Below are 115343 nucleotides of genomic sequence, written 5' to 3'. Positions count from 1 at the left end.
TGCTCAGGTGGAGCGGTTGAGGTCGCATGTGCTGGCGCGTCCTGAGTTGGGTGTGCTGGATGTGGCGTTCTCGGCGGTGAAGTCGCGGGCGCAGTTCGACCGGCGGGCGGCCGTTGTGGCGTCCGACCGGGATGGTCTGCTTGCAGCGCTGGGCGCGCTGGTTGTGGAGCGGCCGGGCGCGGGCCTGGTTTCCGGCAGGACGGGTTTCCTGTTTTCGGGTCAGGGTGCGCAGCGTGCGGGGATGGGTGCGGGGCTTGCTGCGGCGTATCCGGTGTTCGCTGAGGCCTTGGACGAGGTGTGCGGCAAGCTCGACTCGGTGCTGGGCCGGTCGTTGAAGGAGTTGCTGTTCTCGGAGGAAGGTTCTGCGGAGGCGGCGCTTTTGGATCGGACGGAGTTCACGCAGGCCGCCTTGTTTGCGGTTGAGGTGGCGTTGTTCCGTCTGCTGGAGGCGCTGGGTGTTCGGGCGGATGTGCTGATCGGGCATTCGGTGGGTGAGTTGGCGTGTGCGCATGTGGCGGGTGTGTTGTCGCTGGAGGACGCGTGCGCGCTGGTGGCCGCGCGGGGCCGGCTGATGGGTGCACTGCCTGAGGGTGGTGGCATGGTCGCCGTCCAGGCCACTGAAGAAGAAGTAGCGCAGTCCCTTGCCGGTTTCGAGGGCCGTCTGTCGGTTGCTGCGGTCAATGGTCCGATGGCTGTGGTGGTCTCCGGTGAGCTGGAGGCGATCGAGGAGTGGCTGCCGCAGTGGCAGGAGCAGGGGCGTAGGGCGACACGTCTGCGGGTCAGTCATGCGTTCCACTCGCCGCTGATGGAGCCGATGCTTGATGAGTTCCGCATGATCGCGGAGGGGTTGACGTTCCATCAGCCGTCGATGGCGGTGGTGTCGAACCTGACCGGCGCTTTGGTGTCGTCCGAGCTTGCGGATCCGTCGTACTGGGTGAGTCATGTGCGTGAAGCAGTCCGCTTCGCGGACGGCGTGCGCACGCTTGCCGCGGAGGGTGTCACCCGGTTCGTGGAGCTGGGCCCGGATGCGGTCCTGACCGCGCTGACCCGCCAGACCCTGGACTCTCTCGACGATGAGGGTGCGGTGTTCGTGCCGGTGCTGCGGGCGCGTGTTCCGGAGGCAGAGGCGTTCGCCGGCTTCCTGGGCCAGGCCCATGCCGCGGGCATCCCGATCGACTGGGACACCTTCTACGCAGGGACGGGTGCGCGGCAGGTAGAGCTGCCGACCTACGCCTTCCAGCACGAGCGGTACTGGCTCACACAGGGTGCCGGTTCGGGGTCGGGGGATCCGGCTGCGGCCGGCCTCGGGCGCATCGACCATCCGATTCTCAGTGCTGCGGTTCCGGTCGGTGACCGGGACGAGTGGGTCTTCACCGGACGCCTCTCCCACGACACCGCGCCGTGGGTTCGGGACCATGTGGTGCTCGGTTCGGTGATCGTTCCCGGTACTGCGCTGGTCGAGCTCGCGTTGCACGCGGGCCGGCTGACCAACTGCCCGGTCGTGGACGAGTTGGTGCTGCAGGCTCCTCTGATCTTGGATGAGGGTGCTGCGCGGCAGGTGCAGGTCATGGTTGGTGTGCAGGACGAGGACGGTCGTCGCGAGGTCGGGGTGTATTCCCGGGCGGAGACGGTCGAGGATGCGGCTGTCTGCCATGCGCGTGGGTGGCTGACGACCAGGACCGAGCAGTCGAGCCCGTTCCCCACGGCCTGGCCGCCCAGGGCGGCGGCACCCGTTGCCCTTGAAGCGCTGTACCCGCGGCTTGCTGAGAGCGGTTATGAGTACGGGCCGGTGTTTCAGGGGCTGCGTGCGGCGTGGCGGGTCGGTGAGGATCTGTATGCCGAGGTGGTGTTGCCCGAGGGCGCTGGTGGTGAGGGCTTTGGTGTGCATCCGGCGTTGTTCGATGCGGTGTTGCACGGTGGGTTGGTGGGGAGGGATCCGGCTTCTGGTGTGGATCTTCCGTTCTCCTGGTCGGGTGTGCGGTTGGGGCATGGTGCCGGGTCGCGGGTGAGGGCGCGTATTGGCCGGGCTGAGGGGTCTGCGTTGCGGATCGATGTCGTGGATGAGCGTGGTGCGCTGGTTGTCGCGGTGGATGCGCTGTCGGTGCGTCCGGTGGATCGGGCGCAGCTGGAGGGTGCTCGGCGGGGCGGGCAGAACGCGTTGTTCCGGCTGGATTGGTCGGCCGTGTCGGGGGCGTCGGCGGGGCCGGTGGCTTCGGTGGCGGTGCTGGGCGGGTGCTTTGTTCCGGGTGAGCGTTTCGCGGATCTGGCGGCGTTGGAGGGGGCGGTGGCCGAGGGGGCTGCTGTTCCGGAGGTCGTGGCTGTTGCGGTGGAGTCGTTGCCGGTGTCGGATGTGGCTTCGGCTGCGCGGGCGGTGGCGGCGGGCACGTTGGAGTTGCTTCAGCGGTGGCTGGCCAGTGAGGTGCTGGCGGGTGCGCGGCTGTTGGTGGTGACGCGTAACGCGGTTGGGGTGGGTGAGCAGGTTCCGGATCTGGTGCAGGCTCCGGTGTGGGGTCTGGTGCGCAGTGCGCAGTCGGAGCATCCGGGCCGGATCACGCTCGTGGATGTCGATGGTGACGTGGTTCCGGAGTGGTCCGCGGTGATCGGTGTTGATGAGCCGCAGCTCGCGGTCCGTGCCGGAGAGCTGCTCGCCCCCCGCCTGGCACGCGCAGAGGCGCCGGCTGTCGATGGTGCCTGGCGGCTGGGGAGCAAGCGTAAGGGGTCGCTGGAAGACCTCGCGATCATTCCCTCGAGCGGGGACCGACCGCTTGGTGTCAACGAGGTGCGGGTCGGTATCCGGGCCGCGGGTCTGAACTTCCGGGATGTGCTGATCGCGCTGGGTATGTATCCCGGCGAGGCCCCGCTCGGCAGTGAGGCGGCCGGCGTGGTTCTGGAAGTCGGCGCCGAGGTGACCGACCTGGCCCCCGGCGACCAGGTCATGGGTCTGCTGATGGACCCGTTCGGTCCGATCGGGATCACCGACCACCGGATGGTCGTCCCGATACCGGAGGGCTGGTCGTTCACGGAAGCGGCAGCCATGCCGCTGGTCTTCCTGACCGCCTACTACGCGTTGACCGATCTGGCGGGAGTACAGCCAGGTGAGCGGCTGTTGGTGCACGCGGCCGCCGGTGGTGTGGGGTCGGCCGCGGTGCAGTTGGCGCGGCACTTCGGTGCGGAGGTCCTGGCCACGGCGAGCGAACCGAAGTGGGACGCGGTGCGTGGCCTCGGTGTAGCCGAGGACCGGATCGCCTCTTCCCGGGACCTGTCCTTCCGGGAGAAGTTCCTCCAGGTCACGGAGGGCGCCGGCGTCGATGTGGTGCTGAACGCGCTGGCCGGTGAGTACATCGATGCCTCGCTGGATCTGCTGCCGCGCGGTGGCCGGTTCCTCGAAATGGGCAAGGCCGACATCCGTGACCCCGAGACAGTGGCTGGTGTCCGCGCCGGAGTCCGGTATCTCTCCTTCGACCTGCTGGAGGCCGGCCCCGACCGGATCCAGCAGATGCTGAGGGACCTGGTGTCGCTCTTCGAGCAAGGTGCTCTGCGGCACTCTCCGATCCGGAGTTGGGATGTGCGTCGGGGTGTGGAGGCGTTCCGGTTCCTGCGCGAGGGGCGCAATGTCGGGAAGGTCGTGCTGACGGTTCCGGCTCCGGTGGATCCGGAGGGGACGGTGTTGATCACTGGTGGTACGGGTGGTCTGGGTGCGTCGTTCGCGGGGCATTTCGTGCGTGAGTACGGGGCGCGGCATCTGTTGCTGGTGAGTCGTCGTGGTGTGGCGGCTGAGGGTGTTCCGGAGTTGGTGGGTGAGCTTGAGGCTGCTGGTGCGCGGGTGCGGGTGGAGGCCTGTGATGTGGCTGATCGGGAGCAGCTTGCTGGTCTGGTGGGTTCGTTGGAGCGGCCGTTGACGGCGGTGGTGCATGCGGCTGGTGTGCTGGATGACGGTGTGATCGAGTCGCTGACTCCGGCTCAGCTGGAGCGGGTGATGCGTCCGAAGCTGGATGCGGCCCTGCACTTGCATGAACTGACCGCGGGTATGGAGCTTTCGGCGTTCGTGTTGTTCTCCTCGGTCGCCGCTCTGATGGGTAGTCCGGGGCAGGGTAATTACGCTGCGGCGAACGCGTTCCTGGATGCGTTGGCTGCGGTTCGCCGGGCCGAGGGGCTGCCCGCGACGTCGCTTGCGTGGGGCCTTTGGGCGAATGCCGGTGGTATGGCGGGTGGGCTCGGTGAGGCCGAGATCGCCCGTCTGGAGCGAATGGGTACCGGCGCACTGTCGACCGAGCTCGGTCTTGAGCTGTTCGATCAGGCTCAGCGGTTGGACGAGGCGTTGTTGGTGCCGGTGCTTTTGGATTCGGGTGCGTTGCGGGTGCAGGCGCGGACGGGAATGCTGCCGGCGTTGTTCCGTGGGTTGGTGCGGGCGCAGGCGCGGCAGGCGGATGGTGCCGGTTCTCTGCTCCAGCGGCTGGCCGGTGTGCCCGAGGGAGAGCGCGAGCGGGTGGTGCTGGATGTGGTCGTGGCGCAGGTGGCTGCTGTTCTTGGGCATGCCTCGGCGTCGGCGGTGGATCCGGAGCGTGCATTCAGGGAGTTGGGTATCGACTCCCTGGGCGCGGTTGAGCTGCGGAACCGGCTGACGCAGGCCACCGGCCTGCGACTGCCCACCACCTTGGTCTTCGACCACCCGACCCCGGCCGCCATCACACGCCTGATACTCGACGAGACCGGAGGCATAGAGCAGGCCGCACCGCGCGCTGGCGAGAGCACGCCCGAGGGCGGCACGCTCGGCGCACTGCTGCGCCACGCGCACGCCGCCGGCTCGATCGCAGAGGCCGTGCCGCTGCTGACCGGGGCGGCCCGGTTCCGGCCGACGTTCGCCTCGGCAGCCGATCTCGCCGACGACGAGTACGTCGTCCAGCTGGCGTCGGGGAACGGGCGGACGAAGATCGTCTGCGTACCCTCCTTCGTGGTCGGATCGAGCCCGCACCAGTTCATGCGGTTCGCCGACGGTTTCGACAGCGAACGGGATGTGTTCGCCTGCTCGCTGCCCGGCTACCGCGACGCCGAACCCGCGCCCGGCTCGTGGGACGCGGCGGTCGAGGTGCTGGCGGAATCGATCGCCCGGGCGGTCGGCGAGGCGCCGTTCGTCCTGGTCGGCTACTCGACGGGCGGTGTCCTCGCGCACTCCCTCGCCGCCCGGTTCGAGGCGGCCGGTGTGCAGCCGGTCGGCGTGGTCGTGATCGACACACCCATGCCGGACTCCGAGGAGGAGACGAACAGCGTCTTCAGTTCGGTGATGGCACAGATCCTCGGCCGGGAGCCCCAGGCCGGGGCCATCGCCGACGCCGACTGGCTAACGATGGGCGCCTACATGCGCCTGCTGGCCGAGCACACCCCGCCCCGGATCGCTGCCCGGAGCCTGATGATCCGGGCCGACGTGCCACTGGACGCAGACACCTGGCCGACCTGGAACATCGCCGATTCCGAAGTGAAGATCGCCGCGGACCACTTCGGCCTGATCGAGGCGGGGGCCATCGAGACCGCCGCAACCACCCGGCGGTGGCTGCGGCAGTGAACCCGCACCGTATGAAGCGAGCCGGTCCCGGGGCCACCCCGGACCGGATGGAGCGAGCCCGTCCCGGGGCCACCCGCACCGTATGAAGCGAATCAACCCCAGAGGCGAACCCGTCCCGGAAGCAACCCAAGAAGCGAACCCAGCAGCGGACCGAGGCAAGAAGCAGTGAACCCGAACGAGAAGAGCGGAGAAGAGTTACCGATGAACAACCCCGAGGCAGACCAGCCGGCCCGTTGCCCTGTCGACCACGGCAGTGCCGCGACGGCCGCAGCCATCCCCGCAACCACGCTGCCGGGACCGACGAAGCACGCGGTGCTCCAGCTGTTCAACTACTGGACGCGACCGCAGGCGTTCATCGAGAAGTGCCGCAAGGAGTACGGTCCCCGGTTCCAGCTCAGCATTCGGCTCCCTCCTCGCGCTGTGTACGTCCTGACGACCTCCGAGGACGTCAAGGCCATGTTCACCGCACCCGCCGACGTGCTGCACACCGGTAACGGCTCGGCCACGATCGAGAAGTACACCGGCCAGTCCGGCCTGGCCTGGCTCGACGAGGACGCGCACAAGGCCCGGCGCAAGGCCATGATGACCAGCTACCACGGTGGGGCGTTGCAGCGGGTCTCGACGGCCATCACCGAGACGGCCAAGACCGACGTCGCCACGTGGCCCCGGAACACGCCCATCCAGTTGCACTCCCACATCCACGGGTTCACGATGAACGTGATCCGTGAGGTGATCTACGGTCCGAACGGGCCGAAGCGCTGGAAGGAACTGCACGGGCTCCTGCTGGAGATGATGCGGTTCAACAACGGACCCGTCTCGCCGATGCTGCTGCACAAGATGTCGCCGCGGATGATCAAGATCCTCCGGGCGATCCGGCCCCTGGGGCTCGAACGGTTCCTCAAGCTGCGCGACCGGGTTGACGCGCTGGTCTACGAGAGCATCGAGGAGCACCGCGCGTCCGGGTACCGCGGCGACGACCTGCTCTCGACGCTGCTGGAAGTCACCCACCCGGACGGATCGCCGCTGACGGACAGCGAGATCCGCGATGAGCTGTCGACCATCTTCCTGGCCGGTACGGAGACGACCGCGGCCGCCATAGCTTGGGCGTTCGTCTACCTGGCCCGGGACAAGGCGGTCACCGACCGCCTGCGCGAGGAGATGGCCAGTGGTGAGGACGCGTACCTCACGGCAGTGGTCCACGAGGTGCTGAGACTGCGCCCGTCGATCCCGCAGATCATCGTCCGCGAGGTCAAGAAGCCGATCGAGATCGGTGGCGTGCGCTACGAGGCGGGCCAGCACCTGTGGGCGAGTGCCTTCCTGCTCAACCGCGACCCGAACCTCTACGAGGAGCCGCACGCGTTCCGTCCCGAGCGGTTCCTCGACGTCAAGCCCGGGGTCTACTCGTGGATTCCGTTCGGCGGCGGCCGCATCCGCTGCATCGGTGACCGGATCGCCCTCCAGGAGATGAAGGCCGTGATCCGCGAGGTGCTGGGCCAGTGCGACCTCTACGTGTCCGATACCGCGCCCGAGCGGGCACGCAGCCGCATTGTGGTGAACGTGCCGTCGGACTTCGCGCGCATGGAGCTGCGGCACCGCGTCACCAGCCTGGCGCAGGGGGTGCGCAGTTGAACGCACTGCTGATGCCCCTCGTCGCTGTCCAGGGGATCTGGGTGCGGGCCACCACCGAGGTGCTCCCGGAGGCCAAGGGGCCGTGCACCGGAACCGTCGGGGAGGAGACTTCAGGTACGCCGATGCGGATCGCCGTCCTGGGGGAGTCGACCGCGGCCGGCTGCGGGGTCGACACCCACGACGAGGGCTTTCCCGGCAGTCTTGCCCGAGCGCTCAGTGCGCGGCACGACTCTCCCGTCACCTGGGAGGTGGTCGGCCGGCACGGCGCCACGGCCCGTCGCATCCGCCACCGGCTGCTTCCGCAGCTCGGCGAGAGCTTCGACCTGGCGCTGCTGCTCGCGGGGGCCAACGACGTGCTCGGCCGGCGCGCCCCCGAGGAGTGGGGCGAGGACCTCGCGGAGATCGTCGACGACCTGGCGAACCGGGCCAAGTCCGTCGTCGTGGTGGGGACCCCGCCCTTCGTCGACTTCCCGTCGCTGCCCTCCGCACTCGCACGCTATTGCGCCGAGCGTGCGGCCGCACTCGACCGGACCTCCCAGCGGGTCTGTGCCGAGCGGCCGCGCGCGACCTGGATGGGCTCGACCGACATCATGCAGATCACCCCCGATTTCTTCGCGCGGGACGGCTTCCACCCGTCGGCCCACGGTTACGGCCGCTGGGCGCAGGCGGTGGCCGACCATCTGGCGCTGGACCGTTCCGACCAGCAACCGGGGTGATCACCATGACCGAGAGGACCACAGCAGCATGACACCGTCAATGAGCGGGACGAAGACCCGGGGGGGATGGAGCATCGCGGTCGTCCTCATCGGCGTCTTCGTCTCCTCGCTGGACCTGTTCATCGTCAACATCGCGTTTCCCGATCTGGCCCTGTCGTTCCCGTCGTCGAGCCTGAGCGACCTCTCCTGGGTGCTGAGTGCGTACGCGATCGCCTTCGCCGCGGTCCTGGCGCCGGCCGGCCGCTGGGCGGACCGGTCCGGCCGCAAGCGCGCCTATCTGATCGGGATGGCGTTGTTCACGGTGGCGTCCGCGGTCTGCGCCGTGGCCCCGTCGCTGGGTGCGCTCGTGGCCGCGCGTACGCTCCAGGCCATCGGCGGAGGCCTGATGCTGCCGAGTTCCCTCGGTCTGCTGCTCCCGCTGTTCCCCCCGGAACGGCGCGGAGCCGCGATCGGCCTGTGGTCGGCGATGGGCGGCGCGGCCGCCGCCCTCGGCCCGCCGATCGGCGGCCTGCTCGTACAGGCCGGGTGGGAATGGGTGTTCATCGTGAACCTGCCCATCGGTATGGCGGCAGTCGTCGTGGGGGCATGGGCGCTGCGCGAGATCCGCGAGGACTCCGGCGCGTCCCCCGACGTGCTGGGCGCCGTGGCCCTTGCGGTGACGGTGGGTGCCCTCATCGCGGCCATCGTGCAGGGCGAGACATGGGGCTGGACCAGCGGACGCATTCTCGGCCTGGCCGGGCTGGGCGTGCTGGGCATCGTGTTCAGTGCGGTACGGGCGGTCCGCCACCCGGCCCCGATCATCGAACCGGCGCTCCTGCGCATCCGGGCCGTGTTACTGGCCAACGTCGCGACCATGCTGTTCTTCGCCGGCTTCGGCGCGATGATCCTCGGTTCGGTGCTGTTCCTCACCGAGCTCTGGCACCACTCCGTGCTGCGCGCCGGCCTGGAGATCGCGCCCGGTCCGGTCATGGCAGCGATCTGCGCGGTGCCGGGCGGACTGCTGGCCACCAAGTACGGCAACTATCTGGTGGGTTTCGTCGGCAGCATCCTGTTCGCGGCGGGCGGCGTCCTGTGGGCGACCCACACCGCCGCGGACGCGGCGTACCTGACCACCTTCCTGCCGGCTGGCGTCATTGCCGGAATCGGTGCCGGGCTGGCCCTGCCGAGCCTGTCCGGAGCGGCCACCCTCCCGCTGCCCCCGGAACGCTTCGCCATCGGCACCGCGATGGTTTCCATGTGCCGCCAGATCGGTCTGGCCCTGGGCGCGGCGACCGTCGCCGCCGTGATGGGCACCCACGCGGACCTGTCGTCGTTCCACGCCGCCTGGTTCTTCATGGCGGCCTGCGGCCTGACCGGGGGCCTGGCCCTGCTCGCCATCCGTGACAACAGCCCCCGGCCGGTCGCGGCCGCCGCCGGATCACCGGCTCCCCAGTGAGGGGCCCGTCTGAAAGGAAGCCGGATGGGCAGCCTGCTCGCCATCAGTGACCTGCACATCGGATATGCAGGAGAACCTTGATCTCACCCAAGGCTGACAGAGTCCCCCATATTCCTTCCAGGGACGCCTCGCAGGCGTGAAAATGGTTTGTGGTGGCCGCCCGTCGACGTCGCTCCCTCTTTGGGACCCTGAGCCCGGGACAGAGTCTGGCGCCGGGGCCGGCCGGAGGGATCACGCACTGTTGCTTCGAGCACGCCGTTCAGATTCTCGCTTCCTCTCACGGCCCTGCGGGCGGCCACTGCCCTGCTGATCCGCGCGATGGAGGGAATGTGGATGGATAAGACCGAGGCGGTCGACCAGGAGACGGAGCTCGTGGAAAGGGTCGCCGCGATCGATGTGGCCAAGGCGTCCGGGATGCTCTGTCTGCGCCTGCCGCACGAGAGGATCGAAGGACGCCGAACCCAACGGGTATGGAATGTCAGCGCCACCACCAACGCCATCCCGGAGCTGGGCGACCACTTGCTCTGCCAGGGCGTCACCCGGGTGGTCATGGAGGCGACCGGCAGCTACTGGAGGTCGTGGTTCTACCTGCTGGAAGCCCGTGGACTGGAGTGCTGGCTGGTCAACGCCCGCGACGTCAAGAACGTCCCCGGCCGTCCCAAGACGGACAAGCTCGACGCCGTGTGGCTGTGCAAGCTCGCCGAACGGGGCATGCTCCGGGCCTCCTTCGTCCCGCCCAAGCCGGTCCGGGAGCTGCGTGACCTCACCCGGCTCCGCGCGGTTTTCATCGGAGAACGCAGCCGCAACAAGCAGCGCACCGAGAAGGTCCTGGAGGACGCGCAGATCAAGCTGTCATCGGTGGCGACCAACATCTTCGGCGTCTCGGGACGGTCCATCATCGAGGCTCTGATCCGTGGGGAGCGCAGTCCGAGGGATCTGGCCGATCTGGCAAGGGGCCGCCTGGTCTCCAGACACGACGCGCTGGTGGAGGCACTGACGGGACAATTCAACGATCACCATGCCTACCTATGCCGGCTGCTGCTGGACACCGTCGACCGGATCACCGCACAGGTGGACGATCTGTCGCAGCGAATCACCGCCAAACTCGCCCAGATCTCCTTACCGGAAGCGGACGTAGCTGGCGGCCAGCCACGCGGCACCCCGGGCGAAACCGGCGAGGCCGGCCTGCTGCCCTTGGTCGAGCGTCTCGACGAGGTCCCCGGGACAGGACGGACGGCAGCCGAGGTGATCCTGGCCGAACTCGGCCCGAACATGCGGGTCTTCCCGACCTCCGGCCACCTGGTCTCATGAGCCAGGCTGGCACCCCGCACAATCCAGTCCGGCAGTACGAACACCTCGGGGCCCACCGGACACGGCAACCCGTGGCTCAAGGGGGTCATCGGCGAGGCCGCCATGGCCGCAGCCCGAACCGACACCTTCCTCGGGGCCCGCTACCGCAGACTCGTCAAACACCGGGGCCACAAGAAAGCGGTCGTCGCCGTGGCCCGATCGATGCTGGTCATCGTCTGGCACCTCATCAACGACCCGACCGCCCGCTTCGAAGACCTCGGACCCGATCACCACCAACGACTGGTCAATCCCGTCCGCAAGACCCGAGATCTCGTCCGCCAACTCGAAGCACTCGGACACACCGTCACCCTCGCCCCCGGCGAAGCCGGAGCCTGAACAACACACCCGTCCACTCGCAGACCAGCCGCTCAGCAAACACTGAACGGTCACTGCCCCCTGCCTAGCTGATCCTCTATTTTCCGTTCAGAGGGTTATCCGTCCATAGCGGTGGCGGACGGTTCACGCCCCGCCGAGGTTTTCCCGAGCTGTTCCCGAAGGAACGGCAGAATCAGGGCAGCGGCCTTCTCGGGTGCCTCGAGCCAAGGCCAGTGCCCGGCGCCCGGCACGGTTTCGACCCGGGCGCCCGGAAGGCTTTTCAACTGCCGCCGGGCCAATTCGGCGGGCACGAAGGCGTCGTCCGCACCCCAGACCACCAACGCAGGCAGACCCATTTCCCGCAGTGGTCCCGTCAGCCCTCCTTCGAGAGCCGCGAGATCAAGGGAGCGGTACATCTGAAGCACGGCCCGCTTGGTCCCTGTGGGAGCCGCATGGTTCACGATGCGGTCTCGCCATTCATCAGGCAGCGCGGGATTCTTCCGACGCAGGATCGCCCGGTTGACCCGGGGCCGTATCAGCAGTTGTGTCAGCTCACCCGCGATCGGCGTCCGCCACAGCCGGGCGAGGCCGTGCCAGTGCGAGCCCCGGTTGATGCCGGTGTTGATCAGCGTGACGCTGGCGACCCGGTCCGGATGCGCGGCCGCCCAGGTCAGGCCCCAGGGCCCACCGAAGTCATGCAGCACGAGATGCGCTCGCTCGACGTCCAACTGATCGACGATGCCGCCCAGATGGGCCGCCTGGGACGGCACCGTGTAGTCCTGATCCGCGCGCCGCTCCGCTTCGCCGAAGCCCGGCATGTCCGGGGCGATGACCCGGGCAAAGGCCGACGTCCTGGTGAGCAGTGGGCCCCAGTCCTCGCCGGCGCCGGGATTTCCGTGGACGAAGACCACCGCCTCATCGGAATCGGGTGACGCGTCACTGACCCGCACCGCTGAACGAACGCCTCCGACAACGATCTGCCGCTTCTCGAGCATGGCTGTCTCCCTATGTGGTGTGCTGCCAGGAATCTGTTCGGTCTAGACGAGATTGCGTTTGAGGATCTTGCCGGTGGCGGTCATGGGCAGGGACTCGACGCATTCGACGAGACGCGGGTATTTGTAGCCGGCCATCTGCGCCCTGGCCCACTCGATCAGCTTGTCCTCGGAAATGGCCGCGCCTTTTTCGAGGATGACGAAGGCCTTTACCTCCTCGCCATGGCTCTCGTGCGGCACGCCGACGACCGCCGCGAGCGAGACCGCCTCGTGGGTCATGAGGACTTCCTCGATCTCGCGCGGGTACACGTTGAACCCACCGCGCACGATCATGTCCTTGGCCCGGTCGACGATGTAGTAGAAGCCGTCCTCGTCCCGCCGGGCGAGGTCGCCGCTGCGGAACCAGCCGTCCCGCATCACCTCGGCGGTGGCCTCGGGACGGTTGTAGTAGCCCTTCATCACGTTGTGGCCGCGGACGGCGATCTCACCCACCTCGTCCGTCTCAGTGACGGTGTTCCACCGAGCATCGACCAGGCGGACCTGCACACCCCAGACCGGCCTGCCGATCGACCCGGCCCGCGCTTCGTGCTCGCAGTCACTGAATACCGCGAGGGGCGAGGTCTCCGACAACCCGTAGCCCTCGAGGATCTGTACCCCGAACCGTTCCTTGAACTGCTTCAGGATCTCCACCGGCAGCGAGGCGCCACCGGAGATCGCCTTGCGCAGATGCGCCGTGATCCGTGCTACGTCGACGCTGTCGTCCAGCGCGCCGAGCAGACCCCAGTACATGGTCGGTACGCCCGCGAAGACGGTCACCTTGTGGCGGTCCATGATGTCCAGAGCGGCCTTGGCCTCGAACCGCGGCAACAGGATCAGCGTGGCTGCCACCGAGAACGCCGAGTTCATGTTCACGGTCTGGCCGAAGGTGTGGAACAGCGGCAGCGCCGTCAGGTGCGTGTCGGTGCGGCTCGGCTCCGCGCCGAACAGCCGGTTGGACGTCAGCGCGTTCATCACCATGTTCGCGTGCGACAGCTCGGCGCCCTTGGACCGCCCGGTGGTACCGCTTGTGTAGAGGATCACCGCGGTGTCGGTGGCCTCGCGGACCACGGTCTCGAACTCGACGGGCTGGTGCGCCAGTTCCTGTTTCAACGTCGCGACGCCCTCACCGCCGGGTGCCTCGCCGCTTCCGATGACGAAGAGGTGCTCACAGCCCGGGCTGCGCTCGAAACCCGCGCGGGCGAACGCGGCGATCGGCAGCTCCTCGGTGCCCTCGAAGCAGAAGTACGCCTTGGCCTCCGAGTCGGCCAAGTGGTAGGCAATCTCACGGTCCTTGAGCAGGACGTTCAGGGGTACCACCACCCCTCCGGCCTTGAGGATGCCGTAGTAGACCATCGGGAACCACGGCAGGTTCGGGCAGGACAGCGCCACCTTGTCGCCTGGACGGATCCCGCGCGAGACCAGAAGGTTGGCGATCTGCTTCGCGACGGCGTTCACCTGGGCATACGTGAACCGCTGCGAGCCCAGGATCAGCGCGTCGCGGGCCGGATACCGGCGAGCGGAATCCTCAAGGAACATGGACAGATTGAGCATGGCTCATCTCTTTCGGTCGGCGATCCGGTCGTGGGACAGTCGGCTGTACGGAGGAGTTCGGGACTGCAACTCCGGCTCCTTGAGGGCCACTTACGGGAGCAGTCCCAGGCGGCGCAGATCTTTTTCGTACGAGAACGCGCCGATGACGAAGGCCGCGCAGGCCACCAGCGCGACGAGCGGGACGATCCGCAGTGCGCCGAGCAGGCCCCAGTGATCTGCGAGCATCCCCGTCACCGCAGGCCCAGGAGCAACGCCCAGCAGGTTGTTGGCGAGAGTGAGGGTGGCGAAGGCCGTCGCCGCGATGGCGGAGGGGGTCAGCCGCGCGACCATGGCGGCCGCCGGGCCGGCGGTGCCGGAGGCGATCAGGGTCCCGGCGGCGATCAGGGTGAGCTGCAACGGCCCGGTCGGCAGCTGGAATCCCACCATGAGCAGCACCAGTGTTCCGAGGCTGCAGGCGATGGCGAGGATCCACTGCCGGGACGCGGCCTTGCGGCTGAGGCGGTCCGCGACGATCCCGCAGAGGATCATCCCGGCGCCGCTGATCAGCGCGAAGACCCCGGCGGCCAGGCCGGCTTTCGCTGCGGGCAGGTCGTAGTAGCGGTTGAGGAAGCTGGGCATCCAGGCGAGCAGGGCCCACGCGACGAACAGTTGCATGCCACTGCCGGCATAGGCGCAGACCACGGAGACCGAGGAGAGCAGCCGCGGCAGCAACGTCCGGATCGGCGCCCGCTCGCTGCGGGAGCCGCTCCCCGTGGCAAGGTTCGCTCCCAGTCTCTTCTCCGTGACCACGACACCGTAGATCAAGGCCAGTACGAGTCCGAAGAGCCCCATCACGCCGAACGCCCAGCGCCAGCCCAGGTGTTGGGCGACTACGCCGCCCACGGACATGCCGAGGACGGATCCGAAGGATCCACCGGCCAGGAACGCCCCGGACAGCGTGGCCCGCATGCCGACGGGAAAGACACTCAGGGTCAGCGCGAGGCCGACGCTGCCGTACGCGGCCTCGCCGACGCCGACCATGAAGCGCGCCACAAACATCTCGCCGTAACTGGCCGACACCGCACAGCCCAGCGTCGCCAGGCTCCACATCGTCGCGGCGATCACCAGACACCTGATGCGGCCCCAGCGGTCCGCCAGCAGTGACAGCGGAAAGGCGAGCAGGCCCACCATCAGCGCCACAATGCTACTCAGAGAGCCCAACTGTGCGTCCGAAAGGAGCCATTCCGCCTTCAGTAGGGGAAAGACCGCATTGAGGACCTGCCGCGACATGACATCGGACAGTAGAAGTCCGAAGCTCAGCGCAAATATCAGCCAGGCGTAGCCGCGGGATACAGCCGGCGCGGCCGGAGGAATTCCGGGAAGAGCGGTTTCGGTAGCGTCAAGTCCCATTGGCGTGGCCTTTCGCAATCCCGTTTGTGTGGTGCGTCACGCTATAGGGACTGCGCCGTATTCGCTTGACCGAGTGTTACGGCTGGGTTGACATGGTGTTGCGCGGCGGGGTCACGGAGGCGAGGTCGGGGTGGATCGCTCAGTCCCCGCCGGGGTGTTCGGCCCGCCACGCCGTGGGGCTCGATCCGAACTCGGTCCGGAACCACCGTGAGAAAGCGGAGAGTTCGGAGAAGCCCAGCAGCTCGGCGACTTCGGTCAGAGAGCGCTTCCGATGTCCGACATATCTCCGGGCGAGTTCCGCGCGCGTGGCATTGAGGATCGCCGAGAACGACGTGTTCGACCGGGCGAGGAGCCGGTGCACCGTGACCCGGTTGACGCCCAGGGTCTTCGCGATCTGCTGTAGTGAGCAACGTCCGGTCGGGAGCATGGCCTCGATGAGGTCCCGGATGCGGTCGAGTTCGTCTTCCGGGCGGGGGCTGGCGATCGTTTCGATGTACTGCTTCGCGTACGGCTGGAACGCGGGGTCGCACAGAAAGTTGGGCGCATCGAGATCATGGGAGTGCAGCACGATGCCGTTGAACTCCCCGCCGAATCGGATCGCGCCGCCCAGGATGCGGTGGTGGAGCGTCAGATCGGCCGGTGCCTCGTGCGCGAGGCAGACGGTGACTGGCTTCCATTGGCTGCCGATGATGATCTGCATAAGCCGGAGAAAAGCACCGACGGTCACCTCGGTGAACTGCCTGAATTCACCGGATCCCGACAGATCGAAGTTGAACTTGACCGTCGCCAGACCATCGATCTCGGCTATCCGGACATGGATCGCCTCGCTGCGCAGATGCTGATAGCGGCTGAGCATCCGCAGCACGCTGCGCATATCGGGTTCGCCCTGCGCGGCGATACCGATCGGGCCGAGGTTGGAGACGGTTCGGTTGCCCGCGAGCCGTAGCCCGAAGTTCTCGAGACCGGTTTCAGCGGCAGACTTCTCAAGCAGTTGAGCGGCGGCGTCGATGGCGATCCATTGATTGTGTATGGCCAGGTCGGCCACGTGGAGCCCGACGCACCTCAGCAAGGGAAGCGGGTCGGCTCCGCGTGAGCGGATGAGGTCCAGGTATCCGGTCAATGCGGCATTACGGACAAGTAGAGCCATTGAAAACCTCCTCGCGGGAGCAACATAGCGTCAAACAAGATGCAACGCGATGTCAAGCCTCGGGCTGCCCGCCCCGCCTATCATTCCGGTTATCCGCCACAATGCGGCCCCGAAATAGCCCAGGTACAGGTAGTCGCCACGCCCGAATCGACCTGGTGCATTCCCGGTCACTGATGACAGCACCGGTCAGGCGATCTGTAAAGGCCCGTACCGCTTGAAATTCCCACGCGTGAACCTGCCACGAAGGAGTTGCATCATGTACGACACCGTTCAGGCCGAGGCACCGTCAACGGCGGGGACGGCGGAGAACGTCGAGCCGCCCTCCATCAAGCTGAAGCAGCTCACCCGGCACATCGGCGCCGAACTGCTCGACGTGCACCTCCCCGACATCACGCGGGACGATGCCCTCTTCGCCGAGATGAGGTCTCTCCTGCTCAAGCACAAGGTGCTCTTTCTCCGGGACCAGGACATCACACGTGCCGAACACGTCGCTTTCGCCCGGCGATTCGGTTCCCTGGAGGACAGTCACCCCAACACCGACGCCGATTCCGGTGTGGTGCTCCTGTACAAGGATGAGGACAGCGCGGGGCATTACGAGAATGCGTATCACAGTGACACGAGCTGGCGGGAGAATCCGTCCATGGGGTCCGTGCTCCGCTGTGTGGAGACACCGGAGGTGGGCGGCGACACCATCTGGGTGGACATGGTCGAGGCTTACCGCGAGCTTCCGGATCACGTCAAGGAGAAGATCGAGGTGTTGCGCGCCCGGCACAGCTTCGAGGCCGTCTTCGGAGCCGCAAGGCCGGCCGACGAACGTCACGAACTCAAGGCACGTTTCCCCGATGCGGAACACCCCGTCGTGCGCACGCACCCGGAAACCGGGGAAAAGATCCTGTTCGTCAACGTATTCGCCACGCACTTCACCAACTTCCACACGCCGGAGCATGTGCGTTACGGCGCCGACTACTCTCCTGGCGCCGGGGATCTGCTGACCTACCTGAAGAGTCGGGCGGCCATTCCCGAATATCAGGTCCGCTGGACCTGGACCAAGAACAGCATCGCCATCTGGGACAACCGGTCCACGCAGCATTACGCGGTCCAGGACTACTGGCCGGCGGTCCGAAAGATGGAACGTGCCACGGTCGCAGGAAACAGGCCGTTCTGAGATCGCGAGCCGATCGCGACCGCAGTATCGCGCGTCCTGCGCGCCCGATTGATCGACACCCGAAGGGAACACAGATATGAGCAGGTTCGACATCACGAAGACCAATGCCGCGGTCGAGCAGCTGATCGAGCAGACCGACAACCCCCGGCACCGGTACCTCCTGCACGCCTACAACCGCCACCGCTACCTGGAGATGGCCGGCCGCTGGGAGGAGATCTTCGCGCCCGATCTGACCGTCGAACACCCCGTCTACAACTTCAACGCCTTCGGCCACCGGATCAGGCTCGAGGGCGCCGACGCGGTCAAGAAGATCTACCGCGAATGGGCCGACAGCGGGCAGTGCGTCTTCTACGTCGAGGACGAGAAGATCGCCGTCGGCGACCACCTGATCTGCACCACCTTCACGCTCTACCAGCAGATTCCCGGAGGCGTCCTGACCGCTGACGGCGTCGACGCCGACCCGCAGGCGACGTATCTGATGAAGAACGCGCAGCACATGATCTGGCCCTACGACGACCAGGGGCGTCTCATCGGCGAGGACGTGTGGGAGGTCGACGAGTCCGCACGGGAGCTCATCCTGCTCGACCCGTCCGAGGTACTCACCAGGGAGGAGTCGGCACGCCTGCTGGCGCCGCTCATCAAGCCCCTGCCCACGCGCCCCTTCTGAGAGGGCGCTTAACGTGGGCGAATTGCCGCTTATGCCCTAGTGTCCTGCGCCGGAGATCCGTCGTTAGTACCTGTATGAGTGTTTCTGCGGGTGTGCCCGCACCGCGTCGTGGTCCGAAGCTGGAACCGTTGTTGTTGTCCGTTGACGAGCGTGCGGTGTTGGAGCGTTGGGCCCGGCGGGCGACGTCTGCGCAGGCGGTGGCGTTACGGGCGCGGATCGTGCTGGCGTGTGCAGGCCCTGACGTTCCGCCGATTGTTGTGGTGGCGCGGGATCTGCGGGTAGCGGCGGACACGGTCCGCAAGTGGCGTCGGCGGTTCCTGGCCGCCCGGCTGGACGGGTTGGTGGACGAGCCCCGGCCGGGCCGGCCGCCCACCATCAGCGTCGACCAGGTGGAAGCGGTCGTGGTCAGCACGCTGGAGGAGATCCCGAAGAATGCCACCCACTGGTCGCGCAAGTCGATGGCCGAACGCAGTGGGCTGTCGAAATCGACCGTGGGCCGAATCTGGCGGAAGTTCCATCTCAAGCCTCATCTGACGGACACCTTCAAACTGTCGACGGACCCCTTGTTCGTGGAGAAGGTCTACGACGTGGTCGGGCTGTACTTCAATCCGCCCGAAGGGGCGGTGGTGCTGTCGGTGGACGAGAAGTCGCAGATCCAGGCGCTGGACCGGTCCCAGCCGGTGCTGCCGATGATGCCGGGCATGCCCGAGCGTCGCACCCATGACTACGTCCGTAACGGTCTGACCACCCTCTTCGCGGCCTTCGACGTCGCGACCGGCGAGGTCATCACCTCGCTGCACCGTCGGCACCGGGCAGCGGAGTTCAAGAAGTTCCTCATCAAGATCGAGAAGGAGGTTCCTGGGCACCTCCAGGTCCACCTGATCTGCGATAACTACGGCACCCACAAGACACCCGCCATCAGAGCATGGCTGGCCAAGCACCCCCGATTCCACCTGCACTTCACCCCTACTGGTTCGTCCTGGATCAACCAGGTGGAGAGGTGGTTCGGCTTCCTCGCCGACCAGAAGATCCGCCGCGGTGCACACAAAAGCGTACGTTCCCTGGAAGCCGACATCCGATCCTGGGTCAAGGAATGGAACGAAAACCCAACACCGTTCATCTGGACCAAGACAGCCGAAGAGATCCTCGACTCACTCGCCCGCTTCTGCCAACGGATCTCCGGCGCAGGACACTAGTGGTGCTTGGTCAGGTTCACTCGCAGGTGGCGTGTCCGATTGTGACACCTGGGGAGTTGGATGAGGTCCGGTGCCGTCTGGAGGGTTTCGCGGCGGATGTGTTCGAGCCGTTCGCGCGGGCGGATCAGTGTCGGTGGGGCGGGGCGTATCTGTGGGGACTGCTGTTGGACGGGCAGCGGAAGTCGGTGGAGCCGATGGCCGCCCGGCTGGGTGAGGACGGCAACCGCCACGCCCTGGCCCACTTCATCACCACCAGCCCGTGGGATGCGGCGTATGTGCGGGCCCGGCTCGCGTGGAAGATGGTCCCGGCGATCAAACCAACCACGCTGATCATTGATGACACGGGCTTCCTCAGGGACGGCTAGGCGTCGGCCGGTGTGTCGCGGCAGTACACCGGCACCGCCGGCAAGGTGACCAACTGCCAGGTGGGCGTGTCCTTGCACCTGGCCTCGGACACCGCCTCGGCGGCGGTCGACTGGCGCTTGTTCCTCCCCGGGAACTGGGATCCGGCCTCGCCGCAGGCCGATCCGGCCAAGACGGCCCGCCGTGAGCGGTACGGCATCCCGCCAAGCCGGGGCGGGCAGCCGGAGGGCTACTGCCACCGGCAGATGATGGACGCTGTCCGCTGCGTGGTCGACAACGGCGACAACGGCATCAAGTGGCGGGCGATGCCGGCAGACCTTCCCGCGTGGGACCGCGTCTACGCCTTCGCGCGGCGGTCGCGCGCGGGGCCTGCTGGCCGAGTTCCACGACCGGCTGCGCGGCCTGGTCCGCGAGGACGCCGGCCGTGATCCGGAGCCGACCGCCGCGGTGATCGACGCGCAGTCCCTGCGTGCGGCGGCCACGGTGCCGGCGTCCTCACGCGGCGGCGACCGGCAGGCCAACGCCGCCCTGCACCGGATCGTGCAGACCCGCCTGCGCTTCGACCCGCGCGCCCAGGAGCACTACGAACGCCGCATCAAGGAGCGCAAGACCCGACGCGAAATCGTCCGATGCCTCAAGCGCCACGCTGCCCGCGAGGTGTTCCATCTGGTCAGACCCGCACAGCCGTGACCCCCGTCATCGGGGCAGTCGTGATACATGAGAGGGTCTGACGGGTGAGCAAGACACCACCGAACACCCTGCAATACCGCTTTGACGGGCCAGAAGACGCACCGGTCCTGGTCCTGGGCCCCTCTCTCGGTACTTCATGGCACATGTGGGACCGGCAGATACCGGAGCTCTCCCAGCACTGGCGGATCTTCCGCTTCGACCTGCCGGGCCACGGCGGCGCCCTCGCCCACCCGGCCACCGCCGTCGGTGAACTCTCCGACCGGCTGCTGGCCACCCTCGACGGTCTCGGTGTCCAGCGCTTCGGGTACGCGGGCTGTTCCATCGGCGGCGCGATCGGCGCCGACCTCGCGCTGCGCCATCCGCACCGGGTCGCCTCGCTGGCCCTGGTCGCCGCCTCGCCCCGGTTCGGCAGCGCCGACGAGTTCCGGCAGCGCGGGGTGGTCGTCCGCACCAACGGCCTGGATCCGTTGGCCCGCAGTGCGCCGGAACGCTGGTTCACCCCCGGCTTCGCCGCCGCCCAGGCCGCGATCGTCGAGTGGTCCGTCCAGATGGTCCGCACCACCGACCCCGGCTGTTACATCGCCGCCTGCGAAGCGCTCGCCGTCTTCGACATCCGTACCGAGCTCAGCCGCATCGGCGTCCCGACCCTCGTGCTGGTCGGCGCCGAGGACCGGGTCACCGGGCCCGCCGAGGCCCGGACTCTGGTCGCGGGCATACCGGACGCCCGGCTCGCCCTCGTCCCCGGAGCCTCGCACCTCGCCCCGGTCGAGCAGCCCGCCGCCGTCACCGAGCTGCTCGTCACCCACTTCTCGACGAGCTGGCAGGACACCCTCGCCGCCATCCCCGTCCCGGGCGCCGGCCCCGCGCTCTCCGCCCCCGTGCTGCCCATCGCGGAGATCGCCCCCGCCACGGATCAGCCGGAGGCCGTGACCAGCGGCCGCGCCGACCCGTACGAACCGGGCACGAGGGTACGCCGTGAGGTGCTCGGCGACGCCCATGTCGACCGGGTCATGGCCGCCTCCGACGAGTTCACCGGCGAGTTCCAGGAGCTCGTCACGCGCTACGCCTGGGGGGAGACCTGGACCCGCGAGGGCCTGGACCGCCGCACCCGCAGCTGCATCACGCTCACCGCGCTGGTCACCTCCGGCCATCTGGAGAGCCTGGCCGCGCATATCAGGGCCGCCCTGCGCAACGGGCTGACCCCCGCGGAGATCAAGGAGGTGCTGCTGCAGACCGCCGTCTACTGCGGCATACCGGCCGCGGGCGCCGCGTTCACGATCGCCCAGACCGTGATTCAGGAAGAAACGAGGCCCCGCCCGTAGCAGGATGGGGACCATGAACGCTGCGAACCCCGTGCACCTGACCCTGACGAAGAAGACGCACTCCTGCATCCGCCTGGAGAAGGGCGGGCGGACGCTTGTCATCGACCCGGGCGGATTCTCGGAGGAGGACGCGGCACTCGGCGCCGACGTGCTGCTGGTGACGCACGAGCACCCCGACCACTTCGACGAGAACCGGCTGCGGGCCGGTCTGGAGGCCAATCCGGCCGCGCAGATCTGGACCCTGCGCAGCGTCGCCGATCAGCTCTCCGCGGCGTTCCCGGGGCGCGTCCACACCGTCGGGCACGGGGACACGTTCTCCGCGGCCGGCTTCGACGTACAGGTGCACGGCGAACTGCACGCGGTGATCCACCCCGACATCCCGCAGATCACCAACATCGGCTTCCTGGTGGACGGCTCGCTCTTCCACCCGGGCGACGCGCTCACCGTGCCCGATCATCCCGTCGACACCCTGATGCTCCCGGTGATGGCCCCTTGGAACAAGATCTCCGAGGTCATCGACTACGTACGCGAGGTCAAGCCGCGGCGCGCCATCGACATCCACGACGCGCTGCTCACCGATCTCGCCCGCCCGATCTACGACCGGCAGATCGGCAGCCTCGGCGGCACCGACCACGGCCGGCTGACCCCGGGTGACTCGATCGGCCTGTGACCGGCGCCGGTCCGGCGCCTGTCAGTGGGAGCCGCTAGGTTTACGTACATGCGCATCGCCACGTGGAACGTCAATTCGATCACCGCCCGCCTCCCGCGGCTGCTGGCCTGGCTGGAGAGCACCGGCACGGACGTGCTGTGCATCCAGGAGACCAAGTGCGCGGCCGAGCAGTTCCCGGCGGACGAGCTGCGCGAGCTCGGCTACGAGTCCGCGGTCAACGCCACGGGCCGGTGGAACGGGGTCGCGCTGGTCTCCCGGGCCGGCCTGGCCGACGTCGTCACGGGGCTGCCCGGCGGCCCCGATTACGAGGGCGTGCAGGAGCCCCGGGCGATCTCGGCGACCTGCGGCCCGGTCCGTCTCTGGTCGGTGTACGTGCCGAACGGCCGCGAGGTCGCCCACGAGCACTACGCCTACAAGCTGCGCTGGTTCGAGGCCCTGCAGAAGGCGGTCGCCCCCGACGCCGCGGGCTCCCAGCCGTTCGCGGTCCTCGGCGACTTCAACGTGGCGCCGACCGACGAGGACGTCTGGGACCCCGCCCTGTTCGAGGGCGCCACGCATGTCACCCCCGCCGAGCGCGCCGCCCTCGCCACCCTCCGCGCGGAGGGCCTCGCGGACGTGATGCCGCGCCCGCTCAAGTACGACCGCCCGTACACCTTCTGGGACTACCGCGAGCTGCGCTTCCCGAAGAACAAGGGCATGCGGATCGACCTGGTCTACGGCAACGCCCCCTTCACGGCGGCGGTCAAGGACAGCTATGTGGACCGCGAGGAGCGCAAGGGCAAGGGCGCGTCCGACCATGCGCCGGTGGTCGTCGATCTGGATCTGTGACCGCTGTCCGGTGACGTCCCGCTGGTCCTGGCGCACAATGGCGCCTTGATCAGCAACGTCCTGGGGGGACCATGCAGACGCGTGCCCGTGCTCTTGCAGCCACCGGTGCCGCCGCCCTGCTCCTCGTGCTCACCGGATGCGGCGGCGACGCGCCCGCCAAGGCCGACCCGAAGGCGTGCAGGGCCGTCATGGAGAAACGGTTCGTGGAGAACACGGCCGACGGCACCGTCCCGCCGGAGTGCAAGGGTGTCGACACCGAGGTCGTGGCGGGCTTTGTCGAGGACATCTTCAACGCCCATATCGGCGACGCGACCCGGGACGCCGTCAAACAGCTGGAGGACGAACAGGGCGACGGCATGAAGGTGACGGTCGAAGACCCGCCGACCCCCAGTCCCTGATTGTCCCGTCCGGGGGATCCGGACCTACGACGCCTCCAGCTGCGGCGCATGGGCCCGGACCGCGTCGAGCACCTGCCGCTTGGACGGGTTGACCATCGCGTGCCCCGCCACGGACACCGTCGGAACGGTCTCGTTCCCGTCGGCGACCGAGCGGACGAACGCCGCCGCCTCGGGATCCCGCCAGATGTCCACCTCGGTGTAGGTGAGGCGGCTGAACCGGAGCCGCAGGCGGAGCTTCATGCAGTACGGGCAGCCGGGCCGCCAGTAGACGACCATGCCGTCGCGGTCCTCGGTCATGCGCTTCCCCCTGTTCGCCCACTTACGAGTATCAATGTCAGTGGTGGCCGATACGGTGATCCCTGTCATTGTCCCGCTTGCCGACTGCTCGCGAAGGGTCGGACCGCCCCGTCCGTTCAGCGCCGGACGGGGCGTCGTATGCGGACCACGCCGCGGTCGCGCCGAGCGCCAGGACCATCAGCAGCGCACTCACCCACAGCGGCGACCGGAAGCCGAACCCCGCACCGATCGTGATGCCGCCGAGCCAAGGCCCCAGCGCGCCGCCCACGTTGAAGGCGGCCGTGGAGAACGAGCCGGCCAGCGTCGGCGCACCGGACGCCGACTGGAGCACCCGCGAGATCAGCGCTGTTCCGGTGCCGAACGCGAGCATGCCCTGGACCAGGACGAGCGCGACGACCGCGACCGGGCTCCCCGCGGTCAGTGCGAGCGCGGCCCAGCCGGCGGTGAGCGCCACGAGCCCGGCGGTAGTGACGGCGACCGGTCGCGCATCGACGATCCGGCCCGCGACGGTGACACCCAGGAACGAGCCGACCCCGAACAGCGCGAGCACGGCAGGCACCCACCCGGCGCCGACCCCCGTGACCCGGGTGACCAGCGGCTCCAGATAGGAGAACGCGCAGAAGGTCGCGCCCTGCACGAGCGCGCTCGTCAGCAGGGTGAGAGCGAGCCGCGGCTCGGTCAGGGACCGCAGTTCGGCACGCCCGCCCACCGCGTGGGACTCGGCCCGCTCGCCGGGGATCGTCCTGGCGATCACCGCAAGGGCCGGTACGGAGACGAGGGCGACGGCCCAGAACGCGGCGCGCCACCCCCAGTGCCCGCCCAGCACCGCACCGGCGGGCACCCCCGCGACACAGGCGACGGTGACACCGCCGACCACGACCGACGCGGCGCGAGCCCGGGCGCCGGGTCCGGCCACGGAGACCGCGGTCACCAGCGCAACGGCCCAGAAGCCCGCGTTCGCCAGCGCTCCGACGACCCGTGTCGCCAGCAGCACGCCGTAGCCGGGTGTGACCGCGCCCATGACATGGACGGCGGTGAAGACGGAGAGGAAGAACAGCAGCGCGCGACGCCGGGGCCAGTTCCGGCTGAGGAGCGCCATCGCAGGTGCGCCGACCACCATCCCGACCGCGAACGCCGACGTCAGCAGGCCGGCGGCCGGGATGGATACGTGCAGGTCGTCGGCGATGTCTGAGACCAGACCGGACAACATGAACTCGGAGGTGCCCTGGGCGAAGACGGCGAGCCCGAGCGCGTAGACAGCAAATGGCATGAAGGAACCCCATGGGCAGACTGATGGACGGACCAGGCAGGGGTGTGGGCCGCGCCCGGCCGACAGGTCGAGTGGCAACGCGGAAGAGCGTCAAGCCTGTTCACGGACGTGACGCGACAACGCGGCAGGCAGCCGGCGTGGTCGGGAATCTGCGCGCGAGCGCATACGGGGAAGCGCAGCCCACACTGCGGTGGTCCTGCGGCGGCAGCCGGACAGAAGCGATCCTCCGGCCTGACCGGCCGTGCGGGATCGACTCGACAGCGGGTCAGCCACCGGCGGGACCGGTGGCTAGAGTCTGTTCGCCTCGGGGCTGGACATGATGGCGAACGTACCAGTCCGGATCACTCCGTCTCCACCCCTTCAAAGAGAATGGCCTGCACACGTACCTGGCTACGCGAGTACGACGACCTCGGCGATCTGCCGGCCCGTCCGGCTCCGTCCACGGTGCTGGACATCGTGTTCGGCATGCTCTGGTACCGCGTCCTGGCCACCCGCCGGCCGGTCGACAGCGAACTCGCCGACGAGCTGCTGGCCATCCTCGCGCCGGACCTGGGCCCCGGCCCGCCGTCCGACGGCCGGGTTGGGCGGGTGTGACGGCCTGCCTGGCGGTTGCGGGCAGCGCGCGCGGCGGTGCACGGGTGGGCGTGCGCACCTGGTTCAGCACTCGAACGACAGGCCGCGCGCCCTGTGGTGCGTAACCGGGCCGGGATGCGACCCTGAGTGGTATGAACATCCCCTTCTTGGACAACTGGCGTAAGCGTCACGACGGCAGGCACGGAGCGGGCCTCGCGGCCGCCGTCGAGGCCGACCCGGACGGCGTGGCCGAGCTGCTCGCCGAATGCGAGCTGCTGCGTGTCCGAGCGGGGCAGCGAGGGCTCGAACTCGACGACACTCCGGCCTCGTTGACGGCGCTCGACCAACTGCCGCCCCGCTGGCGGGACGACCCCGAGGAGCTGCCCTGGCTGGGTAACGACGCCGGGCTGTACCTCGGCACCGTCCTGGTGCGGAACGTCCCCGGTGCCGTCTGGCGCATCTGGCCCAGCGGGCAGCCGGTGGTGCGGCTCGCCTCCGGGCGGGAGATCGATGTCGTCGAGGCCGGGCTCGACTGGGCGATGGCCGGCAGCCCTGAGCTCTCGCAGGTGTACGCGGAGTCAGCCGAAGGCTAGGGGAACTCCGAAGCCTAATAAAACGCCTTATACCCCATTTATGCGTGTCGGGTACGAAGTCCCTTGCCGGGATGGATAGTTTGCGCTGACCTCGACACAGCGATAAGTGGGTAGGGCAGCGTATGGCCGTCGATCCGTTGATCGAGCTGCGGGACGTCAATAAGTACTACGGAAAGTTGCACGTACTGCAGGACATCAATCTCACCGTCGGCCGCGGGGAGGTGGTGGTGGTCATCGGCCCCTCCGGCTCGGGCAAATCGACGCTCTGCCGGACCATCAACAGGCTCGAGACGATCGAGTCGGGCTACATCGCCATCGACGGCAGGCCCCTCCCGGAGGAGGGCAAGGGACTCGCGGAGCTGCGGGCCGAAGTCGGGATGGTCTTCCAGTCCTTCAATCTCTTCGCGCACAAGACCGTGCTGGCCAATGTCTCGCTCGCCCAGCTCAAGGTCCGCAAGCGCAAGAAAGACCAGTGCGACCTGCGGTCCCGGGAGCTGCTGGAGCGGGTCGGGCTCGCCTCCCAGGCGGACAAGTACCCCGCCCAGCTCTCCGGCGGTCAGCAGCAGCGGGTGGCCATCGCCCGCGCCCTCGCCATGGACCCCAAGGCCCTCCTCTTCGACGAGCCGACCTCGGCGCTCGACCCGGAGATGATCAACGAGGTGCTGGAGGTCATGCAGCAGCTGGCCCGGGACGGCATGACCATGGTCGTCGTCACCCACGAGATGGGGTTCGCCCGGTCCGCGGCCAACCGCGTGGTCTTCATGGCCGACGGCCGCATCGTCGAGGACCGCACCCCGGAGGCCTTCTTCACCGCCCCGGAGACCGACCGGGCCAAGGACTTCCTGTCCAAGATCCTCAAGCACTGACGGGAGGCTCCCTGTTGCGTACGAGAAAAATTCTGGCCGCCTGCGCGGGCCTGCTGCTGGCCGTCCTCGCCGCCGGCTGCGGGAAGGAGGGCAGCCCCCCGGTGAAGGGGCCCAAGCCAGGCCAGCTGCCGGTCTACAAGGTCGACACCCGTTTCCGCCTGCCCGGATCGAAGACCTGGACCAAGGCCAAGAAGCGTGGTTATCTCCGGGTCGGGGCCAAGGAGGACCAGCCCTATCTCGGCGAGAAGGACCCGGCCACGGGTATCTACTCCGGATTCGACATCGAGATCGCCCGGATGATGTCGGCCTCGCTCGGCTTCGACCCGAAGACGATCCGCTTCATGACGATCGCCTCCGCCAACCGCGAGACCGCGCTGCAGAACGGGCAGATCGACTACTACGTCGGCACCTACACCATCAACGACCTGCGCAAGAAGCTCGTCGGGTTCGCCGGGCCGTATTTCATGGCAGGCCAGTCCCTGCTCGTCCGCACGGACGAGCACGACATCAACGGCCCACAGGACCTGGCCGGCAGGACCGTCTGCTCGGCCGCGGGCTCGACCCCGTACCAGCGCGTCGCGGCCGACTACCCGAAGGCGATCCTGGTCGCGTACGACACGTACTCGATCTGCGTCGACAACCTGCTGACGTACCAGGTCGACGCCGTCACCACCGACGACGCCATCCTGCTGGGCTTCGCGGCCAAGGCGCCCAAGGAGCTGAAGGTGGTCGGCAAGCCGTTCTCCGAGGAGCCGTACGGCATCGGCGTCCCGCGCAGTGACAACGCGCTCCGGTTCGCGCTCAACGACGCCCTTGAGGCCAACGAGAAGAACGGCAACTGGAAGAAGGCGTTCGAGGCCACGCTCGGCCTGTCCGGAGTGCCCGCGCCGACTCCGCCGCCCATCGACCGCTACCCGGCGACCTGAGGGGACGGGCACGACCATGGACGTACTCACACAGAACTTCGCGCTCTACGCCAAAGGCTTCCTCGGCACCCTCGAACTCACCGTCTACGCCTCGATCCTGGCGTTGGTCCTCGGCTTCGTCATGGCCTCGTTCCGAGTGGCGCCCGTCGGCTCGCTGCGGGTATTCGGCACCGTCTGGGTGACGGTGCTGCGCAACACCCCGCTGACCCTGCTCTTCTTCGCCGTCCTGCTCGGTCTGCCGCGCTTCGGTCTGGTCCTGCCGTTCAAGGTCTTCGCGATCCTCGCACTCGGCTGCTACACCTCCGCGTTCATCTGCGAGGTGCTCCGCTCCGGCATCAACACCGTGCCGCAGGGGCAGGGCGAGGCGGCCCGCAGTCTCGGAATGACCTTCGGACAGACGCTGGGCAACGTGGTGCTGCCGCAGGCGTTCCGATCGGTGATCCCACCGATCGGTTCGACGCTCATCGCCCTCGCCAAGAACTCGGCGATCGCGGGGGCGTTCAGCGTCATCGAACTGCTCGGCACCTACAAGACCCTCAACGAGCTGGGCTACAGCATCATCTGGACCTTCGTCTGGATCGCCGTCGGCTACCTGATCATCACGTTGTCCATCAGCGCGCTCTTCAACGTGCTGGAGAAGCGCTACGGAGTGGCCCGATGACCCACACGCCGGCCGCCACCGCGCTCTACGACATCCCGGGCCCACGGACCCGTAAACGCCACTTCGTGTACGGAATCGCCTCGACGGCCCTGATCATTGCCCTGGTCGGCTGGGTCATCTATCTGCTCTTCGAGACGGAGCAGTTCACCAGCGCCAAGTGGACACCCTTCGAGTACAAGGGCATCCAGGAACTCCTGCTGCGCGGACTCGGCAACACACTCAAGGCTTTCGCCTACGCGGCGGTGCTCTCACTGGTCCTCGGGGCGGTCCTGGCCGTCGGCCGCCTCTCCGAACACCGGGCGGTGCGCTGGCTGGCCACGCTCGTCGTGGAGTTCTTCCGGGCCATGCCCGTCCTGGTGATGATCTTCTTCATCTTCGTGGCGCTGAAGGTGCAGCCGCTGCCCGCGCTGGTCGCCGGACTGACCCTCTACAACGGCTCGGTGCTCGCCGAGGTGTTCCGTACCGGCATCAACTCGGTGGAGCGTGGCCAGCGCGAGGCCGCGTACGCACTGGGGATGCGCAAGACGCAGGTCATGACCTTCGTGCTGGCCCCCCAGGCGGTCCGCGCCATGCTGCCCACCATCATCAGTCAGTTGGTGGTGGCCCTGAAGGACACCTCGCTCGGCTATCTGATCACGTACGAGGAGTTCCTCCACGCGGGCAAACTCATCGCGTCCAACCTCGACTACGATCTTCCCTTCATCCCCGTGGTGATGGTGATCTCGCCGATCTACATCGGGATGTGCATGCTGCTCTCCTGGTTCGCCACCTGGGTGGCCAAGCGGGAGCGGCGCAGTCCGAAGACGGAGGCCGTGGAAGTCGCACCGGCCGAACCAGGAACGCTGCTGCCGGGAGTGCAGTAGCCCGGGACCGGCCGTACGGCGGTCCGGAGGAGCGGTACCCGCCCGGCAGCAGCCGGTGATCACTTCTCGCGCAATGGGACGGACCGGTACGAGGGGTCCGCGCCCGGCGAGGAGAAGGTCAGCTGTGCGCCGGCAGGGTTGTGCTCGATGTACAGGGGGTCGACGGTGGGGTCAGCTGAGCGCGCTCTTCGCCTGCCAGTCGGTCCAGGACACATTCCACGCCCCGTAGCCGTTGCCCTCCGCGACCGTCCCCTTGGCGTCCGCGCCGGTGATCTCGAACGGGTCGCCGACCTGGGCCTTCCGGTACAGCTCCGCGGCGTTCGCATCGCTCATTCCCACGCAGCCGGAACTGTGGTTGGCGACCCCGAAGTACGCGGCGTTCCACGGCGCGGCATGGGCGTACATCCCCGACCAGGTCAGCCGCATCGACGAGTCGACCATCTTGTCGTACGCATCGCCCAGACCGACCGTCTCGGAGCGCATGTTGATCGTGCCCTCCTTCGCCATCAGTACGGCGGTGCCCCGCCAGGACGCCTTCTGGCCGCCCGGGGTGCCCGCCGACATCGGCACGTCCATGACCGTCGTCCCGTCCCGGTGCAGCGCCAGCCGGTGACGGTCGAGGTCGACCTTGACCACCTGGTTGCGGCCGATGGTGAAGGTCGTCCGGTAGTCGCGCACGAACCAGCCGCCGGCCGTTCCGGAGTCGATGCCGTTGAGGCCGGCGTCGAGCGTGACGCGGGTACCGGACTTCCAGTAGTCCTTGGGCCGCCAGTCGACGCGGTCCTTGCCGGAGTAGTCCTGCAGCCAGCCCCAGGAACCCTCGGTGTTGTCCGACGTGGACACCTTGAGTGCCTTCTCGACCGCCGCCTTGTCCTTCACCGGGTTGTCGAAGACGATCGACAGCGGCTGGGCGATGCCGACCGTGGTGTTCTTGCCGGGGGCGAGCGTCAGCTTGTTGACCTTGTCGGCCTCGGCTGTCGAGAAGCCGGCGCGGTCCGTGCCACCCCTGCTGTCCGTCGCCTCGACGCTGTACTCGGTGCCGGGTGCGGCGACCCGGTCCGAGGTCCAGCTGCGGCCGTCGCCGGATATCCGGCCGGTGAGCGCGTCGCCCTCGGCGGCGGTCACCTTCACCGTCTTCAGCTTTCCGTCAGCCAGCGTCACCTTCACCGGCTTGCCCGCGGGGGCCCCGGTGCCCTGGAGGTTCACCGAGATCCTGGTGTCCGGAGCCTGAGAGGTCCCGGCGGCGTGACCGGAACCGGCGTCCGAGGCGGCAGCGCCGCCGGAGCAGGCGGTCAGGGCGGCGCCGAGCACCGCTGTTCCGGCTATCAGGGTGAGCCGGGCCGGGCGGGCCAGGGGTGCGGTACGGCGTATGTGCCGGCGTGCAGAGGACAACGAAAAACCTCCAGGGCTGTGCTTCTCACCGGTGGAGAGGCATTCACCAGACTTTAGGTTTCTCGAATCCCTGACAAACCATGGATTCCGTTGTGTGACAAGGAATGGAGCGCAACGGTCATCGTTTCGTCACATGCGCCGCTCGGACCCGTCATGGACCGCTGTGAGCATCCTGTGCAGCCCCGCCGAGCCGAGTGGAGGGGCGGGACCAGGGGAGGGCCACGGACATGTCAGCGCTGCTCGCGACCGGTGACCGCAGAGGTGAACAGGGGATGCGGATACGCAGCCTCACCGCCGCCGAGCACCGGGCGGGTGTGACCGCGCGGCCCGGGGCGAGCTTTCTGCAGTATCCGTCCTGGGCCGGAGTGAAGGACCGATGGACGTCGGAAATGGTCGGATGGCACGGCGCCGACGGCGAATTGGCCGGCAGTGCCCTGGTCCTCTACCGGCAATTCCCGGGCACCCGTAAATACTTTGCCTATCTGCCGGAAGGGCCCGTGGCCGACTGGGCCGATCCGGAGATCGACCGCTGGCTGCGGCCGCTGATGGCGCATCTGCGGAAGGCGGGCGCCTTCGCCGTACGGATGGGGCCGTCACCGGCGTACCGCCGCTGGGACACCGCCCGGCTCAAGGCGGCCACCGGACCCGGCCGGAAGGTCCGCGATGTGCTGGCGGCCGAGGTGGACCCGCTCGGCACAGCAGTCGCCGACCGGCTCAGAGCGCGCGGCTGGCGACGGTGCGGCGGGGACGGCGACGCGGGCAACGACGCCGACGCGCAGCCACGCTACGTCTTCCAGGTGCCGCTCGCCGGACGCACCCCTGACGGCCTGTGGGCGGGGCTCAACCAGGAATGGCGCCGCAACATCCGCAAGGCCGAGAAGTCCGGTGTCCGGATCGTTGTCGGCGGCGCGGCGGAACTGCCCGAGTTCCACCGGCTGCTGCGGATCACCGAGGAGCGCGACGGCTTCCGGCTCGGCCGTTCCCTCGCGTACTTCCAGCGGCAGTACGCCGTGCTCAACGCCGAACAGCCCGGCCGGATGCAGCTCTATCTCGCCGTCCACGAGGGCGAGATCCTCGCCGCGCACACCATGATCAGCGCCGGGCGGCAGGTCTGGTACCAGACGGGCGCGTCCGCCGACCACCGGCGCGAGGTCCGCCCCAGCAACGCCCTCCAGTGGCGGATGATGCTCGATGCGCACGCCCTCGGCGCCGAGCTGTACGACATGCGCGGGGTACCCTCCACCCTTGACCCCGACGACCGCTCCTTCGGACTGCTGCGCTGGAAGCTCGGCACCGGCGGGCAGGTCGTCGAGACCCTCGGGGAGTGGGAGACACCGGTGGGCGGAGCCGCCAACAACACGCTGTACAGGGCGTTCCAGGCCTACCTGGCCCGCCGGTGACCGCCGCGCGGACGACCGGGCCGGTCGTGCACGAGGGGCCGGAGGGACGGCAGAAGCCGGGCTCGGTGCTGCGCAGCGGCGCCGTCATGGCCGCGGGCTCGATCGTCTCGCGGGCGACCGGGTTCATACGCTCGGCGGTCGTTGTCGCCGCTCTCGGTACCGGACTCACGGCCGACGGCTACACGGTCGCCAACACCGTCCCCAACATCCTCTACATGCTCCTGATCGGCGGGGCCCTCAACGCCGTGTTCGTCCCGGAGCTGGTGCGGGCCGCCCGGGAACACAGCGACGGCGGCGCCGCGTACACCGACCGGCTGCTCACCGTCTGCACGGTCGGCCTCGTCGCCCTCACCGCGCTCGCGGTCGTCGGCGCCCCGCTGATCGTCGGCACCTACACGGACTACTCCGGGGAGCAGGCGGAGCTCACGATCGCGCTGGCCCGCTACTGCCTGCCGCAGATCCTCTTCTACGGGCTCTTCACCCTCCTCGGCCAAGTACTGAACGCCCGGAACCGGTTCGGCGCGATGATGTGGACACCCGTCCTCAACAACGTGGTCATCATTGCGGTGTTCGGGCTCTATCTGGCGGCCGTGGCAGGTTCCGGCGGGGAGTTGACCGCCACCCACGCCCGGCTGCTGGGCTGGGGGACGACCGCCGGGATCGTCGTGCAGACGCTGGCCCTGGTGCCCGCGCTGCGGGCCGCGGAGTTCCGCTGGCGGCCCCGGTTCGACTGGCGGGGGAGCGGTCTGACCCGCCCGCTGCGGTCGGCCGGCTGGCTCGTCATGCTGGTCCTGGCGAACCAGGGCGCCTATTGGGTGGTGACCCGGCTCTCCACCATCACCGGACAGCACGCCGTCGAGCAGGGGGTGGTGGGCGGCGCGGGCTACACCGCGTACAGCTACGCCTTTCAGCTGTGGGTGGTGCCGCAGGGCATCGTGACCGTCTCGCTGGTCACGGCGCTGATGCCGCGGATGAGCCGGGCGGCGGCCGACGGCGACCTTGCCGGGGTGCGCCGCGATGTCTCGTACGCGCTGCGGACCACAGCCGCGGTGGTGGTGCCCGCGGCGGGTGCGTTCTTCGCGCTGGCGCCGTGGGTGATGGGGGCCGTGTTCGGATACGGACGGACCGGCGACGCCGACATCGCGGTGATGGCGGGGATGATGATGGCGTTCGCGCCGGGGCTCATCGCGTACTCCGGGCAGTACGTGCTGTCCCGTGGGTTCTACGCGATGAGCGACACCCGTACGCCGTTCTTCCTGAACCTGGTGATCGCGGCGCTCAACGCCGGGCTGTCGGCGCTCGCCTATCTGACGCTGCCTGCGCGGTGGGCGGTGACGGGGATGGCGGGGGCGTACTCGGTGGCGCTCTTCGCGGGTTTCGCGGTCACGGGGTATGTGCTGCATCGCCGGGTGTCTCAAGGCGCCGGGGGAACGCGGCCGGTGCTGTGGCGCTCGGCCGGACTGTGGGCGCATGCGCGGCTGGTGGTGGCCTGTGTGCCGGCGGGGGCGCTGGCGTACGGGGTGGCCCGGGCGTGCGACGGGTTCGGGGACTTCGCGGCCGCGGGGGCGGGTACGGCAGTGCTGCTGGGGGTGGTGGGGGTGTTGGCCAGGCCGCTGCGGTTGAGCGAGGTCAGTGCCGTGGTGGCTGCGGGGCGCGCGCGGATCCGGGGGGTCGGGGGCCGGTGAGAGGGTGCCGCTCGCGTCCGGCCGCCGATCCGTTTCTCCATGGCCGGACGGGCTTGATGATGTGCCGGACAGGTTCGATCGTGATCATTGGGATACTGGTGCCATGCCACGTGTGCTCCTGATCGAGGACGACCCCTCCGTACGGGAAGGGGTCGAGCTCGGGCTGCGTCGGCGCGGGCATGAACTGCGGGCCGTGGAGAGCGGGGAGGCGGGACTCGATGCGCTGGCGGAGTTCCGGCCCGATCTCGTCCTGCTGGATCTGATGCTGCCCGGCATGAACGGCGTCCAGGTCTGCCGTCGCATCAGGGAGTCCAGCCAGCTGCCGATCATCATGCTCACGGCACGCGGCGACGACTTCGACGTGGTCGTCGGGCTGGAGGCCGGGGCCGACGACTACATCGTCAAACCCGCCCGTACCGAGGTGATCGAGGCCAGGATCCGGGCCGTGCTGCGACGGCTCGCCGAGCCCGTCGGGCGCAGCGGCATCGAGTTCCACGGGGAACTCGCCGTCGACCGCGCCGGGCTGTCCGTCGCCAAGGCGGGGGAGCGCCTCCTGCTCGCCCCCTCCGAACTGAAGCTGCTGCTGCACCTGTCGGCCTCGCCCGAGCAGGTCTTCAGCAGGCAGCAACTCCTCGAATACGTGTGGGAGCACAGCTACCACGGCGACGCGAGACTCGTCGACGCCTGTGTGCGGCGGCTGCGGCAGAAGATCGAGGACGTGGCGGGCAGCCCTCGCTACATCCAGACCGTTCGCGGCTTCGGCTACCGGTTCGGGCCGCTCGCATGAGGCTTTTCGCCGCCCGGTTCGGCCTGCGCACCCGCCTCATATCCGCGTTTCTGCTGGTCGCGGCGATCAGCGCGGTCACCACCGCGACCCTGACCTACCGCGAGGCCCGGTCCGCGATCCTTCAACAGGCGCAGGACACGGCGGTCGCCCAGTTCCGCGACCGGATCACCGCACAGGCAATGCCCCTGCCGGTCGACGCGACCCGGCTGCTGACGATATGCCGGACCCTCGCCCGCGAGGGCAAGCCGCACACCTGGATCGTCTTCGCCGAATACGCGGACCTGAGGGTCTCGTCCTCGGACCGGCCCGTCTCCAACGTGATCACACCCGAACTTCGTGCCGCGGCCCGCAACAGCGCGCACGCGTCGTTCCAACGGGTCGTCAAGGACGGCAAACCCTGGCTGACGATCGGGATGCCCGCGATGTTCGACCGCGGCGAGGGGCGCCAGCCCACCGGGCTCGTCCTCTATGCCGTGATGCCGCTCCGTACGGAGGAGGCCAACATCAGCGCCATGGTTGCCGCGGCCCGCGACGGCGCCCTGCCCGCCCTTCTCATCGCGCTGGTGCCCGCTCTGCTCGCCGCCCGCAGTGTGCTGCGCCCGGTACGTGATCTGCGGCGGGCCGCCGCCGGTATCGGCCGTGGCGAGCTCGACACCCGCATCGAGGTGAAGGGCTCGGACGAACTCGCTGATCTGGCCTGGACGTTCAACGAATCGTCCACCAAGCTCCAGCAGTCCGTGGAGGAGCTTCGGCGGGCGGAGGAACGGGCCAGGCGTTTCGCCTCCGACGTCTCGCACGAGCTGCGCACCCCGCTCGCCGGGATGCTTGCCGTCACCGAGGTTCTGGACGAGGACGCCGCGCACCTGAACGCCGACACCGCGGCAGCCGTGCGGCTGATCAGCGCGGAGACCGGGAAGCTGGCCACACTGGTCGAGGACCTGATGGAGATCTCCCGCTTCGACGCGAAGGTCGCAGACCTCCATCCCGACGAGGTCGATGTCGCCGAGACGATCCGCAAGACCCTGCAGAGCAGACGCTGGGAGGACCGCGTCGGCACCGAACTCCCGGACGGGATACGCGCGGTGCTCGACCCGCGCCGTTTCGACGTGATCGTCGCCAACCTGGTCGGCAACGCGCTGCGGCACGGCGCCGAGCCGGTCTCCGTACGGATGTGGACCGAGCGGCGGGACGGGAAGGACCGGGTGGTGACTGAGGTCGCGGACAGCGGTCCCGGGATCGACGCAGCCGTGCTGCCGCACATCTTCGACCGGTTCTACAAGGCCGACGCGGCACGTACCCGGTCGGCGGGGAGCGGACTCGGTCTGGCGATCACGCAGGAGAACGTTTGGCTGCACGGTGGCACGGTCCACGCCGCCAACATTCCGTCCGGCGGTGCGGTGTTCACCGTCGAGCTGCCACGGGAGGGGGTGTGAGGCGGCTGCGCGCCCTGGTCGCACTGCTGGCGTTCGCGCTGGCGGCGACCGGGTGTGGCATCCGGGCCACGGACGTGGTCGAGGTCGGCGATCCGGCGACCGTGGACGTGGCGCCGGGGAGCGGGGAGGGCACGCTGCTGTACTTCATCTCCTCGTCCGCCCCGGGCATGCTGCTGCCCGTCGTACGGCAGATCGACATACCGGCGCAGACCACCTCCTCGGGTACGGGGGATCTGAAGAGCTCGTCGGGCAAGGCGCTCGTCCTGCTCTTCGGCGGCCCCTCCAGAGCGGAGAGGGACGCCGGAATGACGACGGAACTCCCCCAGACCCACGTTGGGTTGAGCCTGAAGGTGACTCGGAGCGGGGTGCTGGTCCGACTGGACGGCCCCGTCACCGGCCTTTCCGGACTCGCTCAGCAGCAGCTGATCTGCACGGCGGTTCACTCCGGCGTGCCCGAGCCGGGTGCGGCGGTGACGGTGTCCGGCACCGATGGCTCCGTCGGGCCCGCCCACTGCAACGTCTGACCACCCGCGGGCGGACTCGGGGACGAGCCCGTCGGGCCGGGTGCGATCCGGCCGGGGCCCGGAGCCGCCGTCCGGTCGTCGCTGGTGAACATCACCTCGGCGATCTTCGCCACCGGCATGCTCTGGACGGACAGCAGAATCATCTGGGCCCGCCGCCAGGTCACCACCGACCCGGTGCCCCTGCGGATGATTCGCAGCAGCCGCCGACCCTCGTCATCATCGATCTCGCGTACACACACTCGTTCTGCCACCCGCACACGGTGGCCGTCGCCCGCCGCCCGGAGAAGGACCCCGGACGGCGCGTCACATCACGACAGGGCAAACGTTGCCTGATCCGGCACTAGCCTGCGCCGACGCGGCCGGATTTCGCTCGGGCCGCGTCCCTGGCGTGCGAGGATTCCGCACCATGCGACCACTGACTGACGAGGACCCGTCACATCTCGGCCCCTACTGGCTGCTCGGCCGGCTGGGGGCGGGAGGTATGGGGCGGGTCTATCTGGCGCGGCACCGTGACGAGACGGGCCACGGTCTGGTCGCGGTGAAGACGATCAGGGCGGAGATCGCCGAACACCCCACCTTCCGGGCCAGGTTCGCCCGTGAGGTGCGTGCGGCTCGTCGGGTCGGGCATGTGTGGACGGCGCCGGTCCTCGATGCGGACACCGTCGGGACTCCCCCGTGGATCGCCACCGCCTACATCGCCGGTCCCACCTTGCAGGCCGTGGTGGACGGTGGTTTCGGGCCCCTGCCCTCGGCGTCCGCCCATGTACTCGCCCATCGGATGGCTCTGGCCCTCACCGCCATCCACCGTGCGGGGATCGTTCACCGAGATCTCAAGCCGTCCAACGTGCTGCTCACCGCGGCGGGGCCCAGGGTCATCGACTTCGGTATCGCCCGCGCCCTGGAGGGGACCGACGCCGACACGCTCTCCTCGACCGGTGCCGGGCCGGGTTCCCCCCGGTACATGGCACCCGAGCAGGTGCGCGGCCAGCAGGTCACCACGGCCGGTGACGTGTTCTCCCTGGGCTCCGTCCTGGCGTACGCGGCGACCGGCCGGACCCCGTTCGGGGACGGGGAGTCCGGGATCCACGCCCTGCTCTTCCGTATCGCCTACGAGGAGCCGGACCTCACCGGGATTCCGGAGTCGGTGGCCGACCTGGTGAGGGACTGCCTGGCGAAGGATCCGGCGGAGCGGCCGAGCACGACGCAGGTCGTCGAGCGGACACGGACCGCACCCGAGGGTGCGTGGCTGCCGCCGTCCCTGCTCGCCCGGGTGCACCGGTTCGCGGCGGAGCCGGTCCCTGCCGTGGCCTCACGCGATGAGGATCGGGCGGGCCCCGGCCCGGCGGTGCTCTCCGTCCACACGTCCGAGCCGTCCGCGAACCGGGACATGGGGCCGGAACCGGGCGTGGTGCACCTCTCCTCCCCGCCCGCCGAGTGCGGAACACGCACGGCCGTCACCCGGGAGCCCGCGCCGAAGCGCCGGCACGGGCGCGTCGTGGCCGCCGTGCTGACCGCCGGGGTACTGGTGGCAGTAGCAGGTGCGTACGGCCTCTGGGGCGGGGAGGACTCCCCCCGGGAGCACACCCTCGACGCGGCCGGCCCGGGCACCGACTTCTCGGGGGCGTGGATGACGGGGCGCGGCGAGGACGTTCCCCTGTTCGTGATGCGCCTGGACATACCCCGGCGTATCACCTCCGCGCACGGGGTACAGGTCGTGGCGGCCACGGGTGACGGCATCTGCCGGGGCAGCGCGGTCGCCACGTCCAGGAGTGAGAAGGCGCTGGTGCTCTCCGAGTTCACGATGGGGGCGGCCGGCTCGGGCCCGGCACGGACCTGCGGAGTGCCGCGCAGCATGCGCCTGGAAGCCGGGCCGGACGGCTCGATGGCCTGGGTGGAGGGCAGCACCTCGACCGACGTGGAGTACGTGGAGCCGGGAGCCGTGCAGGTGCCCGCCGTGATGCGCGGGGTCTGGCAGGACGGGAACGGACTGCGGATCACCTTTGGTGAAGGCGGACTCGGGTTGGTCTCGGTCACCGGTGAACTGGTCGCAGGCGCCCGTACGTGCCGCTGGGAGGCCGCCCTTCTCTCCTACGAGGACGGGGTGCTGCGGACGACCGGCGCTCAACCGGTCGCCCGCGCGCCGAAGTGTCAGGCGTCGCGGGGCACCTACGACTACCAACTGGTTGACCGGGACCCCAACGTCCTCGTGCGGTCCTCCTTCTCGGAGTCGCTCACCACCACACTCCACCGCATGAGGTGAGGCGCCGTTCGCGGTGGTCGCCCGCGCCCCGGCCGCCTGCTCACGAGGGCTGCCTGTCCTGACGAGACGTAGGAGGCGGAGTACCCTGCGCGGACGATCCTTCACTGGAGGTGCGCATGCGACGTTCCGTCGCGCGGAATGTGTCATTGTTGGGTGTTCTCGCTGCTGTCGTCTCGGTCGGGGCGGCCGCACCGCCCTCGTCCACACCGCCGATATCGCCGCCCCCCAAGTCGCCCGTCGCCGTGGGCTACGGCGGCGCCGTCGCCAGCGTCGACGCGGACGCCACGGCCGCCGGGATCGAGGTGCTCCGCAAGGGCGGCAACGCCGTGGACGCCGCCGTGGCGACCGCGGCAGCGCTCGGCGTGACGGAGCCGTACTCGGCGGGCCTGGGCGGGGGTGGCTACTTCGTCTACTACAACGCCAAAAAGCACACCGTGGAGACCATCGACGGCCGCGAGACCGCGCCGCGCAGCGCGGACTCCTCCCTCTTCCTGGAGGACGGCAAGCCCCTCGCCTTCACGGACGCCGTCACCAGTGGTCTGGGCGTCGGCACGCCCGGTACCCCGGCCACCTGGGCCACCGCGCTCGACGCCTGGGGCAGCAAGCCATTGAGCGGGCTGCTGAAGCCGGCCGAGCGGCTCGCCAGGGACGGCTTCGTCGTCGACTCCACATTCCGTTCGCAGACCGAGGGGAACCAGGCCCGGTTCGCCGACTTCCCGGACACCGCGAAGCTCTTCCTGCCGGGCGGGCAACTGCCCGTGGTCGGCTCCGTCTTCAAGAACCCCGACCTTGCGCGTACGTACGAGAAGGTGGGCCGCGACGGCATCGACGAGCTGTACCGCGGCGACCTGGCCGACGACGTCGTCCGGACCGTCCGCAAGCCGCCCGTCGACCCGAAGGCGAGCCGGGTCGTGCGCCCCGGTGATCTCACGGCGAAGGACCTGCGCTCCTACCGTGCCCTGCGGCAGGCCCCGACCAAGGTCGGCTACCGGGGGCTCGACGTGTACGGCATCGCGCCGTCCTCGTCCGGTGGTACGAGCGTGGGCGAGGCGCTCAACATCCTTGAGAACACTGATCTTTCGCGGGCGAGCGAGGCCCAGTATCTGCACCGCTACATCGAGGCGAGCCGGATCGCGTTCGCGGACCGCGGGCGGTGGGTCGGCGACCCGGCCTTCGAGGACGTACCGACGCGCGGACTGCTGAGTCAGCGGTTCGCCGACTCGAGGGAGTGCCTGATCAAGGACGACGCGGTGCTGACCAGCCCGCTCGCCCCCGGCGACCCGCGCCATCCAGCCGACTGTGCGAACCGTGGAACGGCCGCCCCGACGACGTACGAGGGGGAGAACACCACACATCTGACGGCCGCCGACAAGTGGGGCAACGTCGTCGCGTACACCCTGACCATCGAGCAGACCGGCGGCAGCGCCATCACGGTTCCGGGGCGCGGCTATCTGCTCAACAACGAGCTGACGGACTTCTCGTTCGCGCCCGCCAACCCGGCGGTGCACGAACCGAATCTGCCCGGTCCGGGCAAGCGGCCGCGGTCGTCGATCTCGCCGACGATCGTGCTGAAGCACGGGCAGCCGGTACTGGCCCTGGGGTCGCCGGGCGGCGCGACGATCATCACCACGGTGCTGCAGTCACTCATCGGCACGGTCGACCGCGGTCTTCCGCTCGTCGATGCGATCGCGGCGCCACGCGCCAGTCAGCGCAACTCACCGACGACCGAGCTCGAACCCGCACTGTGGAACAGTCCGCTGCGGGCGGAACTGGAGTCGCTCGGCCATGCCTTCAAGCTGAACCCGGAGATCGGGGCGGCCACCGGTGTGCAGCGGCTGCCGGACGGGAGGTGGCTCGCGGCGGCGGAGAAGGTGCGGCGCGGCGGCGGATCCGCGATGGTCGTGACGCCGAGCGACTGAAGCTGATCATGCGTCAATAAAATGAGCCACGGGGCTGGTTCGGGGCCGGCAGGCGGCAACGGACCGGCCCTGTGGCCGTGACGGGGGCATGGGTACGGGTTGTTCAGAGGGCGGTGAGGACGCGGGGCCCCTCGTCCGTGATCGCCACCGTGTGCTCGGCGTGCGCCGCCCGGCTGCCGTCGGAGGTGCGCAGCGTCCAGCCGTCCCGGTCCGGATGGAACGCGTCATGCCCGCTGCCGATCAGCATCGGCTCGATCGCCAGCACCATTCCGTGCCGCAACGGCATGCCACGGCCCGGTCGTCCCTCGTTGGGGACGGCCGGGTCCTCGTGCATGGAGCGGCCCACGCCGTGGCCGCCGAACCCTTCCGGAATGCCGTATCCGGCCGTCCGGCAGACCGTTCCGATCGCGTGTGCGATGTCCCCGATCCGGTTGCCGACGACCGCCGCCGCGATCCCCGCGTCCAGTGCGGCGAACGCCGTGTCGATCAGCCGGGTGTCCGCGGGCCGGGCGCGGCCGACGGTGAAGCTGACGGCCGAGTCGCCGACCCAGCCGCCGAGCGTCGCGCCCGCGTCGATGCTCACCAGATCGCCGTCGCGCAGCCGCTGGTCGGTCGGGATGCCGTGCACGATCGCGTCGTTGACGGACGCGCAGATCACCGCGGGGAACGGGGTGGGTGCGAAGTGCGGCCGGTAGTTCAGGAACGGCGACCCGGCGCCCGCCTCGCGCAGTACTCCGCGCGCCACCTCGTCGAGTTCGCGCAGCGACACACCGACCGCCGCCGCTTCCCGTACGGCTGTCAGGAGCTGGGCCACGACCCGCCCGGCCTCGCGCATCGCCTCTATGGATGTATCCGTCTTGAGTTGCACCATGCCAATTACTATACCGATCGAAGCGGTATGAGAATAACGGCGGTATGAGAATAACGGTGGCAGTAGAATGGCGGCATGGTACGAACGCCTCTCACTCCGCAAGAGCGCCTTCGCGGCGAACGGCTCGGTCGTCTGCTCCGCGAGGCGCGAGGCGCGCGCAGCATGGTTGAGATCGCCGCGAGCGCCGGAATCTCCGCCGAGACGCTGCGCAAGATCGAGACCGGTCGCGCCCCGACCCCCGCGTTCTTCACCGTTGCGGCACTGGCCGGCGCGCTCGGCCTCTCCATGGACGATCTGCTGATCCGCTGCGCCGAGGAACCGGACGCGGCCGTCTGGCTGGCCGGGTAGCACCGGGTGGCGCCGCTCGACACGGCCTGCGCGCGGACCCGGGAGCATCTTCCGGAGCTGGTGAGCGCGCGCGAGGCATACGCGTCCGGTCGCGGGCATCGCGGGTGCGCCCGGCTGACCCGCGGAAACCTGTCGACGATCTCCAGCCCGGCGATGGCCCGCAGCACGTCGAGGAGGCGCCGGCGGAGACCGGGGCGGCGACGGCCGGCAGGGCGCTGTCCTTGAACACCGTTACGACGAGCACCACGGCCACGGCGTGGAGCACTGTCCACGAGCCGATCACCCGTACCTGCTTCCTGCCGGGCGGGATCTGTCGGCGTGGCATCTGCTCTCCCCTGGGGAGGGAGGAGAGAGTGTGAACCGCACGGGTGCGAAACATGATCGACTCGGCCGGTTCACGGCGATGGTCTTGCCCCGCCGTGTGGCGGGGCTTACGTTCTCCTCCTGTGTACCGAATCTACGTGCGTAGAAAACGCGTAGAGGCTCTCTGACGCCGCGTCGAAGGAGCAGCTCATGTCCCACGTCGTACGCGCCGCACTCGTCCAGGCGACCTGGACCGGCGACACCGAATCCATGATCGCCAAGCATGAGGAACATGCTCGCGAGGCCGCCCGGCAGGGGGCGAAGATCATCGGCTTCCAGGAGGTGTTCAACGCCCCCTACTTCTGCCAGGTGCAGGAGCCCGAACACTACCGCTGGGCCGAGGCCGTCCCGGACGGGCCGACCGTCCGGCGGATGCGGGAGCTCGCCCGCGAGACGGGCATGGTGATCGTCGTGCCGGTCTTCGAGATCGAGCAGTCCGGCTTCTACTTCAACACCGCCGCGGTGATCGACGCCGACGGCTCGTACCTTGGCAAGTACCGCAAGCACCACATCCCGCAGGTCAAGGGGTTCTGGGAGAAGTACTACTTCAAGCCCGGAAATGCCGGCTGGCCGGTCTTCGACACCGCCGTCGGCAAGGTCGGTGTCTATATCTGCTACGACCGGCACTTCCCCGAGGGCTGGCGTCAACTCGGGCTTAACGGGGCCCAGTTGGTGTACAACCCGTCCGCGACCTCGCGCGGCCTCTCCAGCTACCTCTGGCAGCTGGAACAGCCCGCGTCCGCCGTGGCCAACGAGTACTTCGTCGCCGCGATCAACCGCGTCGGCCAGGAGGAGTACGGCGACAACGACTTCTACGGAACCAGTTACTTCGTCGACCCGCGCGGCCAGTTCGTCGGGGAGGTGGCCAGCGACAAGGAGGAGGAACTCCTCGTCCGCGACCTCGACTTCGGTCTCATCGAGGAAGTGCGCCAGCAGTGGGCGTTCTACCGGGACCGCCGCCCCGACGCGTACGAGGGACTGGTGGAGCCGTGAGCAGTCTCCACCACCGCCACCTCGCCGTCAGCCCCGAATGGCTCGCGCTCTACTACCGGCACCCCCTGGAGCTCACCCACGGCGAGGGCCGCCATGTGTGGGACGCGGACGGCAACCGCTACCTCGACTTCTTCGGCGGCATCCTCACCACGATGACCGCTCACGCGCTGCCCGAGGTGACGAAGGCGGTCACCGAGCAGGCCGGGCGGATCATCCACACCTCGACGCTGTACCTCAACCGGCCGATGGTCGAACTCGCCGAGCGCATCGCCACACTCTCCGGCATCCCCGACGCCCGGGTCTTCTTCACCACTTCGGGCACCGAGGCCAACGACACGGCGCTGCTGCTCGCCACCACGTACCGCAGGTCGAACCAGATCCTCGCGATGCGCAACAGCTACCACGGCAGGTCGTTCTCGGCCGTCGCCATCACCGGCAACAAGGCCTGGTCGCCGACGAGTCTGTCCCCGCTGCAGACGCTGTACATCCACGGCGGGGTCCGGACCCGCGGCCCGTACGCGGAACTCAGCGACGCACAGTTCATCAAGGCGTGCGTGGCCGACCTGGAGGATCTGCTCGGGCACACCCGTGACGCCGCTGCGCTGATCGCCGAACCCATCCAGGGTGTCGGCGGATTCACCTCCCCGCCCGACGGCCTGTTCGCGGCGTTCCGCGAAGTGCTGAGCCGGCACGGCATCCTGTGGATCTCCGACGAGGTGCAGACCGGCTGGGGCCGTACCGGCGAACACTTCTGGGGCTGGCAGGCACACGACCGGAACGGCCCGCCGGACATCCTCACCTTCGCCAAGGGCATCGGCAACGGCATGTCGATCGGCGGCGTCGTGGCCCGCGCCGACGTCATGAACTGCCTGGACGCCAACTCCATTTCGACGTTCGGCGGCTCGCCGGTCACCATGGCTGCCGGCCTCGCCAACCTCTCGTACCTCCTGGAGCACGACCTCCAGCGCAACGCGCGACGCGTCGGCGGACTGCTCATCGAGCGGCTGCGGGCGATCGTCGCGGGCTCGGAGTGCGTACGGGAGGTGCGCGGCCGGGGCCTGATGATCGGCATCGAGCTGGTGAAGCCCGGCACCGACGAGGCCAACCCGGAGGCGGCAACCGCGGTGCTCGAAGCGGCACGCGAGGGCGGGCTGCTCATCGGCAAGGGGGGCGGACACAACACCAGCGTGCTCCGGATCGCCCCGCCGCTGTCGCTGTCCATCGCCGAGGCGGAGGAGGGCGCGGAGATCCTCGCCGCCGCACTGCACGCGGTGGGGTGAGGCGAGGGTGTGTGCCGGCGGGCCGGTCGTGCCTGTGCGACTGGACCGCCACCACGCCCCCGCCCACCGGTTCAGGAGCTGCGCCCGGGGGCCCGCAGACGCGCACTGACACGGTGACCCGGCGGGGGAGGAGCGCGGCCGGACCCCGCGGAGGCGCGGGGTCCGGCCGGTCGGTCGGGGTGGCTCGGTCAGCCCGGCCGACCGGGCGGGTTCATTTGAGGTCAAGTGGCGTGGGCGTGGTGTGACCGGGCAGTCGCGATCGGCCGCATGACGGCGACGCGACTACGGCATGGACTGCCTCGCCTCGCGCTGGTGGGGGATCGTGACCGGCGTCGCTCCCGGCTGCACGGTCACGGTGCGCAAGACCGCCAGGGGCGGGGGGCAACCCGCGTCGATCGTCGGCACGCCCACCGTCGGGCGGGGCAGCGGCCGACGTCCGCACGGCGACCCACTGCCGAGCCAGGATTGTCTCCCCCGCGACTCGCGTTCGAGGAGTTATTTGTTCAAGGTTCGGTACGGCCCGGCCGCCGAGGACCGTGGCGGCGAGGGACGTGCATGCGCTCACCCGGAGGCGGCCGGCCGTGCCGGACGGCTCACCTGCCGTCCCGTCCCCGTACCGATGTATACGACATGACGTGGCGCCGGCTTTGGGCCGACGGGGTACGCCATGCCCGGAAACGGAAACGTTTTCAGCGGTTGGCCGCAGCGGTATTGCCACAGTGGGTAACCCACTTCTACGTTCTTCACCACGCACCTTGTCTACGTGCGTAGACCCATTCCGCCAGAGTGAGGAGGGGTACATGAGCCGCACCGTCATCCACGGCGGCCTCGTCGTCACCGCGTCCGACGAACTCCACGCCGACGTACTCATCGAGGGTGGCCGCATCGCCGCGCTCGCCGCGCACGGCACCGACGCGGCCACGGGCTGGACCGCCGACCGGACCATCGACGCCACCGGCAAGTACGTCATCCCGGGCGGTGTCGACGCGCACACGCACATGGAGATGCCCTTCGGCGGCACCTACGCCGCCGACACCTTCGAGACCGGGACCAGGGCTGCCGCCTGGGGCGGCACCACCACGATCGTCGACTTCGCCATCCAGACCGTGGGGCGCGCGGTCCGCGAAGGACTCGACGCCTGGTACGCGAAGGCCGACGGCAACTGCGCCATCGACTACGCCTTCCACATGATCCTCTCCGATGTGAACGAGTCCTCGCTCAAGGAGATGGACCTCCTCGTCTCGGAGGGCGTCACGTCCTTCAAGCTGTTCATGGCGTACCCCGGTGTCTTCTACAGCGACGACGGCCAGATCCTGCGCGCCATGCAACGGGCCGCAGGGAACGGCGGGCTGATCATGATGCACGCCGAGAACGGCATCGCGATCGACGTCCTCGTCGAACAGGCACTGGCCGCGGGCCGCACCGACCCGCGCTACCACGGCGACGTCCGCAAGGTGGCGCTGGAGGCCGAGGCCACTCACCGTGCCATCCAGCTCGCCCGTGTCGCCGGATCCCCGTTGTACATCGTGCACGTCTCCGCCGACGAGGCCGTCGCCGAGCTGGCGGCCGCCCGCCACAAGGGACTTCCGGTCTTCGGCGAGACCTGTCCGCAGTACCTGTTCCTCTCCACCGACAACCTCGCCGAGCCGGACTTCGAGGGCGCCAAGTACGTCTGCTCGACCCCGCTCCGCCCGAAGGAGCACCAGGCGGCCCTGTGGCGGGGGCTGCGGACGAACGACCTCCAGGTGGTGTCCACCGACCACTGCCCGTTCTGTTTCGTGGGCCAGAAGGAGCTGGGCCGGGGCGACTTCTCGAAGATCCCCAACGGCCTGCCCGGGGTGGAGAACCGCATGGACCTCCTCCACCAGGCGGTCGTCGACGGGCATATCTCGCGACGCCGGTGGATCGAGATCGCCTGCGCGACTCCGGCCCGGATGTTCGGCCTCTACCCGCAGAAGGGCACGATCACCCCGGGCTCGGACGCGGACATCGTCATCTACGACCCGCACGCCACCCAGACCCTGTCGGCCGGGACCCACCACATGAACGTCGACTACTCCGCGTACGAGGGGAAGACGGTCACCGGCCAGGTCGACACTGTCCTCTCCCGCGGCGAGGTCGTCATCGACCACCGCAAATACGTCGGCCACGCTGGCCACGGCACCTTCATCCCGCGCTCCACCTGCCAGTACCTGGGCTGAACCACCCCGGACCTCACCGCACCGACTTGAACTTGGAGGTCCCGCGTGGACTTCGGACTCGTCCTGCAGACCGACCCGCCCGCCTCGCAGGTCGTCGGCCTGATGCGCCGGGCTGAGCGCAACGGCTTCCGTTACGGCTGGACCTTCGACTCCGCCGTGTTGTGGCAGGAACCCTTCGTCATCTACAGCCAGATCCTCGCCAACACCACCAAGCTCCACGTGGGCACGATGGTCACCAACCCGGGAACGAGGACCTGGGAGGTGACGGCCTCCACGTTCGCCACCCTCAACGACATGTACGGCAACCGGACCGTCTGCGGCATCGGGCGTGGCGACTCGGCCATGCGCGTCGCCGGCCGCAAGCCCAACACCCTGGCCCGGCTGGGCGAGGCCATCGAGGTCATCCGTGACCTGGCGGAGGGGAGGGAGGCCGAGGTCGACGGCAGCCCGATCCGGATCCCGTGGATCAAGAACGGGAAGCTGCCCGTGTGGATGGCGGCGTACGGACCCAAGGCGCTCGCCCTCGCCGGGCAGAAGGCCGACGGGTTCATCCTCCAGCTCGCGGACCCCTTCCTGACCGAGTGGATGGTCAAGGCGGTCCGGCAGGCCGCCGCCGACGCCGGCCGCGACCCCGACGCCCTGACGATCTGCGTCGCCGCCCCCGCCTACGTCACCGCCGACGACTCCCCGCAGGCGCTGGCGCACGCCCGCGACCAGTGCCGCTGGTTCGGCGGCATGGTCGGCAACCACGTCGCCGATCTCGTCGCCAAGTACGGCGAGCACTCCTCGATGGTCCCCGAGGAGCTCACCGCGTACATCAAGGACCGGCAGGGCTACGACTACTCCCACCACGGCCGCGCCGACAACCCCGACACCACCTTCGTCCCCGACGAGATCATCGACCGCTTCTGCCTCCTCGGCCCCGCAGAGGCCCACATCGACAAGCTGCGTAACCTGAAGGACCTCGGGGTCGACCAGTTCGCCGTCTACGACATGCACGACAACCGCGAGGGCACCATCGACGCCTACGGCACCGACATCATCCCGGCTTTCCGCTGATGGCCGTCGCAGATGTCGAATTCGAGCCTGTCAAAGGAGCACGCTCGCCAGCAGGGCTCCCTTGTCGAGCCCGACCGGCCCCGCTTCGGCTTCGCGCACGTCACGGCTCTTATCACCGAGTAGCTCACCGTCATTGAGTAGGCCGTCAACGGCCAGGTCCTCGACGACGCACCCGACCAGCACGCGCCGCTGGTGCCGGTCGGGTGAGGCAGGAGTCGAGGTTTCTGTCAGCCGATTCGCGGGATCTGCTGGGTGACGCAGTGCAGTTGGCCGCCGTTCCAGGCGAGGGTGCGGGCCGATACGCCCACCACCTCGCGGCCGGGATACAGGCTGCCGATGATGCTCAGGGCCGTGCTGTCCTCGGGCACCCCGGCGAGCGGGACGATCACTCCGCCGTTGACGGGGTAGTGGTTGGTGTAGCTGAAGACGACGACGTTCCGGCTTGAGTCGAACCATCGGGGCTGGGCGTGGATCTCGGTGAGTTCGAATCTGCGGCCGCGGGCGTCCGTGCTTGCCTGGAGCACCGCCTTGTTGGCTGCCATGCGCTGCTCGTTCGGGCTGCCGGTGCCGGGATGGGTGAGGATCAGCAGCTTGGCCGGTCCGACGTACGAGGCGCACAGGTCGACGTGTCCGTCGGTGTCGTAGTCCCCGTCGAGGCCGTAGGGGAGCCAGATCACTTTTTGTGCTCCGTACGCTTCGAGCAGGGTGCTCTCGATCTGGGCCTTGCTCATGGTGGGGTTGCGGTTGGGATTGAGCAGGCATTCCTCGGTGACGATGAGGGTGCCTTGCCCGTCCTGGATGACCGAGCCGCCTTCCAGCACCATGTCGATCGGCTTGCGGGGGACGCCCAGGTAGTCGCAGACACCAATGGGCAGGTTGTCGTCGTTGCCGTATGCGTACTTGTTGCCCCACCCGTTGAAGACGAAGTCGAGCCCGATCATCGCGGTGCGTGAGGTGTTGACGGTGAAGATCGGGCCGTTGTCCCGCGTCCAGCAGTCCCAGACGTCGTATTCGGTGACCTCGACGGTCGGCCCGCACTGTGCTCGGGCGTCGTCGGCCGTACCTGGGTGGGCGACCATGATGACGCGTTCGAACCTGGCGACAGCCCTGGCGAGTCCGGCTATTTCGGCCTGGGCCTCGAGCATGTGCCCGCTCCAGCCGGCGCCGCCGGTCTCGTGCGGCCAGGCCATGATGGTGCCGGCGTGCGGTTCGAACTCGCCCGGCACCGCGTAGCGTTGCGTGACGGGCGCAGTGTCGATCGCGGCGGCCGCCCGGCCGCCGAGTGCGACAGTCGATGCAGCCATCAGGGCGACGGCGCCGAAGCTGCGCCTGGACATCGCTGGTGTTGGCATCTGATCAATCCTCTTCCGAAGTGTGGACATGATGCGCGTGCTCTGCAGCCCATCCCGGACTCGCTCCTGCCGGGGGAGTGCCGGATCAGGTGCGTTTGGTACGTGTGCTTCGTGCCTGTTCGTCCGGCCCGCCGGGACGATCGTGGACACCGGGACCGGGACCGGGCGCGGCTCGGTCCCCGCGCGGGGTTACGCGTCGGCTCGGGCCGTGGCGAGTTGGGTCGGGTACAGCCGCTTGAACAGCGCCGCGTACAGTCCTGCGCCGATGACTGGGCCGACCAGTGCGGACAGGTCCGCTCCTCCGAGTACATCGGCGAGGGGTCCCTGGAAGTTCGTGGAGTTGATGCACAGCAGCGCGGCGGCGGTGCCGAGGATCTGCGCGGTGATGCCGGCCATGTTGACGCCCCCGTGGTACCAGTAGGCGCTGGTGGGGGTTTCGTTGTGCAGTCCGGGACCGCGGTAGCGGTTGCGGCGCAGGATGAGGTCCGTGACGCTGATGGCCAGGCCGGGGCCGAGGACAGCGACGGTGATTTCGAGGATCTGGCTGAGGGCGTCGATGAAGTCGGTGACGAACAGGGCATACGCGGTGATGGCGACGCCGGCGACGCCGTCGAGCAGGACGGCGGCCCACTGGCGGATCGGCAGACCGACGGCCTGCAGGGCGAGGCCGGAGCTGTACATGGTGAGGATGTTGCCGGCGACCGAGCCGATGACGATCGCGAGCAGGAACAGCGGGTAGAACCAGCCCGGCACGATCTCTTCCAGGGAGACCTGGGGATCGGTCATGTCGACGGCGGTCCCGGCGAGGACGCCGACCGCGCCGAGCAGGACCGAGGGGACGAACCCGCCCAGTGCGGTCCATCCGGCCACTGCGCGCGGTGAGGAGTCGGCGGGCAGGTAGCGGGCGTAGTCGGCGCCAGTGCCCCAGGACAGCGGGTTGGAAGCGATGATGGCGAAGCCGAGCAGCGCCATCGCGAGCAGGCCGCCGCCGTGCGGGGCGCCCTCGGGCTGCCGTCCGGGCTCGGCGTGGGCGACGACGAAGCCGGCGAGCACGGTCAGGGTGATGGTCAGCATCCAGGTGAACGCCGGGCTCAGGCGCAGGATGAGGGCGTGGCCGTAGACGCTGACCACGATGGTGAGGATCGCCAGTACCAGGACGACGGCCCAGCGGGTCGCGGTGGTGACCGCGACGCCGAGTTGGTCGAGGAGTGCGAAGCTGGCGAGTGCGCCCATGGCGAGGTTGATGGCCTCGTACGCCACGCACACCGACCAGTTCGTGATCACCGTCGATACGCGGTTGCCGCGGATGCCGAAGATGGCGCGGGTCTGGACGCTGGAGGGGGTGCCGGCGACCGGGCCGCTGATGGCGAGGATGCCGTTGAACGCCCAGAACAGGTTGCCCAGGACGACGACGATCAGCGCCTGCCAGGTGTTGAGCCCGAGGAGGACCAGGGTGCCGCCCAGGACGACGGACAGGTAGTTCACGTTGGCTGCGGCCCAGACGAAGAGCAGGTCGCGGGGGCGGCCGTGGCGCTCGTCGTCGGGGATGTAGTCGATGCCGCGGGTCTCGATGTGCGCCGCGTCGGGGGAGGTGGGTGGCGGCGCTTGATCGGTCGCGGTTCTGGTGGGTTCAGTGGTGGTCACGGGGGTCCTCCGGTTCATGCGGGGCGAACGGGCTAAGGGGGGGTCCGGTCCGGGGGGCGTTGCAGTGCTGGTGGTGCGGTCGTGTCGTACCGGGGGCCAGCGTGGATGCGGTCGCCCGGGAACGCGGTGTGGTCGCCGCTCAGCATGATCGGGACGGCGCGGAACGCCGTGATCGTCGCGACGGGTCTTCGATCGCCTCGATGTCGCCCGCGAACATCTCCACGTCACCCGCGTCCGGCACAAGCCGCCGGGTCGAACATCGGGCCATTGCGACTCCTGAGTGTTGCCCTGCTCGCGTTCCCTGATGTTAAAGTCAGAAGCAGGTGGCTGACTTTAAGGTCAGCTAGAGACCGAGGACAAGAGCTGTGACAGGATCGATGTCGTGACCGAGCAGGAAACCAGGACCGACGACGTGGCAGCGGACTCCGTCGGCGGCGCGCGGGAGGGCATCCTGCAGGCCGCCGTCGAGCTGATCGCCCGGGACGGCTTCGACGGCGTTCGCATCGCCGACATCGCCGCCCGCGCCGGTGTTTCAAGCGCGCTGGTGCATTACCACTTCACCGGCCGCGACCGGCTGCTGACCGGCGCGCTCGCGCACTCCCTCACCCGAGCCGAAGCCCGCCTCCCGGGCCGCACCCGACACGCCGACCGCGACACCCCGCCCCAACGGCTGGCCGACCTCATCGACTTCGGACTCCCGCTCACCCATGACGACGTCCTCGAATGCCGTCTGTGGGCCGAACTGGAGATCCGCTCCTCCGGATCACCCGAACTTGCGGCCACACTCACCGAGTTCCGCGCACGCATGCTGCGCCCGCTCGCCGCGGTGGTCGAAGACGGGCTGCACTCGGGAGACTTCCGTGACTGCGACCCCGCCGACGTGGCCACCGTCGCCCTCGCACTGCTCGACGGCCTCACCACCCGGCTGATCACCGAGACGTCCACGTCCACGCTCGGCCTGGCCGACGCCCGCCGCCTCGCCGCCGGCCAGATCACCCTTGCCGTCCACTACGACGGCGACCTGCCCTTCCTGCCCCTGCCCGACCCCGGCACACCATCCGTCGACCTGACGCCCCAACGCGCCACCCCCCGCCGCCGCCGCGCCCCACGCGCCCCGGCCCGCCCCTGAACGACGCCGGACCCAGCGGGGCATTCGCCCGGCCTGCGCGCCGACGGCATCGGTTTGATCTACGACGAGACCGGTCACACCGGGACGCCGAACGGGCGTACCCGCTGCCGAACTTGCCCTGAGTCGGGGACGCCGACGAGGCGTGCATCGGAGCCCCGCCGTCGCCCTGGTGGTCGACGGCGGCCTCGATCGCGGTGAGGTGCCGGGAGGCGGGACGCGCGATATCGCCGCCGGAGAACCCAACGGGAGTGCGGCGCACTTCCTTCTACGTAAACGGTGTTGACGTTTCTTTGGAACGCCGTTCGATCCTGCCTTGAACGGCGCACTGACCGGAGGTTCCATGCGACTCACCCCGACCGAGCGCGACCGGCTGCTGATCTTCACAGCGGCCGAGCTCGCGCGTGCCCGCCGCGCCCGCGGCCTGCGGCTCAACGTCCCCGAAGCCCACGCGCTGATCGCCGACACCGTCTGCGAGGCGGCCCGCGACGGCAGGCGCCTCGTCGAGGCCATCGACCTCGCACGCAGCGTGCTCGGCCCCGACGACGTGCTGCCCGGGGTCGTCGACATCGTCGGCGACATCCAGGTCGAGGCGGTCTTCGACGACGCCACCCGGCTCGCCGTGGTCACCGACCCGTTCCGGTCCGCCGAAGGGGCGGGTGCGCCGCCCACCCCGATCGACCGCGCCTGCCACACCGGCGGTTCGCGTACCGGCGGCTTCGCCGCACCGCAGCCCGACGAGGCCGGACGCGGCTCACTGGGCGACGAGGCGCCCGGTGTGGTGCTGCTCGGGGACGCCCCGAACGATCCGTTCGCAGACGCCGACGTGGTGACCGTCGACGTACGCAACACCGCGGAGGTGCCGGTCAGCGTCACCTCGCACTTCCACTTCTTCGAAGCCAACCCCCGGCTCCTGTTCGACCGTTCGGCCGCCTACGGGCGTCGAGCCGCGATCCCCGCCGGCACCACGGTGCGCTTCGACGTGGGCGCGACGGTCTCGGTCGGCCTGGTCCCGATCGGCGGCGCGCGCATCGCGATCGGCTTCGCCGGACTGGTCGACGGGCCGTTGGACGCGCCCGGCGCGAAGGGCGAGGCACTGCGCCGCGCGCACGCCTGCGGCTACCTCGACACCGGCGCCGATGTGACGGCAGAGCCCCGGATCTACAAGGAAGGTGAGGTCTGATGACTGCCGCGACCGGGGGATTCCTCGATCCCCGCGACTATGCCTCGACGTACGGCCCGCGCGCCGGCGACCGCATCCGGCTCGGCGACTCCGGGCTGATCATCGAGATCGAGTCGGACGCGCAGCAGCACGGCGAGGAGTTCCTGGCCGGGTTCGGCAAGACCGCACGCGACGGGCTGCATCTGAAGGCGGCGACGGTCCGCGAGACGTGCGACGTCGTGATCAGCAACGTCGTCGTCATCGACGCCGTGCAGGGCATCCGCAAGGTGTCCATCGGCATCCGCGAAGGCCGCATCGCCTCGATCGGCCGGGCCGGAAACCCCGACACGCTCGACGGCGTGAACGTGGTGGTCGGCACCGGCACGACGATCGTCTCCGGCGAGGGCCTGATCGCCACTGCGGGCGCCATCGACACCCATGTCCACCTGATGAGCCCGCGGATCATGGAGGCGTCGCTCGCCGCGGGCGTGACGACGATCGTCGGGCAGGAGTTCGGGCCGGTGTGGGGCGTCGGCGTCAACTCGCCGTGGGCGCTGCGACATGCCTTCTCTGCGTTCGACGCGTGGCCGGTCAATATCGCCTTCCTGGCCCGTGGTTCGTCCTCCGGCCGCGGCCCGCTCGACGAGGCGCTCGTCGAGGGAGGTGCGTCCGGCTTCAAGGTCCACGAGGACATGGGCGCACACGCGAGGGCACTGGACACGGCGCTGCGCGTCGCCGAGGACCACGACGTGCAGGTGGCCCTGCACACCGACGGGTTGAACGAGTGCCTGTCTGTCGAGGACACACTCGCGGTGCTCGAGGGCCGCACCATCCACGCGTACCACATCGAGGGCTGCGGTGGCGGGCACGTACCCAACGTCATGCGCATGGCCGGGGTCGCGAACGTCGTCGGCTCGTCGACGAATCCGACGCTGCCGTTCGGACGCGACGCGGTCGCCGAGCACTTCGGCATGATCGTTTCCGCGCACGACCTCAAGCCGGACCTGCCCGGCGACGCCGCGATGGCGCGTGACCGCATCCGGGCCGGGACGATGGGTGCCGAGGACGTGCTGCACGACCTGGGCGTCATCCCCATCACGTCGTCCGACGCTCAGGGCATGGGCCGCGCGGGCGAGACCGTCCGCCGTACGTTTGCCATGGCAGGCAAGATGAAGGCCGCACTCGGGCCCCTGGCAGGCGACCCCGCTGACGGACGGCACGACAACGCCCGGGTACTGCGCTACATCGCCAAGCTCACCATCAACCCGGCGATCGCGCACGGACTTTCGCACGAGGTCGGGTCGATCGAGCCCGGCAAGATGGCCGACCTCGTGCTGTGGCGGCCGGACCACTTCGGGGCCAAGCCGGAGCTCGTACTCAAGGCCGGGTTCCCCGCCTACGGCGTCGTCGGCGACCCCAACGCTTCCACCGACACATGTGAACCCCTGGTGCTCGGACCGCAGTTTGGCGCGCACGGCGCGGCCCCGGCGGAACTGTCGGTCGCGTTCACCAGCCAGGCAGCCGCCGAGACCGGCGGCGACCTGATGCCCACCAGGCGGCGCCGCGTCGGAGTGCGCGGCACGCGCGGGATCGGGCCCGCGGCGATGCGCTTCAACAACCGCACCGCCGAGGTCCGGGTCGCCGCCGACACCGGGTTGGTCACCCTCGACGGCGACCCGATCACGTCGGAGCCGGCCGACTCCGTCTCCCTCAACCGCCTCTACTTCCTCTGACCCACGACCCTCCACCCTCACCGAGCACCGGACAAGGAACTCCCGACATGACGAACACCCCGGCCGCAGACGGCTTCTCGATGCCCGCCGAGTGGGTCGAGCACGAGCGGACCTGGATGGCGTGGCCCACGTCCAACGCGACGTTCGAAGGCGGCGACCACGACCTGCACCACGCCCGCGTCGCCTGGGGCAAGGTCGCCGAGACCATAGCCCGCTACGAACCGGTCACCATGGTCGCCAACGTCGGCGAGGCCGACACCATCGCGCCGTACGTCGCCACGCCGCTCACCGTCGTCGAGCGCCCGCTCGACGACGCCTGGATCCGCGACAGCGGCCCGACCTTCCTCACCGACGGCGCGGGCAACCTGGCTGCCGCGGACTGGATCTTCAACGGCTGGGGTGCCCAGGACTGGGCCATGTGGGAACGCGACCAGCACACCGCCGAGCAGGTCATCGAACTGTCCGGCGCCAAGCGGTACGTGTCGCGTATGGTCAACGAGGGCGGCGGTATCCACGTCGACGGCGAGGGCACCGTCGTGATCACCGAGACCGTGCAGCTCGACAAGGGACGCAACCCCGGCTGGACCAAGGACGAGGTGGAGGCCGAACTGCGCGCGTACCTCGGAATCGAGAAGGTCATCTGGCTGCCGCGTGGCCTCACCCGCGACTACGACGTCAACGGGACCCGCGGCCACGTCGACATCATCGCCTCCTTCGCCCGCCCCGGCGTGGTCCTGTGCCACACCCAGCCCGACCCGGCGCACCCGGACCACGAGGTCGGCAGGGAGAACCTCAAGCTGCTGCGCTCCGCCACCGACGCGCGTGGGCGCGCCCTCGAGGTCGTCGAGATCCCGGCGCCGACCGTGCTGGAGGACGACGGCCACGGTTGGGTCGACTACAGCTACATCAACCACTACGTCGCCAACGGCGCGGTCGTGCTGTGCGGCTTCGACGACCCGCGCGACGAGGAGAACGCCGCGACCTTCGCGAAGCTCTTCCCCGGCCGCGAGATCGAACTGGTCGACGCCCGCGAGATCTTCGCGAACGGCGGCGGGATCCACTGCATCACGCAGCAGCAGCCCCGCGTCTGACGACACGAGCGCGAGTGTGGAACTTCCCTCCATCTCCCGCGGGAGCTTGCACTCGTGCGAAGGCGTGATCGCGGGGAGCGCCCGCGATCCACTGCTCGGCAAAGCAGCGTTCGCGGTGTGCTCGGTCTGCTCATCACACCGCGAACGCGGCCCCCGCTCCAGGGGTTTGGCCGACGGGGGTGATTCGATGTCGGCGGCCACCCCCAGGACCGGCCCGCCTATCCGACCGGGCAGAGGGGATCCTCATGCCGCCCACCCGCCGCAAACGCCTTGAACAGACTCGCGAGGCAGTGCTCCAGGCGGCCCTCGACGTCATGGCCCATGGCCCTGTGGTCGCGAGCATTCCGTCGTCCACGGTGCCCTGCCCGTGATCCGAGTTCCGGCGCGATCCGCTCGGAGATCAGGCGGATGGGCCACCATGTGCGTTCGATGCGGCAGCCCGGTCCTCAGGCGGCTACGAGACGTGCAAGGGGTGTTTCAACGAATTCAAGCTGTTCATGGCGTACCCCGGTGTCTTCTACAGCGACGACGGCCAGATCCTGCGCGCCATGCAACGGGCCGCAGGGAACGGCGGGCTGATCATGATGCACGCCGAGAACGGCATCGCGATCGACGTGCTCGTCGAACAGGCACTGGCCGCGGGCCGCACCGACCCGCGCTACCACGGCGACGTCCGCAAGGTGGCGCTGGAGGCCGAGGCCACTCACCGTGCCATCCAGCTCGCCCGTGTCGCCGGATCCCCGCTGTACATCGTGCACGTCTCCGCCGACGAGGCCGCCGCCGAGCTGGCGGCCGCCCGCCACAAGGGACTTCCGGTCTTCGGCGAGACCTGCCCGCAGTACCTCTTCCTCTCCACCGACAACCTCGCCGAGCCGGACTTCGAGGGCGCGAAGTACGTCTGCTCCACCCCGCTGCGGCCCAAGGAGCACCAGGAGGCGCTCTGGCGCGGCCTGCGGAACAACGAGCTCCAGGTCGTTTCCACCGACCACTGCCCCTTCTGCTTCTCCGGCCAGAAGGAGTTGGGGCGCGGAGACTTTTCGAAGATCCCGAACGGCATGCCCGGCGTGGAGAACCGGATGGACCTCCTCCATCAGGCGGTCGTGGACGGCCACATCTCCCGCCGCCGCTGGATCGAGATCGCCTGCGCCTCCCCGGCCCGGATGTTCGGCCACTACCCGAAGAAGGGCACCATCGCCCCGGGCGCAGACGCCGATGTCGTCATCTACGCCCCGCACGCCGAGCAGACCCTCTCCGCCGAGACCCACGACATGAACGTCGACTACTCGGCGTACGAGGGAAAGCAGATCACCGGACAGGTCGAGACCGTCCTCTCGCGCGGCGAAGTCGTCATCGACCGGCGGAAGTTCACCGGGCGTGCCGGCCACGGCATCTACACCCCGCGCGCCACCAGTCAGTACCTGGACTAGGAGCACCTGCCATGGACTTCGGACTCGTCCTCCAGACCGACCCGCCCGCCTCGGCCGTCGTGGGCCTGATGCGCCGCGCCGAACGCAACGGGTTCCGCTACGGCTGGACCTTCGACTCGGCGGTGCTCTGGCAGGAACCGTTCGTCATCTACAGCCGGATCCTCGAGCACACCGAACGCCTCGTCGTCGGCCCCATGGTCACCAACCCGGGCACCCGCACCTGGGAGGTCACCGCCTCCACCTTCGCCACCCTCAACGACATGTACGGCAACCGCACCGTCTGCGGCATCGGCCGCGGCGACTCCGCGATGCGCGTCGCCGGACGCAAGCCCAACACCCTGGCCCGCCTCGGCGAGGCCATCGACGTCATCCGCGACCTCGCCGAGGGCCGGGAGGCGACCGTCGACGGGCAGCCGGTCCAGATCCCGTGGGTGAAGAACGGCAGGCTGCCTGTCTGGATGGCCGCGTACGGTCCGAAGGCGCTCGCCCTCGCCGGACAGAAAGCCGACGGATTCATCCTGCAGCTCGCCGATCCGTTCCTCACCGAGTGGATGATCGAGGCCGTACGGGACGCGGCGGCGGAGGCGGGCCGCGACCCGGACTCCGTGACCATCTGCGTCGCCGCCCCCGCGTACGTGGGCGACGACCTCGACCACGCCCGCGAGCAGTGCCGCTGGTTCGGCGGCATGGTCGGCAACCATGTCGCGGACCTGGTGTCCCGGTACGGCGAACACTCCGGCCTCGTACCCGAGGCACTGACCGAGTACATCGCGGGGCGTGCCGGATACGACTACAGCCACCACGGGCGCGCCGGAAACCCGGACACCGCCTTCGTCCCCGACGAGATCGTCGATCGGTTCTGCCTCCTCGGCCCCGCCGAGGCGCACATCGAGAAGCTCCGGGCGCTGCGCGACCTGGGCGTCGACCAGTTCGCCGTTTACAACATGCACGATGCGCGCGAAGCGACGATCGACGCGTACGGCTCCGAGATCATCCCCGCCCTGTCCCGTCTGACCCGCGCCTCCCCCCACGGCTGTACGCGCCCCCTCCCCAGCCCGCACGGCACCGCTCCCGAGCGAAGGGTCCAGCCGCCATGACATCGACCGTCCCACCTACTCCACCGATCCCACCGCAGGACCGCATATCCGCGCCGCCGGACCGGGTGGAACTCGCCCCCTGAGCCGTCCCCGCCGACAACCGCTTCATCAACGAGGACCTGCTGCCCGTTCCCCTGGAGCGGCGCAACTGGACCACGTACAACTTCGCCGCACTCTGTATCGCGCAAGAGAAAACACGAACATGGGCGCGGGGCGCTGACCTGCGGGTTCGTGGGAGTGCCCGTCAGGCGGGAGGGGAAGGGTCCGGTTCGTCCGGGTTCGGCCTGTCGCCGTGGGCTGCTGCTGCATCTGGCTGAGCCGGCGCCTGCGGCCTTGGCCCCTTTCCCGCGAGCAGCGCCAGGGGCTGACTGTCGTCCCGCTCCCTTGTATGACCCCGAGGGCCCAGTGTCGAGCTCTCGGAAGGTCACTTTCCCCGCACGAGACTCCGCGAGCCGAGGTGGCTTCATGTCCTCCAGCGCACCGTCAATACCCGACACGTCCACGATCCAGCAGACCTATCCCGATGGCCGCGTCGCCCTCGCCGAGGGGGTCGTCCTGGACGACGCCCGGTTCGCCAACGACGACTTGGCGCCGGTGCCCGTCGAGAGACGCACCTGGGGTGTTTACAACTATGTGAGTCTATGGGTGGGAATGGCTCATAACATCCCGTCCTGGACCCTGGCCTCCGGTCTGGTCGCGCTCGGCATGGACTGGAAGCAGGCGGTCCTCACCATCGCGCTGGCCAACCTCATCGTGCTGGTGCCGATGCTGCTCACGGGGCATGCGGGGACGAAGTACGGGATTCCGTTCCCGGTGCTCGCGCGGGCGTCGTTCGGGATGCGGGGTGCGAATCTGCCGGCGCTGATTCGGGCGGCGGTGGCGTGTGCCTGGTTCGGTATCCAGACCTGGATCGGCGGCGAGGGGATCTTCCTGCTGGCCGGGAAGCTCTTCGGCAGCGGTTGGCAGACCGCCGGTCAGGTCGCTGGGCAGCCGTGGACACTGTGGCTGTCGTTCGGTCTGTTCTGGGCGCTGGAGATCGCGGTGATCGCGCGGGGCATGGAGACCCTGCGGCGGTTCGAGAACTGGGCCGCGCCGTTCGTGATCGTGGGCGCGCTGGCGTTGCTGGTGTGGATCGCGGTGAAGGCGGGTGGGTTCGGTCCGCTGCTGTCGCAGCCGTCGGCGCTGGGGTGGGGAAGCGGTTTCTGGAAGGTGTTCTTCCCGGCTCTGATGGGCATGATCGGGTTCTGGTCCACGCTGTCGCTCAATATTCCGGACTTCACCCGTTTCGGCGGCAGCCAGCGCGCCCAGATGCGTGGTCAGGCCCTGGGTCTGCCGACCACCATGACGCTGTTCGCGCTGCTCTCAGTGCTGGTCACCTCGGGCTCGCAGGCGGTCTACGGCGTCCCGATCTGGGACCCGATCGCGCTCGCCGCGAAGATGGACAGCGTCGCGGGGACGCTCTTCGCCCTGCTCGTGGTTTTGGTCGCCACCCTGTCGGTGAACATAGCGGCCAACGTCGTCAGCCCGGCGTACGACCTCGCCAACCTGGTCCCGCGCTTCATCAACTTCCGTACCGGCGCGCTGATCACGGGCGTGGTCGGGATCGCCATCATGCCGTGGCGACTGATCGCCAACCCGCACGTCTACATCTTCACCTGGCTGGGCGTCGTCGGCGGCCTGCTCGGCACCGTCGCGGGCATCCTGATCGCCGACTACTGGATCGTCCGCCGCACCCAACTCGCCCTGGACGAGCTGTACAGCCCTGCCGGCCGCTACTGGTACACGGGTGGCTGGAACCTGCGCGCCGTCCTTGCCCTCCTCGTCGGCGGCGTCCTCGCCATCGGCGGCTCCTACTCCACTGTCGACGCCAACGGCACCGCACAGGGCCCCTTCCCCACCGACGGCCTCATCCCCGTCCTCAAACCCCTCGCCGATTACGGCTGGGCCGTCGGCCTCGCCTCCTCCCTCCTCCTCTACACCCTCCTCAACCTTGGCGAACGCACCAGGCGCTGAGAGCCCGAAACCCAGCAGCTGCCCCCGCCCCGCGGCGCACCGCCGCGAGGCGGGGGCGTGCGCGCCATCCGCAGGGTGAGGACCCGGGGTGATCTCCTGCGGCAGGGGAGAACCGGCCTTGCTGCTGTGACACCGGGGTAGGAAGCCTGTACCCGGCGTACAGCCCGACTCGTCTGCCGCCACCTGCGGATTTGCCTCTGAAAGGGCCTCTGATCTGCGTCGGAGGCCCTTTCAGATCTTTCGGGGGCTTGCCGCGTCAGGCAGCGAAAAGTCCCTCGGAAGTCCCTCAGGCAGGGCTGAACGTCCCTGAAAAGTCCCAGGAGCGTCGGGGCGGGCGGCGCCTCTGAGCGGGTTCGGATCGATGGGGCATGACGCTGTCACGGTAGTTGGCGTCATAGACGTCCCTGACCAGTTCCTTGAGGTCGGTGTCCCGTAGCTGACGGGCGGAGGGCGATGCCTGCCGCTGTTTGTGGGCTCAGCGGCCGAGGTCGATGAGCTGCCCGGAGGATCTGCAGGCGCTGCCGGAGGCGATCCGGCCTTGGCTCGGTGTCGCTCGATCCGGGCGCGTACTTCCGGACTCCGGTAGAGGAAGTCCGTACTCACCCCGGCCTGGCGGGCCACTGCGGTGAAGCTGATGGGCTTGCCCGCCTTGGCCAGTTCAGCAAGCGGGACACGGTCTTTCCGGCGATGGTGATGGCGCCTGCGAGCGAAGTCATGCCAGCGGCAGCGCCGTGAAACGGCAGTCGAGGTCCTGGCTGCCGCGCGTCGTCACCCGGAAAGCCACGACGACCTTCTCCAGGTCGTACGCGGACAGGATCGGCCAGACCTTGTCACGCGAGGGGGATATGTTCAGCAGTCCGGACGTTTCCCCGATGGTGGCGTAAAGACCTTCCATGCCTGTGCTGGTCTTTTGTCCTCCAGTTCAATCTGAGCAGTTCATGCTGAGCGTCTACGTGAATAAGGACGTCGGCCTGACATTTGTTTTGTCTACGATGAGCAGGGCCGACGGGCATGGCACGCCCCATTTTCATCACCCCGTGAAGTGTCGATGTCGAGCACTCGGCATGTCAAGAAGATTCCTTTCCTTAGTTCATTTCGAGTGACCCTTGAGTGGCGACTGGTAGGGTCGCTGACCAGGATTTCATAGAATGAATGTATCGGCATCGACTGCTTGGAGTGCTTGATGTCCGAAGGTATTGGGGCAGAAGAGCTGTACTCGGCCATCGAGGAATCGGCTCGACTGGTCGATGCGCCATTTTCGCGTGACAAGGTCTGGCCGATCCTATCCGCGTACGAGGGTGGATTCTCGGCGAACGGCGGTGTCATCTTCAGTCTCCAGGCCAGCGAGCGGGTAGCGGAGATGGAGTATTCCATCCAGGTTTCTCCGGGGATCGATGACCCTTATGCCCACGCACTGGCGAGTGGAATTCTCGCGGAGACGGATCATCCGGCCGGCACCCTGCTCTCGGAGATCGTGGCACTGGCCCCCACCAGTGAGCACTACGTTGACTGCGGGATCGTCGGCGGTTTCAAGAAGATCTACGCGAACTTCCCTCATGACCCGCAGAAGGTGTCGAAGCTGGCCGACCTGCCGTCCATGCCGCGCGCGGTGGGCGAGAACGCCGAATTCTTCGCCCGCTACGGTCTGGATGACGTGGCGTTGATCGGCGTCGACTACAAAAACAAAACAATGAACCTGTACTTCCAGGCCCCTGCCGTCACTGCCGGAAACCTCGACCCGAAGACCGTGCTGGCCATGCTACGCGAAACCGGGATGAGCGAACCGAGCGAGGAGATGCTGGCGTACGCGGGCAAGGCGTACCGGATCTATACCACGCTCAGCTGGGACGCGAAGGAGATTCACCGGATCTCTTTCGCGCCGCAGCCGCGTCGCAGTATCGACCTGGCGGAACTTCCCGCCCGGCTGGAACCGAGGATCGAGCAGTTCATGCGGGCCACGCCGCACAAATACGCCGGTGCTCTCATCAATGCCTCGGCCGCCAAGTGGTCACACGAGCATGAAGTCCTGGACCTCGCGGCGTACTACCAGGTTTCCGCTGTGCATATGAAGGCAATCAAAGCGCAGGAAGGCCCCACCTCGTGACGACATCCGGTCGCGCCCAGCAGATACCCTTCGACTTCGACAACGGCAACTTCATCCGGGACTTGATCACTACTCATGGTGGCGGGGGCTATCCTCCGGCGGATGCCATGGCGCCGGGGGATGTGGCCTCGTATACCTGGCTGACCCATCTGCTGCAGACGTCGTGGTTCGACGCGCTGGCCCCCTACCACCCGACCGCCATCGGCGTGTACTGCCGTATCCCGCGCCGCCCCGCCAGCGAGTCCGCCACCAACCGGAACAAGAACATCGCCGGCCTGTACGCCCTGTACCAGGTGGCCAAGGCCGTGTTCGAGGAGCGGGAACCCGTCCTGCGGCAGGCGATGGGCGCGCTCGGCCTGGACCCTGACGACGAGTCCGAGGACCTGACCACCGCGGTCGGTATCGGCAACACGGCCGGCATGTCCGTCGTCGCGGCCCGCGCGCACGACGGCATGAACCACCTCGGTGACAAGGCCCGCATCTACAACGGCCTGCCCTATGAGGACTACACCGGCTACCGGCCGGTGAACACCGCCGACGAGCTGGCCGACCCCTCACACTGGCAGCCCGCGACCGAGCCGCACCGCCGCCGCATCGACGGCGGTCCGGGCGACAAGGGCGTCTTCACCGCCCAGCGATTCGCCACCCCACAACTCGGGCTGGTCACCCCCCAGACCTACAAGGACCCCAGCGAGTTCGCACTGGCCGCACCCGACCACCTCGACCACACCAACCCCAGCGCCTACCAGCACGCGGTGGACGAGGTCCTCAAGGCGTCGGCCGAACTCACCGACGAGCAGAAGGTCAAGGCGGAGTTCTTCGAACACACGCCCCTGTCGGTCACCCTGTCGCCGCGCGCCGCGGCCATGGCACACGACCTGGACCTGGACGGCTGGGTCCAGCTGTTCATGGTGACCTCGGTAGCGCGGTTCGACAGCCTGATCGCCGCCTGGCACCACAAGCGCGAGTACGACTCCGTACGGCCCTTCAGCGCCGTCCGGCACGTATACGGCAGCGACCCGGTGACAGCCTGGGGCGGGGTAGGCAAGGGCACCGTCGACGACATCCCCGCCGACGAGTGGACCGGCTACCTGCCCGTGGGTAACCACCCCGAATACCCCTCCGGCTTCACCACCCTGTGCGCCGCCCAAGCACAAGCGGCCCGGAGCTTCCTCGGCGATGACGCCCTGAACTGGACCCACGCCTTCCCGGCCGGCTCGACACAGAAGGAGCCGGGGACCGTCCCGGCCACCGACCTCGAGCTGACCTGGGCCACCTGGACCGACTTCGAGAAGGACTGTGCCGACAGCCGGGTATGGGCGGGCGCGCACTTCAAGAAGACCGTGGAGACCTCCCTCACCTTCGGTGCCCAGTTCGGCGACCTGGCCCACGAGTTCGTACAGCGACACGTCAACGGCAACGTCAAGGACTGACCAGCCTCTCCCACCACGGCGGCGGGCACCGGCACCGCAGCCCGCTGCCGCGCTCAACCTCATCCCGCTCTTCCCGCGAGCCCGGAGAGCGCACGGAACGGCCATCGATCCCTCTTCCATCCTCTTTAAAAATGAGACAAGGAAAATCATCATGACGACTTCCGGACGCTCTCCTGTCTCTGGCTTCTCCCCGCGACGCAGATCGCTGCTGGTCGGCGGTGCCTCGGCCATGGCGCTGTCCACGCTGGCCTTCTCCCGCACGGCCGGTGCCGTCACGAGCGATGAGCCGCTCAAGATCGATTTCGACCTGGACAAGGACAACTACATCAAGTGGGCTCAGCCCAGCGACGCGCAGGCCGGTCTGGAGGGCAGGCTGGCGTTCATCGGGCCGATGGACGTGACGGTCTTCCTGTGGACGAGCCGCGCGGCGATGCTGGCGGTGTTCGACGCGCTGGCGCCGTACCACGAGACCGCGGTCGGTGTGTTCTCCCGGATCCCGCGCCGCCCCTCCAGCGAGTCCGCCACCAACCGGAACATGAACATCGCCGTCGTCTACGCCCAGCTCGGCATCTGGAAGCGTATGCTGCCGCATGACACGGAGGGCGTGCGGCAGCTGATGGTCGCGCTCGGTCTGAACCCGGACGACGAGTCGGAGGATCTGACCAGCCCGGTCGGCATCGGCAACGTGGCCGCCAAGACCGCCTGGGAGGCCCTGAAGAATGACGGTATGAACGTCCTCGGCTACGAGGGCGGCCGCAAGTACAACCCCAGGCCGTGGGCGGATTACACCGGCTACGAGCCCGTGAACACGCCCTTCGAGCTGGTCAACCCCTCGCGCTGGCAGCCGCAGCTGATCCCGCACAACGGCCGCCGCCTCGGCGCTCCCGGCCACGGCGACATGGGCATCTTCGTCGCCCAGCACTTCATCACCCCGCAGGCCGGTCGGACCAAGGCGCTCATCTTCAAGGACCCGGCCCAGTTCCACCTGGCCCCGCCCACGCACAGCGACCACACCAACGCCCGCGCCTACAAGCGTTCGGCGGACGAGATCATCGAGGCGTCGGCCAATCTCAACGACGAGCGCAAGGCTCTCGCGGAGATCATGGAGAACAAGCTGTGGGGCATCGGCTACTCGTCCATCGTCATCGCCCGGATGTACGACCAGAACGACGAGATGGGCGTGCACGGCTGGGCCCAGTGGATGCTTCAGCACCTCCTGGCGACGTTCGACCCGCTGATCGCCGCCTGGTATCAGAAGGCCAAGTACGACGCCTGCCGCCCGGTCAGCGCGGTCCGGCACGTGTACGGCAGGAGCAAGATCACCGCCTGGGGCGGCCCCGGCATGGGGACGGTCGACGACATCCGCGCCTCCGAGTGGCGCAGCTACCTGACGGTGGGTGACCACCCGGAGTACCCGTCGGGTTCCACGACGCTGTGCTCGGCCACCTCGCAGACCGCGCGGCGCTTCTTCGGCTCCGACGACCTGGACTGGACGATCCACTACCCGGCGGGTTCGACGCTGGTGGAGCCGGGGCAGACCCCCGGCAAGGACCTGTCGATCACCTTCGCCACGTGGACCGAGTTCACCCGGACCTGTGCCAACAGCCGGGTGTGGGGCGGCGTCCACTTCCAGAAGACCGTCGACCGGTCGATCGAGTTCGGTGAGCAGTTCGGCGACCTGGCCCACGAGTTCGTACAGCGGCAAGTCAAGGGCAACGTCAAGAACTGACCCCCTTCCACCGCGGCGGTGGGCCCACCTGCCCGCCGCCGCGCTCGGCTTCCGCCGACGAGGCCAGAAGGCCACGGCGCAGCCATCGATATCCCGTTCCTCATGAAGGGCCCCTCCGCAGCCTCGCCTCTGGAGGCCCTTCCCTGTCAAGAATAAGGAAGACGATCATGACGACGTCCGGACACATTTCTGTCTCAGGCTCCTCGTTGGGCCGCAGATCGCTGCTGCTCGGCGGCACCTCGGCCGCCCTGACCATGCTGGCCTTCTCCCGCACGGCCGGTGCCGTCACGAACGATGAGCCGCTCAAGATCGACCTCGACCTGGACAAAGACAACTACGTCAAGTGGGCCCAGCCCGACGACGACCAGGCCGGTCAGTCGCCCAGCCTGGCGTTCATCGGGCCGATGGACGCGACCGTCTTCCTGTGGACGAACCGCGCGGCGATGCTGGCGGCGTTCGACGCGCTGGCGCCGTACCACCCGACCGCGGTCGGCGTGTACTCCCGGATCCCCCGCCGCCCCTCCAGCGAGTCCGCCACGAACCGGAACATGAACATCGCCGTCATCTACGCCCAGCTCGGCATCTGGAAGCGTCTGCTGCCGCGTAACGTGGGCGGCCTGCGGCAGGTGATGGTCGCGCTCGGCCTGAACCCGGACGACGAGTCGGAGAACCTGACCAGCCCGATCGGCATCGGCAACGTGGCGGCCAAGACCGCCTGGGAGGCCCTGTCGAATGACGGTATGAACGTCCTCGGCTACGAGGGCGGCCGCAAGTACAACCCCAGGCCCTGGGCGGACTACACCGGCTACCAGCCCGTCAACACGCCCTACAAGCTGGTCAACCCCTCGCGCTGGCAGCCGCAGCTGGGCCCCCACAACGGCCGTCGGGTCGGCGGCGGCCCGGGTGACATGGGCATCTACGTCTCCCAGCACTTCGTGACCCCGCAGATCCGGCTGACCAAGCCCCACATCTTCACCGACCCCTCCCGGTACCAGCTCGCCGCGCCCACGCACAGCGACCACACCCGGCCGCAGGAGTACAAGCGTTCGGTGGACGAGATCCTGGAGGCGTCTGCGTCGCTCACCGACGAGCGCAAGGCGCTCGCCGAGGTCATGGACAACAAGCTGTGGGGCATCGGCTACTCGTCCATCATCGTCGCCCGGAACCACGACCAGAACGACGAGATGGGCGTGCACGGCTGGGCTCAGTGGACGCTCCAGACCATCCTGGCGACCTTCGACACGACGATCGCCGCCTGGCACCAGAAGCACCGGTTCGACGCCGTGCGGCCGATCAGCGCGGTCCGGCACGTGTACGGCCGCAGCAAACTGACGGCCTGGGGTGGTCCCGGCATGGGCACGGTCAACGACATGCCCGCTAACGAGTGGGTCGGCTACCTGCCGACGGGCGACCACCCGGAGTACCCGTCGGGCTCCACGACGCTGTGTGCCGCCGGGTCACAGGCGGCGCGCCGCTACTTCGGCTCCGACAACCTGGACTGGACGTTCAACTTCCCGGCCGGCAAGGCGCTGGTGGAGCCGGGGATCGCCCCCGCCAAGGACGTCAAGGTGCACTTCTCCACCTGGACCGAGTTCGACAAGGCGTGTGCCAGGAGCCGGGTGGATGGCGGCGTCCACTTCAAGAAGACGGTTGAGAGGTCCCTGGTCTTCGGTGAGCAGTTCGGCGACCTGGCCTACGAGTTCGTACAGCGGCACGTCAAGGGCAACGTCAAGAACTGACGGCCCTGCCGCAGCAGAAAGGGGCCCCCACCGTTCGGCGAATTCGAGGGGTCGTTGCAACACGTGGTCGGTTGTTCAGGCCGCGAGCAGTTTAGACAGGCGCTCGGCTGGGGTTTCCCAGCCGAGCGTTTTGCGTGGGCGGCTGTTGAGTTCGGCGGCGACGGCGTCGAGGTGCTCGCGGCTGTGGGTGGCGAGGTTGGTGCCCTTGGGGAAGTACTGGCGGAGCAGGCCGTTGGTGTTTTCGTTCGAGCCGCGCTGCCAGGGACTGCCGGGGTCGCAGAAGCAGACCGGGATGTCGGTGGCGATGCTGAAGGCGTGGTGGGCGGCCATCTCGGAGCCCTGGTCCCAGGTGAGGGACCGCACCAAGTGCGGCGGCAGGGTTTTCACGGTGTCGGTCAGGGCGTCGCGGAGGCTTGCCGCGCTGTGGTCGCCGGGCAGGTGGACCAGCATCAGGTATCGGGTGCTGCGTTCGACGAGGGTGCCGATCGCCGATCCGCTGTTCTTGCCAATCAACGACCACGTACATCAGCGCACAAGCACGGACTGCCGTTCCCGCAGAACACCGTAAGACGGCTACGGCGAGGCTGATAGGCGGCACCGGTAGGCGGGAGGAACGCGCCTACGGACAAGGGGCGTGGCGCTTGCTGCAGGCGGTCGATGGATGCTCCTAGAATCGAACGTGTGAACGATCACTCGCCGTCCCGACTCGAGGCTGGTCCGAAACGCTTTCGCCCTCACCGGTGACTGACCGGCGAGACCGTCGTCGCAGGCCTTTGCGGGTTGTTGTCGCCAAAGCCCTGCCAGATTGTCAGAGAGATGTAGATTGCAGCGTTTCACCACGTTTTGTGTTCTTTTGTCAGGTTCCATTACCTGCGCGACAGCGGCGTTTGTGTGTCGTCGCTCTATCGCCCCCGGGGCGTTTTCTGACGTAGCGGGGAATTGCTTCAGGAGAGGATCGGCGTGTTGTGACCAATGACGTTCACAGATCTCAAAGTTGGGGCCAGCGGGGCCTCTGGCGTGTCACTGGTCGTCGGGCGGCGCAAGTGTCGGCTTCAGCGGCATCGCCGGCCGGGCCCGGGCGGGGTTGGTGGCGTATGGGCGTCACCGTAGCGGTGTGTGCCGTGCTCACCGGTGCGGGGGTGCCGGCGGCCGTCGCTGACTCTCCGACGGCAGGTCATCGCAGCGGCAGTCGGGCAGCCGCGCCAGTCAGTCAGACCTTCACCTTCACCGGCGCTCCGCAGACCCTGACGGTTCCTGCGGGGATGTTCGTGACGATCACCGCGGACGGGGCCGGCGGTGCCGACAACACCGGCACCCCCTGTTCCGTCACGGGGACCGGTGGGACGGGGGCGCGGGTCGTCACTACGCTCCCGCAAACCGCCGCACCGACGGCCTTCACCATCAACGTCGGCGGCACCGGCGGCAAAGGCTGCAACGGCACCGGGACGCCGGGTGCCGGCGGGTTCAACGGCGGCGCCCCAGGGGGGAGTTTTCCGCTCACTGGTTTTCATTTTGAAGGTCCGGGTGGGGGCGGGGCCTCCAGCATCAGCACGGGCGGCTCCTTGCTGGTGGTCGCCGGGGGCGGCGGTGCCGCTGGCGGCACCGGAGCGGGCTCTACGGGAGGGAACGGAGGCAACGGCGGGACAACGCCGGATGCCACCGGCGGTACCGCGGGAAGTGCCACCGGCCCTGGGGCTTCGCCGGGGCAGGGTGGGGGCGGTGGCAGCACCAGCACCAGCACCGGCGGTGCCGGCGGGGCCGGCGGGGCCGTTCCGTTCTGTGCGGTCACGAAGGGTGGGCCGGGGAGCGGGTTTTCAGGTGCCACGGTCGGTACCGGTGGCACCGGGGGCAGCTTCGACGGCGGCTGCGCCGCCACTGTCATCGCTAATGGTGGGGGCGGTGGTGGTGGGTACTTCGCCGGCGGGGGCGGCGGCAGCGGCGCCGTCAACAGCAGCGGCACCTCGGCGGGTGGGGGCGGTGGTGGTGGGGGCAGCAGCTTCGCCACCACGTCGAGCACCGGTACACACTATGCGCCGTCCGCGATCGGGACGGCGAACAACAACGGCCAGGTGACCATCTCCTACGGCCCCCCTGGCCCGAGCTTGACCATCGGCAAGAGCCACAGTGGCAGTTTGGTGCGGGGCCAGTCCGGCTCCTACACGCTCGCGGTCGGCAACAATGGGACCGGCGCGACCGACGGCACCGTCGTCACCGTGACCGACACTCTCCCGGCTGGGCTTACCGCGACGTCGTTGAGCGGTACCGGGTGGACGTGCACGCTGGCCACGCTGACCTGTACCCGCAGTGACGTCCTCGCGTCCGGTGGCAGCTATCCGGCGCTCACCCTCACGGTCAACGTCGCCTGTACGGCCTCCGGTCAGGTCACCAACACCGCCTCGGCCACTGGCGGCGGGGACACCGCCACTCACACCGCGACCGATCCCACGACCATCACCGGCACCTGCCCGCCCACGCTGGCGATCAGCAAGAGTCACAGCGGCAGCTTTGCGCGGGGCCAGTCCGGCTCCTACACGCTCACGGTCGGCAACAACGGGACCGGCGCGACCGACGGCACCGTCGTCACCGTGACCGACACTCTCCCGGCTGGGCTTACCGCGACGTCGTTGAGCGGTACCGGGTGGACGTGCACGCTGGCCACGCTGACCTGTACCCGCAGTGACGTCCTCGCGTCCGGTGGCAGCTATCCGGCGCTCACCCTCACGGTCAACGTCGCCTGTACGGCCTCCGGTCAGGTCACCAACACCGCCTCGGCCACTGGCGGCGGGGACACCGCCACTCACACCGCGACCGATCCCACGACCATCACCGGCGCCTGCCCGCCCACGCTGGCGATCAGCAAGAGTCACAGCGGCAGCTTTGCGCGGGGCCAGTCCGGCTCCTACACGCTCACGGTCGGCAACAACGGGACCGGCGCGACCGACGGCACCGTCGTCACCGTGACCGACACTCTCCCGGCTGGGCTTACCGCGACGTCGTTGAGCGGTACCGGGTGGACGTGCACGCTGGCCACGCTGACCTGTACCCGCAGTGACGTCCTCGCGTCCGGTGGCAGCTATCCGGCGCTCACCCTCACGGTCAACGTCGCCTGTACGGCCTCCGGTCAGGTCACCAACACCGCCTCGGCCACTGGCGGCGGGGACACCGCCACTCGCACCGCGACCGATCCCACGACCATCACCGGCACCTGCCCGCCCACGCTGGCGATCAGCAAGAGTCACAGCGGCGCGTTCGGGCAGGGCAAGAGGGGCACCTACAGCATCACGGTCACCAACAGTGGTACCGGCCCGACCGACGGCACCACCGTCACTCTGACCGAAACCTTGCCCAAGGGACTCACCCCCGTCTCGCTCAGCGGCACTGGATGGGCCTGTAGCCGATCCACCCTCACCTGTACCCGCAGCGACGTCCTCCCCTCAGGGAGCAGCTACCCACCCATCACCCTCAAGGTGGACGTCTCCTGCAAGGCCCCCAGCACCGTCACCAACACCGCCACCGTCACCGGAGGCGGCGACACCACCACCCACACCGCCACCGACCCCACCAAGATCAAGCGTCACCAGCACGACAAGCACTGCGATCACCACGACCACTGGTAGGGCGACTCCCCTTGATGAGATCCGGCTAGAGCTACGGATCAGAAGCTGCCCGTGCCCCATCCGCGCAACAACACGGCCCCCTGACCGTCTCGTCCGGTCAGGGGCCATTCACCGGCGCGGTGGGTGTGGGATTTGAACCCAGGGTGGCTCGCGCACGACCGTTTTCAAGACCTGTCTGTCGTTGGCGGGCCGGATCTGGCGTCCGGCTGATCCGGCAGGTTACGACTTCACGAGCGAAGCCGCAGGTCCGGGGCCTATTGCGTGACATCAATAACTGACATCAACAGAGGCGTACAACCACGCACGGCGGCGGGCCCGTAAGCGGCGGACGGACCAACAGATCCCAGCAGGCGAACGGTCCGTGATGGTGCTGCACGCGCCTACGGATCAGAAGGCCGTAGAGCACCACACTGACAGCGAACCTGTGCCAGCACCCACACGACAAGGCATCCTTCACCGCCGCTCGTTGTCCTGTTCCTTGTCCAGTTCGCTCACGCCCGCCTTAGTGCGCCGACGTACGCCAGCCCTCTCTGATCTGCCGAATGGCCGTCCATGAATGCTCACGAACGGCCACTCGCACAGTTGGAAAGCGTGTTGGGGGCAACCCCTCACGAGTTCGAATCTCGTATCCTCCGCCATTGCTCTCACCGGGCAATACGTTGAAGGCCCCGACCGGGAAAGGCGAATTCGAGGGCCCCTTTCTCACGCACGGCCGGGAAGCGTCACACGTCGCTCGGCCCGGTGTCCGTCGGGCGCCCGACGGCGTCGGGATGCTCCAGCACAGCCAGGGCCCGTTCGATCATCTCCACCAGGTCGGTGTCCTCGCTGTGGTCTCCCCACAGCACCTGGTGGAAGGCGCCCGTCACGGCGCCGACCAGGACGCGGAGCTCGAGGTTGGCCGCGGGCACGCCTGCCCGTTCGGCGAACACCTCGCTCACGGACTCGACCCACCTGTCCTGTTCCTCGCCCACCAGGGCCCGTATCGCGGGCACCTGGCGCACGAGCTCCCGCCGCCACCGGTACTCCTCGCTGAAGTCCTCGGCCAGCCTACGCACCATCTCGGTCACCACCGCCTGCAGGGCGGCCAGCGGCGGCTCGTCCGCCGGGCGGTCGCGGAGGAAGGACATGGTGAACTTGGCGTAGTCGTCCGTCAGGACGATGTGCTCCTTGCTGGGGAAGTAGCGGAAGACCGTGCTCGGCGAGACCTCGGCCGCCGCGGCGATCTGCTCGATGGTGGTGTTGTCGTACCCTCGCTCATCGATCAGCCGACGGGCCGCCTCACGGATCGCCTGGCGGGTGCGCAGTTTCTTGCGTTCGCGCAGGCCGAGGCCGGCTTCGGCGACTGCGATCGCGGACACCGGTGTGCTGGTCGTTGCAAAGGGCATACGACTCATTGTCGCGCACCGTCCGCCATGTCGGACAGCGCCTCGGGCAGAGGCTGCTCTTCTGCCTGCTCCTCGGTCTTCTTGGTCTCCCGGCTGTCCGGCAGCTTGAAGGCGGCGAGGGCGGCCGCGACGACGCCGGCGATGCCGCAGATCAGCAGCACCGTGCTCATGCCGTGGACGAAGGCGGACTCGGCGGACTCGGCCAGCTGGGGCAGGTTGAGCCGCGCTGCGACCGTCTGCGCGGCCACCACGGACTCCTCGGCCACGTCGGCCGCCTGGGCGGGCACGCCGTCGGTGTCGATCCGGTCGGTGAACACGGCGCTGAGCACACTGCCCAGCAGGGCGATGCCGATGGCGCCGCCGACCTGGCGCAGGGTGGTGTTCAGGCCGCTGCCGGTGCCCTCCTTGCCCTTGGGCAGTGCCGCGAGGGCGGTGTCCAGGGCCGGCACCATCACGAGGCTCACGCCCAGGCCCGTGAGGACCATCCACAGCACGGTGAAGCCGTAGCCGGTGTCGGTGTCCGTGGTGCTGCCGAGGAACATCGCCAGGGACATGATGGCCAGGCCCGCGACCACCAGCGGCCGGGTGCCGAGCTTGATGGTCAGTGGCGGCACGATCTTGGCGACGACGATCATGCCGGCCATGAGCGGCATCAGGCGCACGCCGGTACCGAAGGCGTCGTGGCCCTGGATGACCTGGAGGTACTGCGGCAGCACGAACATCAGGCCCATGAACACGAACATGCCGAGGATGAGGAAGACCGTGTTCCAGCGGAAGGTTGGGTTCCGCAACAGCTCCAGGTCCACCATCGGGCGGGGCCGGCGCTGCTCGCGCAGCACGAGGCCGACGAGCATCAGCACACCGCCGATCATCGAGGCGAGGATGACCGGGGCGCCCCATCCCTCGGAGGGCCCTTCGATGACGCCGTAGACGAGGGCGCCGAGACCGACGATGCCCAGCACGGTGCTGATGATGTCGACCCTGGGGGCCGACGGGTCATTGGTCTCGGGGATCAGCAGGATGCAGGCGATGATGCCGATGGCGACCAGCGGGATGTTGATGAGGAAGACCGAGCCCCACCAGAAGTGATCAAGCAGCCAGCCGCTGATCAGGGGTCCGAGCGGCAGGCCGATCGAGACACCTACGGTGATGATCGCGATCGCCTTGGTCTGCTCCTCGCCCTTGAAGAGGGTCGGGATGATGGACAGCGTGAGCGGCATGATCAGCGCGGCGCCGAGGCCCATGATCGTACGGGCCCCGATGAGCGCGCCCGGGGTGTCCACGAGCGTTCCGATGATGGCACCGCCGAGGAAGATCACGAGCCCGGTGACCAGCAGTTTGCGCCGTCCGAAGCGGTCGCCGAGGAAGCCCGCGGGGAGCATCGCGGCAGCGTAGACGACGGCGTACGAGTCGATGATCCACTGCAGCTCACCCGCGGAGGCGCCGGTGTCGGCGGCCAGAGTGGGGAGGGCGACGTTCAGGATCGTCGTGTCGAATCCGATGACGAGGACGCTGATCGTCAGACCAATCAGCGCCAACCAGCGATTTTTGGAAGCCATAGCTAAACGATAGCGGCTGTCGCTTGATAGTGGGTGGCTTTTGGTGAGCCGACCCACACTTGAGACCGTGTTTGACGTGGTCATGACATCATTCCCGCTCCTGCGTGGGTCCGCCGGGCAACCCTGCCCGCCGTGTCGCCATGTAGTGGTGCAGTGCGGCGGCGTACCTTCAGGCCGCCCGGCAGGATGCCCTCGCGTGCCAGGCGCAGCATCTCGTCACCACTGCGGAAGCGGTACTTCAGCTTCCTTCACGGCGGCCTGTCGGCCTCGATGTCACTCGCCACGTCAATCATCAACTGTTGCTTTCAGCCCAGGAGTTCGATTCCTGTACAGGTATCCCGACTGCCTCTAGGCTCCCAGTGAATGACCCCCGCCACCTGTCAGTTCTGGTCTCTGGTCCTGGAGGAACGATGCTGAGTAGACGATCCCTTCTTCGCGGTGGTGGCAGCGTGGCGCTCGCGGTTGCCACTGTCGGGTCATCAGTGGGGTCGGTATATGGAAGTGAAGGTAAGTGGGGGCAGCTGCGCAGGCATCTGAAGGGAGATGTGGTGCTGCCCTCCGACCAGGCTTACGCCTATTCCAAGCAAGGCGTTCTGGTGGAGCTCGACACCGTAAAACCGCAGGGAATCGTCTACTGCGAGACTCCCCGGGACGTGAGTACGGCCATCGAGTTCGCCCGTGACAACGACATCGCGGTACACACCCGCAGTGGCGGCCACAGCCTGGCCGGCTGGTCCACCGGCCAGGGCATGGTCCTCGACGTCTCCCGGCTGAACCGTGTCTCGGTCGGCCACCACACGGTGCGGCTCGGCCCCGGGGTGCAGAGCATCGACGCGCTGGCCGCGCTCAAGCCCTACAACAGGCAGATAGTCACGGGCACATGCGCCACCGTGCGCCAGGGCGGCTATATCTCGGGCGGGGGCTTCGGCTTTCAAGTACGGAAGTTCGGGGTCGCGAGTGACCGCCTCGTTTCGGCTCGGATGGTCCTCTCGGACGGTCGGATCGTGCGCGCCTCCGAGAGGATGCACTCCGACCTCTTCTGGGCCATACGCGGTGGTGGCGGCGGCAACTTCGGCGTGGTCATCGACTTCGAGGTACGTCCGATATCGGCCCCTCGCATGGTGTACTTCGACACCTTGTGGCCGTGGGACAAGGCTCAGGAGGTCATCACGGCCTGGCAGGAGTGGTGCTACAGCGGCTCAAACAACCTGGGTTCGACCCTGAACGTGCTCCTGCGCGACGGCGCCCCGGGCAATGTGCCGATTATCAAGATCAACGGCGGCTACCACGGGCCGCAGTCGGAGATTGAGCAGGCCCTGAACGAACTGGCCGCCGAGGCGGGTGCCACGCCCAGTCTCCGTACGGTCCAGGAGCTTCCGTACGACGAGGCGATGAAGGCCGTCTACGGCTGCGAGCAGCTCACGGTGCAGGAGTGCCACCGCGCCGGCTCGAACTCGGACGCCAAGATCCGGCGCACTCCCTTCCTCAGGGAGCGGACCCGGCTGCTCGACCGTCCCACGGGCAGCTCCGGGGTGGCCGACCTGCTCGCCGCCTTCGAAGCCAACCGCAGGCCAGGCCACATCACGTACCTGTACTTCACGGCACTCGGCGGAGTCGCTAACGAGGTCCCCCGCGCACAGACCGCGTATGTGCACCGCGGCGCGGAGTTCTTCGTGGCCTGCGCGACCCTGTTGTCCGACGGGCAGCCACCCGCGGAGGAGGCCGAGGCCGCCATGGTGTGGCCCACCCACGCCTTCAATATCATCGACCCGCTCTCAAGCGGCGAGTCGTACCTCAACTTCCCCAACCCGGACCTGGGGGACTGGCGGCAGGCGTACTACGCCGAGAACTACTCCCGGCTGGTTTCGGTCAAGCGGCGGTACGACGCGCCGAACTTCTTCCGGCACCCGCAGAGCATCGGCAGCTGAGCCCGGCTCGGGACGGCTTCGGTCCGGCGCGGGGCAGCGCCGGACCGAAGCCATCCGCAGAGCCGGCGGAGTCGCCGTGTTCCGTTCTCAGCACTCGATGACGTTGAGGGCGAGTCCGCCCCGTGCCGTCTCCTTGTATGTGACCTTCATGTCCGCGCCGGTCTCCTTCATGGTCTTGATGACCTTGTCGAGGGAGACCTTGTGGCTGCCGTCGCCGCGTATCGCCATCTTGGCCGCGGTGACGGCCTTCATCGCGGCCATGCCGTTGCGCTCGATGCACGGGATATGTACCAGGCCGCCCGTGCCGCACCGCCGCCGATGACGCCGCCGCTCGCGAGACCGAGCACGATCACCGCCGCCCAGGCCTACGTGCGCGTGCCGAAGCGGCGACCGGTCACGTCGCCTCCCGCGGATGGGGGTGCCCGGCCCGTTCAGATGCTGCCGCCCGACCATGTGAGCGTACGACCGGGCCGGAACGGCCGCCCGCCTGCGTACACAGGGTGAGGCCAAGCCCTGTTTTCTGTCACGGACGGTGGGGGACGGTGTCGGGGCACCGAGTCCGTCACCAGGAAGAGGAAATGCGAACGATGAAGCTGTGCATGGGGAGTCTGTCCGGGGCCGTGCTGCGGGGCGCCGCTGTCGCAGGAATGACCGCGGCGCTCGCGGCACCCGCGACGGCCGCCACCGCCGTGACACCCATGGCGACGCCGCCCGGCCTGTCCTGCGACACGGGAAAGCACGAGATCGACGACTACACGGGATACGCGCTGTGCCGGAACAACGGCTCCACGGCGCAGACGTTCTGGGTGCACCTGGTCTGCGGCTGGTCGCCGGACGTGGACGGTGAACACGTCACCCTCAACCCGGGCCAGTCCGGCCAGTCCACCGCACACTGCGCGGGCATCGGTACCGGGATCGGCGAGATCGACGTCCGGCCCTAGGGCAGCCCGCCGGAGCCGGCGTGTGTGAGCGCGGTGGTGGTGTCGACAGCCCTCGGCCGGTCGGGTCCGTCACCGCGCGGCTGTCCGTTCCAGCAGGGCTGCGAGCGCCGTCGCCAGCCGCTCCCGCAGCCCGTCCGCGTCGCCGTCCACCCACCGGTGGCGGCGGTCAGCGCACCGAGGAGCGCGTCCAGCCGGGCGCGGGCCTCCGGTCGGCCGACGGTGCGGCAGCGCTGGGTGACGAACCGCTCGTGGCGCCCCTCCCGGGCCGCACGGCGGGCGTTGCGCGAGAGGTGCGCGCTGTGCCGCTCGGCCACGGCCCGCGCCATGGCCACTTCCGGTTCACCCGGCAGCAGCAGCTTGATGTGGTGTTCGAAGTGACAGACGGGGGACAGCGCGGCAGCCTCGTCCGCCGTCTGCAGTATGTCCGCGTTCCGCGGGGAGGCCTCGATCTTCACCCGTATGACGGGGAAGCCCGCCGCCCGCAGTTCGGCCGAACGGAGCAGGGCGGCGGCCCGCCGCTCGGTGAGGGCGCCGCGCCCGGTCTCGGTCAGCATGGGCTGGTCGGGCATGGGACCGCGGTCCAGGACGATGCGGGTGAGCTTCAGCCCGGTCCGGCCCGCCCGGTGTTCCAGGCGTGCACTCGCATCCATGGCGCCTGCCTCGGTGCCGAGGCGCACCGTCAGGTGCGTCTCGAACTCTCCCGCGAACTCTGCTTCCACAGGCCCCACCCCAGCCGTTCGGTTCTGTCCACTCCTGCCGGAGAAACCAGCAAGGGGTACTGACACTCCCCGTTGAACGGTTGAGTGGACCGGCCGCTACTCGTTACCCTCCAGTAAGTTCGCTTGGGCGGACAGATTCGGAAGGCGCGGGCACGCGCCGAAATCCGGGAGGCGTACAGCCCATGTCCTCAGCAGAGTTCACGGATTCGACCGGACTGGCGGACAGCGCACGCGAGCTGGCCGACGGCCGGACCACCTCGACCCAGCAGGTGGCCGCCGCCCTCGAACGCATCGAAGCGAGCCGGAGCACCCTCAACGCCTTCCGGCACCTGCGTGCCACCGAAGCGCTCGCCGAGGCCGCCGAAGCCGACCGGCGCCTCGCCGCGGGGGAACGGCTGCCCCTGCTCGGGGTGCCGGTCGCCGTCAAGGACGACACCGATGTCGCCGGAATGCCCACCTACTTCGGCTGCCGCGGCGACCTGCCCGCGGCCACGGCCGACAGCGAGGCCGTCCGCCGGCTCCGCGCCGCAGGGGCCGTGATCGTCGGGAAGACCAACTCCTGCGAGCTCGGACAGTGGCCCTTCACCGAAGGGCCCGCCTTCGGTGCCACTCGTAACCCCTGGAACACCGAGCACACCCCCGGCGGCTCGTCCGGCGGTTCCGCCGCGGCCGTGGCCGCCGGGCTGGTGCCCGCCGCCCTCGGTTCGGACGGCGCCGGGTCCGTCCGTATCCCCGCCGCCTGGACCCATCTCGTCGGCATCAAACCGCAGCGCGGCCGGATCTCGGTCCACCCGCACCACGACGCCTTCCAGGGCCTCACCGTCAACGGACCGCTGGCTCGCACCGTCGCCGACGCCGCCCTGCTGCTCGACGCGGCCGCCGGACCTCACCCCGACGACCTGCACCGGCCCCCACCCGTCGCGGCCTCCGCCGCCGCGGGCCGCGACCCGGGCCGGCTGCGGATCGCCCTCGCGTGGCAGCCCCCGCTCACCCTCACCCGTACCGCCCCACACCCCGACGTACGACGGGCTGTCACCGCACTCGCCGAGGCGCTCGCCCGGCTCGGCCATCAGGTCGAGGAGGCCAGGCCCCGTTACGGGCTGATCGGCCTCGGCTTCGTCCCCCGTGCCACGGCCGGGATCGCCGAACTTGCCGCGCTCCACCCCGAACCCGCCCTCCTCGACCCGCGCACCCGCAACGCCCTGCGCACCGGCACCCGGCTCGGGGGACGGGTGGTGCGGGCGGCCCGGGCCCGGGAGGTGCGGCAGCAGCGCAGGATCGGTGCGCTCTTCCACGCGCACCGGGTGGGAGCCCGGTTCGACGTACTGCTCACCCCGACGACCGCCGCGCCCCCACCCCGGATCGGCACATTCGACGGTCTGAGCGCCTGGCGCACCGATGTGGCGATCACCGAGGCGTGTCCGTACGCCTGGCCGTGGAATGTGCTGGGCTGGCCGGGCATCAATGTGCCGGCCGGTTTCACCGCCGACGGACTTCCCGTCGGCGCCCAGCTGCTCGGCCCCTCCCGCAGCGAGGAGCTGCTGATCTCCCTCGCCGCCCAGCTGGAGGCCGATCAGCGCTGGTACGAGCACCGGCCGCCGGCCTTTGCGGGCGCCTGACGCGCCGCCGGTCAGAGCGGGCGGCGGGCGCCGACCACCCCCACCCCCGCCCGCAGCAGCACGCCCTCCGCCGTCTCGTACGGCAGCAGGGTCTCCGTCATGGAGGCCCGGGTGGTGTCGGAGACGGTGAGACCCGGCGTACGGGAGACGAAGAAGTCCACCGCGTCTGCCGCGTCCCGTCCCCAGCAGGTCGTGGCCGTCAGGCACCTTGACGGTGTCCGGGGTCCTCGGGTTGCTCGCCGCGGGCGATTTTCTCGGCCAGAGTGTGGGCGCCGGTTGCATGCAGGAGCACGGCGTGCGCGGTGACGCAGAAAGGGCACCGGCGAGCGACACTCCCGCCGCCACCACCTCCTTTCCGGTGCGCGACGCCTGCCCGGCCGGGGCACGGGGCTGGACCGTATCGACGAGCTGGCCGAGCGGGCCCGTACCGCGGGCATCGCACTGTCCGTCACCGTCACCGGCATCGAACGCACCCTGCCGTCGGACGTCGACCGGGCCGTGCTGCTCGCCGGGCTACTGATGCTGCCCCACTGGAACCGGCTACCCGTACGCCACCGGACCGCGCACCCTCATTCCGTACGCCTTGAGAAGGGGATCACCATGACTGTGAACCGAGCCGACACCCCTGTCGCCGGCGGCGGAATCGTCGGCCTCGCCCAGGCCCCGACACCGGGACGGTTCACATGGAGCATCCCCGCTTCGAACCGGTCTATCGCCTCGAACGCCCGTGACATGCCCTCCCCTTCATCCGGACCCACCGGCAGCAGTGCCGGACCAGGTCAGTCCGGCGCAGGAGAAGGGCTGTCACCATGCGCGATTGGCGAATGCCTCCGACAGCCGCGACCTGTCGGGGTCCGGAGCGGTGGGGAGGACCCCTACGGCACGCGCGCGGTCCACTCCTCGGTCCCGAACTTCGTCGCCACGAGCTCCTCTGCCTGCGCCATCTCCTCGTCCGTCACCTTCCCCCGGGTGAGGCCGTGCCGGGTCCGGAAGAAGTCGATCATCCGCTCGATGACGGCTTCGCGCGCCAGACCGGTCTGCCGCCGCAGCGGGTCGACGCGCTTCTTGGCGCTCCTGGTGCCCTTGTCGGAGAGTTTCTCCTTGCCGATCCGGAGCACGTCGAGCATCTTGTCGGCGTCGATGTCGTACGACATGGTCACGTGGTGCAGCACGGCGCCCTCCCCGCCGACGATTCGCTTCTGCGCCGCGCCCGCGATCTTCCCGGCGTCCGTGGCGATGTCGTTGAGCGGCTGGTACCAGGCCTTGATGCCCATGTCGCCGAGTGCCTCGAGCACCCAGTCGTCCAGATAGGCGTAACTGTCGGCGAAGGAGAGGCCGGAGACCAGGGAATCGGGAACGGAGAGCGAGTACGTGATGGTGTTGCCCGGTTCCACGAAGGTCGGACGGGGAAGACACTACGACGCTTCGCCAGCGGCGACAAGAGGATCTGACCTGCGAGTACTTGGCTGGAGCGACACAGTCTCCGAGCAAGTCAGCAACTGCTACGGTACCCGTGCCGTCCACTCGGGTGTGCCGAACTTGGTGCGTACGAGATCCTCTGCCTGTGCCAACTCCTCAGGGGTCACTGTGCCCTGGGTGAGGCCGTGGCGCTTGCGGAAGGAGTCGATCATGTTGTCGATGACGGCCTTGCGTGGCAGGCCGGTCTGACGGCGGAGGGGGTCGACGCGCTTCTTGGCGCTTCTGGTGCCCTTGTCGGACATCTTTTCCTTGCCGATGCGCAGGACATCGAGCATCTTGTCGGCGTCGATGTCGTAGGACATCGTGACGTGATGCAGCACGGCGCCGGGCCCGCCGCCGGGGCCCACGATGCGCTTCTGGGCCGCTCCGGCGATCTTCCCGATGTCGGTCGCGATGTCGTTGAGCGGTTGGTACCAGGCTTTGATGCCCATGTCGCCGAGAGCTTCGAGGACCCAGTCGTCCAGGTAGGCGTAGCTATCGGCAAAGGAGAGGCCGGAGACGAGGGACTGGGGCACAGAAAGCGAGTAGGTGATGGTGCTACTCGGCTCTGCAAACATTGCCCCGCCTCCCGAGATGCGACGGACGACGGTGACACCGTGGCGTTCGATACCGGCCGGGTCGACTTCGTTGCGCAGCGACTGGAAGCTGCCGATGATCACGGCGGGAGAGTCCCACTCCCATACTCGTAGCGTCGGCGGGCGGCGCCCTGCGGCGACCTCGGTGGTGATGACCTCGTCGAGTGCCATATGGAGTGCGGGGGACTGGGGGGCTTCGTGGATGAGCTGCCAGTTGTAGTCGCTCCACTCGGTGGCCTGCGCGAGGGCCCGGCGTACGGCGACGGCGACGCCTTCCGAGGTCAGGCCCAGCATCACGGTGGAGGCGGGCAGTGCCGCGTCGATACGGGCGGTGAGCCCGGCGGTGTCGGTGTTGGCTGGGGCGCCCTCCAGGGCGGCGTCGATCGCGAGGATGGCCTCGTCGGGCTCGAGGAAAAAATCGCCGGCGACCCGTACGTTGCGCAGCGCGCCGCCCTCGACGTCCAGGTCCACCACGACGAGCTTGCCGCCGGGGACCTTGTACTCACCGTGCACAGCCATTCCTCCAAAGTCGCCCGACGGGCTTCTACGAATCCACTCCAACCAGACACAACCCAGCTGCCATGCGGTTTAATCCGCACATTCACCGTGATGAACCTGTTGACCGGGGTCACACCGAAAGGAAGGCTCCAGTAACTGCCCGCCGGACTGAACTCAAGCCTGCCGGTTCCGCACCTCGGCCCCCACCCGCACCGCGTCGCCGTGCCTGACCCAGGGGACGTGCAGGCATGGGCAGGTCGATGACGCCGCCCCTTGGCATTACCTGCGGGTCCTGCGGCCGGACAGCCGCTGTGCGCCGGTCGGCGGCGGTTGGCGCGGTGAGCCAATGTGGGTCGCGTACGGGGATAGCAAGGGCGGTGATGCGGTGGATGCGTCGGTCGTTCTCGCCGCCCGGCAGGAGCACGACGTCGGTGACGCTGGCGGAAAGATTGACTGCTGCGGATCCGCCCAGCTCGACGACGCGCGTACGAGCTGCCGCGGCATCGGCATGGACACCGCCAAGAACCAGTACCCGGCGTCCCGTCAGCGGCTTGTCCGAGGTGCTGACCGAGTTCTCCGGTTGGCGCGGGGCGGGGACGGATGCGCCGGGGGAGAGCGTGGGGAGGGCGGGTGCTTTCGGGGCGGGTGCGGTAGAGGTCGTGGTGGACACCGGCTCCACGGACCGGACTTGTGCCGTTTCCGGCTCCTTCACGGGGGCGACCGTCGCCTCATGAGCTGTTCCGGCCCGTACGTCGGCCAGCAGCCGCAGGAAGGTGTGCTCATCGATGACTGGCACGCCTTCGGCGAGTGCGCGCCGGGCCTTCGTCGAATCGGACGCCGGATCGTTGGTGACCAGCGCGCTGGTATGCCGGCTGACGGACGTCATCATGTTCAACCCGGCGGCAACCGCCCGCCCCACCAGCTCCGCCCGGGCGTGGGCGGTCTCACCGGATATCGCGATCTTCATCCCCTGCTGGAGTGGCCCGCCGGGAGTCAGCCGTCCCGGGTTCCGGTACGCACAGGGCGTCTTGGGCGGCTGCGGCGTGAACTGGGATTCTGCCCGGGGCGGGCAGGTCACCAGCGGCAACGGTAGATCGAGCAGCGCCGCCTCGCGCAGCGACGCCCGCAGGATCCCGGCCAGCACCCGGGTGTCGTCCAGCGCATCGTGCGCGTGCTGCTGCGGTACGCCGTAGTGGGCAGCGAGGGTGCCGAGCTTCATGTCGCTTGTCGGCGGATCCACCTGGCGGTTGAGGGCCAGGGTGCACAGCCGCTGCGACACCGGCAGCCACATCCGCGCACGGGCAAACTCGTAGGCCAGGAAGTCGTAGTCGAACTGGGCGTTGTGGGCGACCAGGACCCGGTCCTGGAGCATCGCCCCTATTTGCCCGGCGACCTGGTCGAAGGTTGGTGCGCCCCGCAGCCGTTCGACGGTCAGCCCGTGCACATCCACCGGCCCTGGGTCGCATCCCGGGTTGAGCAGGGTCGAGAACTCCCCGGTCTGCTCGCCGCCCGGACCGATCGTCACCACCGCGACGGACAGCACCCGGTCCCGCCTGGCAATGAGCCCGGAGGTCTCCACGTCGACCAAGGCCGTTGTCGACTCGCTCGAACCGGGTGTTCAGCCCCGTACCGAGCTCCACCACCGTGCCGGTGGGGTACTCCGCCAGGAAAGCGGCATTCCATCGGTCCAAGAGGCTGGTGCGGAGCACCGTGCCCAGCAGACTGGGTAGTTCGTCGAACCGGGCGAAGTCGTAGTCGATGGCCCCGACGATCTGCGTGGCCTTGTCGTCCCTCAGGGCCGGCTTCGGCTTGCGGCTTTCGACGGCTCGGCCGTACAGCGGGACGAGAAGGGTCTCCTGAACCGTTCCAAGGGCGATCGAGCGTTTAGTCATGCGCGGATCCACCTTCCCCGTCCGCACACCGTGTGGTGTGAGAAATGCCAGGGCGGGCGGTGCCGTGGCTGCGACCACCGCCCGCCCTGGAGTCATGTGAGTACGTCAGAGCGCCGCAGGCACCTCCGCGGGCACCGCTGCCTGCGCGGGACGGCTCTCCGGCGGGCTCGTCGGCTCCCGATCGTCGGCCCGGCCCCGGGTCCGGAGCTTCGCCGCGAGGCCGTGGCGCGGTGCGAGGAGCCAGACGACGGCGAAGACGGCGGTCAGGACGACGACGACCGAGCCACCCGCCGCGAGGTCGTACGTGTAGCTCACGTACAGTCCGGCCAGGCTGCCCGCGCAGCCGAAGAGGGACGCCAGCAGGGTCATCGCCCACAGCCGCTCGGTGAGCAGGCGAGCGGTGGCCGCCGGCGTGATGAGCAGCGCCAGGACCAGAATGTTGCCCACGGCTTCCAGCGACATCACGATGGTCGCCGTCACGACCACATACAGCGTCAGGTCCAGTGGCAGCACCGGCAGTCCGACCGCACGCGCCGTCTCGCGGTCGAGGCTGACCGCCACCAGCTCCTTTCGCAGTGCAAGCACGACCGCCACCAGGACAGCACCCATGACCGCGACCCGCCAGATGTCCGCCGCGTCGACGGCGAGGACCTGCCCGAAGAGGAAGGACGACAGGTCCGTCGTCCAGCTGTCGCGGGTCGAGACGAGCACGATGCCGAGCCCGAAGGCGAACGCGAAGAAGACCCCGATAATGGTGTCCTCCTTCAGCCGCCGGTTCTGTGAGACGAAGGCGATGAGCACCGCCGTCGTCACGCCGGCTGCGGCGCCGCCGAGCAGCAGGTTGCCCTCGAAGGCGTACGCGAGGGCCACGCCGGGGAACGCCGAGTGGGCTACCGCGTCGCCGATGAAGGCCATGCCCCGCAGGACGACGTAGACCCCGACGACCCCGCAGACCAGGCCCACAATGGCGGCAACGGTGAACGCACGCCGCATGAACGGCAGCGCCCATGGGTCGGTGAAGAAGGCCAGCAGGTCGGTCATGCCGCCACCTCCGCGCCGCTAACCGCCGCGACGGCGCGGTCGAGCCCGAAAGCGCGCAGCATCTGTTCCGCGTCGGACAGCAGTTCAGGTCCGCCTTCGGCGACGACCGTACGATTGAGGAGGACCACCCGCGTACAGGTGCGGGCGGCGGCAGCCAGATCGTGTGTGGTCATCAGTAGTCCTCTGCCCTCGGCCGCGAGGCGGCCGAACAGCTCGTTGAGCAGCTCCTGCGTGGGTACGTCCACGCCGGTGAACGGCTCGTCCAGGAGCAGCAGCCGGGGTTCTGCGGCGAGCGCCCGCGCCACCAGGACACGCTGGCGCTGCCCGCCCGACAGCTCCCCGATGGGACGGCGGCGGAGGTCGGTCAGACCCGCCAGCTCCAGCGCCGCGTCGGCCGCGGCCCGATCGTGTGCCCGGGGCCGCCGGAGCCAGCCGATCGTTCGGGTACGTCCACTCAGAACCGCGCCGGCCACGTCGATCGGGAAGTCCCAGGCGAAATCGTGGCGTTGGGGTACGTAGCCGACCGGGCCGCGCGCCTCGACGCTGCCCGACGAGGTCGCCGTGAGGCCCAGGACGGCGCGCAGCAGGGTGGTCTTGCCTGCGCCGTTCGGGCCGAGCAGACCGACCAGTTCACCGGCTCCGACGGTCAGCGAGGCGTCCTGTACGGCCGTACGGCCGCCCAGGACGACGGAGACCGTGTCGACGCCGAGCAGTTGCTGATCCGGGGCGCTCACGAGGTGCGCCTGCGGGTGAGGAAAACGGCGCCCGCGCCGGCCGCGGCGAGTGCGGCGGCCGTACCGGCGAGCAGGAGAGTGCCCTCCGAGCCGGTCTTGGCCATGGCCCCGCCGGTGGCAGATCCGGAGCCACTATTCGTACCGCCGGTGGTCCCGCCCGTGGCCGACCCGCCGCCGGTGGTGCCACCGGTCGAACCGCCGGTCGCACCCCCGGTGGAGCCACCACCTGTCGCCCCTCCCGTCGAACCCGCCGTCGACCCGCCTGTCGAGCCGCCGGTGGATCCGCCCACAGGCACCTGGTTCGGGTCGCCCGTGCCCACGCTGAAGGCCAGCGTCTCCGTGTCGCTCACCTTTGTCCCGTCGGCGAGCGTGGCGGACATCGTGAAGGTCAGCCGATACACGCCCTCCTTGCCGAAGGCCCAGCCGCCGTGCGCGTGGGTGTTCTGCGGCACGCCGAACGCGTCCGGTACTCCGTCCCCGCTGTTGAAGCGGACCGTCGCGCCCGACAGCCCGTCGTAGTTGTACAGCGCGAAGTCCCCTGGTCCCTCGGCCTTCGCCAGTTTGAACTCGACCTCGCCCTTGGTCGCGCCGGCCGCCATGTTGTCCGTGGACCAGCCCGGCCAAAGCAGCCCGGGCTGCTGCACCTGGTCGAGGAGCCAGATCGGGTCGCCCGCCTTCCCGAGGAAGGCGAAGTCCTTGTTCGCCGGGATCGTCTTCCTGGCCTCGGGCTTGACGTGCAGGACCACGGACGAGGGCTCGCGCCACACGGTCTTGCCCGGGACGGTGCCGTCCTTGACGTGGATCTGCAGTCGGCCGTCGACGACGCGGGCGGCGATGTCGACGTGTCCTTCGCCGAGGACCTTCTTGGCCGTCTCGACCGGCTCGGCGACCGGGAGCAGGTTGGGGGCCTGGGCGGCGACCTGCCGGTCGACGGGCGGCCCCGGGACAGTGGCCAACGGCTCCGTGCCGGGCTGTACGACAGGCGCCGGTTCGGGCCGTGGCTGCGGCTGGGCGAGGGCGGCGTCCCCGACCCGTACAGTGTACGAGGTCTCCGCGACCAGCGGCTGCTGCCCCGCCTCCGCTTGCGTCTGGGCCGTGAACGTCAGCGCGTACGTCCCGGGCGCGTCGAACGCCCAGCGGGTCTCGCCGCGCGCCGCGGCCGGCAGGTCGTATCCGTCGGGCAGCCCGTCAGAACTGTCGAACCGTACGAGGGGCTTGCCCCCGGTCTCCTCCTCGCCTTCGGCTTCCCCTTCGACCGGCTCGGTGACCCGCAGGATGCCCGGCCCCTCGACCCCGGTCAGGGACCAGCGCACGGAGCCCGCGGGCAGCGCGGACGTGTCCCATTCGGGGCTCAGCTCCCAGAGGTCCGCGCCGTTCGGCCCGGTCACCTTGTGGGTGTCGTCGACATCGATCATCCCGCCCTCGCCGAGGCTGAGCACGCCATCGGAGAGGGTGACGGGAGCGACGAAGAGCGGGGGCACGGGCGGAACGGTCATGGCCGTTCCACCGAGCGCGAGCGCACCCGCCGCCGCGAGGGCGATCCTGCTGTTCCGTACGAGCCTCATCGGGCTCAACTCCCCTCCCGGCCCAGGCAACGGGCCAGTTCGTTCGCGTTGTGTCGCATCATCGCGACGTAGTCGTGGACCTTGTCATCGAAGGAGTCGCCGTAGATGGTGCAGATACCGACGCCCTCGTCCTCGGCGACTCGGCGCAGGACATCGGCGCGCGCGGCGAGATTCGGCTCCAGGAAGACGGCCGGGACCTTCTTCTCGCGGATCGTGGCGCGGAGTTTCGCGATCTCCGCGGCGCTGGGCTCGCGGCTCGGCACGGGGACGACGAAGCCCGCGACCTCCATGCCGTAGGCCGTCGCCAGATAGCCGAAGGCGTCGTGCGTGGTGATCAGCTTGCGGTTCGCCGCCGGCACAGCGGCGAGCTTCCGGGCTACCTCGCCGTCGAGCGCACCCAGTTGCTTCAGATAGCGAGCCGCGTCGCGCTCGTACTCGGGCTTGCCCTTCGGGTCGGCCTTGATCAGCTCGGCCTCGATCCGGCGTACGTACGCTTCCGCGTTGGCGACGTCCTCCCAGGCGTGGGGGTCCATCTCGCCGTGGACGTGCTTGCCGATGACGGCCTGCGGCAGCACCCAGATGGGCGTGCCGGGCCGGCCGAGGAAGCGGTACGCCTCCTCCTTGGGCACCGTCTCCTTCGCCCGGTTCGGCACGGAAAGCACGACCGAGTCGGCCGGATGATGGGTGCGCTGTCCGGTCGTGGGATCGTCGGAACGCACCTGGACCGAGCGGCTCTGCGCGTTGACGGCGACATCAGCGTGCCCGCCGTCCAGGACGGTCTTCCCCGCCGGGGCGGGTACGCCGCCGACGACGAAGGTGATGGTCCCGCTGCCGATGGGCGCCGTCTTCCCGTCCAGGGTCTCCGACCGCCCCTCGACGGTCAGCCGGTACGTACCGGGCTTGCTGAATGCCCAGTTGACGTGGGTGTGAGCCTCCGGCGGCAGAGCGAAAGAGTCCTTCGCGTCGAAACCGTCGGTGGAGTCGATGTAGCTCCGCGGGGTGCCGAGGGTGTCCGTCAGATAGACCTGAAGATCGCCCGGCCCTTCCAGCTTCGTCGCCGTCGTACGGACCTGGGAGCCATCGCCTGCCACTTCGCCCTCGACGGCCCACCCCAGCCACAGGACGTTGAGGCCCAGGTCCTCCTTGAGCTTGATGACCGAGCCGCCGTACTGCTCCAGCTTCTCGCTGATCGGTACCTTCGGCGTGCTCTTGGGCGCGTTGGTGTGGATTATCTTCATGATCCCGGGCTCTTCGAGGAGCAGCCCGTTGCTGAAGATGAGATCCGACTTTGCGATCCGGGCGGCGTCGCCGGGGCTCGGCTCGTACGAATGGGGGTCGCCGTGGTGCGGTACGACGGAGGTCACGTCGACCCGGTCGCCGCCCACGTTGCGCACCAAGTCGGCGATGATCGCGGTGGTCGTGGAGACGGTGAGCTCGGCGTCCTTGGACGTCCCGCTGGATCCGGCACCGCAGCCGGACGCGAACAGGGCGGTCGCGAGTGCTGCGGCGGTGACGGCCCCGGCGCCGCGGACGCGGCTCACCGTACGCCCCTCTTACGGCGGACGACAACGACGGCCGCGACGCCCGCCGCAAGCGCGGCGGCCGCGATACCCATCGGCAGGGCGACGCCCGCACCGGTCGACGCCAGACGGCCGCCGCCGCCCGTGGGCGCGGTGGTGATAGCGCCGCCGCCTCCTGAGGGGAAGCTGGGGGCGGGCGCGCCGGTGGCCGAGGGTGTGCTGGTCGTGGTCGCCGACGGGCTTCCCGTTGGGGCCGGCGGCTCGGTGGGGGTAGCGGACGGACTGCCAGGGGCGGACGTCGTGGGGGTCGGCGTAGGCGTGACCGAGGGAGATGCCGTACTGGGCGTCGGGGTCGGCGTGGGAGTCAGCGTCGGCGTGGACGTCGGGTTCGTGCCGTCTCCAGGTACGACCGTCCCCGGGTCCACGTCGTCGCCGACGACCACGGCCAGCGTCTCCCGGTCGGAGACCGTGGCACCGGAAGGCAGCGTGGCCGTCATCTGCATCGTGATCCGGTAGACGCCCTCCGCGTTGAAGATCCACAGCGGGTGCGCGTGCGTGAACGCGGGCAGGTCGACCGCGCCCGGCTCGGTCTTCGCGCCGTCCACGGTGACGCCGATGCGCATGCCGAGTTCAGGATCGTCCTCCCACTGACCCAGCACGAATCGCCCCGGCGCCTCGATCTTCGGGAAGGTGACCTTCACCCCGCCTGACACGTCCGCCGGCAGGATCTCCAGGGTGTTCCAACCAGGCCAGAGCAGCCCTTCCTCCACCTCGAAGTCCTTGTCGACCCAGAGGCTGCTGCCCGGCTCACCGAACCCCTCGAACTGCGGGACGTCCTCGCGCGGCGGGATGACGATCTCGTGGCGGGGGTCGAAGTGCAGCAGGACGTCGGAGGGTTCGCGCCAGACGGGTGCGCCGGCAACCGTCCCGTCCTTGATCCGGAACTCCAGCCGCCCGTTCCTCAGCCGGGCCGCCAGGTCGAGATGGCCGCCGTTCAGGACAACGCGCTCTCCGGCGGGGGCCTCCCTCGGCGGAGTGTCGGCTGCGTAGGCGAGGGGTGCGGCGGTGAGCAGCGACAGGGCGACTGCGAGTGTGGCGGCACGTACGGAACGGGGTGTGATGGGGGCCCGCATGACGGGGCGTCTCCTTCAGACGAGAGAGCAGGGGACCACGGCCGCGCCGGGGACAGTTCGAACGGCGGGCAAGACCCGCCCCCGGCACGGGGCTTGTGACGCGGGTCGGGTCAGCCGACCTGGAAGGCGTACGTCGCCGAGGTCGGGCCGACCGGCGTGCCGTTCGTCAGCGTGCCGCTCACTTGGAAGGTGGCGGTGTACGAACCGGCCTTGGTGAAGACCCAGTTGGCGTGGTCGTGCTCGCCCGCAGCGACGTCCCGGGTGTTGGTGAGCGTGGCGTCCCCGCTGTCGTAGGAGCGGTTGCTCTTCGGGCAGAGCCCGTTCTTGTAGACGGTGAGCTTGCCAGGACCACTGACGGAGGTGAGCTTGACCTGCACCTTGTCGCTCTGGAAGACACCGGTGGAGAGGTGCTCGCCGGAGATGCCCGGCCACAGCAGGTTGGCGTTCTCCACCTGCGGCAGGCGGTAGACGGTGGAGCCCGCGGTGCCCAGGTGGCTGTAGCAGGTACCGGTGGGCACGGTGTACGCGGCGGTCGGCAGGGCCTGGAGGACGACGTCCGCCGGGGCGTACTCGACGTCCGGGGTCACCGACTCGTCGTGGACGTGCAGTTCGAGGGCGCCGGCGGCGTACTCGACATCGAGGACATCGACGTGCCCCTTGGAGAGAGTGGTTCCGGCAGCGTAGGCGGTGGAGAGTCCGCCGACGGCGATGGCCGCGGCTATGGAACCGGCGACAGTGAGAGTGCGCGTGAAGGCACGCAAAAGAAGCCCTCCTTGGGCAATGGTTGAGTGTGCGCGAACAAGGAAGACGATAATCGTTTTCAAGAAGCATGTGCAACAGGTTCGGCATGCGCACCCATGCGACAGGCGCGGCGTGTGCACGCCGGAGACAGACTCAGCGCAGTCGGCGGTCTTCCAGCGGAGCTGCCCGCAGTTCCGCCTCGGCCGGTCCGGGCAGAAGGTCACTCCGGGGAGGAAGCCGGCGTGCGCCTGCTCTCGCATGCGCACCCGGGACAGGCCGAACTTCCGCAGGTGCCCGCGGGGCCGTCCGTCGACACTGTCCCGGTTGCGCACCCGGGTGGCACTGGCGTTCCGGGGCTGCTCGCGCAGCTCGGCCAGGGCGGCGCCGCGTTGGCGGCATGTTGGTATTCGTGCAGGGTTCCGACGAGTCGGTCTCGTCGGCGGACCTCCAGGTGTCTGATCTTCCCTGGTGCGTTGAAAGTGTGCGGGAGTGATCGGAGCGGAGAGGCTTGGCCCGGTCCACGACGAAGAGGACAACGTCAACCGGGCGCTCGGGATCGCCGACATCGTCGGGAACGTCGCGATGTTCGTCCCCGTGGGATGGCTGCTGCGCGTGGTGCTGCCGCGGGCGGGGGCGGTGGTCGCGGCGGGTGCGGGCCTGTCGCTGCTCATCGGGCTCGGCCAGTTGCTGTTGAGCCGCGCCGCCGACGTCAACGACGTCATGCTCACCTCGTGCGGGTGGGTCCTGGGCGCCGGGCTCACCCGGTTTCGTACGCGGGCCTCGTAGCCTTGCCTCAAAGTCCGGTCTCCGACGCTCAGAAACCCGGCTTTCGGCCGGTGGGTGACCGGCAGTGGAAGGGTCGGTGAAACTGGGTCATCTCTAGTTGCCGGGCGTGGTGCGAGCACTGCAGGGTTGGGGCCGACCGCCGATCTCCTCACCACGGAAGTGCTTGACTGTGCGTCTACTGACGTTTCTCGCCTCCCTTGTTGCTGTCCTCTTCGTCGCCACTCCGGCACAGGCGCACGTCCGCGAGACCTCGGTCTCGGTCGACCTGCGCAGCCAGCGCGACGGCGTCGCGGCTGTCGTAGACATGGAGTACGACGTCCTCGCCCGGCTGCTGAGCCTCGACGGTGCCCTGAGCCCGGACGCGGTCGGCGTGGACGGCGCGGCCGCCGAGGTGCCGACCGGGGTGCGGCGCAGTTCGCTGGACGCGCACGCGAGCGATGTGGCGGAGTACGTCGGCGAGCGGCTGCGGCTGAGCCGCGGCTCGATCGGGTGCACCGCTGCGGACGGCGCCCGCGTCGAACTCGCCGACTCCGGCGCGGCGCGGGTCGCGCTCGCCTACGACTGCCCGGCGTCCGGGGCGCTCACCGTCCGCAGTGACATCTTCCGCCCCTCCGACGGCGTCATCGACGGCACCACCACGAAGGTGGTCTACGACATCGATGGCAGCCGCGGTTCGACGCTGCTCGACACCGCCCGCACCAGCGTCACGGTGGGGCACACCGATCTGCTCAGTGAGATCCCGCGGTTCGTCAAGCTCGGGGCAGAGCACCTGTACTTCGGGCTCGACCATGTGCTGTTCCTGCTGGCGCTGCTGCTGGGCGCGAAGCGGCTGCGCGACGTTGTCGGGGTCGTCACGGCCTTCACGGTCGCGCACTCGGTGACCCTGGTGCCGGCCGCGATCGGCTGGGTCAGCGTGCCCGGGTGGATCGTCGAGCCGCTCATCGCGCTGTCGATCGCGTTCGTCGCGCTCGACAACCTGCTCTCGACGAGGACGAGGCACCGGCTGCCCGTGGTCTTCGGCTTCGGGCTGCTGCACGGGCTGGGCTTCGCGGGCGCGCTCAGCATCGACGGGCCGCTGTCGGTTTCGATGCTGGCCAACCTGGTCGCCTTCAACGTCGGCATCGAACTCGCCCAGTTGACGATGATCGCGCTCGCCTTCCCGGCGCTGCTGTTCCTGCGCAGGGCCGCGACCACGCCGGTCGCCGCCCGCGCCCTCAAGCTCGGCACCGTCGCGGCGACCGTCGTCGTCGCAGGTACCGGTCTGGTCTGGTTCGTCGAACGTTCCCCGCTCCTGACCTGACACCCACCTCCCCGCACTCTTAAGGATCCCGATGTCCGTGTTCACCTGGACACGCGCGCACATGCGCGCTGTCCTGTACACCACCATGCTGGGGCTCGCCTCCAGTGTGGTGGCGGGCCCGCTCACGCTGTACGCGGCGACCGCCATAGACCCGCCGGAGGCCACCGTCAGCGGCGTCGCGTACGTCGACGCCAACAGCGACGGCCAGCGCAGCTCCGACGAGGCCGGCCTGGCCGGTGTGCGCGTCTCCGACGGCACGGTCAACACCACGACCGCCGCCGACGGCTCCTACTCGCTGACGATCTCCACCGACCGTCGTAAGACGGACATAGTGTGGGCCGGCCAGCCGCGGGGCTACCGGTTCGGCCTGGACGAGTACAAGGAGCCGAGGTTCTGGGCCAACCTCGGCCAGCTCGCCGACGACGCCACCCCGACCGCGGACTTCGCGCTCGTCCGTGACGAACTCTCCGACGGCGACAACTTCTCCTGGGCCAACATCGCCGACCCGCACGTCAACGCACAGCTGCCCGACCAGGTACGCGAGATCAACTCCACGGGCACCGACCTGCGGTTCATCGCGGTCAGCGGCGACCTCACCAACGACGCCAGCCAGGGGCAGTTCGACGCGTACCGTCGCGGCACCCAGCAGTCGGCCGTCGGCGTCTGGCCGGCCGTCGGCAACCACGAGTACGCGGGCGGGTCGGCGTACGCGGACAGGATCGACAACTACCGCAAGAACCTCGGTCCGGAGTGGTACTCGTTCAACTACGGCAACCGGCACTTCGTGGTGCTGGAGAACAATGGCTCGGCGCCGTTCGAGGAGGAGCTGAACTGGCTCAAGGACGACCTCGCCGCGAGCGTTCCACTCGACGACGACCCGACCAACGACATCGAGGTCGTCGTCCTCACCCACCAGCCGATGAACGTCCCGTTCGGCTCGCCGTCGACGTACGACGCCTTCGGTGACGTGCTCGAGCACTACAAGGCGCAGCTGATCCTGGTCGGCCACGAGCACTCCAACCACGTCGAGAACAAATCGGCGTTCGCCCCGACCGCCAAGCACATCCAGACCGTGTCGAGCTCCTACACGATCGACAACGCGCCCCGCGGCTTCCGCTACATCCACATGGCGGGTCCGGGCTTCGAGAACCCGTTCCGGATGTACGGCGAGAACGAGCACCTCACCATCGTCAGCCCCGCGCCGGGCTCGAAGGTGCCGGCCGCGGAGTTCCCGGGCATCCAGATCAACGCCTACGACACCGGCGACGAGGTCGTCTCGGCGAGCTACCGGATCGCCGGCGACAAGAACTGGATGCCGCTGCACCACAGCGGCGAGTTCACCTGGCAGAGCAACCTGCCCAACAGCCTGCAGACGGTCGGTGAGCACAGCGTCGAGGTGAAGGTGGTCGACGCGGCGGGCAAGACCTGGACCAAGTCCGCGGACTTCACCCTCACCGACGAGCCGGCGCTCAAGCCGGTCGCCGGCGGTGACTGGGACCAGCACCACGGCAACGAGGGCCACTCCGGTGTCGCGCCGGCGCAGGAGGCCGGCCGCCGCCTGGCCTGGAGCTTCCGCACCAACGGCACCTTCCTCACCGGGTCGCCGGTCATCCACGACGGCGTCGTCTACGCGGGCACCCGCGACGAGAACGGCGACGGCAACAGCCGGATCCACGCCGTCCAGCTCAAGAACGGCAAGGAGCTGTGGAACTTCGAGGTGCCGCAGTCCATCCACGGCAGCCTCGCCTACGGCGACGGCCTGATCTTCGCGCCGACCCTGGGCTCGGAGCTGTACGCCGTGGACGCGGCGACCGGCAAGCTGCGCTGGAAGGCCGAGCCCGAGGAGGCGCCGGCCCCGAACAACCAGCGCACCTACGGCTACTACTCGCCGGCCGTCTCCGGCCACACCGTGCTCTGGCCCTACCAGACCCGCTTCGGCATCGGCAGCCAGGGCGTCCTCAAGGCGCTCGACACCCGCACCGGCGAGCAGATCTGGGCCTCCCCGATGTCCGGCGCGACCATGAGCGACGGCACGCCCGCCGTCATGGACGGCACCGTGTACGTCGGCAACCAGACCGCCGACCGCGTGCTCGCCTACGACCTGGCCACCGGCGCCCGCAAGTGGACCGGAGCCGAGTCCCTCGGCGGCTGGCAGGACGGCGTGCCGACCGCGGCCGAGGGCAAGGTCTTCATCGGCTCCAACAACGGCATCGCCGCCCGCGACGCCAAGACCGGTGAGACGCTGTGGACCTACCGGAGCTCGCGTTCCTCGCTCGTCTCGAGCGGCTCGACCCCGAGCGCCGCGGCCGTCAAGAACGGCGTCGTCTACATGGGCTTCCCGAGCGGCGCCGTCGTCGCCCTCGACGCCCAGACCGGCAACGTCCTCTGGGAGCGGCTGCTGCCCGGCGACATCTACCACGGTGGCGTCATGTCCAGCCCGGTCGTGGCCGGTGACACGCTCTTCGTCGGCGCCAACAACGGCAGGTTCTACGCCCTGGCCACCGACACCGGCCAGATCCTGTGGAACCACGAGACCGGCACCTGGGTGGGCGCCGGCCCTGCCGTCAGCGGCAACACCGTTGTGACGGGCGCCTGGGACGGCAACCTCTACGCCTACGTGCCGGGCGGCGAGTCCGCGCAGCGCTGGGCGACCGTGACCGGTACGGTCAGCGACCCGGAGACGGGCGCTCCGATCGCCGGCGCGAAGGTCACCGCCGTCGCCGCCGGTCAGGACACCGCGGTGACCAGCACCGACGCCCAGGGCAAGTACCGCATCGGCGTGCCGGCTTCGACCTGGACCGTTTCGGCGGCCAAGCGCGGCCTGATCGCCGACGACCGCTCGGAGGTCAGCGTCACGGTCGGCACCACCGGCAACGAGAAGGCCGACCTGAAGCTGATCAAGGTGATCCACCCGGTCGCCGGCAAGTCGACGTACGCGCCGGACTACGGCAACGGCAGCACGCGCAAGGACGTCGTCACGGGCAGGGAGTACTACTACCTGGCCAACGACAAGGTCCGGGCGTCCGTGACGCCGTACACCGGCGGCAACAACGGTGTCGGCGGTCTGGGCCAGGGCGAGCTGTCGGACGTCATGCTCAACGACGCCAACGGCGCCGAGACCCTTGACTGGGGCGAGATGCTGCTGCGTCCGAGCCTCACGCCGCCCGACTCGTGGGACCGGCCGAACGACCAGCTCGACCTGCCCGACCTCGCGGTCGACGGCGCTTCTGTGGTCGGCAACGGTCAGTACCGGGCGAACGAGGCCATCAAGGCGCAAGTCCGCTACGAGACCCTGCCCGACGCTCCGGTCGTCAAGATGACGGTCAAGCTGACCAACACCGGCACCACGGGCTACCAGGGCTACTTCAACTACATGATCGACCCCGACAGCTCGGTCGACAACGGCCGGATCCCCGGGTTCAGCGGCACCAACCCGGGTCTGAAGACCTCGGGCTGGACCGGGAACTACGTCTACGTCGGTGCTGACACGGCCACCACGAACGGCCAGGCCGCCCACGGTCTCGCCTGGGCACAGGACACGCCGGCCGCGGTCGGTGCGTACGGCTACATCGAGGGTCTTTACTACGACGCCACGATGGAGCCCGGTGCCACCAAGCAGTTCAGCTTCTACCACCTGACCGACTACGCGACCGCCGGTGGCGACCCCACCCGCAACATCGCGAAGTGGGCCGACGAGATCGACCTGCACGACGAGGCCGTCCCGGACGCCGCTCGCGCGACCGGCACGATCACCGCGGACGGCTCCGCCGTCTCCGGTGCCCGGGTCGCCCTCGAGCAGGACGGCAAGGTGGTCGCGACCACGAGCACCGACGCCCAGGGCAAGTACCGCGTCAAGGCCCCGGCCGGTCAGTACGACGTCCGGGTGTCCAAGCTGGGCTACCAGACGGCCGCCGACAAGGTCACCGTGCCGGCGGCGGGCAGCGGCGTCGCCGACGTCGCGCTGAGCCCGGTCAAGGTCGAGGCGAGCTACGGCAAGCAGATCGGCTCGGGTCTGGTCGAGGCAGGCCACGGCGACGTCATGCTCGAGAACGACAAGCTCTCGATGGCGATCGCCGACGCTTTCAACGACTCGCAGCTCTCCGGTAGCACCCGCGGCAAGCCGGTCGACATCGCCGTCCGCGGCAAGGCCGACCAGTTCGACTGGATCAACCTGCCCTACGTCTCGGCGACCCAGCCGACCGGCGATAACGCGTGGGACGTCCGGACGGTGGGGGCGACCGATGTCAAGATCGTCCAGGCGACCGGCGACAAGGCCGTCGTCCGGGTATACGGGCCGGTCAATGGCTTCACGGGTCTGACAGCGACGACGACGTACACGCTGAAGCCGGGCGACAACTTCGCCACGGTCTCGACGGAGCTGAGCAACTCCGGCTCGGTTCCACTCAGCGTGTGGACCGGTGACGTGATGGACCACGACGCGGCCGGCACGGCCAGTGTCATCCCGGGCGCCGGCATCGTGACACCGGGTGCGACGGCGGCGTACACCCCGACCAAGCCGTACATCGGCATGACCGGGACCGACCCGCAGGTATTCGGTCTCGTCTACGGCACGCCGGCCAGCGCCTTCGACGTCTACGCCGCGGGCAACTGGGTGATGAGCCGGTTCAAGGTCGACGTGCCGGCGGAGGGCTCCTACACCCTCACCCGCAAGCTCGTCGTCACCCCGGGCATCGACGCGGTGGGCATCCTCGACGAGGTCCCCGCGCCGTAACGCACACCCACCCCACCACACGGGGCCGGCCCGGACTCCAACCGGGCCGGCCCCGTGCGCCGATCCGTCAGAACAACGCGGCGGGTCGCGTCAGGTGGACTGCATCACCACGACGGTGCGCGGGCCGACGGTGATCGACTGCCCCGCGGCCAGCGGCGTTCCCACGCAGAGGGCGGCGTCGGTCGACAGCACGACGAACCCGCGCTGGGCCCAGTCGTGCTCGGGCAGCACGATGTCGAGCGGCTCGGCGGAGTGTGCCGTTCGGAAACTCATCGCTCTGCTCGGAGGGGGTGTGGGGCTCGGTGAGTCGTCGCGGCAGGTCAGGCAGGGTGCCCGGGGTCGTCGGTACCACCGACCTGCACGACGCCGCTGGGCGTGCCAAGCACGATCTCGATTAAGTGGTACCGCGCCAACGATGCGCACTGCTGTCCCAGCGGCGACGCCACCACCGTCTGATCCCATGACGGGCACCAGCTCACATCCGGCGCTCCCCACATCACTTCGTGACTGGACGTCAGGCACCTCGGACAAGAACGAGTTCGTGCCGGGCCGGGTCTCGTCGGCTCGCTTGAGTTCGGCGTTCTCCTTCTTCAACGCCTTGAGCTGGGCGGATTCCTCCGTCGTCGTCCCTGGACGCGTCCCCGCGTCGATCTCGTGCTGCTTCAGCCAGTTCCGCAGTGTCTCGCAGGAGCCGATGTCCGTTCGAACGTGCCGTCCATGACTCACGCCGGAAACGGGTGCGGAACTCCCACCCGGTCCCGTCGAGGTCCCGTCGGCCGTCCAGCCGCTTGCGCCCCGCGACGGAGCTGGCAACGGCGGCGGGACGAACCACGGCTCCGTACTCCCGGTCAAAGCCTCGAAGACCCTTGGCCACCCTTTTGCCACGGGCAGCTGAGGAACGATCAGCCGATCCCCAACGGTGGCTGTCCGGCTGGTGATTGTCGAGGCCACGCGTACTGATGCATGATGGGGACGACCCGAGTTGATCAGGGTCTGACTCTTGACCTGCACGGTGGGTGGTGGATGGAGAGCGGCGCTCCTCGGCGCGGGCTGCATGGCCGGCGCCGCGAGTGCGGGGCGCTGGATCAGGTGATCGCCGGCGCCCGGACGGGCCGGAGCCAGGTACTGGTGCTGCGCGGCGAACCCGGAGTCGGCAAGTCCGCGTTGGCTCAGTACCTGGTGCGGAGCGCGACAGGGTGTCAGGTCCTACGGGCTGTCGGCGTCGAGTCCGAGATGGAGCTGGCATTCGCCGGATTGCACCAACTGTGCATGCCGATGATGGGGCAGCTCGATCGCGTTCCCGGCGCACAGCGCGATGCCTTGTCCGTCGCGTTCGGACTGAGGGCGGAGAGCACACCGAACCGCTTCCTGGTCGGTCTGGCGGTGCTCAGCCTGCTGGCCGAGGTGGCGGAAGAGCAGCCGCTCGTCTGCGTGGTGGACGATGCCCAGTGGCTCGATCGGGTCTCCGCGCGAACACTGCGGTTTCGTCATCCGCTGGTGCGCTCGGCGGCCTATCGCGCGGCCGACCCCGAAGAACGCCGGGAAGTGCATCGTGCGCTGGCCGAGGTGACCGATCCCGATGCCGACTCGGATCGCCGAGCCTGGCATCGTGCCCACGCGGCGGTCGAGCCCGACGAGGTCCTGGTCGGCGAGTTGGAACGTTCAGCGGGCCGGGCCCAGACCCGCGGCGGTATCGCGGCGGCGGCCGCGTTCCTGAGACGTGCGACCGAGCTGACGCCCGATTCGGTCAGACGGGGAACGAGGGCGGCGGCGGCAGCGCAGGCCGCGTTCGAGGCTGGGGCTCCCGACGCGGCGCTCGAACTCCTCGCCGCCGCGGAGCTGAGTCCGTCGGACAAGGTTCAGCACGCCCGGCTGACCCGGCTCCGCGCCCAGATCGTGTTCGCGCGCAGACGCGGCGGTGAGGCTCTGCCGTTACTGCTCGACGCAGCCGACCGGCTGGCGCGGGTCGATGACCAACAAGCGCGTGAGGCGTACCTCGATGCGATCGGAGCGGCGGTCTTCGCGGGTCGCATCCAAGAACGTATCGGGGTGCGGGAGGTGGCCGGGGCCGCCCGCTCTGCGCCGCGCGGGCCACAACCTCCGCAGCTGACGGACATACTTCTCGATGGCCTGGCGACGTACCTCGCCGAAGGCTGCGTCGAAGGCGCGTCGCCCGGTGCTCGGAAACGGGCACGCCGGGTGCGGGAAGCGGTCCGGGGAAACGGACCGGCCGCCGAGGCCGGAACCGCGCCCCGGGCCGACTTCACCGTCCACAAAGTCGCCGCACACTGAGGATCCGGACGTACGAGAGGCGGCCGGCGCGACCCGGGAGCACCAGCGGGCCCTTTTTGGGTAACGCGGCTCGTAGCTGACTCCTACGGAGCATGGCTCCTTCCTTGCGTTTACAGTCGGTGGCGGCGCCGCCACCGAGCGGTGTTTCCCCCGACTTGCGAGGTGCTTGATGGGTAGGTTGCTGGATTCCTGCGATACGACGGTGTCGGCGAGCTATCGGCTGTTCGGGCTGGTCGACACGACCATGGGGGCTGAAACGTTCGATGATGATGCGGACAGATCGAAGTGGCTGCTTCCCGGGCCGGGCCTGGTGTATCTGCAGGTGCCCTCGGAGGTGGGCACGACGGTGATACGTCTGGAGTCGTGGACCAGTGCACCGGCGCTGCCGCCCGGTCAGTGGGCGGGGTGCGAGGAGGTCGAGGTGGACCTTCCTGAGGGCGAGCTTGGTTTGCAGACCGTCGACGGCGGGCTGAGGGAGATTCCGCTGGTGTTGCCGTCGCCGGGCACGTACCGGATGCGGTGGCAGTGGATGTTCAACCCGAACGCGGGTCCTTTCACCTCTCCTCTGCAGGGTTGTTCCGACGTGTTGGCCACGCCCGCCGGTCATGAAGCCGCTCTGGGTGGGGAGGATCAGTTCTGTCTGGTTCAGATCTGGCGGACCGCCACCGCCTGAGCCGCGTCGAAGGGACCGCAGGGCCGCCCCCGAATGGGGACGGCCCTGCCTTGGTTTACCGGAGTATCACTGCTGGAGTGTCAGTCGCCGATGGTGACGGACGGACCCTGAACGCCTGGTCGGGGTGCTGGCTGAAGGCGTTCACGATGGCCTGGTAGGCGGTGGTCGACTCGGACGGATCGGCCTCGTCTCCGGCTTCGGCCGGTGCGAGTTCGACGATCACTTTTCGGGTTATGGCCAGGTCCGCGAGACGCGCTTCGGTCTCCATGAGTGCAGCGGTCAAGTGCTCGCTCTGGCCTCGGAGTTCACCGACCCGGGCCGTGGCCTCGTCGTAGCGGACCTGGAGATCCGTGAGGAACTCGGTGATGTTCAGGCGGCCGCCTGGAGGGTGTCGCGCCAGGTGGGGGTGGGTGCGGTGAGGCGGCGGGCCATGTTCGCGGTGGAGGCCCAGTAGACGCGCGAGGCAGAGTTGTCGGGCCGGTGGTCGTACTCGCGGGCCAGGCGCCGGTGCAGCATCAACGTGCCGTTGACCTGTTCGACCATTTACCGCTTCGGCTGCGGGACGAAGCCTTTGCGCTGGTCGTCCGGGTTGCGGCGGACGACCTCGACGGTGATGTCCAGCAGCGCGCCGTGGATGATGACTTCGTCCTTGAAGCCTTGGTCCACCAGGGCTTTCTCCAGGCGCATTCCGCACCGCTCGGCCGCCTGGTCGAGAAGGGCGGTGCCGGCGGCGTTGTCATGTGCGGAGGCGGCCAGGACGACGACGCCGATGATCAGTCCCAGCACGTCGACGGCCAGTCCGCGCTTGCGCCCCGGCGTCCTCTTGTTCGCGTCCAGTCCCGTCGTGGTTTTCGGGACACCCGCAGCCGCACGCACGGACTGGGTGTCGATGACCACGAGGGACGGGTCCTCTAATCGGCGGGCCCTCTCCCGCACCTGGCAGCACAGGAGTTCCTGGATCCGCTGGTCAAGCCCGCCCTGCCGCCACAGCGTGAAGTAGTAGAACACCGCCGACCAGGCGGGTAGGTCATGGTGCAGGTAGCGCCACTGGCAGCCGGTCCGGTTCTGGTAGAAGATCGCGTTCACGACCTCCCGGAGATCACAGGCACCAGGGTCTCCGGTCGCCGACAGCCCCACCCGGTCCTGCTTCCAGGCCGTGATCATCGGCTCGATCAACGCCCACTGCTCGTCCGATAAGTCGCTCGGATACGGTCTTTGCTCCATGCCCGCATCTCGGCATGCACATGACCAGAGGTCGGCCTGTACGGCGATCAGTACCACGATTGAGCGATCACGAACCGAGAGAGAAGGGTTTTAACGCCCTCTCATGGCGGGTCAAGAGCGCTTGGTCGTCGGCGCTCTGTGTCTTGAGCGCGGCCATCCTTGTGGCGATCGCCTCAGCGTCTTGTTCGCTCGTCTGCGCTTCGTGGTCGAGCCACTCGAGGAACCATTTCTCCGCGACGGCCAGAGAGACGTAAGTGCCGTTTGCCGGGCATGACTTCGAGTCAAGGTGATTGGCGCGGCGAAACGTCACGTCGAGAGGGTTGGGGAGGTCGTCGATCAGAGGGCGTCGGTACTTTTTGTTACGCAGGGCGGTCTGCATCCGGCCGCCGCAGCCCGAGCAGCGGAGGTGCCGGGAGAGGGAGTAGCGAGGCCGGTTCGAGAAGAAGCTCTGGCCGCTCTGGGCCATGCGGCGCTTGGTGTACGCGTCCCAGATGCGCTCACACTCGGTCGGATCATCGATGACCGCGTCGTGGGCGCCGCCGTAGTACAGGAACGCCGTGACGTCGCGCTGCCGGTTCACCCGCTTCTTCTTTGTGCTGCCGTCGTCGTTCGTGACGACCTGGTGGGACAGCTCGGGTATGAGGTAGCGGACGTGGCCGAGGCCGAAGCCGCTGTCGAGGACGGCGTGGAGGTCGCCGGAAGTGAAGGGCTTGCCTGTGAAGGTTTTGATACCCCGCCGGTTGAGGCCGACCAGCAGCCTGCGGACCGATATGCCGGCGGCGTAGTCGTGGTGTAGCTGGGCCAGAACGGGACCGGTCACCGGGTCGATCTTCAGGATCCCGTTGCGGCACTTGGGGCAGGTATCCAGCTTCTTGCCGAACTCCCACTTGGGGCAGCTCTCGCAGCGGTAGTACCCGAACCGGCCGCGATTGGAGTGGGGGAGTCCCTTGTTCCGCCGGCGCTCGAAGATGTCACGCCAGGAATCAGCCTTTTGGTTCGACTCCAGCTCGGCGATGTTGAGCATCTGGGCGATGGCGAAGCGGCCGATGGTCGTCTTGCCGTCGAAGTCCTCCTTGGCGGCTCGGACTTCGACCCCGTAGTCCATGAGCGTGTCGAGGTGCTGGAGAGACTCGCGGAGGTTGCGGCCGAACCTCGACCAGATCCACAGGATGAGCACATCGAACTGCTTGTCGCGCGCCATCTGCTTGATCTCTTCGATCCGGCGCTCTTCGAACCCGCGCCCCGATTCGCCGAGATCCATGATGGGGTCGGCGATGACATCGATGTTCTCGGACCTGGCAAGAGTCAAGGCGTGACCGACCTGCAGTTCGGGACTGATCATGTCGTCCCGGGCCTTGGAGACTCGGACATAGATCAGGCCGCGCTTGCGGCGGCTGACGGTGGCGGACTGCTCTTCGACGGGGCGTAGCCGGAGTGGTGCGGTTGTCACGATGGTGCTCACAATCGCGCAGAGTAGGTCGTTTTTCCGGCCGACCTTTGTCGCGATTGCCGCGCATTGCGGCTATTGGGTGTCGCGGGATGGCTAAGCGGCGAGTTTGTAGTGCCTGAGCGTTGCGACGAACATGGCCCCGCCACCAGAGATGCGGCGCACCACGGTGATGCCGTGGCGCTCGGCGCCTACCGGGTCGACCTCGTTGCGCAGCGACTGGAAGCTGCCGATGATCACGGCGGGGGAGGCCCACTCCCAGACCCGCAGCGTCGGCGGGCGGCGGCCCGCCGCCACCTCGGTGGTGATGACCTCGTCGAGCGCCATGTGGAGCGCGGGTGACTGCGGGGCCTCGTGGATGAGCTGCCAGTCGTAGTCGCTCCACTCGGTGGCGCGCGCGAGAGCGCGGCGCACGGCGACGGCCACGCCCTCCGAGGTGAGACCCAGCATCACGGTCGAAGCGGGCAGCGCGGCGTCGATGCGGGCGGCGAGGCCTGCGGTGTCGGTGTGGGCCGGGGCGCCCTCCAGGGCCGCGTCGATGGCGAGGATGGCGTCGTCGGGTTCGAGGAAGAAGTCGCCGGCCACCCGTACCTTGCGCAGCGCGCCGCCCTCGACGTTCAGATTGACCACGACGAGCTTGCCGCCGGGGACCTTGTACTCACCGTGCACTGCCCTGCCTCCAGAATGACTCGGCCCCCATGAACCGGTAACAACGGCACGGGTGACTCGGTTCATTCCGTGCAATTCTCCCACCCTGGCCACGCGAGCCGTGAGGCCGAGGTGTTACGCCCTGCTGCTCGCCGTACTCGCGCTGACCGTCGGACCGTTCCTGTGGCAGCTCTCGACCTCGCTCAAGGGGCCCGGCGAGGACATCTTCGGTTCGCCGCCGAGCTTCCTGCCCAGCCATCCGATGCTGGACAACTACACGCTGACGACGTGGGTGGGGTGCCCATCGGCCCGGACACCCTCAGCGTCATCGCCGGACCCTGCGCGGTGGAGACGCCCGAGCAGACACTTGAGGCCGCACTGATGGCCAGGACGACCTCGTCGTCCGCCCGTCCCTGTGCCAGGAGGTCGCGGCGAGCATTCCCGGCAGCGCGTACACCGAGATCCCCGGATACGGGCACTACGGATACCTGGAGCAGCCGGCCGCCGTGAACACGGCGCGCATCGACTTCTTCGGCTGTCGGCAGCCCTGATCTCAGCGGACCGGTGCGACCGCCTGCTCGGGCCGGTCGGCGGCAGGCTGGGGGCGGCTGCTCATGACGGGGAACGTGACCGTGATGGACAGACCGCCCTCGCGCCGTGCCCAGGTGCTGATCGTGGCGTCATGCGCATTGGCGATGGCCTGCACGATCGACAGCCCGAGCCCGAGCCCCTCGACGCGCGCCTCCCGGGTGGCTCCCAGCCGCTGGAATGGCTGGAAGAGCCGGTCGACCGCGGGCGGCGGAACCACCGGGCCGGTGTTGGTGACCACCAGCGTCGCATGACCGTCCACCGTCCCCGTGGCCACGTCGATCCGGCCGAGCGGGGCGTTGTGACGGAGCGCGTTGTCCACCAGATTCGTCCCCAGACGCTCCGCCAGATTCCGGTGGCCGGCCGCCATCGCTGGGGAGATCGACGGATGCAACGTGATGTTCCGGTACTTCGCTTCGCCCCACCTGGCGTCGATCACCTCATGGGTCAGCCGGGCCGGATCGAACGGCTCACGGACATCGATCCCCGCATTGCCCCGGGTCAGCGTGAGCAGAGCCTCGATCAGCCGCTCCTGCTGACGCCCGGCGACCAGGATCCGCTCGTGCGCCCTGCGCAGCGAATCCACCGTCGCATCCGGGTCGGCCAGCGCGACCTGCCCGAGCGCCCACTGACGGGCCAGCGGCGTACACAGCTCATGGGACGCGTTCGCGACGAACTGGCGCTGCGCCTGGAACGAGTCCTCCAGCCTGCCGACGAGCCCGTCGAAGGTGTCGCCGAGCTCCGTCAGCTCATCACCGGGACCCTCCCAGCGCCAGCCGCTGATGCAGGCTTGTCACCGAGATGTCCCGCGCGGTCGCCGTGATCGTCCGCAACGGACGCAGCATCCGGCCGGCGACGAGCCACCCCAGCACGACCGAGATCACCGACATCAGCGCGAGCGCTATGCCCGACTGGACGAGCAGTTGACGCATCACCTCGGACTTCTGATGGTCCAGAGCCTTCTCCTGCTGCGCCGACAGCTCGTAGCACTGACGGCCCGGCCGGCCCGGCCGGCCCGGCATCGCGGAGGACGACCCACCGCATGCCGGGCGTCGGCCTGCCGGTGCCGGTGCCGGTGCCGGTGCTGGTGTCGGTGCTGGTGTCGGTGTTCGGTGTCCAAGTGCTGAACTCAGTCAGTTGGGAGGCGGTAACCGTAAGCCGGGGAACGGATCGCTCTTCGCCGGCCCGAGGAGAACTGACGCCTTTTTGGTTCGGCCCGCCCCGAGGCGCGACTCTTTCTTTACGGCGGGCATGTCGCATAATTGATAGGTTCGGGTTTTGTGAAGCGCGCATTGGAAGGTCTGCTGGGCCTACGCAGCCGGTGAGTCCACCATGGACCCGGCGCACCCCGCACCCCGCATCCTGCTCTTCGCCTGCCTGCAGCGCTTCTTCCTCCGGGGCGTCGGCGAAGGCGCCGTCAAGGGCTGACCCCGAGCCGCCGCCACCCCGCACCACAAGAACCAGGACACCCGTACCGTATGCCTCACTTCCCGCTGCGCTTCGGCGTCAACTACACGCCCACCCAGGGCTGGTTCCACCACTGGCTGGACTTCGACCTCGACGCGGTCCGCGCCGACCTGGACTCGATTGCCGCACTCGGCCTCGACCACATCCGGGTCTTCCCGCTCTGGCCGCTCTTCCAGCCCAACCGCACCCTGATCCGGCCGCGCGCCGTCGAACAGCTCGTCCAGCTCGTCGACGCCGCCGCCGAGCGCGGCCTCGACGTCAACGTGGACGGACTGCAGGGCCACCTGTCGAGCTTCGACTTCCTGCCCGCGTGGACGCAGACCTGGCACCGGCGAAACATCTTCACCGACCCGGACGTGGTGGCGGGCCAGGCCGTGTACCTGCGTACGCTCGCCGCCGCCCTCGCCGACCGCCCGAATTTCATCGGGATGACCCTGGGCAACGAGATCAACCAGTTCTCGGGCCCTCCGCACCCCGATCCGGACCCCATCACCCCCGCACAGGCGGGCAGTTGGCTGCGGACCCTGCTCGACGCCTGCGAGGAGGGGGCGCCCGGCAAGCTGCATCTGCATGCCGAGTACGACGCCGCCTGGTACCAGGACGACCACGCGTTCACCCCCGCCCACGCCGCCCGGATCGGTGCTGTCACCGCCGTGCACTCCTGGGTCTTCAACGGCACCGCCCAACGGCACGGCCGCACCGGTACCGCCACCGAGCACCACGCCGCCTACCTGATCGAACTGTCCAAGGCCTGGGCCGCCGACCCGCACCGGCCGGTCTGGCTGCAGGAGGTCGGCGCCCCCTCCCCGCTCATCCCCGCCGAGCACGCCGCCGCGTTCACCGAGGCGACCGTTGCGAACGCACTGGACTGCGAGGACGTGTGGGGCGTCACCTGGTGGTGCTCCCACGACGTGTCCCGCGCTCTGGCCGATTTCCCCGAACTCGAATACGGGCTGGGTCTGTTGACCAACGACCGGCAGGTGAAACCGGTCGGGGAGGCGATCGCCCGGATCATTGAGGAGCGGCGGGAGGCGGCCGTCCGGCCGGCTCCCCGCACCACGGCCCTGGTGGTCGACACCGGCGACGACGAGACCGCACCCCGCCGCTCGACGTGCGCCCCCGGCGGCGCGTTCTTCGAGGCGTTCGCCCGGCTCACCGCGGACGGGGTCCGGCCCACGGCCGTCCTTGCGAGCCAGGCCGGGAACAAGGAGCACCTGGCCGCGCGCGGCATCACCGACATCCTCACCCCGGACCAGGCCCACTGACCCCGCCCGGTGCGCCCCCGCCCCGCGCACCCGGGTCTCGACTGCCGTTCTAGCCTCGCCGTTTCGGTTGGGGCGGGGCCAGTTGGTGGCCCGGCTGACATCCGCGCGCGTTTTCTGTCCGCGCGGGAGGACCGCCCACCACGAGAACGGCGGCCATCCGCACCCCGGTCACGTCATGACCCACAGGACCTTCATGGCGGCCTTCGACACCACGGGCGAACGGGGAAGGTATCCGGCTGCCGGTCCGGCCCGGCAGCCGCAGAAGATCGACTGCGACCGGCGCTTCCCTCCCGACGCACCGCGCACCGCGCCTGGCAACCGGGCCGACCGGCCGACGGACGAGCGGGACCGGTCAGTCCCGGGCCGGGGCGGGAAGCGCTTCCACGACCGCCTCTTCGTCCGGCACAGCCAACTCCCTGACCCGGGAATCCCCACCCGGGCCGCCGGGCCATTCACGAAAGCACCGGAACAGCATCGGCATGCCTCGGGCGACCGAGAGGTCGGAGCTGTCCATGACCTGCATGTGTACATGGGGCTGGGTCGAGTTGCCGGAGTTGCCACAGTTCGCGAGATGCTGACCGGCCACCACCCGCTGTCCGGCGGACACCTGGACGGAGCCGGACTTGAGATGCACCAGAGTGACGTAGGGGCCGTGCTCCGACAGCGAAATGATCAGATGGTTCCCTGCGATGGCGTTCGCCCCTCGGCGTACCCGTGCGGCCTGGCCCAGCATGTACGGCACCAGGGCGAGCTGCGACCGGCGTGCCTCGTGGTCGGGCTCGCCGTCGTGGGCCGCGATCACGGTGCCGGCGGCGGGAGCCAGGACCGGTCGGCCGAAACTGTGGAAGAGCTCGGGCGGTTCGGTGGCGAAGAAGGTCCGCCAGCTGCGGTGGCCGGCCGTGCGGTGGCGGTCGTCCACGCCGATGAAGTCAATCGCGTGACTGCTGCCGAACAGCTCGGTCCCATGACTCGGAATCCGCCGTGCCGGGCTGTTCCGGGCACGCCACAGCCCGGTAAAGGGCAGCGAGAGCTCGACGCCCCGCGCCCCCGGACGTTGTGCGCCCGAGTCTCCGCCCGCCCCGGCGGCGACGCCTGCCGCGGCGAGGGCGGTGGCGCCGATCGCGACGGTGCGCGCGACGAAGCGCCGCCGGGAGGGGTCCTTCCCGCCAGGGGCGTCGGATCCGTCCGGTGACGGTGTGGCGGCCCGCCGGGCGAGGCCCCGGCGGAGCAGGAGGCGGACGAGTTCGCCCAGGAGCAGCGCGAGGGTGAGGTACATCAGCAGCGGCAGCCAGACTTCACCCGCCGGGGTGAGTACCCGTGCGATCTCGAACGGCGGCTCGGCGGGCCCGGCGAACAGCAGGACCGCTGTGGTCGCCGAGAGCAGCCACACCAGCACCGTGCCGGCACGCCGCCACGGGGAGCCCTCGTGGGAGACGTCTTTGACGAGGCGTCGGAACAGGTACCGGTGGACGGCCGTCAGAGCCAAGAGGATCAAGGTGGCGTTCAGGAGTAGAAGAGCAGTGCCGGTCCGTGACATGTGTCGAACCTAGCCGCCGGGCGTGTGTCTGCTTCGAACTGTTCCAAAGAATGGTCGATTTCCTATTCCTGCGCCCGCCGTCCCCGACCGCCCGCCGAACCAAAGGGTGACGGCCCCGGGAGTATTTCGGCGTCGGCATCCCCACTGACCTGCTGAAAGCAGCTCCGTGAATCGCCGGCCGGACCAAGAACGCGGTTTCGATCACGAGGTGACGGCGTGCATCCGGTCGATGACAGGCGCTGTGGGCTGCACGAGCATACTGATCGATGTTGAAGGCTCGAATGAGCGCAGCCCCACCGGGGGGCCGACATGCGAGGTCCCATTCGTTGTGAGTCGTACACGCACTGTTCGCGTCCCGGGGACTTGAAAATGGGAAGACGGGCCAGACTCGGAACCGTGCACACACCCTGTGGGCCGTCCCGGCATCCTGGCCTCGTCCGGCACGCGTGACCTGCGAATTGTCGCCGATTCGGTCCTGGGAGACTGAGGGGCCCAGGCACCCGCACGGCCGGCCTCGTGGGCGGCGCCGCCGCTGGGGCGCCTTTCACCCACCGGTCGGCACCGGAATTCCCTGGTTCTTCTGCACGTCACTGACGAAATATTCACGGGTCCCCTTTCGGGTCCGAAAAGTTCGACCGATCCAGGGCGCCCGCACGGCTTTGGGACGGTCCACGGTGACCGTATTCCCGCTCGGCCGGAGCGAAAGTGCGCATCATCGCTCATGACTTCAGAGGATTGCGGCCTTGAGTACTTTTCGCGACCCAGCCGAACATTTCCCTGCCCTCTCCGGAAACCGGCGGGCCGAGATTTTCTGCCCGTTGTCACCCACGCAGCAGGGCATCCTCTTCCAGGGCCGCCACGGGGAAGGGACCGGCCTATCGATCGTCGCCGGCATCGGACCGCCCAGGCCGGACGAGGCACCCAAGGTCCTGAGGAAACCCGCCCACCGGTCACGGACCGCTCCCCTGGAGGGCCGCCGCCGAGCGGGAAGCGAACGCGGGCAACCAGTACGCCCGACACCGTTCGGGGTGTGCCAGTGCAACTCATGTTTCACTGACCAGGAACGGTACGCCGTCGGTCGCTGACCGGCCACCTCCGCGTCATGACCAGGTCGTCGGGTGCCCGGTGGACCGTGCTTAGCTGAAGGCATGATCGATGACTTCCTTGCCGGGGACCTGACCGAGGTCGAGGAGGCGGTCCGCGCAGCGGCCGCCGCCGAGATCATGCCGCGCTACCGGCAGCTCGCCACACACGAGATCGTCGAGAAAAGCGGCCCGCACGACCTCGTCACCACCGCCGACCGCCTTGCCGAGGAACACCTCACCGGGTCCCTGACGCGGCTGCTCCCCGGTTCGGTGGTCGTCGGTGAGGAGGCGGTCCACGCCGATCCGAAGGTGTACGACGCCCTGGGCGGCGACGCACCGGTATGGATCGTCGATCCGGTCGACGGGACCCGCCAGTTCGTCCGCGGCGAGCCCGGCTTCTGCACCCTCGTCGCCCTCGCCCACCACGGCGAACTCCTTGCCTCCTGGACGTACGCCGCGGCATTGAACGAGATGGCGGTCGCGGTACGCGGCCGGGGAGCCGTGCTCAACGGTGTACCGATACGCTCCGGGTCGCCCGCGCCCGGCGCCGCACTCGAAGTCGCGATGTCGCACCCCGACTACACCACCGACGCCCAGAAGAGGGCGCTGTTCGGCCTGTTCGTCGAAGGCATCCACGCCCGCCCGTGCGGCTCCGCGGGCCTCGAATACCTGGCCGTCGCCCGCGGCGACCAGGACGCGGTCGCCTTCAACTGGGAGTACGCCTGGGACCATGCGGCGGGCCTGCTCCTGGTCACCGAGGCGGGCGGCGCCCAGGCCACGCTCTCGGGTGCCCCGTTCCGCATCGCCGGGGGCAACGACCTGCCGTTCACGGCCGCCCGCGACAAGGCGACGGCCGACCGGATCCTGGCGGCGCTGCGCGCCGGGGGCTGACCTTCCCCGGCGGCCCCGGTCAGGTGATGAGCGCGCGGGTCACCGCGGTGAGCCGGGCCCGGGCCGCCGGGTCGTACGCCTGCTCATGGGCGGTGGTATCCGTGAACCGGTCGAAGTACCGCCCGGTGACGGTGGCCGGAGCCGGATCGGTGATCAGCCGCACGACGGGCCGTACGCCGTCGTCGACCGGGACGGCGCGACTGGGAGGCGGTCGGCCTACGCCATCCGGTGCAGCACCAGGCAGAACGGGTGTCCAGCCGGATCGGCATAGATCCGCCACGGCCGCTCCGCCCGCTCCGCGTCCGCCTCCCCGCCCCCGCTCCCGTCGTCGAGCACGCCCGCGCCCGCCGCGACGACCTCCGCCTGCGCCGCGTCCAGATCGGGCACACCGAAGTCCAGGTGGAACTGCTGGGGCCGCGCCGGGTCCTGCCACTGCGGCGGCCGGTGGTCCGCCACCTGCTGGAACGCCAGGACGAGACCGGTGTCGGTGTGCAGCGTCGCCCAGTTCTCGCCGAGCGCCCACCGCCGGTCCGGCTCGTTGACCCGGCCGCCGAGGACCGACCGGTAGAACTCGGCCAGGCGTACGGGATCGGGGCAGTCGAGCACCACGCACTGAAGTTCGGCGATCATGCCGGGATCCTAAACCGGGCTTGGTCCCCGCAGAGCCCGTTACCTTCTTCCTGGCCCCGCAATGGGGCTCCCGGCCTTCGGTCCCGGCATGACTTGCAGCCCCAGTCGATCATGATCGAAAAGGTGGTGTCACCGGGCCCGGAGGCATTGGCAGACCGCTGATTAGGGGCAGGAGCGCCGATCCCGCACCGGGTGAGGCAGGCTCTTCGTAACGTGGATGCCGGCAGGCTGATGCCGCAGGACAGGCCGGGAAGGATACGACCGTTGTGAAGAGGGCACGTGACCGATACCGGTGACATCGACGTATACCTCGGCCTCGACGTCGGCAAAGGCGAGCACCACGCCACCGCCCCTCGGCGGCGGCCCGGACGCCGGACAGCGCGGTCAGCCGGGCCGCCATGTCGTCGACCATCGATGCGTGAACTCGTTCTGCAGCCGATTCCGTATTCATCGGCCCGGACGGTACCCGCGGTTCGGCTGTCGGCGCAGCGGAATATCCTGGAGTTTCTTGCCGTCGGCTGACGAAGGAGTCCGAAGGTGCCATCGATGCTCGATGCCGTCGTCGTGGGGGCGGGCCCCAACGGACTGACCGCCGCAGCCGAACTGGCCCGCCGGGGCTTCTCCGTGGAAGTGTTCGAGGCGCAGGAGACGGTCGGCGGCGGCGCCCGCACCGAGGAGCTCACACTCCCCGGCTTCCGCCACGACCCGTGTTCAGCTGTGCATCCGCTGGGCATCGGCTCGCCCGCGTTCTCCCGGATGCCGCTCGGCCGGCACGGCCTGGAGTGGCTCCAGCCCGAGCTGTCGCTCGCTCACCCCTTCCCGGACGGCTCCGCCGCCGTGCTCACCGGTTCGGTGGGGGAGAGCGCCATGTCGCTCGGACCGCAGGACGCGGGGGCGTACCGCAGGCTGCTCGCCCCGTACCTCGGCCACTGGGACACGCTCGCGGAGGACTTCCTGCGCACGCCGTGGATCGGGCTGCCGCGCGATCCGTACCGCTGGGTCCGGTTCGGGCTGGACGCGATCCAGCCCGCCACGCTCCTCGCCCGCCGGTTCCGGGGCGCGAAGGCGCGCGGCCTGTTCGCCGGACTCGCCGCCCACGCCATAGCCCCCGCCAGCGGCCTTGCGACCGGCGGCATCGCGCTGCTCTTCGCCGTCGCCGCCCACGAGAACGGCTGGCCGGTGCCGCGCGGCGGCTCACAGGCCATTTCCGACGCCCTCGCCTCGTACGTACGTGAACTGGGCGGCACGATCCGTACCGGCACGGAGGTCAAACGCCTCGACGAGCTCCCGCCCGCCCGCGCCTATGTCTTCGACACCTCGCCGACCGCCCTCGCGCGGATCGCCGGACTGGGCCACGCCTACCGCGACTACCGGTACGGCGCCTCCTGCTTCAAGATCGACTATGCGCTGTCGGGCCCCGTCCCCTGGACCGCGAAGGATGCCCGGCGGGCCGGCACGGTCCATATCGGGCCCACGGCAGGCGAGATCGACAGCGCGATGCGGGCAGCCGTGGCGGGCCGCGACCCGAGCGTGCCGTTCCTGATCACCGCACAGCCCAGCCTGGTCGACCCGTCCCGCGCGCCCGAGGGCCGTCACGTCTTCTGGGTGTATGGACATGTCCCGGCGGGCTGGGAGGGCGACGCCACCGAGGTCATCGAGAGGCAGTTGGAGCGGTTCGCCCCCGGCTTCCGTGATCTGGTGCTCGCCCGCGCCATCGCAGGCCCTCCCCAGCTCGCCGCGCGCAACGCCAATTACGTCGGCGGTGACATCGCGTGCGGTGCGTTCGCCGGTCTGCAGACGGTGTTCCGGCCCAAGCTCGCCCGCGTGCCGTACGCGACGGCGCACCCGGCGGTTTTCCTGTGCTCCTCGGCCACTCCGCCCGGGCCCGGCGTGCACGGGATGTCCGGCCACCACGCGGCGAAGGCGGTGTGGCGCAGGCTCCGCGCGACCTGAGGGCAGGCCGAAGAGGCTGCGGGGCGCCCGGATACGCCCCCACTCGCCTCACCACCCCCACTGAGTTGCTGGCATATCTCGACTCGGCCCCGGCCCCCTCTCGCACAAGGATCATGAACGAGCTTTCCCACCCGTTCCTGACCGGCATGTCACGCGACGAGCTGGAGAACCTCATTAACCGGTCTGGTCGGTGGTGCGCTGCTCAACGAGGCGTTCAGTGACGACGAGCCGGAAGGTCGTGAACAACTACTACGAGGAGGACTGACCGGCCGATCCTGTCGCCGCCCGCCCGGACGTCCTCGTCGGACGGCCGGGCGGATGCGCGAGCACCGGCTGGATGATCTGGACGGGCACGGACGCCCGGCACCGGACACCTAGACTGGGCCAAGGCACGGGGACGGTGATCACGACGGGACGGGAGAGGCTGTGGCGGCAGACGTTGGTGGCTCCGAGGATCCGCCCGCCGGGGTGCTGGCCGAGGCAGCCGCTGCGTTCGGGTTGCTGGCGTCGTCGGCGCGGCTGCACATCATGTGGTCCCTGGCGCAGGGTGAGAGCGATGTCACCCACCTCGCGGAACGGGTGGGTGGGACCCTGCCCGCGGTCAGTCAGCACCTGACAAAACTGAGACTCGCCGGTCTCGTACGCTCCCGCCGCGATGGCCGACGCCAGGTCTACTACGTCGACGACCCCGACATCGTGACCGTGGTCCGGCTGATGGTCGGCCAGTTGGCCGCACGTGCCGAGGGAGCATGGGCGCCGACGGGCCGACTGCGCGAGACCGGTGCCTGAGACCTCCGCGACCGCGGGAACGGGCTCGGAGATGTCCGGGCCCGCAGTCGCGTCGGCGCCGGGAAACGGCCCCGTCGGCGGCGAAGTCATACGCGAACGGACGGCACCGACCGCGCTTGAGGTGCTGCGACGGCTGGACAGCGGGCCGCGCGGGCTGATGGAAGTACAGGCCGAGGAGCGTCTGACCCGGTTCGGCGAGAACACTGTGCCCGCCCGGCGACCGGATTCCTGGCTCGGGCGTTTTCTGCGCAGTCTGCGGGATCCGTTCACCGCCGTGCTGCTGTGCCTCGCCCTGGTCTCGGCGCTCGTGGCCTCCTGGGGCACCGCGGGCGTGATCATGGTGCTGGTCGTGGTCAGTTGCGTGCTGCGCTCGTCCGGCGAGCACCGGGCGGAGGGGGCGATGACGACGCTGCGCGCGTTGGTCGCGACCACGGCGACCGTGTTGCGGCGCGCCGACGAGGACGCACCGTCCGTGGCCCGGGAGATCCCGGTCGACCAACTGGTGCCGGGAGACGTGATCCGCCTCGGACCGGGAGACCTGGTCCCGGCCGACATACGGCTCCTGCGGGCCGGCGGGCTGAGCGTCTACCAGGCGGCGCTGACCGGGGAGTCGGCACCGGTCGCCAAGTACCCCGTCGACGTGCCGCCCCCGGTCGCGGGCGGGATCTTCGAGCAGCCGCAGCTGTGCTTCCAGGGCAGCAGCGTCGCCGCAGGCAGCGGCACCGCGGTGGTCGTGGCGACCGGGCCGCGCACGCGGCTGGCCGACAGATACGAGGAGCGCGGGCACCGCGAGGCGAACGCCTTCGACCGGTCCGTGCACGGCATCTCCTGGATCCTCATCCGGTTCATGCTGCTCACGCCGCCGCTGGTGCTGATGGCCAACGCGGCGCTGCGCGACCGGGGCCTGGAGACCCTGCCGTTCGCCGTCGCGGTGGCGGTCGGCCTGACCCCGGAGATGCTGCCGGTCATCGTCACCGCCTGCCTGGCCCGCGGCGCGTCACTCCTCGCCCGCTCGCACGGGGTGATCGTGAAGCGGCTGCCCGCGCTGCACGACCTCGGCGCCGTCGACGTGCTGTGCCTGGACAAGACCGGCACGCTCACCCTGGACCGGCCGGTCGTGGACCGTGCACTCGACGCCAGGGGCAAGGACACGCCCGAGACACTGCACTGGGCCTCCGTGAACGCCTGGTGGACCCTTCAGCTCGCCGACCTGCCCACGCCGGACGTCTTCGACGAGGCGATCCTGGAGGCGGCCGACGTGGACGCGGCGGAACGCTACGAGGGCACCGCGGCCATCCCCTTCGACCCGGTGCGCCGCCTCGCCACCGCCGTCGTACGCACCCCCGGACGCCTCGGCACCCACACCCTGGTAGTCAAAGGTGCGGCCGAGTCCGTACTGGAACGCTGCGTACTGGAGGACCGCGAGCGCGAGCGCCTGCTCGCGCTCGCGGCCG

At 69.0% G+C, this 115343-nt stretch carries 85 protein-coding genes and 13 pseudogenes (2 of these 98 only partly in view); 60 read left to right on the top strand and 38 right to left on the bottom strand.

All coding sequences use genetic code 11. The annotated features are described in order from the left end of the window. The 6 genes from OH809_RS08260 to OH809_RS08235 all read left to right on the top strand — a co-directional run. A protein-coding gene (locus OH809_RS08260) for an SDR family NAD(P)-dependent oxidoreductase (protein WP_406514971.1) crosses the window boundary here: on the top strand, positions 1–5560 show its 3' portion. Its footprint begins 18002 nt before the window's first position; 5560 of the gene's 23562 nt are visible here — the last part of the coding sequence; the start codon falls outside the window, past its left edge; it ends in the stop codon at positions 5558–5560. 201 nt (positions 5561–5761) lie between these two features. Next, the gene (locus OH809_RS08255; RefSeq protein WP_406423030.1) at positions 5762–7189 is read left to right on the top strand and encodes a cytochrome P450; all 1428 of its coding nucleotides are present in this window, start codon (positions 5762–5764) and stop codon (positions 7187–7189) included. Further along, positions 7186–7905, top strand: coding sequence for an SGNH/GDSL hydrolase family protein (locus OH809_RS08250; protein WP_406423031.1), 720 nt, complete (start codon positions 7186–7188; stop codon positions 7903–7905). The genes OH809_RS08255 and OH809_RS08250 overlap by 4 nt, the downstream gene beginning before the upstream one ends. Before the next feature lie 40 nt (positions 7906–7945). After that, positions 7946–9340: a DHA2 family efflux MFS transporter permease subunit gene (locus OH809_RS08245; RefSeq protein ID WP_406423032.1), complete on the top strand. Its 1395-nt coding sequence runs from the start codon at positions 7946–7948 to the stop codon at positions 9338–9340. Between the two features lie 333 nt (positions 9341–9673). Then, positions 9674–10651, top strand: a complete 978-nt coding sequence (locus OH809_RS08240; protein WP_406423033.1) for an IS110 family transposase — start codon at positions 9674–9676, stop codon at positions 10649–10651. 6 nt (positions 10652–10657) lie between these two features. After that, positions 10658–11026, top strand: a complete 369-nt coding sequence (locus OH809_RS08235) for a hypothetical protein (protein ID WP_406425298.1) — start codon at positions 10658–10660, stop codon at positions 11024–11026. A 95-nt stretch (positions 11027–11121) separates the two neighbouring features. Here OH809_RS08235 and OH809_RS08230 read toward each other — a convergent pair whose 3' ends face one another. The 4 genes from OH809_RS08230 to OH809_RS08215 form a co-directional block, all read right to left on the bottom strand. Further along, positions 11122–12000, bottom strand: a complete 879-nt coding sequence (locus tag OH809_RS08230) for an alpha/beta fold hydrolase (protein ID WP_406423034.1) — start codon at positions 11998–12000, stop codon at positions 11122–11124. Positions 12001–12042: 42 nt separating this feature from the next. Further along, a complete protein-coding gene (locus tag OH809_RS08225) occupies positions 12043–13587 on the bottom strand; it encodes a long-chain-fatty-acid--CoA ligase (RefSeq protein WP_406423035.1) in 1545 nt (514 codons plus the stop codon). 90 nt (positions 13588–13677) lie between these two features. Next, positions 13678–14856, bottom strand: coding sequence for an MFS transporter (locus OH809_RS08220; protein ID WP_406423036.1), 1179 nt, complete (start codon positions 14854–14856; stop codon positions 13678–13680). A gap of 259 nt (positions 14857–15115) precedes the next feature. Further along, complete coding sequence (locus OH809_RS08215) at positions 15116–16123, bottom strand: AraC family transcriptional regulator (RefSeq protein WP_406423037.1); 1008 nt, start codon at positions 16121–16123, stop codon at positions 15116–15118. Positions 16124–16379: 256 nt separating this feature from the next. On the opposite strand from OH809_RS08215, the gene OH809_RS08210 reads away from it, so the two are divergent. From OH809_RS08210 to OH809_RS08170, 9 genes and pseudogenes are all read left to right on the top strand, one after another. Next, positions 16380–17288 (top strand): TauD/TfdA dioxygenase family protein, encoded by a 909-nt coding sequence (locus OH809_RS08210; protein ID WP_406423038.1) that lies wholly within the window; start codon positions 16380–16382, stop codon positions 17286–17288. 76 nt (positions 17289–17364) lie between these two features. Beyond that, on the top strand, positions 17365–17955 hold the full coding sequence (locus OH809_RS08205) for a hypothetical protein (protein WP_406423039.1): 591 nt from the start codon (positions 17365–17367) through the stop codon (positions 17953–17955). A gap of 74 nt (positions 17956–18029) precedes the next feature. Next, positions 18030–19151, top strand: a complete 1122-nt coding sequence (locus OH809_RS08200; RefSeq protein ID WP_331743599.1) for an IS630 family transposase — start codon at positions 18030–18032, stop codon at positions 19149–19151. A gap of 41 nt (positions 19152–19192) precedes the next feature. Then, a pseudogene (locus OH809_RS08195) lies at positions 19193–20024 on the top strand (transposase); the annotation flags it as partial. After that, on the top strand, positions 19962–20204 hold the full coding sequence (locus tag OH809_RS08190) for a hypothetical protein (protein WP_406425498.1): 243 nt from the start codon (positions 19962–19964) through the stop codon (positions 20202–20204). The pseudogene OH809_RS08195 and the gene OH809_RS08190, both read left to right, overlap by 63 nt. A 44-nt stretch (positions 20205–20248) precedes the next feature. After that, entirely contained in the window at positions 20249–21526 is a 1278-nt protein-coding gene (locus tag OH809_RS08185) for an alpha/beta fold hydrolase (RefSeq protein WP_406423040.1), read from the top strand. Between the two features lie 13 nt (positions 21527–21539). Continuing rightward, complete coding sequence (locus tag OH809_RS08180) at positions 21540–22196, top strand: MBL fold metallo-hydrolase (RefSeq protein WP_406514970.1); 657 nt, start codon at positions 21540–21542, stop codon at positions 22194–22196. A gap of 48 nt (positions 22197–22244) precedes the next feature. Further along, entirely contained in the window at positions 22245–23024 is a 780-nt protein-coding gene (locus OH809_RS08175; RefSeq protein WP_406423042.1) for an exodeoxyribonuclease III, read from the top strand. Positions 23025–23095: 71 nt separating this feature from the next. Then, positions 23096–23422, top strand: coding sequence for a hypothetical protein (locus tag OH809_RS08170; protein ID WP_406423043.1), 327 nt, complete (start codon positions 23096–23098; stop codon positions 23420–23422). A 24-nt stretch (positions 23423–23446) separates the two neighbouring features. Here the strand turns inward: OH809_RS08170 and OH809_RS08165 are convergent, their stop codons facing one another. Together OH809_RS08165 and OH809_RS08160 are read right to left on the bottom strand one after the other, a co-directional pair. After that, positions 23447–23719 (bottom strand): mycoredoxin, encoded by a 273-nt coding sequence (locus tag OH809_RS08165; protein WP_406423044.1) that lies wholly within the window; start codon positions 23717–23719, stop codon positions 23447–23449. A 37-nt stretch (positions 23720–23756) separates the two neighbouring features. Further along, a complete protein-coding gene (locus tag OH809_RS08160; RefSeq protein ID WP_406423045.1) occupies positions 23757–24989 on the bottom strand; it encodes a Cmx/CmrA family chloramphenicol efflux MFS transporter in 1233 nt (410 codons plus the stop codon). A gap of 369 nt (positions 24990–25358) precedes the next feature. Here OH809_RS08160 and OH809_RS08155 point away from each other — a divergent pair, with 369 nt between their 5' ends. The 6 genes from OH809_RS08155 to OH809_RS08130 all read left to right on the top strand — a co-directional run bounded on the left by OH809_RS08155 (position 25359) and on the right by OH809_RS08130 (position 29471). Next, the gene (locus tag OH809_RS08155; RefSeq protein WP_406423046.1) at positions 25359–25583 is read left to right on the top strand and encodes a TetR-like C-terminal domain-containing protein; all 225 of its coding nucleotides are present in this window, start codon (positions 25359–25361) and stop codon (positions 25581–25583) included. A 131-nt stretch (positions 25584–25714) separates the two neighbouring features. Continuing rightward, positions 25715–26155: a DUF6278 family protein gene (locus OH809_RS08150; protein ID WP_406423047.1), complete on the top strand. Its 441-nt coding sequence runs from the start codon at positions 25715–25717 to the stop codon at positions 26153–26155. Positions 26156–26277: 122 nt separating this feature from the next. Further along, a complete protein-coding gene (locus OH809_RS08145) occupies positions 26278–27021 on the top strand; it encodes an amino acid ABC transporter ATP-binding protein (RefSeq protein WP_266979813.1) in 744 nt (247 codons plus the stop codon). Positions 27022–27035: 14 nt separating this feature from the next. After that, entirely contained in the window at positions 27036–27947 is a 912-nt protein-coding gene (locus tag OH809_RS08140; protein WP_406423048.1) for a glutamate ABC transporter substrate-binding protein, read from the top strand. 16 nt (positions 27948–27963) lie between these two features. Continuing rightward, the gene (locus OH809_RS08135) at positions 27964–28608 is read left to right on the top strand and encodes an amino acid ABC transporter permease (protein WP_406423049.1); all 645 of its coding nucleotides are present in this window, start codon (positions 27964–27966) and stop codon (positions 28606–28608) included. Further along, a complete protein-coding gene (locus OH809_RS08130) occupies positions 28605–29471 on the top strand; it encodes an amino acid ABC transporter permease (protein ID WP_406423050.1) in 867 nt (288 codons plus the stop codon). Before OH809_RS08135 ends, OH809_RS08130 begins: the two co-directional genes overlap by 4 nt. A 171-nt stretch (positions 29472–29642) precedes the next feature. Here the strand turns inward: OH809_RS08130 and OH809_RS08125 are convergent, their stop codons facing one another. Next, a complete protein-coding gene (locus tag OH809_RS08125; RefSeq protein WP_406423051.1) occupies positions 29643–30863 on the bottom strand; it encodes an Ig-like domain-containing protein in 1221 nt (406 codons plus the stop codon). 227 nt (positions 30864–31090) lie between these two features. On the opposite strand from OH809_RS08125, the gene OH809_RS08120 reads away from it, so the two are divergent. From OH809_RS08120 to OH809_RS08100, 5 genes are all read left to right on the top strand, one after another. After that, entirely contained in the window at positions 31091–32263 is a 1173-nt protein-coding gene (locus tag OH809_RS08120; protein WP_406423052.1) for a lipid II:glycine glycyltransferase FemX, read from the top strand. Beyond that, positions 32260–33948, top strand: a complete 1689-nt coding sequence (gene murJ / locus OH809_RS08115; RefSeq protein ID WP_406423053.1) for a murein biosynthesis integral membrane protein MurJ — start codon at positions 32260–32262, stop codon at positions 33946–33948. The genes OH809_RS08120 and murJ overlap by 4 nt, the downstream gene beginning before the upstream one ends. Before the next feature lie 103 nt (positions 33949–34051). Then, positions 34052–34735, top strand: a complete 684-nt coding sequence (locus OH809_RS08110; RefSeq protein ID WP_406423054.1) for a response regulator — start codon at positions 34052–34054, stop codon at positions 34733–34735. Then, positions 34732–36168 (top strand): ATP-binding protein, encoded by a 1437-nt coding sequence (locus tag OH809_RS08105; protein WP_406423055.1) that lies wholly within the window; start codon positions 34732–34734, stop codon positions 36166–36168. Before OH809_RS08110 ends, OH809_RS08105 begins: the two co-directional genes overlap by 4 nt. Then, positions 36165–36692 (top strand): hypothetical protein, encoded by a 528-nt coding sequence (locus OH809_RS08100; protein WP_406423056.1) that lies wholly within the window; start codon positions 36165–36167, stop codon positions 36690–36692. The genes OH809_RS08105 and OH809_RS08100 overlap by 4 nt, the downstream gene beginning before the upstream one ends. Before the next feature lie 71 nt (positions 36693–36763). On the opposite strand, the pseudogene OH809_RS08095 reads toward OH809_RS08100, so the two are convergent. Then, positions 36764–36943, bottom strand: a pseudogene (locus OH809_RS08095) (IS630 family transposase); the annotation flags it as partial. Between the two features lie 155 nt (positions 36944–37098). Here OH809_RS08095 and OH809_RS08090 point away from each other — a divergent pair. Together OH809_RS08090 and ggt are read left to right on the top strand one after the other, a co-directional pair. Beyond that, entirely contained in the window at positions 37099–38952 is a 1854-nt protein-coding gene (locus tag OH809_RS08090; protein WP_406423057.1) for a serine/threonine-protein kinase, read from the top strand. 116 nt (positions 38953–39068) lie between these two features. Further along, complete coding sequence (ggt, locus tag OH809_RS08085) at positions 39069–40871, top strand: gamma-glutamyltransferase (protein WP_406423058.1); 1803 nt, start codon at positions 39069–39071, stop codon at positions 40869–40871. A gap of 103 nt (positions 40872–40974) precedes the next feature. On the opposite strand, the gene map is transcribed toward ggt, so the two are convergent. Continuing rightward, a complete protein-coding gene (gene map, locus OH809_RS08080) occupies positions 40975–41742 on the bottom strand; it encodes a type I methionyl aminopeptidase (RefSeq protein ID WP_406423059.1) in 768 nt (255 codons plus the stop codon). A 75-nt stretch (positions 41743–41817) separates the two neighbouring features. Here map and OH809_RS08075 point away from each other — a divergent pair, with 75 nt between their 5' ends. From OH809_RS08075 to OH809_RS08055, 5 genes are all read left to right on the top strand, one after another. Continuing rightward, positions 41818–42090 carry a helix-turn-helix domain-containing protein gene (locus OH809_RS08075; protein WP_406423060.1) on the top strand — a complete coding sequence of 91 codons (273 nt, stop codon included), beginning with the start codon at positions 41818–41820 and terminating at the stop codon, positions 42088–42090. 513 nt (positions 42091–42603) lie between these two features. After that, a complete protein-coding gene (locus OH809_RS08070) occupies positions 42604–43446 on the top strand; it encodes a nitrilase-related carbon-nitrogen hydrolase (RefSeq protein ID WP_406423061.1) in 843 nt (280 codons plus the stop codon). After that, positions 43443–44726: an aspartate aminotransferase family protein gene (locus OH809_RS08065; RefSeq protein ID WP_406423062.1), complete on the top strand. Its 1284-nt coding sequence runs from the start codon at positions 43443–43445 to the stop codon at positions 44724–44726. The genes OH809_RS08070 and OH809_RS08065 overlap by 4 nt, the downstream gene beginning before the upstream one ends. A gap of 800 nt (positions 44727–45526) precedes the next feature. Next, complete coding sequence (gene hydA, locus OH809_RS08060) at positions 45527–46927, top strand: dihydropyrimidinase (protein ID WP_406423063.1); 1401 nt, start codon at positions 45527–45529, stop codon at positions 46925–46927. Positions 46928–46972: 45 nt separating this feature from the next. Next, positions 46973–47986 carry a TIGR03842 family LLM class F420-dependent oxidoreductase gene (locus OH809_RS08055; protein WP_406423064.1) on the top strand — a complete coding sequence of 338 codons (1014 nt, stop codon included), beginning with the start codon at positions 46973–46975 and terminating at the stop codon, positions 47984–47986. A gap of 227 nt (positions 47987–48213) precedes the next feature. Here the strand turns inward: OH809_RS08055 and OH809_RS08050 are convergent, their stop codons facing one another. Continuing rightward, positions 48214–49338 carry an agmatine deiminase family protein gene (locus OH809_RS08050; RefSeq protein ID WP_406423065.1) on the bottom strand — a complete coding sequence of 375 codons (1125 nt, stop codon included), beginning with the start codon at positions 49336–49338 and terminating at the stop codon, positions 48214–48216. 189 nt (positions 49339–49527) lie between these two features. Further along, on the bottom strand, positions 49528–50982 hold the full coding sequence (locus tag OH809_RS08045; protein WP_406423066.1) for a purine-cytosine permease family protein: 1455 nt from the start codon (positions 50980–50982) through the stop codon (positions 49528–49530). Between the two features lie 382 nt (positions 50983–51364). Here OH809_RS08045 and OH809_RS08040 point away from each other — a divergent pair, with 382 nt between their 5' ends. The 8 genes and pseudogenes from OH809_RS08040 to OH809_RS08005 all read left to right on the top strand — a co-directional run bounded on the left by OH809_RS08040 (position 51365) and on the right by OH809_RS08005 (position 60631). Then, complete coding sequence (locus OH809_RS08040; RefSeq protein WP_406423067.1) at positions 51365–52111, top strand: TetR/AcrR family transcriptional regulator; 747 nt, start codon at positions 51365–51367, stop codon at positions 52109–52111. 340 nt (positions 52112–52451) lie between these two features. After that, the gene (gene ureA, locus OH809_RS08035) at positions 52452–53291 is read left to right on the top strand and encodes an urease subunit gamma (RefSeq protein ID WP_406423068.1); all 840 of its coding nucleotides are present in this window, start codon (positions 52452–52454) and stop codon (positions 53289–53291) included. Next, positions 53291–55003 carry an urease subunit alpha gene (locus OH809_RS08030; RefSeq protein WP_406423069.1) on the top strand — a complete coding sequence of 571 codons (1713 nt, stop codon included), beginning with the start codon at positions 53291–53293 and terminating at the stop codon, positions 55001–55003. Before ureA ends, OH809_RS08030 begins: the two co-directional genes overlap by 1 nt. Positions 55004–55050: 47 nt before the next feature. After that, positions 55051–56094, top strand: coding sequence for an agmatine/peptidylarginine deiminase (locus OH809_RS08025; RefSeq protein WP_406423070.1), 1044 nt, complete (start codon positions 55051–55053; stop codon positions 56092–56094). Positions 56095–56579: 485 nt separating this feature from the next. After that, positions 56580–57521: pseudogene (locus tag OH809_RS08020) on the top strand (amidohydrolase family protein); the annotation flags it as partial. Between the two features lie 11 nt (positions 57522–57532). Continuing rightward, positions 57533–58528, top strand: a pseudogene (locus OH809_RS08015) (TIGR03842 family LLM class F420-dependent oxidoreductase); the annotation flags it as partial. Positions 58529–58614: 86 nt separating this feature from the next. Further along, positions 58615–58800, top strand: a pseudogene (locus OH809_RS08010) (nitrate reductase); the annotation flags it as partial. 283 nt (positions 58801–59083) lie between these two features. Further along, complete coding sequence (locus tag OH809_RS08005; RefSeq protein ID WP_406423071.1) at positions 59084–60631, top strand: NCS1 family nucleobase:cation symporter-1; 1548 nt, start codon at positions 59084–59086, stop codon at positions 60629–60631. A gap of 712 nt (positions 60632–61343) precedes the next feature. Here OH809_RS08005 and OH809_RS08000 read toward each other — a convergent pair. Beyond that, positions 61344–61526: an aromatic prenyltransferase gene (locus OH809_RS08000; protein WP_406514969.1), complete on the bottom strand. Its 183-nt coding sequence runs from the start codon at positions 61524–61526 to the stop codon at positions 61344–61346. 288 nt (positions 61527–61814) lie between these two features. Here OH809_RS08000 and OH809_RS07995 point away from each other — a divergent pair, with 288 nt between their 5' ends. From OH809_RS07995 to OH809_RS07980, 4 genes are all read left to right on the top strand, one after another. Then, positions 61815–62735 carry an aromatic prenyltransferase gene (locus OH809_RS07995; protein WP_406423073.1) on the top strand — a complete coding sequence of 307 codons (921 nt, stop codon included), beginning with the start codon at positions 61815–61817 and terminating at the stop codon, positions 62733–62735. Next, entirely contained in the window at positions 62732–64168 is a 1437-nt protein-coding gene (locus OH809_RS07990) for a vanadium-dependent haloperoxidase (protein ID WP_406514968.1), read from the top strand. Before OH809_RS07995 ends, OH809_RS07990 begins: the two co-directional genes overlap by 4 nt. A 151-nt stretch (positions 64169–64319) precedes the next feature. Beyond that, positions 64320–65897: a DUF6851 domain-containing protein gene (locus tag OH809_RS07985; RefSeq protein ID WP_406423075.1), complete on the top strand. Its 1578-nt coding sequence runs from the start codon at positions 64320–64322 to the stop codon at positions 65895–65897. A 167-nt stretch (positions 65898–66064) separates the two neighbouring features. Continuing rightward, a complete protein-coding gene (locus OH809_RS07980) occupies positions 66065–67636 on the top strand; it encodes a DUF6851 domain-containing protein (RefSeq protein ID WP_406423076.1) in 1572 nt (523 codons plus the stop codon). A 75-nt stretch (positions 67637–67711) separates the two neighbouring features. On the opposite strand, the pseudogene OH809_RS07975 reads toward OH809_RS07980, so the two are convergent. Next, positions 67712–68137 (bottom strand): annotated as a pseudogene (locus OH809_RS07975) (IS30 family transposase); the annotation flags it as partial. Between the two features lie 767 nt (positions 68138–68904). Here OH809_RS07975 and OH809_RS07970 point away from each other — a divergent pair. After that, positions 68905–71253, top strand: coding sequence for a hypothetical protein (locus OH809_RS07970; RefSeq protein ID WP_406514967.1), 2349 nt, complete (start codon positions 68905–68907; stop codon positions 71251–71253). A gap of 722 nt (positions 71254–71975) precedes the next feature. Here OH809_RS07970 and OH809_RS07965 read toward each other — a convergent pair. Continuing rightward, positions 71976–72638, bottom strand: coding sequence for a TetR/AcrR family transcriptional regulator (locus OH809_RS07965; protein ID WP_406514966.1), 663 nt, complete (start codon positions 72636–72638; stop codon positions 71976–71978). 5 nt (positions 72639–72643) lie between these two features. After that, positions 72644–74197: an MFS transporter gene (locus OH809_RS07960; RefSeq protein ID WP_406425300.1), complete on the bottom strand. Its 1554-nt coding sequence runs from the start codon at positions 74195–74197 to the stop codon at positions 72644–72646. A gap of 548 nt (positions 74198–74745) precedes the next feature. On the opposite strand from OH809_RS07960, the gene OH809_RS07955 reads away from it, so the two are divergent. Further along, complete coding sequence (locus OH809_RS07955; protein ID WP_406514965.1) at positions 74746–76125, top strand: FAD-dependent oxidoreductase; 1380 nt, start codon at positions 74746–74748, stop codon at positions 76123–76125. Positions 76126–76212: 87 nt separating this feature from the next. On the opposite strand, the pseudogene OH809_RS07950 reads toward OH809_RS07955, so the two are convergent. Continuing rightward, positions 76213–76425, bottom strand: a pseudogene (locus OH809_RS07950) (L-serine ammonia-lyase, iron-sulfur-dependent, subunit alpha); the annotation flags it as partial. 287 nt (positions 76426–76712) lie between these two features. Here OH809_RS07950 and OH809_RS07945 point away from each other — a divergent pair. After that, complete coding sequence (locus OH809_RS07945) at positions 76713–77066, top strand: hypothetical protein (RefSeq protein WP_406425302.1); 354 nt, start codon at positions 76713–76715, stop codon at positions 77064–77066. On the opposite strand, the gene OH809_RS07940 is transcribed toward OH809_RS07945, so the two are convergent. Beyond that, on the bottom strand, positions 77063–77785 hold the full coding sequence (locus tag OH809_RS07940; RefSeq protein ID WP_406514964.1) for a hypothetical protein: 723 nt from the start codon (positions 77783–77785) through the stop codon (positions 77063–77065). The genes OH809_RS07945 and OH809_RS07940 overlap by 4 nt on opposite strands. A 182-nt stretch (positions 77786–77967) precedes the next feature. Between OH809_RS07940 and OH809_RS07935 the strand changes: the two genes are divergently transcribed. Next, complete coding sequence (locus OH809_RS07935; RefSeq protein ID WP_406514963.1) at positions 77968–79404, top strand: amidase; 1437 nt, start codon at positions 77968–77970, stop codon at positions 79402–79404. A gap of 11 nt (positions 79405–79415) precedes the next feature. Here the strand turns inward: OH809_RS07935 and OH809_RS07930 are convergent, their stop codons facing one another. The 11 genes and pseudogenes from OH809_RS07930 to OH809_RS07880 all read right to left on the bottom strand — a co-directional run. Continuing rightward, positions 79416–79565: a hypothetical protein gene (locus OH809_RS07930; protein WP_406514962.1), complete on the bottom strand. Its 150-nt coding sequence runs from the start codon at positions 79563–79565 to the stop codon at positions 79416–79418. Between the two features lie 714 nt (positions 79566–80279). Then, positions 80280–80801, bottom strand: a pseudogene (locus tag OH809_RS07925) (biotin/lipoate A/B protein ligase family protein); the annotation flags it as partial. Between the two features lie 105 nt (positions 80802–80906). Further along, positions 80907–81971 carry a biotin/lipoate A/B protein ligase family protein gene (locus tag OH809_RS07920; RefSeq protein ID WP_406425304.1) on the bottom strand — a complete coding sequence of 355 codons (1065 nt, stop codon included), beginning with the start codon at positions 81969–81971 and terminating at the stop codon, positions 80907–80909. 229 nt (positions 81972–82200) lie between these two features. Further along, positions 82201–83544 (bottom strand): annotated as a pseudogene (locus OH809_RS07915) (exonuclease domain-containing protein); the annotation flags it as partial. 409 nt (positions 83545–83953) lie between these two features. Then, positions 83954–84889 (bottom strand): anchored repeat-type ABC transporter permease subunit, encoded by a 936-nt coding sequence (locus tag OH809_RS07910; protein ID WP_406514961.1) that lies wholly within the window; start codon positions 84887–84889, stop codon positions 83954–83956. Then, a complete protein-coding gene (locus OH809_RS07905) occupies positions 84886–85623 on the bottom strand; it encodes an anchored repeat-type ABC transporter ATP-binding subunit (RefSeq protein ID WP_406423084.1) in 738 nt (245 codons plus the stop codon). Before OH809_RS07905 ends, OH809_RS07910 begins: the two co-directional genes overlap by 4 nt. Continuing rightward, a complete protein-coding gene (locus OH809_RS07900) occupies positions 85620–87188 on the bottom strand; it encodes a choice-of-anchor M domain-containing protein (RefSeq protein WP_406514960.1) in 1569 nt (522 codons plus the stop codon). Before OH809_RS07900 ends, OH809_RS07905 begins: the two co-directional genes overlap by 4 nt. Positions 87189–87193: 5 nt before the next feature. After that, complete coding sequence (locus tag OH809_RS07895; RefSeq protein WP_406514959.1) at positions 87194–88729, bottom strand: anchored repeat ABC transporter, substrate-binding protein; 1536 nt, start codon at positions 88727–88729, stop codon at positions 87194–87196. Beyond that, on the bottom strand, positions 88726–89841 hold the full coding sequence (locus tag OH809_RS07890; protein ID WP_406423087.1) for a choice-of-anchor M domain-containing protein: 1116 nt from the start codon (positions 89839–89841) through the stop codon (positions 88726–88728). Before OH809_RS07890 ends, OH809_RS07895 begins: the two co-directional genes overlap by 4 nt. A 110-nt stretch (positions 89842–89951) precedes the next feature. Next, positions 89952–90602 (bottom strand): choice-of-anchor M domain-containing protein, encoded by a 651-nt coding sequence (locus OH809_RS07885; RefSeq protein ID WP_406425306.1) that lies wholly within the window; start codon positions 90600–90602, stop codon positions 89952–89954. Between the two features lie 198 nt (positions 90603–90800). Next, a pseudogene (locus tag OH809_RS07880) lies at positions 90801–90971 on the bottom strand (30S ribosomal protein S14); the annotation flags it as partial. A 100-nt stretch (positions 90972–91071) separates the two neighbouring features. Here OH809_RS07880 and OH809_RS07875 point away from each other — a divergent pair. The 3 genes from OH809_RS07875 to OH809_RS07865 all read left to right on the top strand — a co-directional run bounded on the left by OH809_RS07875 (position 91072) and on the right by OH809_RS07865 (position 97400). Then, positions 91072–91368, top strand: a complete 297-nt coding sequence (locus OH809_RS07875) for a VanZ family protein (RefSeq protein ID WP_406514958.1) — start codon at positions 91072–91074, stop codon at positions 91366–91368. Positions 91369–91537: 169 nt separating this feature from the next. Then, on the top strand, positions 91538–92668 hold the full coding sequence (locus OH809_RS07870) for a HupE/UreJ family protein (protein ID WP_406516236.1): 1131 nt from the start codon (positions 91538–91540) through the stop codon (positions 92666–92668). 31 nt (positions 92669–92699) lie between these two features. Then, positions 92700–97400: a PQQ-binding-like beta-propeller repeat protein gene (locus OH809_RS07865; protein ID WP_406514957.1), complete on the top strand. Its 4701-nt coding sequence runs from the start codon at positions 92700–92702 to the stop codon at positions 97398–97400. A 90-nt stretch (positions 97401–97490) separates the two neighbouring features. Here the strand turns inward: OH809_RS07865 and OH809_RS07860 are convergent, their stop codons facing one another. Then, positions 97491–97673 (bottom strand): hypothetical protein, encoded by a 183-nt coding sequence (locus OH809_RS07860; protein WP_406423090.1) that lies wholly within the window; start codon positions 97671–97673, stop codon positions 97491–97493. Positions 97674–98363: 690 nt separating this feature from the next. Between OH809_RS07860 and OH809_RS07855 the strand changes: the two genes are divergently transcribed. Beyond that, positions 98364–99692 carry an AAA family ATPase gene (locus OH809_RS07855; RefSeq protein WP_406514956.1) on the top strand — a complete coding sequence of 443 codons (1329 nt, stop codon included), beginning with the start codon at positions 98364–98366 and terminating at the stop codon, positions 99690–99692. Between the two features lie 169 nt (positions 99693–99861). Beyond that, entirely contained in the window at positions 99862–100365 is a 504-nt protein-coding gene (locus OH809_RS07850) for a hypothetical protein (RefSeq protein WP_406423092.1), read from the top strand. Positions 100366–100420: 55 nt separating this feature from the next. Here OH809_RS07850 and OH809_RS07845 read toward each other — a convergent pair whose 3' ends face one another. From OH809_RS07845 to OH809_RS07830, 4 genes and pseudogenes are all read right to left on the bottom strand, one after another. Beyond that, a complete protein-coding gene (locus OH809_RS07845; protein WP_406423093.1) occupies positions 100421–100648 on the bottom strand; it encodes a hypothetical protein in 228 nt (75 codons plus the stop codon). Positions 100649–100734: 86 nt separating this feature from the next. Continuing rightward, positions 100735–101589: pseudogene (locus OH809_RS07840) on the bottom strand (IS5 family transposase). A gap of 67 nt (positions 101590–101656) precedes the next feature. Then, positions 101657–103051, bottom strand: a complete 1395-nt coding sequence (locus OH809_RS07835) for a recombinase family protein (RefSeq protein ID WP_406514955.1) — start codon at positions 103049–103051, stop codon at positions 101657–101659. A gap of 117 nt (positions 103052–103168) precedes the next feature. After that, a pseudogene (locus OH809_RS07830) lies at positions 103169–103705 on the bottom strand (lipoyl protein ligase domain-containing protein); the annotation flags it as partial. Between the two features lie 64 nt (positions 103706–103769). On the opposite strand from OH809_RS07830, the pseudogene OH809_RS07825 reads away from it, so the two are divergent. Next, positions 103770–103964, top strand: a pseudogene (locus tag OH809_RS07825) (hypothetical protein); the annotation flags it as partial. A gap of 273 nt (positions 103965–104237) precedes the next feature. Here the strand turns inward: OH809_RS07825 and OH809_RS07820 are convergent. Both OH809_RS07820 and OH809_RS07815 read right to left on the bottom strand, forming a co-directional pair. Further along, complete coding sequence (locus OH809_RS07820; RefSeq protein ID WP_406516235.1) at positions 104238–104978, bottom strand: sensor histidine kinase; 741 nt, start codon at positions 104976–104978, stop codon at positions 104238–104240. Between the two features lie 46 nt (positions 104979–105024). Then, entirely contained in the window at positions 105025–105294 is a 270-nt protein-coding gene (locus tag OH809_RS07815; protein ID WP_406423095.1) for a hypothetical protein, read from the bottom strand. A 456-nt stretch (positions 105295–105750) separates the two neighbouring features. Here OH809_RS07815 and OH809_RS07810 point away from each other — a divergent pair, with 456 nt between their 5' ends. Continuing rightward, on the top strand, positions 105751–107004 hold the full coding sequence (locus OH809_RS07810; protein ID WP_406423096.1) for a glycosyl hydrolase: 1254 nt from the start codon (positions 105751–105753) through the stop codon (positions 107002–107004). A 352-nt stretch (positions 107005–107356) separates the two neighbouring features. Here the strand turns inward: OH809_RS07810 and OH809_RS07805 are convergent, their stop codons facing one another. After that, the gene (locus OH809_RS07805) at positions 107357–108541 is read right to left on the bottom strand and encodes a M23 family metallopeptidase (RefSeq protein ID WP_406423097.1); all 1185 of its coding nucleotides are present in this window, start codon (positions 108539–108541) and stop codon (positions 107357–107359) included. Positions 108542–109689: 1148 nt separating this feature from the next. Here OH809_RS07805 and OH809_RS07800 point away from each other — a divergent pair. Beyond that, entirely contained in the window at positions 109690–110517 is an 828-nt protein-coding gene (locus OH809_RS07800; protein WP_406423098.1) for an inositol monophosphatase family protein, read from the top strand. A 19-nt stretch (positions 110518–110536) separates the two neighbouring features. Here OH809_RS07800 and OH809_RS07795 read toward each other — a convergent pair whose 3' ends face one another. Continuing rightward, positions 110537–110680 carry a hypothetical protein gene (locus tag OH809_RS07795; protein WP_406423099.1) on the bottom strand — a complete coding sequence of 48 codons (144 nt, stop codon included), beginning with the start codon at positions 110678–110680 and terminating at the stop codon, positions 110537–110539. 53 nt (positions 110681–110733) lie between these two features. After that, positions 110734–111147: a VOC family protein gene (locus OH809_RS07790; RefSeq protein WP_406423100.1), complete on the bottom strand. Its 414-nt coding sequence runs from the start codon at positions 111145–111147 to the stop codon at positions 110734–110736. 537 nt (positions 111148–111684) lie between these two features. Here OH809_RS07790 and OH809_RS07785 point away from each other — a divergent pair. The 3 genes from OH809_RS07785 to mgtA form a co-directional block, all read left to right on the top strand. Continuing rightward, the gene (locus OH809_RS07785) at positions 111685–113100 is read left to right on the top strand and encodes a phytoene desaturase family protein (protein WP_406423101.1); all 1416 of its coding nucleotides are present in this window, start codon (positions 111685–111687) and stop codon (positions 113098–113100) included. A gap of 426 nt (positions 113101–113526) precedes the next feature. Then, positions 113527–113889, top strand: coding sequence for an ArsR/SmtB family transcription factor (locus tag OH809_RS07780; RefSeq protein ID WP_406423102.1), 363 nt, complete (start codon positions 113527–113529; stop codon positions 113887–113889). A gap of 31 nt (positions 113890–113920) precedes the next feature. Next, a protein-coding gene (mgtA, locus tag OH809_RS07775; protein WP_406423103.1) for a magnesium-translocating P-type ATPase crosses the window boundary here: on the top strand, positions 113921–115343 show its 5' portion. It continues 1175 nt past the right edge of the window; the window shows 1423 of its 2598 coding nt (coding positions 1–1423); the start codon lies at positions 113921–113923; its stop codon lies off the right edge, out of view.

Origin of the sequence: Streptomyces sp. NBC_00873 (genome assembly GCF_045207415.1) — a bacterium.
In the GTDB taxonomy this organism is placed as follows: domain Bacteria; phylum Actinomycetota; class Actinomycetes; order Streptomycetales; family Streptomycetaceae; genus Streptomyces.
The sequence above is the reverse complement of the archived record's forward strand: the minus strand, read 5'-3'. Positions and strand labels throughout refer to the sequence as shown.

Coding starts and splice junctions, on each gene's coding strand:
- OH809_RS08255 (WP_406423030.1), top strand. CDS start 5,762: ATGAACAACCCCGAGGCAGACCAGCCGGCCCGTTGCCCTGTCGACCAC.
- OH809_RS08245 (WP_406423032.1), top strand. CDS start 7,946: ATGAGCGGGACGAAGACCCGGGGGGGATGGAGCATCGCGGTCGTCCTC.
- OH809_RS08240 (WP_406423033.1), top strand. CDS start 9,674: ATGGATAAGACCGAGGCGGTCGACCAGGAGACGGAGCTCGTGGAAAGG.
- OH809_RS08230 (WP_406423034.1), bottom strand. CDS start 12,000: ATGCTCGAGAAGCGGCAGATCGTTGTCGGAGGCGTTCGTTCAGCGGTG.
- OH809_RS08225 (WP_406423035.1), bottom strand. CDS start 13,587: ATGCTCAATCTGTCCATGTTCCTTGAGGATTCCGCTCGCCGGTATCCG.
- OH809_RS08220 (WP_406423036.1), bottom strand. CDS start 14,856: ATGTCGCGGCAGGTCCTCAATGCGGTCTTTCCCCTACTGAAGGCGGAA.
- OH809_RS08215 (WP_406423037.1), bottom strand. CDS start 16,123: ATGGCTCTACTTGTCCGTAATGCCGCATTGACCGGATACCTGGACCTC.
- OH809_RS08210 (WP_406423038.1), top strand. CDS start 16,380: ATGTACGACACCGTTCAGGCCGAGGCACCGTCAACGGCGGGGACGGCG.
- OH809_RS08205 (WP_406423039.1), top strand. CDS start 17,365: ATGAGCAGGTTCGACATCACGAAGACCAATGCCGCGGTCGAGCAGCTG.
- OH809_RS08200 (WP_331743599.1), top strand. CDS start 18,030: ATGAGTGTTTCTGCGGGTGTGCCCGCACCGCGTCGTGGTCCGAAGCTG.
- OH809_RS08180 (WP_406514970.1), top strand. CDS start 21,540: ATGAACGCTGCGAACCCCGTGCACCTGACCCTGACGAAGAAGACGCAC.
- OH809_RS08175 (WP_406423042.1), top strand. CDS start 22,245: ATGCGCATCGCCACGTGGAACGTCAATTCGATCACCGCCCGCCTCCCG.
- OH809_RS08170 (WP_406423043.1), top strand. CDS start 23,096: ATGCAGACGCGTGCCCGTGCTCTTGCAGCCACCGGTGCCGCCGCCCTG.
- OH809_RS08165 (WP_406423044.1), bottom strand. CDS start 23,719: ATGACCGAGGACCGCGACGGCATGGTCGTCTACTGGCGGCCCGGCTGC.
- OH809_RS08160 (WP_406423045.1), bottom strand. CDS start 24,989: ATGCCATTTGCTGTCTACGCGCTCGGGCTCGCCGTCTTCGCCCAGGGC.
- OH809_RS08155 (WP_406423046.1), top strand. CDS start 25,359: ATGGCCTGCACACGTACCTGGCTACGCGAGTACGACGACCTCGGCGAT.
- OH809_RS08150 (WP_406423047.1), top strand. CDS start 25,715: ATGAACATCCCCTTCTTGGACAACTGGCGTAAGCGTCACGACGGCAGG.
- OH809_RS08145 (WP_266979813.1), top strand. CDS start 26,278: ATGGCCGTCGATCCGTTGATCGAGCTGCGGGACGTCAATAAGTACTAC.
- OH809_RS08135 (WP_406423049.1), top strand. CDS start 27,964: ATGGACGTACTCACACAGAACTTCGCGCTCTACGCCAAAGGCTTCCTC.
- OH809_RS08130 (WP_406423050.1), top strand. CDS start 28,605: ATGACCCACACGCCGGCCGCCACCGCGCTCTACGACATCCCGGGCCCA.
- OH809_RS08120 (WP_406423052.1), top strand. CDS start 31,091: ATGTCAGCGCTGCTCGCGACCGGTGACCGCAGAGGTGAACAGGGGATG.
- OH809_RS08110 (WP_406423054.1), top strand. CDS start 34,052: ATGCCACGTGTGCTCCTGATCGAGGACGACCCCTCCGTACGGGAAGGG.
- OH809_RS08105 (WP_406423055.1), top strand. CDS start 34,732: ATGAGGCTTTTCGCCGCCCGGTTCGGCCTGCGCACCCGCCTCATATCC.
- OH809_RS08090 (WP_406423057.1), top strand. CDS start 37,099: ATGCGACCACTGACTGACGAGGACCCGTCACATCTCGGCCCCTACTGG.
- ggt (WP_406423058.1), top strand. CDS start 39,069: ATGCGACGTTCCGTCGCGCGGAATGTGTCATTGTTGGGTGTTCTCGCT.
- map (WP_406423059.1), bottom strand. CDS start 41,742: ATGGTGCAACTCAAGACGGATACATCCATAGAGGCGATGCGCGAGGCC.
- OH809_RS08075 (WP_406423060.1), top strand. CDS start 41,818: ATGGTACGAACGCCTCTCACTCCGCAAGAGCGCCTTCGCGGCGAACGG.
- OH809_RS08070 (WP_406423061.1), top strand. CDS start 42,604: ATGTCCCACGTCGTACGCGCCGCACTCGTCCAGGCGACCTGGACCGGC.
- hydA (WP_406423063.1), top strand. CDS start 45,527: ATGAGCCGCACCGTCATCCACGGCGGCCTCGTCGTCACCGCGTCCGAC.
- OH809_RS08050 (WP_406423065.1), bottom strand. CDS start 49,338: ATGCCAACACCAGCGATGTCCAGGCGCAGCTTCGGCGCCGTCGCCCTG.
- ureA (WP_406423068.1), top strand. CDS start 52,452: ATGCGACTCACCCCGACCGAGCGCGACCGGCTGCTGATCTTCACAGCG.
- OH809_RS08030 (WP_406423069.1), top strand. CDS start 53,291: ATGACTGCCGCGACCGGGGGATTCCTCGATCCCCGCGACTATGCCTCG.
- OH809_RS08025 (WP_406423070.1), top strand. CDS start 55,051: ATGACGAACACCCCGGCCGCAGACGGCTTCTCGATGCCCGCCGAGTGG.
- OH809_RS08005 (WP_406423071.1), top strand. CDS start 59,084: ATGTCCTCCAGCGCACCGTCAATACCCGACACGTCCACGATCCAGCAG.
- OH809_RS08000 (WP_406514969.1), bottom strand. CDS start 61,526: ATGGAAGGTCTTTACGCCACCATCGGGGAAACGTCCGGACTGCTGAAC.
- OH809_RS07995 (WP_406423073.1), top strand. CDS start 61,815: ATGTCCGAAGGTATTGGGGCAGAAGAGCTGTACTCGGCCATCGAGGAA.
- OH809_RS07985 (WP_406423075.1), top strand. CDS start 64,320: ATGACGACTTCCGGACGCTCTCCTGTCTCTGGCTTCTCCCCGCGACGC.
- OH809_RS07980 (WP_406423076.1), top strand. CDS start 66,065: ATGACGACGTCCGGACACATTTCTGTCTCAGGCTCCTCGTTGGGCCGC.
- OH809_RS07965 (WP_406514966.1), bottom strand. CDS start 72,638: ATGCCCTTTGCAACGACCAGCACACCGGTGTCCGCGATCGCAGTCGCC.
- OH809_RS07960 (WP_406425300.1), bottom strand. CDS start 74,197: ATGGCTTCCAAAAATCGCTGGTTGGCGCTGATTGGTCTGACGATCAGC.
- OH809_RS07945 (WP_406425302.1), top strand. CDS start 76,713: ATGAAGCTGTGCATGGGGAGTCTGTCCGGGGCCGTGCTGCGGGGCGCC.
- OH809_RS07935 (WP_406514963.1), top strand. CDS start 77,968: ATGTCCTCAGCAGAGTTCACGGATTCGACCGGACTGGCGGACAGCGCA.
- OH809_RS07910 (WP_406514961.1), bottom strand. CDS start 84,889: ATGACCGACCTGCTGGCCTTCTTCACCGACCCATGGGCGCTGCCGTTC.
- OH809_RS07900 (WP_406514960.1), bottom strand. CDS start 87,188: ATGAGGCTCGTACGGAACAGCAGGATCGCCCTCGCGGCGGCGGGTGCG.
- OH809_RS07890 (WP_406423087.1), bottom strand. CDS start 89,841: ATGCGGGCCCCCATCACACCCCGTTCCGTACGTGCCGCCACACTCGCA.
- OH809_RS07865 (WP_406514957.1), top strand. CDS start 92,700: ATGTCCGTGTTCACCTGGACACGCGCGCACATGCGCGCTGTCCTGTAC.
- OH809_RS07860 (WP_406423090.1), bottom strand. CDS start 97,673: ATGAGTTTCCGAACGGCACACTCCGCCGAGCCGCTCGACATCGTGCTG.
- OH809_RS07855 (WP_406514956.1), top strand. CDS start 98,364: ATGATGGGGACGACCCGAGTTGATCAGGGTCTGACTCTTGACCTGCAC.
- OH809_RS07850 (WP_406423092.1), top strand. CDS start 99,862: ATGGGTAGGTTGCTGGATTCCTGCGATACGACGGTGTCGGCGAGCTAT.
- OH809_RS07815 (WP_406423095.1), bottom strand. CDS start 105,294: ATGCCGGGCCGGCCGGGCCGGCCGGGCCGTCAGTGCTACGAGCTGTCG.
- OH809_RS07810 (WP_406423096.1), top strand. CDS start 105,751: ATGCCTCACTTCCCGCTGCGCTTCGGCGTCAACTACACGCCCACCCAG.
- OH809_RS07805 (WP_406423097.1), bottom strand. CDS start 108,541: ATGTCACGGACCGGCACTGCTCTTCTACTCCTGAACGCCACCTTGATC.
- OH809_RS07800 (WP_406423098.1), top strand. CDS start 109,690: ATGATCGATGACTTCCTTGCCGGGGACCTGACCGAGGTCGAGGAGGCG.
- OH809_RS07790 (WP_406423100.1), bottom strand. CDS start 111,147: ATGATCGCCGAACTTCAGTGCGTGGTGCTCGACTGCCCCGATCCCGTA.